The organism is Bacillus sp. ISL-75, from assembly GCF_018613095.1.
In genome coordinates, this window is the sequence record NZ_JAGGQX010000062.1 from 57,672 (window position 1) to 173,014 (window position 115,343).

A 115,343-nucleotide genomic window follows, 5' to 3' on the forward strand; every position below is an offset into this window, starting at 1 on the left:
TTCTTTTCAAACAAAAGTAGCCGTAATGAATGATGGTACAACGCTCAAATGTATCGATGTTATGCCTTTATTTTTAAAGGGGAAACTATCCATTATTTGGCATAGAGAAATAGCTGAGTCTAGGAAATTAAGGATATCTTAAAAAAGGAGAGGATCAAATGGCTAAAATTATTGCAGGCGTCGCAATGTCGCATAGTCCGATGATCATGACAAATGAGGCGGGAGGCGGAGATAAAGGACAGCACTTCCTCCAAACTGCGTCTGAAATGAAGAAGGTACTCGAAGATTCAGGAGCAGACGTGATTGTATTGATATCGGATGATCACTTCAATAGTTATTTCTACGACCAAATGCCTGCATTTACCATTGGGATTGGTGAATGTGAAGGCTGGGGAGACTGGCAGCTGCCGAAATACCATATTCCTGTGCAGGAAGACTTAGCGAAGCATATCCTTCACACCGGTTTAGACAGCAATATTGATTTTGCCTTTACGTTAAAAATGAAAGTCGATCACGGCCATACACAAGGAATTTACTTCTTAAATCCAGATTTAAAAATTCCAGTGGTTCCAATAGCTGTGAATACGTCGGCGCCGCCTCTGCCAACGATGGACCGTTGTTTCCAAGTCGGCGAAGTGATTCGTAAAGCGATTGAGTCATGGGATAAAGATCTTAAGGTTGCAATTGTCGCTTCGGGTGGTTTATCTCACTGGGTGCCGATTCCAAAGATTGAGAGTGAAAAACCAGAAGACCAATCCTTGATACAAGTCTTAAAAAATGGCCGTCAGGAAATAGACCAGCTTGATGAATATTTAAAGTTACGGGAAACAAATGTCACACGAATAAAATCAGGGCCCGTTAATGAACAAATGGACCGTGAATTTTTACGATTGATTACCGAGAAGGATTTTACTGCATTAAGAAACTGGAGTGCTGATTTTATTGAGGAGCATTTAGGTAATGGCGGTCAGGAAATTCATAACTGGCTTGTCCTGCTTGGTGCATTGCAAAGCTTGGATGCAAGTGTCGCATGCTATGAGCCAATTCCGGAATGGGTAACAGGTATGGCGATAGTTCAGTTTAGTCAGCCGGTTGATCAAAATCATCCTGAACAAGCATCTGAAAACAAAGTAAGCATTTAAGGTTAGCGGCGGGAGCCACTCTCGAAAATGAAATGTTCAACAACATCAGTGGTGGACAAGGTAAAACACCACTATGTAACTATTATTTTTAAAAAGGGGAGATTTAAATGACAATCTGGACAGACTTAGCTGACTTGGAATATAAACTCTATTATGTTAATGCAAACGATATTAAAACGAGAGTACTAGAAGCAGGAACAGGAGAGCCCTTGATTTTGCTTCATGGTACGGGTGGACATATTGAGGCTTATGCCCGAAACATCCGAGGCTTAAGTGAACATTTCCGTGTGATTTGCATCGATATGGTAGGACATGGCTACACAGCTAAACCAGATCGCCCATACGGAATTGATTATTATAGCGAGCATTTATTGGGTGTTATTCAAGCATTAGGGTTATCAAAGGTATATCTTTCAGGTGAATCATTAGGAGGCTGGGTCGCTGCCTGGTTTGCGGCTGAACATCCAGAGTATGTGAAAGCAATGGTGCTAAACACGCCAGGGAACGTTAATAACAAACCTGAAGTTATGCAAAAGCTGAAGGACTCCACGTTAAAAGCGGTTCTTGAAGCCAACTATGAAAATGTAAAAACAAGACTTCAGTGGTTAATGTACGATAAGAGCCAAGTAAACGATGAACTAATTGAATCTCGTTACAAAATCTATACACAGCCATCTTATCAAGCGGCCGTTCATCATATCGTCTGCCTGCAGGATATTGAAGTTAGAAAGCTGTACAGCTGGGATCCATCATGGTGCGGTAAAATCAATGTTCCGACATTGTTAGCATGGACAGACCATGATCCAACTTCAACCGTTGAAGAAGCCAAACCGATTCAGGATATGATTCCAAATAGTGAGTTAGTCGTCATCAAAGATGCCGGACACTGGCCGCAATGGGAGAAACCTGAAGAGTTTAACACTGTATTAATAGACTTCTTATTGAAAAATGGAAAAGAAGCTGCTAATCAAAACGACGCATCCTTGGTAACAAAATAATAAGACGACACTTTGAGAGCACTATTGATTGATTCATAGGTTAACATGTTATTGAATCTATGAAATAGTGCTTTATTTTTTTACAAAAGGGGTTTTTACTATGAGCAATCAAGTCATTCATCGTGTTCAACATGTATATGAGCTTTTGCAGCAGGCAGAAGCTGCTAAGCAATCCATTACACCACTTACTGATTTGTATCAAGAATTATCTGTTGATGAGGCGTATCAAGTCCAACTTCTCGCAATTAATGTGAAGGTTGGAGATGGCCAGCGTATTGTTGGGAAAAAAATTGGGTTAACCTCTGTTGCCATGCAGCAGCTCTTAGGTGTGGATCAACCAGATTACGGTCATCTATTGGATTCCATGGAAGTAAGTCATAACGGGGTCATCAGCTTAGATGCCATGTTCCAGCCAAAGGTAGAAGGCGAGATTGCCTTTGTTCTCAGCAAGGATTTGAAAGGTCCATCTGTGACTATCGAGGATGTCCTAGATGCGACAGAGTATATAGCCCCAGCCTTAGAAATCGTCGACAGCCGGATAACCGACTGGAAGATTACCTTAGCAGACACGATTGCCGATAATGCATCAAGCGGATTGTTTGTCATTGGTGATGAGCGATTCTCGTTAACGGATATCGACTTACCATCGATTGAAATGAATTTGTTTAAAAATGGTGTACTGATCAATACAGGATATGGTTCAGATGTACTAGGCCATCCTGCCAAATGTGTGGCCTGGCTGGCAAATAAGTTATCCGAATACAATGTTGTTTTGAAAGCAGGAGAAGTGATTTTATCAGGGGCATTATCTGCAGCAGTAGTGGCCGAAAAAGGGGATCGGTTCACTGCCGGATTTTCACATATTGGTAAGGTGGAAGTTACATTTAAGTAATGACCTAAAAGGACTTTTTCATTGATGGGGTGGAAAGGTCTTGAAGTCAAAGTGGTATCATTCGATGAAAACGAACGTGGGAAAAAGGGAGAAATTTCAAGGAGGGCCTTAAATGGAGCAAAAGAAAAGTGCAGTTTCAAAAAAAACATGGGTGATCATCTTTCTGTTATTTTTATTAACGGTCATTAGTAATGCAGATAAGGCGATTATTGGGTTTGCCTCAGTATCGATTATCAAGGAATTAGGATTATCGCCAGAGCAATGGGGAGTTGTCGGGAGTGTTTTCTTCTTACTATATTCGCTTTCAGCTGTTTTAGGCGGCAGTCTTGCGGATAAATTTGGAGCGAAAAAAGTCATTGCTGGTATGGTCGCAATTTGGTCCATCGTTCAATTCTCAACGATCTTTGTCAGCAGCTTTACTTATTTATTGGTAACCAGAATCATATTAGGGGCTGGGGAAGGACCTTCCTACGCTTTAGCGATGACAGCTGCCTCAAAGTATCTTCCAAAGGAAAAATTGGGGATTGGATTAACACTGGTTTCAGTGGGCGGACCGCTCGGTGTCGCCATTTCAGCGCCGGTCTTAATGCATCTCATCATGAGTTATGGATGGCGCTCGGCGTTTATCTCAACTGGAGTAGTAGGCTTTATTTGGATTATCGTGTGGTTATGGATCGCAAAAGAGAAAGCGGTTACAGATAATGAGTTGGTTGCAGCAAAAGGCAGTGCCCAGTTATCCACTATCCAAAACGAAACAAAATTCACCTCTGCCTTGTTTTCGAAAAATTTCATCTTCGTTGCCTTATGTGGTTTTGCCACTTATTGGTCCTTTACAATTGGGCTGAACTGGCTTCCCAATTATTTAGAAAATGTCCGCCACCTCAGCGAAGGTACGTTAAAAATTGTCGTCGCATTGCCTTGGATTATGATTACCCTTTCGCAAATTACCTTTTCAACCCTTTCTGACCGACTGTATCATAAGACGAAAAGTATGGTAAAGGGACGGATTTTTGTCCTTGGACCAGTAATGTTAGCTGGAGCAGTCAGCTACTTTTTCGGAGCAATGGTTAGCTCTAATCTTCTTGCCATTGTATTATTATCACTTGGGTTAACATTTGGATGTATTACCCTGGTTATGGGACCAGCGATTCTAGTAGATTTGGTTGCACCTAAACATCAAGGTAAAATTCAAGGGTGGTTTATGGCGATTACTTCATTGGGTGGGATTGTCGGACCCTATGTAACAGGTTATTTCATTGAACATTCAGCAAGTCCAGCCGTTGGATTCCAGTATGCGTTCCAGTTATGCGGGCTAATCCTTCTTGTTTTCGGTGGACTAGTGTGGCTGGCCGTTCGTCCTAAAAAAATTGAAAATTCCGACCTATCAAATGCAAATACATCAAATGTCATGTGAAATATAGTAAAATGCACAAAAAGCGAACAGTGCCTGGCACTGTTCGCTTTTTATACATACCGATTGCGACCCGCTAACATCCCAAATAGCATAACGACTAAAGAAATAAGGATGAGTGCACCAAGTGGAACTGTCCATAAATGGGTCCGATCAAATAAATATCCAATAAAAAAGGGGCCCGCTGCTGCAAGGATATATCCAGTTGATTGTGCCATTCCAGATAACTCTGCAGCCTGGCTGGCATTCTTGGTGCGAAGTCCGATATAGGTTAGAGACAATGGAAAGATTCCTCCCAAAGCCATCCCAATGAAAATAATGCTAGCAATCAAAATGGGATAGGATGAGCCAAACAGTAAACCTCCATAACCAATAATTGAGCATAGGCTTAACAGGATTGCGATCCATTTTTGTGATTGAAAACGTCCTGCAATGACCGGAATGAAGAAACTGAAGGGTAGTCCGACTATTTGGGTGATTGAAAGCAGCCACCCCGCTTTCTCCATACTCATTCCTCGACTATGTAGGATTTCTGGTAACCAAGAAATCGTTACATAAAATAAAAAGGACTGAAACCCCATAAATATGGCGATTTGCCAAGCAAGTGGTGAACGCCAGATTTGATTAGATTTAGAACTAAGCCTTTTTATATCTGTTTGACTTCCATGATTATATTTGAAAAGAAAGGCCCACACCAAGATAGCTAGCACGACCGGAATACCCCAAACAATTAAAGCTCCCTGCCAGCCCAGGTGCATGCCGTCTGCTAAAGGAACACTAACTCCTGACGCTAATGAGGCAAACAATCCCATTGAGGTAGAATAAACACTTGTCATAAGACCGAAGTGCTGTGGGAATTTGTCCTTTGCGATGGATCTTAGACCTATACCGATTAAAAGAGAGAATAAACCTATAAGCAAAGTCATCTCATTTGTTAACCGATTGGCGAACTTGGGTACGATGGGTGACATGATGGAAAAAACAAGTAATGGCAAACTCATTAATAACCCTGTACTCCAATGTGCTAGTCCAACATCTTTCTGTATCATTCCAACTAATGGCCCTAATGATGTGATGGCTGGGCGCAAATTAAATGCTACAAGTATAATCCCCGAAACAAGCCAAAATATATAGGACGATTTCGATTGAGTATATGATTTTAGTAACTCCACTAATAGAACCTCCCACTCTTAAAACAAACTTTTTAAAGTATACCATAGTGACAGAGAAGGAGTTAAATGTGGTCACACACCTGAATGAAAATTGGGCGGAGATATGTAAGAGTGTTAAGTGGTTAGTAATTCAATCCCTAGCCAATTCAATTTTCACTAGCTTGTCAGTAATTTGGGTGATTTCGTGTTCAGCTACTTCTTTAGAGATAATATCTTCTTTTATCAATATTTCAATGGCTTCATGTTGTGCGTATAACGCATGTTTTTGTAAGAGGGTTTGTTGTTTTTCTTTTAGACTGGGATACTTCTCAAAAAGTTTCTCCAATTTGCTTTGTAATACTGATAGTTCTTGTTCATATGGTGTAATAATCTCATTTGCTGCTGTTTTGGTAATAAATAAATTTTTTCGAACAGTACGTATTTCCGATATCGCTGTTTCAAATCGGTGTCCACGTGCGATAATCTCTTCATATTCCTTAACTCCTTCTTCTTTTTTATTAATCCCTAAGAAGGATAATAGGGATTTTATAGAAAGTCCTTGAAAAACTAATGAGAATAAAACTACACTAAATGCAATAATTAAGATTTCTTCCCGTCCTGTAAAATCATGAGGGAGACTTAAAACAAGAGCAATGGATAATGACCCCTTCAAACCGCCCCAGTTGATAACGTGCTTCCAGTTGGTTGGAAAATTCTTTATGAATAATAGGCTTATGTATACGGCAATGCTTCTTGCAACAAGCACAATCAAAATGGAAAGAAAAATTAACCCCCATTTGTCTGATAGGTTAATCTTGGTTATTTCTAATCCAACCATTAAAAATACGACTGAATTGGCAAGCAGCGCCGTAACATCCCAAAAATTATTAATATTTAACTTAGTCGTTGGGCTCATTCCAATTTTGGCTCCGTAATTTCCAAGTATCAGGGCAGCAACAACAACTGCAATGACACCTGAGGCATGTACCGCTTCAGCCAGTAAGAATGAACCGTAAAATAGAATAATGCTAAAGATGATCTCCAACGGGTAATCGTCAAAATAACTGGTTAATTTAGAGAAACCATAGCCAAGTGCACCGCCAATGATGAGCCCAAGTGAGATCACTTTAATAAATTCCCATAATCCATAGCCTGCACCCACAGCTCCAAGATCAAGATAGGTAAGTAAATAAAAAGCAGAAATATTAAAAAGGACAACCGCCAGTCCATCATTAAATAAACTTTCTCCTTCAATTACAGTTGCCAGCCTTTTGTTTACCCCGACGCTTTTAAAAATGGATATAACGCTTACAGGGTCAGTTGCACACATTAAAGCCGCAAAAACAAATGCTTTCGGAATCGAAAAACCTAAAAACCATATCGTAGAAAAACCGACAATGAGAAACGATAAAAGAGTTCCTCCAAAAGCTAGAACTAGAATGGGCCCTTTATTCTCTTTTAAATGTGAATAAGGTAGCTTTAATGCCGCTTCACCTAATAAGGCAGGTAAGAATAGCGTAATAATGACAAAGTTAAAAACTTCACCTTCTGTAATAAAATCCTTTAATGGTTCTAAAAATGGAATGTTTACAAGACCAATAATAGTCCCAACAATGACTAATGCAATGGGGTAGGGTTGCTTGAGTTTTTTTGCGATAGCAGTTATTCCAGCTGCAATCATAACTAAAATAAGACCAAGTTTGAAAATATGGTGTAAATCTAGGTCAGGCACTTTTTATAACCTCCTTTTAAGTTCCTAAACTGTAGAAAAAGGACCTTTTCTTTAAGAGAGTTGGTCTTTTTACTGTATCTACATAATAAAGAGGTTATTAAACAAATGGTTTGGCAGTATATTTGGCGGATTCGGATAACCCCATAACGGAAAATTCCGCGTAAACAGGTTGTAAAGCATGTCGCCAATTAAAAAATATTGGATGGTGCTTAGATACTGACGCCAATTTTTCCAATCTCCCCATTTCCATGCACAAAGGATGGCGATAAAGCCACTAGTAAAAAGAAACATATTGTCCACCTTTTTATGTAATAACCTTAAATAACTTCATGACTTTGACAGCCTCTTAATCGAGGTGATTTTAGTATCCCCAAACCAACCTTGATTATTAGGGTGAGGAAGGAAAGAACCCGATTTTACCATCTGAGGACATATGTCCTATCCAAACTACTTGGAAATATCCTTTAATATAGACTAGGAAGGGAAGTTTCACACGACAAGATTAAATTCATTAGAACAAAAAAGAAACTATCGAGTCATGGATTTTTTACATAGGGCTAGTGCAAAAGTGGTGGAGATTGCTCAAGAAAGAACCATTGATACAATCATCAATGGAAAAAATGAGGGTTGGAAGATGGAGGTTGATATGCAAAAGACCACTAAACAAGCCTTCATACAAATCCCATCTGCAACTTTCATAGAAATGATTCGATACAAAGCAGAACGACATGGAATTCAAGTCATTGTTCGAGAAGAAAGCTAGTGAAAAGTTTAGAGGCAAGCACCTTACAAGTCCTTACCTATTAAAACCTCATCCAGAGAAATGACTCTATGATGTAACTCTTCATTCGAATCTAAAACTCCTATTACCATTTGATTGTCTTCTGTTATTGTGGCATATCTGAAATGTGTATCCCCATTAATGAGTAAAGCAGTTACCTGTTTTGCCTCCATCTTGGCAAAGACATTTTCTGTGTACTCAAGTGGTAGAAAATCATCCAATCCTTCTGTTGGTCGACCAACCCATTTAAACAGGAAATCTTTGATTGCAAATTGCTCAATCATCGATAAATTTTTCTTGAATGTTAGCTTATCCACGGTTACTGTTTTCACTTTAATCACTCCTCAAATAGTAAGTAAAGTTTATACTTTCAAATGCCTAACATCAACTGTATTACAGTGACAGAATATTTACATTTTGATTTCGGGTTATTTCAAATAAGGAATGTATATTAATTATTTTTTTAATAATTGACACTGGATTTCCTTGATGAAGTTCATATTTGCTATGGTTAGTTTCTATTTAAGCTAACAATGGTTTTCTTCCATTTTTAAAATATAAAAAGCCGAAAAAATACAAGTTTTTATTCACCACTTGTACATTTTCGGCTTATTTTCATTCAATAAATATACTGCCATAACCAGCATTTTTTAATTACCAATAATAAATATTATGCTGATTGCTTTTGGTTTCTTCTTGCTCGACTTTCCTTTTTATTTGATTTTGATTTTCCTCTTGATTTTGACACTCTAAATAAAAGTACAAATCCCGCACTCAACATTAAAGCCCATACAAGTGCGAATTTATTACCACTTAAATAGATACCTATACTAGGTATCAACAGAAGTACGATGCTTTTCAGGTAATAATTTACTTTAGGATTAATGACGATGAAAACTGATATCATAACAAGCAACGAAGTTTTGATATTATTCCCCATAAAGGAGTGATTAGTGTAATTTACGTAAAAGTAATACCCAAACGATCCTAAAATTGCTAATAAGGAAAGATAAAATCTCATAAACGAACTTTTATAAAACAGAATCCAAACGGCAATTAAATTAATACCTGCACATATTCCTAGTACATATAATGTATGATAGAACGTAAAATTACCAATAGGATCTTTCATATAATTCCAAATGAAATTGAAGTTGTAACAAACAGCTGCTACTACAAATATCTTAAAGACTAGTTTTAATGAGAACATCCTCCCTTTCTTTTTCTTATTTGAGGATCTGGATCTGGATGGCGAATCTACTCTCGCTTCGCCATCTTCATCTACTTTTTTCTTTTTCCATCCCATAATCCATTGTTTAAATCCATTTTCTTCCGGTTCCTCTTCTGCGTTTTGTCTAGTAGCGTAATCTCTTTCTTTATATTCTTCATCATTAACTTTTTCTAATTGTTGGTTCGAATTTGAATGAAAATCCAATGTCTATTCACCTCAAAAATATTTTTTAATTATTATAAACTTATTTAGATATAAGTAGTAATTTCTAAGCTCTTTTTTTTAATAGACGTTCCCTCAAGTGTACCACTATTAATATAGTTTATAGATCCACTTTTTTCTACGGCTTAGAAAAGGGTACATTAAAAAAAATGAAATAACACATTCTATTATGAGTTGAGGACATATGTCCTATCCAAACTACTTGGAAATATCCTTTAATATAGTAGAGAAATCTAAATTAGGGGAGAAAACAATGAAGGGGATTATCTTTGCATTTTTAGGTGGGGCCTTTATTACCCTGCAAGGGATTGCCAATACACGGATTAGTGAAGACATTGGCACGTGGCAAGCAGCAACTATTACCCAGTTCACTGGATTTATAATGGCTCTCATTATCTTCATGTTCGTTCGAGACGGAAAAGGGCAAGGCTTCAAACAAGTGAAGCCGTTATATTTGATTGGGGGCGCCTTTGCAGCGATTGTCATTTTCAGTAATGTCACCTCTATTCAGAGAATCGGTGTGACCCTAAGTATATCAGCGATCCTGATAGCACAGCTTACGCTGACTTTTATCATAGACAGTAAGGGATGGTTTGGCCTGGAGAAGCAGAAGATGAAGCTGCCACAGTTTATCGGCATCGGGATGATGATTGTTGGTGTGGTGATACTAAGATCTTAATAAGTGTCTTTTGGAATGTAGAAGGTGAAAGGCGGAGGGTGAGTAAGAGTGAAAGAACTGAATGATCAGGAGCAATTGGACGCTTATATCCAGACATATCAACTAGAATCGATCTTTCATGAACCATTAATTCCCCATTTGTCGCTGTACAGCTTTGAGCAAGGTGAGGTTATTTGTTCCCAGGGTGAAGCATCACAGTATTTGTATGTACTAGTAAAAGGGAAGGTTAAAATCTACACCAGCTCGCCAGAAGGTAATACACTCATTCTTTCTTTTAAGAAACCGCTTGAAGTGATTGGCGATATTGAGTATGTACGGGGCATTGAAATTATTAACACAGTTGAGGCGGTATCGCCTGTTTGGATGATTGGTATTCACCATCGCTGGTTAAAGAAATATGGAAGTGACCATGCACCGCTCCTGCAATTTTTATTGGATATCATTACGAAGAAATTCCATCTAAAAAACAACTCGATGAGCTTCAATATCATGTATCCCGTAGAGGTGCGCTTGGCTAGTTATCTATTGTCTGTATCCTTTGATGAATCGGATTCACTTTTAAAAAACCAGATAAACATCAGTATCAAGGATGCGGCCAATTTAATTGGAACGAGCTATCGGCATTTAAATCGGGTCATCACCCAATTATGCGCGGAAGGTCTGATTGAGCGTAATCGAGGTTCCATCCTAGTTAAAGACAGGAATGGTTTGAGGGCACTCGCAGGGGATAACATCTACGAATAACCTTGAAAAATATCAACATAGGGAGTGAAAAGTATGATTCTAGGACTATTATTTGCGGTTATTGCCGGTGCGCTGGTTAGTTTGCAAAATATTTTTAACAGTAAAGTTAATGAACGGGCGGGATCTTGGGCAACGACTACCTTAGTATTAGGGATGGGATTCCTTGCTTCACTGACGTTTGGGCTCCTCTTTGAAGGGGGAAAGTTATTTCACTTGCAAAATATGCAGACTTGGTACTGGTTCAGCGGTCTGATCGGAGTGGGAGTGGTTGTTTGTCTCGTTCAAGGGATCAAGCGGCTGGGACCAACCTATGCCATCGCTATCGCTCTGACATCACAGCTCGTGGTTGCTCTATTAGGGGATACACTAGGCTGGCTAGGTCTGAATAAGGTTCCATTTACGTTCAATCAGTTGATCGGTGTGCTGGTTATTGTCGGTGGGATTGTCGTATTTAAATTTGGCGGCAGCGGTGAGGGTCATAAGGTACCAAAACTCACTTGGCCTTTTGCGAAAGGGAATAAAATATCTGAACTTCAAAAGTAGTTAAAGAGGGGTACAACTAAACAAACGTTTGAAACAAACCAAAGAAAGAATGAACTTGTGGATAAGGTGGTCCAACTTGCCGATAAATGAATTCCATTTGCGAAATGCCCAAAATAAGCCGTTCCTGTACAAGACATAAATCTTGTACAGGAACGGCTTATTTTGTTTGATCATACCATCTTCAAAAAAGCAAGAAAATATTAATTATTAAAAAAATATTTTTTTATTTTAGACTTTTTGTAGTTTTTTGTGTAATCAAGTAGGTTTGCTAATAGAGTAAAAACATAACCTGCAAAGTGTTCTGATTAAGATACAAAACATGCTTACAACAAATAAGGGGGAGTTTTTCTATGAAAAGATTTGGGTTAGCTACACAAATATTTATTGCACTTATACTCGGGATTATCGTTGGTGTCATTTTTTACGGTAACGAGACAGCGATATCCATTTTAGCTCCTATGGGGGACATTTTTATCCATCTGATTAAGATGATTGTAGTGCCAATTGTCATCGCTGCATTAATCGTATCAATAGCCGGTGTGGGCGACATCAAAAAATTAGGAAAGTTAGGCGGAAAAACTCTACTTTATTTTGAAAGCGTTACAACTTTGGCTATTGCGATTGGATTATTGGCGGCAAATCTATTTCAGCCTGGAGCAGGTGTAGATACGAGCAGTCTTAAGGCAAATGACATTTCAAAGTATGAAGAAACAATGAAAACGACTGGAACTCCGAGTGTAGCAGATACGATTGTACATCTTGTTCCGACAAACGTATTTGAATCTATCACTAAAGGTGATTTACTTCCAATTATTTTCTTTATTGTTTTCTTAGGATTGGGAATTGCAGCAATTGGAGAAAAAGGAAAGCCTGTTCTGACATTTTTTGAAGGTATATTAGAAGCGATGTTTTGGGTAACGAATCTTATTATGAAATTTGCCCCTGTTGGAGTATTTGCACTCATTGGGGTGAACGTTGCAAAATTTGGCGCTGCCTCGTTACTTCCTTTGGGAAAACTGGTGCTGGCTGTTTATGTAACAATGATATTTTTTGTGCTCGTGGTTCTTGGCGTCATTGCGAAAATCTCTGGTACCAGCATTTTTCTTCTCATGAAGGTATTAAAAGACGAGCTTATTCTGGCGTTTACAACCGCAAGCTCTGAAGCTGTTTTACCAAGACTTATGGATAAGATGGAGAAATTGGGCTGCCCAAAAGCAATCACTTCATTTGTAATCCCGACTGGCTATACCTTTAACTTGGATGGCTCATCCATCTATCAGGCTCTTGCTTCACTTTTCGTAGCACAAATGTATGGGATTCATTTATCCATCATGCAGCAAATTACGTTGCTGCTTGTGTTAATGCTTACATCAAAAGGAATGGCTGGTGTTCCTGGTGCGTCGTTTGTGGTCCTTTTAACCACACTTGGTACAATGGGAATTCCTTTAGAAGGCGTTGCTTTCATTGCAGGTATTGATCGTATTTTGGATATGATTAGGACTGCAGTTAACGTACTGGGAAATTCATTGGCGACAATCGTGATGTCAAAATGGGAAGGACAATTTGACCAAGAAAAAGCAAATCAATATGTGGACTCCTTTAAAGAGTCTAAAGAGTCTAAAGAGTCTAATGTAGCATAATTTTATTGAGCATAGGAGGGAGTACCATGTCAGCTTCCAAGGAAAGTACTCAAGTACGAATAGAAAAGGACTTTTTAGGATCAAAAGAAATTCCGGCAGATGCTTATTACGGCATACAAACACTAAGGGCAGTTGAAAATTTCCCGATTACTGGCTATCGTGTTCATGAGCAGTTGGTTAAAGCATTGGCTATTGTCAAAAAAGCGGCTGCTTTAGCCAATATGGATACAACACGTTTATATGATGGAATCGGCAAGGTCATTGTACAGGCAGCAGATGAAATTATAGAAGGTAAGTGGCATGAACACTTTATCGTGGACCCCATTCAAGGTGGCGCAGGAACATCGATGAATATGAACATGAATGAAATCATTGCTAACCGTGCACTTGAATTACTTGGGAAAGAAAAAGGCGAGTACAAGCATGTGAGTCCGAATAGTCATGTGAATATGTCTCAATCTACAAATGATGCGTTTCCGACCGCGATCCATATTGCTACACTTCAGTTAATGGAAAAGCTATTGGATACGATGCATCAAATGCTGGCCGTTTTTAAACAGAAAGCGCAGCAATTTGATCATGTAATTAAAATGGGACGAACCCATCTTCAGGATGCCGTTCCAATCCGTCTTGGCCAGGAGTTTGAAGCCTACAGCCGTGTCCTAGAGCGCGATATAAAACGGATCCAGCAATCACGTCAGCATTTATATGAAATCAATATGGGGGCAACGGCAGTGGGTACAGGTTTAAATGCAGATCCCCGTTATATCGAAAATGTGGTTAAGCACATAGCCGCTATTTCCGAATTGCCGCTTTTTGGGGCTGAACATCTTGTCGATGCCACTCAAAATACGGATGCTTACACGGAGGTATCGGCCGCACTGAAAGTATGTATGATGAACATGTCCAAAATCGCCAATGATTTAAGGTTAATGGCATCAGGTCCCCGTGCAGGACTTGGGGAAATCACCTTACCAGCCCGTCAGCCTGGTTCATCTATTATGCCGGGGAAGGTGAACCCTGTCATGGCGGAGCTGATCAACCAGGTTGCCTTTCAAGTTATTGGCAATGATCATACCATTTGCCTGGCTTCCGAAGCAGGGCAGCTTGAATTAAATGTAATGGAACCTGTGCTTGTCTTTAACTTGCTTGAATCAATCAGTATCATGAACAATGCATTCCGTACGTTTACGGATTACTGCCTGGCAGGGATTGAAGCAAATACGGAACAGTTAAAAGAATATGTTCAAAAAAGTGTGGGAGTCATTACGGCTGTTAATCCCCATATTGGATATGAAGTAGCAGCGCGTATTGCAAGAGAGGCGATTTTAACAGGTAAACCAGTACGTGAATTATGCTTGCAATATGATGTATTGACAGAGGAAGAGCTTGATCTGATTTTAAACCCTTACGAAATGACAAACCCAGGCATTTCCGGAGCATCGCTTTTGGACAGAGGATAAACTGTATCTTTTAACAACGAAGTTGTCTTTTGTTTTTCACCATTGTATACTTTTCTAAACCTCATAACGAATTCAATATAGGTGGTATTTGCCTGTGTTGGATTCGTTATTTATGTTTATATCTGTTTAAAATCTTAGGAAGTGAATCGTTTGAAAATCAATCAATTGTTTGAGAGGAATTTATATACTTTCATTTTTGTTATAGTTGCTGTTCCGTTAGCGGGAGAGCTAAAATTTTATCCTTTTCATGATACCTTCCGTGTTAGTCTGGGTACGCCCATTATATTCTTTTCACTATTATTTTTGCGGGGCATTTCACCTATTTTACTAGGTATTGGCACAGCGCTGTCTATTTTTTCCTTTCGGGTAGGATTGGACTGGCTTACACAGGATCATTTCGATTTGTTCGTTTCCGTACAAACACGCTATCCTTCCTCCCTTTATTATTTTGCGTTCGTGTTCCTGTTTTACTTATTAAAAATAAATCAGTTCCACAACCGTCCTTGGATTATAGGAGTATTAGGCATTACCATTGAAATCATAGCCAGTTTAACGGAACTGATGTTTCGGCATGTGGCTGTTGGAGACTATTTGACTTTGTCAAAACTAGTCCAGATCTTTATCATAGCCATTTTCCGAAGCTTTTTTGTGCTTTCCTTCTTTAGTATGATGAAGTTATATGAAGGGAAAATAAGAGAGAGGCAAATTCGTCAAAAGAATCAGTATTTATTAATGTTGTTATCCAATTTGTATGTGGAATCCGTTCAGCTAAAAAAAGTATTGCAAAACGCGGAAAATACTACAATCACATCGTACGATTTATATCGGGACTTAAATAATCATATGAAACAAACAGGAATTTCCTTGGAGGAATTTAGCAAAAGGGCTTTACGGATTGCTGGAGAAGTACATGATATAAAAAAAGACAATCAACGGATTTTTGCAGGACTATTCAAGTTGATTGAAGATGAAAAGTTTTCAGATTACATGGATATACATGAACTTGTCCTGATCATTATTAGAACAAATGAAAAATACGTAAGCTCATTAGGAAAGAAGATTGAATTTCGCTATAAAATTAATGGTGAACATCCGGAATATCATGCCTATCTCGTTTTATCGTTGATCAATAATTTAGTGGCAAATGCGGTAGAAGCTATTAAGGAGAAAGGAACAATAGCTATTTATTTAAAGCTGGTAAATCAGTTTGTATGGTTTCAAGTAGAGGATAATGGTCCCGGAGTTCCCGAAAAGTATAAAAGCTTGATTTTTAAACCAGGGTATACTTTAAAATTTGATCAGGCAGGCACGCCATCAACAGGTATTGGTCTTTCCTATGTACAAGAAATTACCGAAGAACTTGGGGGATGTGTTGATCTCCAAAATACTGTAGAAAATTCGGGAGCACTTTTTACCATAAAAATTCCGTTATATAGCCTAGTTGAAAGAGGGTAAACTTTATGAATTTTTATATCGTTGATGATGATGAGGTGCATCGTTCCATGCTGGCACAAATAATCGAGGATGAGGATCTGGGAGATATTATCGGAGAAGCCGAAGATGGCTTCATGCTCGAAAAAAACTTAATGATCCTTAAATATGTGGATATTCTATTTATCGATTTGTTAATGCCTGTTTGTGATGGACTTGAAACCATTCGCCGCTTAAAAGGGGAATTCTTAGGTAAAATTATTATGATTTCACAAGTGGAATCAAAAGAATTAATAGGTGAAGCCTATTCCCTTGGTGTTGAGTACTATATTTCAAAACCAATTAATCGCATTGAAGTGTTAAGCGTTATTCGAAAAGTAATGGAGCGAATCCAGTTAGAAAAGTCGATTTCAGAGATTCAAAAATCATTAAATACCGTGTTTAATTTACAGCAGCCAAAACAGGAAACGGCAAATGTATTGAAGAAAACTAGTATTGTAACGGCTGGAGAGTTTCTCTTATCTGAATTAGGTATCTTAGGTGAAAACGGCAGCAAAGATTTACTGGATATCCTCCAATATTTAGATCAATATGAACAACATCATACGTTCGAACAATTTCCTCCGCTTAAAGAGATTTTTGTGCAAATTACTTTAAGAAAGCTTGGGACGCCCGCGGCACAAATTGATATCCAGCGGGAAGTAAAAGCCTCTGAACAACGGGTACGAAGAACGATTTACCAATCGTTAAATCATTTAGCTTCGCTCGGTTTATCAGATTTCTCCAACGCTAAGTTCGAAAATTATGCTTCTAAGTTTTTTGATTTTACGATTGTACGCAAGAAGATGACAGAATTACAAAAGAATCCTAAAGCTACTGCTTCCAGTACACGAATTAATACGAAAAAATTTATTCAAGTTCTTTATTTTGAATCGAAGAGGCTCATTCAAGAGGATTAATTGGCAGAACTCTAAAATGGCCTTTTTTTCTTTTTTATGTGCTTCTGGCTATAGATGAAGGCACCCCAAATTGGAACTTTAAATTATTAACAAATAAAGGTTACCTCTCCCTCCTGCTTACCTGTCATATGTAGAGTGATTTCCAGTTAAATTTATAATATATCAAATATTCGGTAATAAGTATAAATTACCTTTGTTATTTTTTGTAGTGTTTTGTCGTTCTATGTATATCAACTCTTATATTACGAATAGGGAATCATTTATTTAAATGGTCAAAAGAAATTGTATAAAATGTTAACGATCAAAGAGGAAAATGGGAGTCACTTCTTCCCTTGCCCATTCATAGACAAGTAGTTTTGGAGGAATTAGATATGATTAGCAAACAAATTATTCGAACGTTGATGGTAGAAACACCTTCCTTCCCCGGTAATCTCGGGAAAGTAGCAACGACAATTGGTCTTGCAGGTGGAGATATAGGGGAAATAGAAACGGTAAAGGTAGGTCCAAATTACACAATACGTAATATTACTGTTCAGGTCGATCATGAGGAGCAGATAGAAGAATTGGAAGACGCTCTCTCCCGGTTAGACGGGGGAATTCGTCTTCATGCTGTTTCAGATGAAGTCCTTCATGCACATGAAGGAGGGAAAATTCATATGAAAAGTAAAGTGAATCTTCAAACATTAGCTGATTTAAGAAGAGTTTATACACCAGGTGTGGCCGATGTTTGCCGAATTATCGAGGCAGAACCGGATAAAGCAAAAATTTATACGAGTATTGGTAATTCGGTAGCGATCGTTACTGACGGAACCGCGATTCTTGGCCTAGGAGACATCGGCCCTGTTGCCGGAATGCCAGTTATGGAGGGGAAGGCTGTTCTCTTCGACCAATTAGCCGGTATTAATGGGATTCCGATTCTTCTTAATACGAAAGACCCGGATGAGATTGTACGGACAGTGAAAAATATTTCTCCGGGTTATAGTGGTATTTTACTCGAAGATATAGGGTCTCCACACTGTTTCGAGGTCGAAGAACGACTTAAAAAGGAGCTGGATATTCCGGTAATGCATGATGATCAGCATGGAACGGCTGTCGTTACCCTGGCTGCCACGATATCAGCGTGTAAAAGTGCCGGTATTGACTTGAAAAATGCACAAGTTGGCCAGATCGGCCTTGGAGCAGCAGGGTTGGCGATTTCTCGAATGCTTATGGCATACGGAGTAAAGGCTGTATTTGGAGCAGATTTATCTCCGGATGCGAAGGCGAGGTTAGAGAACTATGGCGGTCATCCAGTTGATAGCATTGAACTATTATTGAGGAACTGTGATATCGTTATCGCCACTACAGGTGTTCCTGGACTGATTCAACAGCAATGGGTACGCCCAGGGCAGGTGATTTTAGCATTATCAAACCCCAAACCGGAAATCGAACCGGAATTAGCCCTGCAGGCGGGAGCTGCATATGCGGCAGATGGCCGCTCTGTTAACAATGTTCTTGGATTTCCTGGTATTTTTCGAGGAGCTTTAAACGCGCAAGCTAGTGAAATCACCCATCCTATGCTAGTCGCTGCCGCTGAAGCGATTGCAGCATGTACTAAACTTGGAGATTTGGTTCCGCATCCTTTAGATTTACATGTTCATAAAATGGTGACCGAAGCGGTTGAAAGAGCGGCTGTTCAATCTAATAGGAAAGCAGACGGAGCGGAATACCTGCCAATTTAGGATAAGTGGAAGTCGATCAAAACTAGTTCAATATCATCAAAATTCACTTGCTAAGCGGGAGCTATTCAGCCATTGCCCAAAGGGCTCATTGGGAAGTGAGCTATTTTTCGTAATTCAATGAGATTGTTTAACAACAGATGAAGGACGCTTTTGGCGTCCCTTTTCCATTTATAATCACTAGTAGTTTATACAAAACTCTTCAAACCCTTTAATAGACCTTATCACCATTAAAGATTGAATTCTTAACGACCACATAATCTACATTCCGGATGGCGGCTAACTTATTTCCTCCTGCGTAAGAAATAGAGGATTGAAGGTCTTGCTCCATTTCTATCAAAGTTTCTTTTATAGAGCCTTTGTACTCCACAAACATTTTTTTGCCTTCTACATTTTTCTTTTCCCCTTTTTGAAATTCCGATGCTGATCCAAAGTATTCTTTATAACACTTACCATCTTTCTCGATCGATTCTCCTGGCGACTCTTCGTGTCCTGCAAACAATGAACCAATCATCACCATGGTTGCCCCGAAACGAATCGACTTGGCGATATCACCATGTGTGCGAATCCCTCCGTCAGCAATAATCGGCTTACTTGCTGCCTTTGCACACCAACGCAGTGCCGCTAATTGCCAGCCGCCCGTCCCAAATCCAGTCTTAATCTTGGTGATACAGACCTTCCCAGGTCCGATACCAACTTTAGTAGCATCCGCACCGGCATGCTCTAATTCTCTGACTGCTTCTGGAGTTCCGACATTTCCTGCAATCACAAAGCTGTTAGGTATGTACTTCTTAATATGCTGAATCATTTTAATAACCGCATTGGAATGACCATGTGCGATATCAATCGTGATGAATTCTGGTGAAATCTGTTCCTCTGCTAATTGTTGGATGAATCGGTACTCTTCCTCTTTCACTCCAACACTAATAGAAGCAATTAACCGACGTGATTTCATATCTTTAATAAAAGATAATCGCGTCTCTGGTTCAAAACGATGCATGATATAAAAGTAACCATTTTCCGCTAAGTAAATCGCGATCTTTTCGTCGATAATCGTCTGCATATTTGCTGGCACCACTGGCAGCTTGAATGTATGCCCGCCTAAGGATACTGTGGTATCACACTCAGAGCGGCTATTTACGACACTTTTCGCCGGAATCAATTGAATATCTTCGTAATCAAATACATTTTCCATAATTTGCCTCCTCGAAAACAAACAGTAATTAGCTTAAATGTTCACTCAATGCAAAGATAGGGTTTTCGGTTTCCATTGGTCTTATACATAGAGCTAATTCAATGATAGTCCTTTTTGGAATCAACTACACTGTTTAAATAATTTTTATACTTTTTTTAGGATTGGTTTAGAAGGGATTTATAATTCCCGGTTATGATAAATAACAGAAAGCGTTGGCTGGCCTAGTTTGGAGATATATCAGGGTTCATTCTGTTCGAAAAAAACAGCGTTAAGGAGATTTGCTCATGTCGATCAAGACGAGACTACTACTATCCTATATGGCCATGACCTTTATTCCCATCGTGTTGTTCGCCTTAATTGGCACAACACTTGTTTCAGCTTTTTATAAGGATATGGCTGGAACCAGGGATGGAAGGGGAATGCCAGCCTTTTGGGAAACGGCCAATCAACGCCGTGATTTGATTGCCGGAGTGAAGTTTATGACACAAACTGACCCAGACCGATTCAACGACAACGAGTTCCTGAAAAGCACGGACGAACAATTGAATCGTGTTCATTCAGGACTCGTGGTAATGAAAGATAATCGAACTGGCTTCACTTCCCCTTTCGTGAACCGCCTTGATCTAAATACTACTGAGATTAAGGAGATACAAAGGGGACAGACTCATGGCCGATGGGGAAAAAGTCGTTTTTCAGTGGAAAAGTACGATATCACTCTTAGCGATGACACTACAAGTACAGTATATATATTTTCTGATTTATATCCTTTTTTCAAGGAAGCAAGAAAGTTTTTCCCGATGCTGGTATTGTCGCTGCTACTTGTTATTGGCCTTACGAATGGTATTCTTACCTATTTAGTTTCCCAAAGTTTTATCAAACCTTTGTACACGCTAAAACATGCTGCGGAACAAATTAAAAAAGGGAGCCTTGCTCATGAGGTGAAGTTGGACCGCAGAGATGAATTCGGAGAATTGGGGGCTTCCTTTGATGAAATGCGCGCCCGCTTGATGGAATCGATCCATCTTCAGCTACAGTATGAAGAGAACCGGAAAGAACTAGTTTCAAACATTTCACATGATCTGAAAACGCCGATTACCGGAATTAAAGCGTGCGTTCAAGGAACTGTTTTTATTGGAAAATTACGTGAAAAAATTGAAACGAACCCGTCAAAGCCACAATATATTGAGACGATTTGGGGTGTCGGGTATCGTTTTAATGTATAACAAGGGGTGAATGGTATGAGGAAATTGAGTCTTACTCAGAGAAGATGGCTGATTATCTTACATTTATTATTTGCTGCAATCATGTTCGGGGTGGCCATTGTTTTTTTAATTCTGAGTATAACTGCGGCTAACACGAACGATGCTGGTGTGCTCAAGGCGTGTTATATAAGTATGCATATGCTAGCCCAGACATCGGTTCGTGCATCCACGATTGGCACGGTGGTAACGGGGATTTTGCTATCTGTGCTGACGCAATGGGGCTTGTTCAAATTTTACTGGATTATCGTCAAAGAAGGTTTGACGGTCCTCTCAATTTTATTGGGTCCTTTCGCAATGTATGCCTTAACGCTAAAAGCGGTAACGTTGACAACTAGTGGAGGGCTAAACGCTCTTACGGATCCATCGTTCACAGTAAATAAGTGGCAGCTATGGATCGGAATTATCCTTCAGATTATTTCGCTTGGTACGATGTTCGTGATTTCGGTTTTTAAACCATGGGGACAGAGAAAACAGAAAAAAGCATCGAACCTTGCTTAAAGATGAAGGGGAGAAGAGACATGATTAAGAAATTAGGAAAGAAAAAAGGGAACAGCAGAAGAGATTCGGTTGAACAGTCTGGAGTGTGTAAGTAGTGAAACCTAAAAAAAGTTGGTGGATTTTATTTATTAGCTCATTAGAAGTCATCATTCCTTTTGTGGTTCCTTATTTAACACTAAATCCCGCCAATAGCCGAGTATCTTTCACATCGGCTGGCATGCAATTTCCCTTATTAATTGCACATATTGTAACGGCATGTTTGGCACTACTATCCGATTTTTTCCAATTCGTAGAACATTTTCGAATCAAAACACCAAAAGTCCATCGCTTTCTTGGCAGAGTGTATGTAGGCAGTGTCTTAATAAGCGGTGGGCTTGGTCTAGTATATGTTTCGTATATTGAAAATTTTTCGAAAGCGACTTCTTTTCTTGTATTGTCACTTATCTGGCTTTTTACCTGTTGGAAAGGATATCGTACTGCAGTAAGAAAACAATTTGCAGATCATCGCAAATGGATGATTCGAAGCTTTGGTGTCACGTTAGTGGCAGTAAGCGGCCGAATAGTGGTGCCAGTTTTGCTGCTAACCTATTACACGTTAAATGGCTTCTCCCTTCCTGGCGGGAGAGAGAAGATGGTCGAGGAAGTTCTAAATGTAAATATATGGGTGGGTCTAATAGTTAATTTCATTGTCGTTGAGTGGGGAATCCTTCGTAAAGGTGTCAGGCACCATGTGAAAAATTCACATGGTGCCTGACACCTATCTTTTACTGGTAAAAAACTATTAAATCGTTTTGATTAGAATGTTGATAGAGTGTAAATAATCGAGAAAGAGGGATTTTTAGAAGGTTGATTGAAATATATTTATAGGGGCTGGTCCCCTCAAAAGTTGAAATTAAGAAGGGGAATAGCGGTATGAAAACGCGAGATCATTATCCATATGTTTATTTTTTCACGGAGCCAAATGTCGTGTTTGTTTATAAAATTGAAGGGGAAGATTATTTAACCGCATCTGAATTGTCGCAGCAAGGAGAATGGGAAACGTATGAGCTCCGTCCTACGGATGAATTCGAGAGTTTTAATCATGAAGCACATATTCCCCTTGTAGGCCGGGGTTATTTTCTTCGCCAGGACGATCTCAACTTCATGGCAGGAAAAATCAATCAACTCATTCAAAGTCAGCGGAAAGTAAGTTCCTTTAACTATCAGAACAAGGGCGCATTTCATCTAGTTTCTTCCGCCGCGACTGCGGGTGCTTTAAGGGTAGGCTTAGACCAACCAAAGACGGTGATTGGATTTCATGATTTTTTTTCGATCGGGCCTTTATGGAAACTTGATCAAAAAGAAGGCCAAGATATTCGTTTCGAATGGTTGAATGAGCATATTAATGTAGAGCAAGATGATTTTGAATTACTAAATAACTTTTCCAAGACGTTGTTAGAAATAGAGGATATTCCTGAGTTTGTGCCTATTTACATATGGGCGGCCAATAATGGAAACGAACAAACGGGTCTTCGTTTTATTCTTCATTTATTAAAAGAGAAAGATAATGATATTGTTCTACTCAATACGACCGAACTTCATCATCAACGGATCGACTCCAACAATGAAAAACGCTACTCCAGCATGCTTCACCCCAATCAATTAAAACAACTACTAGAGCAAGCAAGTTCCGCCGACTCTTTATCCTATCAAGAGCGAATCCATTTCCAAAGAGAATGGGAAGGGCTGGCGCAATCTAAAGATGTCCTTCGTTTATGGGAGAATGGACGAGTTACCAGTGTTCCCGAAGATTATTTTGATGCCCATATCCTAAAGGCAATCGACGATTTGCATAAGGAGCAGGAAAACAAAGACTTTATTAGGACTGGAAAAGTGATTGGTGAAACATTACATCAAATGGACGAGCTGGTGGGTGAATTTTATTTAGAATATCGGATAAGACAATTAATCTACAGTGGATTTCTTGAATTAAAAGGGATACCAAGATCGATGCGGCATTACAGTGTAAAATTACGAGAAAAATAGACCCTTTAACAGAGTTAGAAAATGAATACAAAAGATTAAAGTCGAATTGTCATCCTCATAGTGATACAGGCTCGATTCAATGGAAAAATAAAATATAAACTTAAGGCGAACAGTGACAATCACTGTTCGCCTATTTACTTACTTTTATTAAAATTTGTAAATCTTGTTTGTTTGTGAAACTTTTGCTAAGCGTTCCACCAGCCTATTTTTTCAATAATCTCTGCATATTTGCAGGCACCAAAGGCAACTTAAACATATAGCTTCTAAGGATACGGTTGTATCACACGCAGATACTGAATCCAAACATACGAAATGTGCTAACGCTAGGTAGTCACGAGGCATTGAAATGAAAGTGTGTGATTTGTTAGAATAATTTAGAACTTTATAAACTTATTTTTAAAAGGAGATACACCGATGATAAACGAAGATTATGAATTAAATTTAGTAAATAAAGCGATTGAGAATGCTCCTACTTGGTTAAATGATGACCTTGAAGGGATAGCAAAAAAGGAAAAAACCAAACTCAGAATAAGCTTTGTGATTTCCGAACTTTATTCGAGATATACATTTAGCTATCGGCATATTACCGCATCTATGAGTCATAGTTCAGAATGGTCCACTACTGCCCGAGAAAGATTGAACTTCATTGATAACAATATTGACTTGATTCAGTATATGATCAAGAGAATGGAAGAATAAATTAGGAAATTGATATAAAATGTATTTTTGACAGAGCACCGTCTATCATCGGATCACAATAAACGGTCTCATCATCTCATAATCCTCGTGCTCCAAGATATGACAGTGCCATACATACAACCCTGTAAAAGGACCAAACTTCATGATAATTCGAGTAATTTGGTTAGGATTAGCTCGAACGGTATCCTTCCAGCCTCGTTCTTGTGGTTCGGGAGGGATCGCCGGACCCATATAATCGATGATTTTCTCTTTTTTATACTTTTCTACATCAAAATCTCTACGGTCTAAGATTTGAAAATCAACTAAGTGGAGATGAATTGGGTGGGAATCCTTCGTTAAGCTAATAATATACCATATTTCAGTGGAGCCCAATTTTGGATTTTCAGTGATCGGGGCATCCCACTTTTTATTATCCAACAGCATCCATTCCCGACCGTACGGATCCATATTGTCATTTAAAGTTAAGTATCGTGAATGGGAAGCTGACTGTTCATTCATTTTGGGAATAGGCATCATATACGCCGGAATAACACTCGTATCGACACTGGCCAAGGGAAGAGTCACTCGAAACTGCATCACTGTGCCTGTATTATCATCCGGTGTATCCCCGTTCGGAAAAGGAGCAGGAGCATCGTTTTGCATGATAATATTTTTACCCTCTAAATTGGTAAAATCAATGATCACATCTGCTCGTTCTGCAGGTGCTAACATGATTTCTTTTACACCGATCGGGTGCTGCATAAGTCCTCCATCGGTCCCAATTTGATTGATAAGTTGTCCCGAATCAAGCTTAATCCTAAAGAAACGAGAGTTGGCTGCGTTTAGCAGCCTCAATCGGTATTTACGCGGTTCCACTTTTAAATAGGGATATACTTTGCCATTCACCAAGACAGTATCCCCAAAAAATTCTGGAACGATCGATGTTTCTAATTCGGGGACGGGTTTTTCTGGCTGTTTCGGGTAATAAAGAGAACCATCTTTATGAAAAGTCTTGTCTTGTATAATAAGCGGAATCTCATATTTCCCACTCGGTAAATTCAATAACTGTTCGCGTTGATCTCTAATCAAAAAGAAGCCTGCCAATCCGGCATAGACATTAAGCCTCGTGATACCAAGGGCATGGTCATGATACCAGAGGGTGCATGCTTGTTCGCAATTATCATATCGATAGACTTGTTTACTAAAATAGGGGCCGAATTGTTTGAATCCGTTTGTAAACCAAGCCTCCGGGTAGCCGTCACTTTCCCATTCCACACAAGCACCGTGAACGTGTACCACCGTTCGTACTTCCGGTACATCCAAATGGGCCCCGTGCACCGTATGGTCTACAGGTAAGAGATGCTTATCGGGAAGATTGTTGATCCATTTGATATACACTTTTTCTCCGCTTTCAACTTCAATCGTAGGTCCTGGATAGCTGCCTTCGTACCCCCAAACGGTTGTATCATTTAATTCACGATGGAGTGATTGTTTAAATTCCGTCATATTCACTTCATAGTAAGTATAAAACGGATCTTTCCATCGAGGTTTTAAAATCGGGGGAATAGGGAGTTCATCTACAAATTTAGAGAGAATCATAGTTACGCTCCTTCATCACCTACATATGATAATCCCCTTTCGCCCCTATAGGGTGCTTTTGGGATATAGTCATCACAGTAATTTATGACGCAGATATCGAAAATATGCTGTTATAATTTAGGTTCTAGTCTATAAAAGAGCTTTCCTCATTTTATAAATATAGTAATATAAAAAGTTAAAACTTAGCTGATTTTTGCCATGGAAATAGTTTACTTAGCATCCTGTTTCTTCATAAGTTTTATTATGAATTTTTCGGGTGGGGAATCCCACCCCGACAATTTTAAGTCAAAGATTCACTCTCTAAAGAGACAGATTCCACCTTAGTTTTGGGCATTTTAACATTCCCCGCCACAATTCCGCCTAAAATAAGGATAACTCCTAGCCATTGTGACAAACTTACGTTTTCGGCTAAGACGAGCGATGACAAGATAACCGCAACCGGTAGTTCTGAGGCTGTTAATATCGTTCCAAGACCTGGCCCGATATGCTTCATTCCAATAGAAAATAAGAGCGGTGGCAATGCTACGCCAAATAGTCCAAGGAACAATCCATACGGTGCTACTCCCATTAAAACTGGTAAGTGGAATAAATCCGTTGGCGTGAAAAATAAAAAAACAGTGATCAATCCGCCAGTGGAAAGTAGAGCACTTTTCTGCACGGGTGGTGTATCTTTTTCCACGGAGCCGCTAAGAAAGATGAGAGCGGTATACGTTAAAGCGGAAAGCAGACCCCAAACTGTCCCCTGCCATGATATTTGAACGCCGCCTTCTGTAATAATGCCGGCTGCTAAAATGGAGCCAATGATTAAAATACCAATCGAAACCATTTTCCCGGTGCTTGGTATTTTTTTATTAACCATCCACTCAATTAAAGAGCCAATCCATACAAATTGAAATAAAAAGATGATCGCAAGTGAAGCATCCAGGGTTTGCAGTGACTGATAATAAAATACACCTGTTAAACCAACTGGAATTCCTGATAAAAGTAATTTACCTATTTGAGGTAGAGAAAGTTTTTTCTTTTTCGAAAAAAGAGCGACCCCCCAGATTAGCAAGGTCCCAAGTAAGTATTGACTTCCTGTTACCTGTGTCACGGTAAAACCTGCCGAGTAAGCAAGCTTTACAAAGGTCGATAATACTCCGTAACTGCAGCCCCCTAAAAAAACAATTAGTGCATATTGCCAAGTTTTCATTTTTCCTACTCCTTTCATTCTTTAAAATAACCATGAGTTTCAACTATGGAAAATCATTTTTGCAACCCTTTGCCCGTTTCCAAACAACAAAAAAGCCACACAGCTCTCATGTGAAAGCTGTGTGGCGAAAATAGAGATATCTCTAGAAAAGTCCACAAACAAATGAATTTTGTTATTTAATTTGCCTTTGTTACTTTAAAACAAATGAAAATGAATGTCAATGAAAATTTCTCCCAAAATAGAGTGGTCCTTATTGAACCCTCTATTTAGTTATTTCTAAATGAAGTGAAATAACCAAAAAAACCATTTGTAATGGAGGTGGGATCAGACTTCCATTACGGTGTAGTTGTGGGAGTTTGCCCTTTTTTGGCAACGTTTAATTCGAGTTTTTCACTTAAGAAAGTGGAGCCCAGAACCAGGCCGCCGCCAATCATTTGAATCCATGTCATGCCCTCGTTTAAGAAAATTGCGGCAATAATCACGGCTGAAATCGGATCAATGTAGCTAAGAACAGCAATCGTTTGCCCCTTGAGTTCTTGGAGAGAAGTAAAGTATAAAAAATAAGCAAAACCCGTATGCACGATACCAAGGATCAAGATAAAAATAATCGAAGTTGGGTTTAAACGACCCAAGTCTAGATTACCCTGCCACAGTACATAGGGAAACAGAACCAAGGCGCCTGCCATTAATTGCACTAATGTGATTTCGAAACCAGATAAATTTTTGATGAATTTGTTCATTAAGACTACACTTGCATAAAATGCGGCCGCTAAAAGGCCATAGAAAATACCGAGGGTGTTGTTCGGCGAACCGCTTGTACCGCCAGCTCCAGGATTAACGATTAAAAATAGACCAATCATTGCCATTGCGATGCAAATAACCTTCACACTTGTTAGTTTTTCTTTCAGTAACCATGGTGCTAGGATCATCACAAATATCGGTGCAAAGTAATAGCTAATGGTGGCATTAGATATCGTCGTATACCGATAAGCCTCAAATAAAAAAATCCAATTAAGTCCAATCGCAGCCCCTGATAATAGAAGAAGAAGCGCATTTTCTTTTAACACTTGATAAGATGGCTTATGTTTGACAAGGAAACTAGCAATAAGAAGGAATAGACTTCCGATGACTCCTCTTAAAAACGCTATTTCACTTGAAGACAGCTCAATCTTTTTTACAAAAACCCCGATGCTTCCAAAAATGAGCATCGTTAGGATGAGTCTCATTTTCCCTTTCATGTTGATCCCCCCTAGTTCTTTATCTAAATACCAAATGACTGATCCAACTGCTGTTGCAGCAGGGGCATCTTAAAATCATACCTTACTTTGTTATAAACTTGAATACCGTAAATTGTATGAAATGGATGATTTCAATTCATATTAAATGAAAGGAGGCATCCTAGAAATGAATTTTACATGGTTATTTGGGCTATTATTTTTATCTCAACAAGTGAATATGCCAGACAGTTTATTAATCACTAACAACGGGCACCCTTTCTCGGTTGTTAATTGTACTGACTTTTCGATTAACTTACCTGGATTACCTATTATTAATACAGAAAAGTTAAAAAAATGTATGGATCAAATTGACAAACATGTTTCTAAAATGCCTAAAAATGCAATGAAAGATGAGTCCGGAAAAATTATACCCGAACATGTTGGTTATCGCTTATATCGTCAAAGGTTCACAGAAAAAGTTTTTTCTTATTATTTTAACAATGGTTCATCTAAAATAGAGGTCCCCTTACTTGCCATTTATCCTAGAGTTGACAGTGAATTACTTGGAAATATTCAAAATGAAAAAATCGGAAAATATGTAACATCCTTCAACACGTCTAACAAAGGACGAACCAATAACATTTATCTTGCAACCGAGGCTATTAATAATTTTGTTCTTTTCCCAGGTGAAATATTTTCCTTTAATAAAGTTGTTGGAAAAAGAACAGCAGGAAAAGGATACTTGCCTGCACCAGTGATCCTAAGGGGAGAATTAGCAAAAGATATTGGCGGTGGAATCTGTCAGGTATCATCTACCCTATTTAATGCAGTAGATAATGCCGGATTAGAAGTTACTCAGCGTTCCTCACACAGCAGAAAGGTAACATACATTCCACCTGGGCGGGATGCCACCGTTAGTTGGAATGGACCAGATTTTGTTTTTAAAAATAATTACAATCAACCAATTCTAATACAATCAAAAACGGTAGGAAACAAGTTAACCATCGAGATATATTCTTCAGATGTCATTAACTATACTCCTAAAAAAGTGCCACACCTTCCTTATGATCAAAATCACCTACCCAAGTAAGGTTACGGGGTAATATAAATATTATTAAACGAAAGCTGCCTGTCTCTTGATCTTGAGTGATAGGCAGTTATTTTTTGCGACAGGGTGGGTGAATACTATAGGGTAAAATTCCTTTCAGCTTAAAAAGGAGACGTAAAGATTATGAAGAAGTGTAATAGTGGAGCCATTTTGACAGTAGCTATCTTGTCTATCATGAGTGGATTCAGGAAAGTATGAAATCAAAAGGTTGGCAGAATTCTCTTCTGTCATTTCAAAAATATCTCTAAATCGAAAAATCAAACTAGACCCTCCTATTTTACCTCCTGAACAACTGTGAAAACAAAGTAAGGTTGTTCCTGCCATTCGTACATAAAGACCCCTAAAAATGGAAAACTAAATAAAAATTGGGGGTGGTTCATGTTGAAGAAAAGGATCTTAAAGCCGCTTTTTAAGAAGCTAAATACGGAACCACAATTTCAGGAAAAGTCCAACTCACAGGAGATTGATTTAAAAAAACAAGATATTAGCAGCAATTATGATCAAAATTTAGCGACATTTAAGTCCATTTTCAGCTTTCCTAAAAATACGGATGTCAAGGTAAGGGAGTTTACCATTCGTGCCCTAAATCGCCGTGCCTTTATCATTTTCATAAGTACAATGGTCGACTTAGAGCATATTAAAGAAAGCATATTGGAAAAATTATTGGGAAACGAGCAACCTTCAGTAAAGATTCCAGATATTATTTCATACCCAATGGCAAAGGCGTCCACCAATATAGAAGAAATTACTGAGTTCATTTGTGGTGGAATCACAGCACTCTTTGTGGAAGGTGATTCTCAATGCTATTTATTTGAAACCACGAAAACTCGAGGCCGTTCCATTGAAAAATCAGATAATGAAGTGATTGTAAAAGGAGCAAAAGAAGCTTTTAACGAAAAGGTAGTTGACAATATTGCCTTAATCCGTAAAAAGATTAAAAATGAAAATCTTATCGTGGAAACTAAGATAATTACAAAGCGATCAAGAAACGATGTGTTTCTTGTCTATCAAAAGGACCTGGCAAATGATGAACTACTTCAAACCATAAAAGATAAGTTATCTTCGCTCGAAACCGATAGGATTCTCGATTTAAGTATTTTAGAGCAATACCTAGAGGAACGACCGAGGTCATTATTTCCAACGATATTATATACGGAACGACCTGACCGAGCAGCTTCATTCATTGAAGAAGGTCACGTTATTTTGTTAATGTCAAATTCACCAAGCTGTCTTGTACTGCCTTGTACCTTTTGGGCATTGTTCCATTCACCGGAAGATCATTACCTACGTACACCATATGGTAACTTTATCAGGATTTTGCGATTTCAAGCTTTATTTGTCGCCGTTTTTGCCTCTCCTATTTATATTGCGATTACAAATTATCATGTAGGGATGATCCCGCCTGATTTATTAATGGCCATTGCTGGAACTAGGGAACGAGTCCCTTTTCCATCTATTATTGAAATTTTAATGATGGAAATTGCTTTTGAACTTATTCGAGAAGCCGGATTACGTGTGCCATCCCCAATTGGCCCAACGATTGGGATTGTCGGTGCATTAATTTTAGGCCAAGCCGCTGTTCAAGCCAATATTATTAGTCCAATTGTTATCATAGTTATTGCCTTAAGTGGCTTAAGCTCTTTTATTATCAGTGATGTGAGCATGAATTTTGCTATCCGGATCACTCGCTTTTTGTTTATCTTTGCAGCTGGCTTTCTCGGTATTTATGGAGCCACTTCTTTATTTATCCTTGGACTCTTTTATTTAGTTTCCTTAAAATCATTTGGCACTCCTTACTTTGCACCCATGACGCCACATTCCTCCTCGTCAAAGGACTTACTTATCCGTCATGTTCCCTTTAAAGAAAGGTTTCGCCCAGGGTATGTAAAACCAAAGGATATGGTCAAACAAAGAAAGGGATAAAAAATCATATGAAGCAGCAACCTGGAAAGCTTGGTATTCGTGAATATGTGTCCATCGTTATTTTAATGGTGGGTGCGAAAGCAAGTGAAGACACACCTGCTAAACTGTATAATCAGGTCCAAAACGCAGCATGGATGATCCCAATCATAACAGCTGGAATCGCTTTTATCCCGCTCTTTTTATTAATAAAGACTATGTCATTGTTTCAAGACAAAAATCTGTTTTCGGTTATTCAAAAATTACTCGGACGATATATTGGGTTTTTTGTGTGCCTTCTGATATTTGTCATCAACTCATTTGGGATTTCGTTCGATTCAAGAACATATACAAATATCATTAAGACGTTTTATTTTCCAACAACACCTAACGTAATTATCTATGCCCTGTTAATGGCCGTTTGTACCTATGGGGCGAAAAAAGGAATTCAGCATATCGGTTCGGTTGCCTATCTTATCATTTTTTATGCAGTACTTTCCTTGTATCTTGCCTTATTTTTAAGTACTCAAGAAAGCAGTATTCAATCCCTTTTCCCAATTTGGGGTTCTGGAAAACTGGAAATTTTGAAGCAAGGCACACTTAATCTATCCCTTTTTTCTGAACTTCTTCTGTTTGCCATGATTACACCTTACATCAAATCAAGCAAAGAATTTCGAAAAGGAACATGGATTGCCTTAGTTTATGTCTGCTTCCAATTGAGTGTTGCTATTATGGTTTACATCTGTTTGTTAGATACATCATTACAAGGAATTGGTTATCCATTCCATACAGCCATTCGTTTTATTTCACTGGGAACTTTTATTCCGAATATCGAAATCGTCTTTTTCGTCATATGGTTACTGGCGGCATTTATTCGTTTCACGGCATTTTTGTACATCAATGCCCTTATGTTTGGTCATCTATTTAAAATTAAAGACTTTGAATTCCTGATTCCATCACTTGCGACGCTTTATTTATTGATTGGATCCATTCCAGAATCAGCTATTGAGGTCAGTCTAGGTATTAAACCGATTATTTCATATGCTTCTGGATCTGCGTTTATCACCATTCCAATCATTTTATGGTTGGTCGCATTGGTAAAAGGAGAATTTAAGCATGCAAAAAACAGCAACAGTATGTAAATTATTATTGCTTCTAGTCATTGTTAGCACATTAACAGGCTGTTGGGATCGTGAGGAACTTGAAGATAAAGCCTATGTGATCGGACTAGGATTAGATCACTCCAAACAAGACGGAAAAATCAAAGTCACCATGTTACTTGCCAATCCCGAAGTAGGGACTATGCAAGGGGGCGGCGGTTCAACAGAAAAGCCGCGAGAAATTGTCTCGTTTGATGCCAATGATTTCATTGCGGCAAAAGCGACAGGCAATGCCATCATCTCCCGTGATATTAGTTATGAACTATTAAAGATTATTGTGGTTTCCGAGGAATTTGCAAAAGACAAAAATTTTATTACAATCTTTTACGACGTCGTAAAAGATAAAGAGATTCGCTTGAGTAGTTATTTAGCAGTATCGAAAGAAAAGGCAAGTGAGTATTTTGTAAATAATCGTCCAAAAATGGAAACAAGGCCACATAAGTACTTTCAATTTATGGTCAATCACGGGATTGACAATGGTTTCATTCCAGATTCTACTCTATTCCGCTTTTTTACCACATTGGAAAGAGAGACTGACAACTTTTTGGCGATGTACACAACAGCTGAAAGGGCAAAGAATCCTAAAATAAAAAGCGAAGATGAATACATCGCAGGGCAATTGAATGCAACAGGCGAGCTTGATGATACACAATTTATTGGGTCCGCAGTCTTCAGGAATGGAGTGATGATAGGGAAATTAAACGGTCAAGAAACACGCACGATTAATATTCTTGATGACACAACGAATATTAAAGATATATTGATGGATATACCAGATCCTTTTTCAAATAATCATAAACAGTTCGCAGCAAGAATCTTAAAAACAAAAAGTAATAAAGTAAAAATGAACGTGAAGGGCGTCAGGCTAAAGATTGACATAATGATACCATTAAAGATTGAAATTCTGTCAAACCCATCAATGACCAACTATATCGAGAAAAAAAACCAGCAAATAATCAAAAAACAAATAGCACATCATTTCAAAAAAGTAGATGAAAGGTTATTAAAAAAAACCCAAACTAAATTAAAAGGTCCACCATTTCCCTTATCCATGTATGCTCGAAGGTATTTTGGAACCATTCAGGAATTTAAAAAATTCAATTGGCGAAAATCGTACCCAAATGCGGACATAAGGGTGCACCCAAGTATTGAAATTATTGATTATGGGAAACAAGCAAAACCAACTAAAAGGTAGGGAATGAGGATGAGCCTATTTATTTACGTTAGTCTTTTTAGTATTACTATATATACTATGGGATTTGCTGTCTCACTCTGGAAGGGAAAACAAAAGATGAGTGCAGTGGCCGTTTTTTTCCTCACCATTTGTATGATCATCCTGCCTTTCTTCTCGATATTATAAAAGGCGAACAGTGTCAGGCACTGTCCGTATTTTAATTGGCGGTTGGGGCTTGCGCCGCTGTGTTCCTAATGAAAAATGTATTTTGTCTTGGATGTGTAAACTTGATCTTTTTCTACTATTAAGGAAGGGAAATTGTGGTCACCAGGTGGTTTCTGTGTTTCAAGACATAAGCCTAAATGCTTTTCCGCCTGTTTTTCTCTGATCGAAAAATCATTCCCTAACATATTGCCAGTATAAAAGACAACAGCGGGCTCTTCTGTCTCAATTTCTAGTTTCCGACCGCTTTCCCGATCATATAAACTGATTTGCTTATGATTCTGAGCACTAAGGAGGAAGGGGTGGTCAAACCCGCCACCAACTATTTCCGTTTGCGGATGGTCAGATTCAATTCCTCGAGCTACCTTTTGACCTTCTCTAAAATCAAATACTGTCCCATCCACAGGGATAACCTTGCCAGTTGGAAGAAGGGAGGCATTTAGTTCTAAGAATGCATCGCTTTTTAACTTTAACTCATGATCAAGAATAGTTCTTTTTAAATTACCGCTTAAATTAAAATAAGAATGATTAGTTAAATTGACGATTGTTTTCTTATCAGAAACAGCCTTGTAGGTAATCAATAACTCATTATCCTCGTTGAACGTATAGATGACGGTAACATAAAGATTGCCTGGAAAGCCTTCTTCCATATCAGGACTTGTATAGGAAAAGATGATATTCACTTCATTTTCTTTGTTCTCAACAGTAGAATCCCAAATAACGTTATGAAACCCATTCGGTCCGCCATGAAGATTGTTTTTTCCATCATTTTTGGACAAGTTATAGCACTCTCCATCTATTTCGAAGGACGCCTTTTTCATCCGGCCGGCATTCCTGCCAATCACACAACCGAAAAAAGGGGAGTGATCGATATACTCTTGTAAAGTGTCAAAACCTAACACGACATTCTCTAAATTTCCTTGACTATCTGGAACATTAATTTCCGTAATAATACATCCATAGTCAATACAGGTTAATTCCATCCCATTCGCATTTGTAATGGTATAAGATTTGACCTTTCTTCCATGCAAGGTACCAAAAACAGATTCAGTTAGGTTCATCATAATCCCTCTTTAATTCCCATTTCGAAGATCAAATAATTGATGATTCATCGCAACAGTATGCGGATATATATCTTTGTACACTTGATAGAATTCCTTATAGCGCTGGACGTTTTCTGGTTTTGGTTCATATACCTTATCGGCTTTAATGAAGACCTCTGCACATTCTTGAAGAGAGGAGAACCAATTCAATCCAGCTGCAGCAATCATCGCAGCCCCCATACCAGGTCCTTGTTCATTTTGTAGCTTCACGACTCTGGCGTTAAAGACATCTGCTTGTATTTGAAGCCATAATTCACTCTTCGCACCGCCGCCTATAGAAATAACGGTATCAATGGTCTTGCCATAATTGCGGAAGATTTCGACACTCTCATTAATCGAGAAAACAATCCCTTCGATGACCGCTCGAGTAAAGTCACCTTTGTTGTGGGAGCCGTCAATTCCAGTAAAAGTTCCTCTGATTTTTGCATCCGCATAGGGTGTGCGTTCACCTACTAGGAATGGAGTAAAGACTAGACCGTTTGCACCGATTGTGGATTGTGCGGCCTCGTCTAGAAGACTGTCGAATGATTGGTCCTTGGCGAAGGTGTCCTTAAACCAGGTTAAGCTATAGCCAGCTGCAAGCGTGACACCCATGGTATAGTAGGAGTCTTTTTGTCCATGATTGAAAAGATGAACCTTTCCCCCGTAATTTTTGTTTTTATCGTTCTCATATGAAAGGAACACACCGGATGTTCCGATACTGCAAAGGGCCGTTCCTTCGGATAAAATACCTGCTCCGATTGCGCCACAAGCATTGTCTGCTCCACCTGCAAACACTTTAGTCGATGAAGATAAACCAGTTAACTCAGCAATCTCTGGCAAAATCGTAGCAACAAAATCTTCTGTTTCCACTAAAGGAGGACAAAGTGTAGCAGGGATTTCAAAGGTGCGAAGAATATCTGCACTCCATGATTTGTTGACGACATCAAGCATCAGCGTACCTGCTGCATCTGAGTAATCCATGTTTATTTTTCCAGTTAAACGATAGCGGAGATAATCCTTTGGAAGAAGAAAGACGCTTGTTTTTTGCAGATTTTCGGGTTCATTCTCTTTTACCCAAAGAATTTTTGGAAAAGTAAAGCCCTCTAGAGCAGGGTTTTTGGTAATTTCAAGCAGCTTGCCGCCTAGTTGCTGATCAATTTTCTTGCATTGCGGGGTGGTTCTTGTGTCGTTCCATAGAATCGCATTTCTGATTACTTGATGATTTTTGTCCAGCAAAACCAACCCATGCATTTGGCCGGAAAAACTAAGACCCTCAATATCGTCGGGGTGTATGTTGGATTCAGTTACTAACTGCTGTAATGCTGCAATTGTTTGTTCTACCCAATCTTCGGGATTTTGTTCACTATATCCTGGCTGCTGCTGGATTAACGGGTAGTCTTTTGAAACCGAATAATTGACGGTGCCTTCTTGGTCAACGAGAAGCACTTTCACAGAGCTAGTCCCTAAATCTACTCCAATTACATATTTCATGTTGATCTCCTCACTTTTTATAGAGTTGTATATTAGTAAACTTACTTTGATGTTGAAAAAGTCCTCTTGAGGACAAAATTACCAACTTTTTCTATATTGTTAAAAATAAACGCTACCCTCCATGTTTGTTATAAAGGATAGCGACCTATATTTATCATGCGGTTTTTTTCCAACTTCCTTCCATTTCCTCTAATGTCTTGCCTTTGGTTTCAGGTACAAACTTCCAAACAAAAATGGCAGAAAGAACACTCATTAATCCGTAAAACCCATAGGTTACAGCGCCACTATATTCCATCATCATTGGATACGTGGAGGAAATTAGATAGTTCGCTGCCCATTGCGCCGCAACCGCAATTGCAACAGCGCGCCCACGGATATTATTCGGAAAAATTTCAGAAATCAATACCCAGCAGATTGGACCCCATGACATCATAAAGGAAGCAGTATAAACGATAATGAAGATTAAAGTACTTACTCCGATGACATCAAAATAAGCCAAACTAGAAACACCAAACATACCGATAGCCATACCAACAGAACCTATGATTAATAATGGTCTACGGCCCCATTTATCTACAGTCATAATCGCTACAAGGGTAAAAACAACGTTGATTAATCCCATAACTGTTGTTTGTAACATCGAAGCATCTTTTCCTGCTCCCATGCTTTCAAAAATCCTTGGTGCATAATACAAGGCAACATTGATTCCAACAAACTGTTGAAACACAGAAAGTAAGATTCCAATAACGATAACGGCTTTTCCGTAAGTAAATAGTTTCTCTGAAGAAGCATCGACCGTTTGTTTGATTTGTTGCAAAATCGTTTTTGCTGCTGATGATCCATTAATTTTTGCGAGAATCGCAAGTGCTTTATCATCTTGATTTTTCAAGGATAAATAGCGAGGTGTTTCAGGAACCATCAGTAAGAATAACCCAAACATTAGAGCTGGTACACCACACGATGCAAACATGTATCTCCAGCCAATATCATTTACCCATGCTTGACTTTCGCCGCTCGAAATCGAGAAGTTAACGAAATAAGCAACAAGCATACCAAGGATGATCATAAATTGGTTAAAGGAAACCAACCGGCCGCGGATATTTGCAGGGGCTATTTCCCCAATATACATCGGGCAAACGGCTGAAGCCAATCCAACACCAATTCCACCTAATATCCGATAAAGGTTAAAGGCAATTAACAATCCGATGGTTGGTTCCCCTTTGGTGAAAAATAAAAATTCAGGATAGGCAGCCCCTAGTGACGAAACTAGGAAAAAGATCGAAGCAATAATGAGAGAATTCTTTCGGCCGAATTTCGAGGCAAAAAGTCCTGAAATGAAACCGCCGATAATACAACCAATCAGTGCACTTGAAATCGTTGCCCCATGAATAAATGCCCCTAAGTTCAGACTATCAATCAGATAAATTTTTATTGATTCCTCCGCACCAGAAATAACGGCTGTATCATATCCGAAAAGCAAGCCGCCAATGGCAGCTACCAGGGTAATTCCAAAAAGATAAAGCGAGTTCTTTTTTTGCTCCATCGTAATGTTTAAAGACAGTTTCATTTTAGGAAAATAAGATTCTACCATTCTTTAATAATAACAGCGCTTTCAAGTTGTTTAACATATAGGCTCTGTTAAACTAGGCTGTTGATTTCCGCTCCAATCAACTTGCTAAAAAAATCAACAATGACCTTTAACACAGCCAATATATAAAGTAGATAAAAGCTCAACACCTAAAATCTGTCTTTATCCTCCTTTTATTTTGGATGAAATGAAAAACTAGGTAATTACTTCAGTTAAATGGTTTTCAAAAAAATGGACCCGCAACAACATTGACTTTCTTCAGTTGACGGGTCCATTTAGAAGAGAAGGCTTAATTTTTTAAACTTCTAAAAGATATTGGTTTAAAACAGCTTTTAAGCGTTCCGTTTTACCAGAAACATTTTTAATTGTGTCATTATTAAGAGCATATGTCTCAAGTGTGTGGAAGTTGGCTCTGCCTTGAACAATGTCCAGGCCAATGCCTTTCGTAAAGCTGCTGTAACGTGCGGCAATAACATCTTCAAAAACGCGATCTTCAATTAATTTATTAGCTACTTTCAAACCTCTTGCAAAGGCATCCATTCCAGCTACATGCGCATGGACTAGATCTTCAACTTCAAAGGATGTTCTTCTTACCTTGGCATCAAAGTTTAAGCCGCCGCGACCAAGACCACCATTTTGCAGAATTTCATACATTGCTAGGGTTGTAGAATATAAATCTGTTGGGAATTCATCGGTATCCCAGCCAAGTAAAGGATTTCCTTGGTTTGCATCTACAGAACCTAGTAGTCCGCTTGTTCTTGCCACACGTAATTCATGCTCAAATGTATGTCCAGCAAGTGTTGCGTGGTTTGCTTCAAGATTTAATTTAAAGTAATTCTCTAAACCGTATTGTCTTAAGAAAGCAATTGTTGTTGCTGCATCTGTATCATATTGGTGGGTGGTAGGCTCTTTTGGTTTTGGCTCAATTAAGAATTGACCTATAAAGCCGATTTCCTTCGCATAATCAACGGCCATATGCAAGAATCTTGCTAAGTTATCAAGCTCAAGTTTTAAGTCTGTATTTAATAATGTTTCATAACCTTCACGTCCGCCCCAGAATACATAGTTTTCTGCGCCAAGTAGTTTTGCAGTTTCTAAGCCTTTCTTCACTTGTGCTGCTGCATAGGCAAATACGTCAGCATTACAAGAAGTGGCAGCACCATGCACGAAACGTGGATTAGTAAACATGTTAGCTGTATTCCACAATAGTTTTGTATTACTAGTTTTCATGTAATCTTTAATCATTTCCACAATGATATCTAAATTTTTATTTGTTTCACTTAAGGTTCTGCCTTCCGGTGCAACATCGCGATCATGGAAAGCGAAAAATGGTACGCCAAGCTTTTCAAATAGTTCAAATGAAGCTTCTACTCTTGCTTTTGCTAAATCCATCCCAGTGAAGTGATTCCATGGTCTTTCCATTGTAGCGGCACCAAAAGGATCAGATCCATCCGCAGTAAAGGTGTGCCAGTAAGCAACTGAAAAACGTAAAATGTCCTTCATAGTTTTGCCGCCAATGACTTCCTCAGGGTTGTAATACTTGAATGCTAATGGATTTTTAGAATCCTTTCCTTCATAAGCCACCTTGTTTACGCTTCCAAAATAGGTATTCGTCTGTGTTTGAGCCATGTTTTTTCCCTCCTGAAATAAAATGAAATTCAAAACTATGTAGCTTCATTAGATGTATATTTGTGTTAGTTTGTTGTTTGGATAAACTAACTTGATTACATCTTATAAAAATTTAACGCTTTAATCAATAGTTTTTTTGAAAATTTTATGTATATTTTCGCTAAAAATTGATTTATAATGGGAATATACTACTATAAAATTCTCGGAACTTAATTTATGCATTATACAAATGGGGTGCAAACTTGTGATTATTGCAGATCAAATGTTAGTCAAAAAAATGAATCAAAAGGTACTATTAAATGAAATCGTTTCCAATTCGCCTATTTCGAGGGCAAGATTATCTGAAATAACAGGTTTAAATAAATCGACTGTTTCTTCCCAAGTTAATACGCTAATGGAAAAGAATCTTATTTTTGAAATCGGACAGGGGCAATCTAGCGGTGGAAGAAAGCCTGTCATGCTCGTTTTTAATAAGAATGCTGGTTATTCCATTGGGATTGATATCGGTGTAGATTCTATAAATGGCATCTTAACGGATTTAAAAGGAAACATTGTCCGGGACCAATATCAGCATCTAGAAAATCCTTCTCTTGATAAGAACAAAGACGTTTTATTTTCAATGATTGAGGATCTCATCAAGCAAATGCCAGATTCCCCTTACGGATTGATTGGCATTGGTTTATGTATCCCAGGTCTTGTCAATACCGATCAAAAGGTCATTTTCACCCCAAATATCGACTGGAATTACGAACTTGACTTAAAGACGCTCATCGAACAGGAATTTCAGGTACCAGCTTTTATTGAAAATGAAGCCAATGCAGGCGCCTATGGAGAAAAAGTATTTGGGGCAGCTAAAAATTATGAAAACATAATCTACGTTAGCGTGGGAACTGGAATCGGGATCGGAATTGTTATTAATAATGATTTATATCGAGGGGTTAATGGGTTTGCCGGAGAAATGGGCCATCTGACTATCGATTTTAATGGGCTCAAATGCAGTTGTGGAAACCGAGGGTGCTGGGAATTATACGCCTCTGAAAAAGCATTACTACATACTTTTCAGAATAACGATACCATCACTTCCTATCAGGAACTAATTAATCTAGCAAACCAAAATGATCCGGATATATTAATGGCATTACAAAATTTCGGCTTCTACCTTGGGATTGGATTAACAAGTATCTTAAATACATTTAACCCGCAAGCGGTCATTATCCGAAACGACATTGTTGAAGCTCTGCCTATGGTGTTGAATTCGATTCGAAATTCTATTTTATCAAGAAGTAATGACAAACTTAATAACAGTCATGAGTTATTATTATCTTCCTTAGGAAAAAATGCTCCCGCATTAGGGACATCCTCGATTGCTATTGAACATTTCTTAGAAAAGTTTACATCGTAAAATTGTATGGCAATTTCGCCAGGTGGAAAGGTGGAGCACGATTTGAAAAGAACAGTATATATTACAAGAAAGCTACCCGATGAAATGATCGATAAACTTTCAAATCATTTTCAGGTGAGAATGTGGCACGAGGAACATGTCCCTGTTCCAAGGGATGTTTTACTAAAAGAAATAGAAGATGTGGATGGGCTTATTTGTCTACTAACAGAAAAGATAGATGAAGAGGTCCTAAGTAAAGCCAAAAAGTTAAAGGTCATTAGTAACATAGCGGTAGGCTATAATAATATCGATATTGACTTTGCTGCTAAGAAGGGAATCGTCGTAACCAACACTCCTGGCGTGTTAACCGAAACGACAGCTGATTTAACCTTTGCGCTATTAATGGCGACAGCACGTAGAGTCGTGGAGTCATCTGAGTTCCTGCGCAGTGGTGAATGGGGAGCATGGTCCCTTATGCAGATGACCGGACAAGATATTTGTGGTGCAACCTTAGGGATTATCGGATTAGGAAGAATTGGAGAAGCACTCGTCAAGCGGGCAAAGGGCTTTGATATGAATGTTCTCTATTATAACCGGACACGGAAACCGGAAAAAGAAGAAAAGCTGGGAATTCACTACAGGGAAATGAAGGATTTGTTGCAGCAAGCTGATTTTGTCTGCCTTCTGCTGCCTTATAGCGCCGAGGTACACCACTTAATTGGACAAGAAGAATTGTCCCTAATGAAAAAAAATGCCATCTTGATCAATACGGCTAGAGGTGGTCTTGTCGATGAGGATGCTTTATTTCAATCATTGAAGAATGGGGAGATTTGGGCGGCTGGGCTGGATGTGTTCGAACAGGAGCCAGTTCCAATTGATCATCCATTATTATCCCTGCCAAATGTGGTTACACTGCCTCACATTGGAAGTGCCAGTGTGAAAACAAGAATGAGGATGGCTCATTTAGCTGCCGATAATATGGTAAGTGTATTAACTGGTAATGAAGCAATTACCGCAGTGATTAGCCATAAATAATAAATGTAAAATACGATACTTGTCTGAAATATTTGTTAAAAAAGGCGGTTGTTTAAAGAGTTGTCAACTCTATTTCACCTTATAATTATTGGTAATTTTTACGATATTAGTTAATAGTGAGAAGAAAATTCAATTTTTATAATGGACTCGAGAGACTTGGAGTATCAGGAGATTATTAGATTTGAAGCTGTCAAAAGAACCAATTGCATTTCATTTCTGTAAAATCCTTCCTCAAATATGACGAAAATCATATGTTACGATGAATTTGCGAAAGATCGGCAAATTGTCAAAACAGGAGGAAGAAACGATGATGAAGAAAAAAGCAATTCTAACTGTAGCAGCTGCGGCAGCGTTAATGATGTCAAATCCGGTATTAAATAAAGCCCATGCTGCCACTACTAGCCCTTCCGTGCAGGAAAAGGTATATGTATTCCAAGGAACAAATATGGATGAGATTAATAGTGTAGTCGAAAAATATCTTGCTAGATTAGGATTTACATTTTCACAAAATACAGTAAAGCAGCCTGTTCAGGCTCAACCAAATCAAACCGTACCAACTCAGGAGTCTTCTCAAACTGCGACACCACAACCTGTGCAGCAACAACCGGTAACTGCGACACCACCAAGTTCAACACCAACTACAAGTTCGTTAAGTGCTTATGAGCAAAAAGTAGTTGATCTGACCAATCAAGAACGGGCAAAAAATGGTTTACCCACACTTAAAGTGGATGTAACACTTAGCAAAATGGCCCATGAAAAATCCCGTGATATGTCTGCAAATGGCTACTTCAGCCATACAAGCCCGACATACGGTTCACCGTTTGATATGATGAAAAAATACGGCATCACCTACCGATATGCAGGTGAAAACATTGCGATGGGACAGCGAACTCCTGAAGAAGTAGTCAAGGCTTGGATGAATAGTGATGGTCACCGTAAGAATATCCTTAGCCCGAACTACAACTATATCGGTGTTGGTTATGTATCACAAGGTAATTACTGGACACAGGAATTTATCGGTAAATAATGAAAGCTCGGGGACAATTTGTCCTCGAGCTTTTTGCAGTGTTTATTTTGGTTACCACCACCTGCGGCGATCAAAGTGATACCCCAAGCTGGATTCGCTCATTGAAACCTAAAATTCGCCCATTGAACTCAAAAATTAGCTCATAAAACCCCAAAATTCGCTCATAAAACTCAGAAATTCGCCCATTGAAGCGAAAAGTCGTTAAATAATCAAAAATATACAAATACGTAAGTGTAATTTTACACAAAATATCATTTTTAATGAGTTATACCAACGTTAGTTACGGAAACAGGCAATAAAAAACAGTACACCTCCTTCTTAAAGAGGTGCACTCCTGTTGGGTTTTCATATGTATCAAACAAGTGAGTAATAGATTTACATATTTAAGGGAGCTACTGTTTAACTAGTGCTCTTCCTAAGGTACCGGCTCCACCTACGCCAAATACCATGATAGCCACGCGTGCTATCCCCTCTAATATGTACTATAACGCTAAATTATTAATAAAATATGAACTAGATGTTAATCGTTCATTAATTTTAATAGAGGTATGAACATCAGCGCACATTTTTGGCATCTCGGTTAAGGTCTCCCCATTTTCATATTAAGGTATTGACTTGAATGGTGGTTCATACCCATAGTTAAACTTCCTGACATAGAAAAACAAACACATAAATATTATTAGGAAGTGTAAGTAATTATTCTTCGATTTTTTTGGGGGTGTGGAAAATAACGGAAGCAAGAGAAAGTGAGCGAATCATAAATTGTTATATTCGGTCCACTTTCCAGTCACTAGTTCAAGCTATCATTCCACCCCATTTTAGATATAAAAATTCGATAAGAACTGATCAAGTGGCTGGAGCACTGGAATTACATGTGTATGAATATGTCATTTGGATATTGGAGCATTCAATTGCACTCCCGGTAAAAGCGCAACTAAATTTTGCTGAGAGTAGTTCGATGTCGAAAGCTACTGCTGAATTGCTGGACGTGGGTGCTACTCAATTAATCCAGACGGGGCAGATTCTTTATCCTCTTAATGTAAATACATTTCCTGGCGGTGGTGCATTCTCATCACTTGCGCCGATCGACCGGTTAAGGGCTATTACCCTGATAGAACGGCTTGAAATTAATCTTGAAAACTTGAGTATTCCTTACAAAAATAACCCGGGACTTGTTCGAAATATGATGGATGTCCTAAATGAACTCCCTATGTTTGGGTATTATTCGGAATGGACAGCTTACGGAACAACACGACTATTGTCTCCTGAGTCCAGAAGAGTGGAATATTTTCCACATGGATGGTTCCAGACCCTATACCCAGGTCCGTCTTTTGGATATCGTGATTTCCGCGGATTCTTAGCAACCATTCAACACAAGAAGGTGAATGACTAATGGTCAATCAGGACGTGATTGTAATTGGTGCAGGCGGCGGGGGAGCCGTTTTAGCAAAAGAGCTCGGTGAAATGGGATTAAAGGTGTTGGTTTTAGAAGCAGGCCCCTGGTACGGGAACAAAAAGTGGCCCCATCCAAATGCACAGCCTGGAGCCAAATCCAGTTCGATACCAGATGATTTGGATATCATGCTATATAAACAATTGTTGAACAAGTATGAAATGAATATGAATGATTTAGTTTCAGGAAGATATCGGTGGGGCCCGGCGGATCGCAGTCGCCCCCAATGGTTTCGGAATGCTAACCAGAAGGGCATTATTTGGCAATGCTCCGGTGTTGGAGGGGCCACTCAGACTTATACGGCTAATTGCCCCCGAGCATACCCAGCCGCAATAGATAATGTCTGGCCCCTATCTTATCGGGAACTTATTCCCTATTATGAAAAGGTTGAAGCGACATTACCGGTGAACTTTGCGGCTACTACGGCAAAGGAAGAATTATTTTATTATGGTGCGAAAAAGGCTGGGTGGAACTTGATTCCTACACTGGATGTGACCGTTCCAGGATATAGGCCGCAGCCTAATGCCATTTTGCCTCCCAATGATAACATCACAAATCCAAACCTCTCAGTAGAGCAACTATCCTGGATGGAAGGCTGTACTCTTTCGGGACATTGTATCAACGGTTGTCCGCATGGCCCATCTGTGGATAAAATTGCAAAACGATCTACTAATGTCAGTTATGTTCCGCTTGCTTTAAAGACAGGAAATGTCTGTATAAGACCAAATGCCTTTGCTATAAAAATATTAACAGAAAATACCGTTGCTAAAGGGCTGCATGCGGTTGGAGTGAAAATAAGGGACACCTGGACGGGGGAGCAGGAGGATCTAAGGGCAGAAATCGTAGTGATGGCGTCCGGATGCATTGAAACCCCAAGACTTTGGTTAAATTCAGGACTGCCTGACAATCCATGGGTAGGAAGAGGATTGGTTAATCATTATATGGACTGGATATCCGGGATATTCGATGAAAAGGATTTAATGCCAATATTGGGAACTTCAGAAATTAATCCCTTTGTGGGAAATACATGCGGAGCAAGGATGGACTACCCTGGACTTGGGGCGGTACAGTCGGTTGGGATGAGTCCGGGATTAACCGCTTCTTTTTATGGGGTGAGTGAGTCTGGATACTCTTTCTTATACCCGCCTAGTATGGACGATCCCTGGGATATTAAGGGGCGACTTTTCGGTAATGATTTAAAAGAAACAATGGACTCCTACCGTCGAACCTTAAATATTTTAGTAACTACTGATGATGAAGTAGATCAGCAAAACGGAATTACTCTAGACCCGGTAGTTAGTGATGAAAATGGACCTGTCCCAGTAGTGACGTATCAGCCTGCCAAACAATCCAGGAGGAAGCGAAACGAACTGGTGAAAATAGCCGCAGATCTGTTACGAAAAGCGGGGGCAAAAAAAATTATATGGTCAAATTGGCCGGCAGGAATGATGATACACTTGGAAAGTACGATGCGAATTGGCTTCGTCGTGGATCAGAATTGTGAGGCATTTCAAGTAAAACGGTTATATATCGCTGACAACAGCGTCCATTATAATAGTTTAGGCGGAATCAATCCTACCCTTACGACACAGGCATTAGCTACCCGTACAGCAGAAAAATTATTCAATAAGTATTTTAATTAGCATGCTTTATGAATTAAATGGGAATGTTACCATCATAACAAATTAAAGTTTGGTGGGATCTTCAAACGTGAAAATATTTGAAATAATTCAGGATGTATTTGAACCATTTATGGACGGCGAGAAAAGACCATTAAATGTAATGGAGGTTTCCAACCTATGGTTCTTTCTTTTAGGCACTGAAACGACCATGCGTAATGAAGAAATTGGTTACAATCTTGCACAAGATCCGGAATTAAAACAAATTTTAAAGGATGTAAGAGAAACCGTTCATATTCCAATTAGAGACGAGCTGAAAGAGTTTCTCATGAAAGAAGGGGTCCCCTTTCCTCAATCAACACCGGAAAAACCTGTGGGAGATTTTAAGAGTATACCCGAGGGTGCTAAATTAGATGATGAAGAAATGGCTAATTTAATGTCCTATAATCTTGCTATGGGGGTTAATTATGCTGCCAAAGGGCTTACTGAATCTATTCGGGCCGATGTTGGGTTAATTTTTTCAAAAATTATTTTAAAGAAGACTACTGCTGGCTTAACGGTAAAACAGTATTTGGATCGGCATGAGTGGCTGCGAATTCCGCCTTATTACAAAGCATAGGTTACTGCTTACAACAATTAGTTAGTTTTTTAGAAAGGCTTCATTTTGATCTGATGCTCTTCCTGAGTATCGGCTCCGCCTACGCCAAATACGATGATGGCCACGCATGCCATCCCCTCTAATATGTACTTTAACGCTATATAATTAATAAAATATGAACTAGATGTTAATCGTTCATTAATTTTAATAAAGGGAAGTTTTCCTAGAAAGCCTGAACAAGCGTATGAATAAATTATTTTAAAGGAATCCAGATTTCTGAGTAGTAATCAGGACCCCAGGGATCACCGGCGAAATAGACTTCTAAATCAGGTGTGCCTGCATGCTTGTAATTGCTTGACGGAAACCATTCAGAGTATATTTGTTTCCATACTTTCTGGATTGCCTCGGGCATTGGGCCGTGAACTTCAAATACGCCCCACTTTGAAGGTGGAATCTCGAGATTCAATAAACCTTTCGGAGTGTCACCGTTATGTTCCGTTGCAATCCAGTAATCCATTAATTGCTGCTGCGTGTCTCGTTTATCGACACATACCCCAAGCACCCCATTAATTTCCCCATTATTCAATTGGAGTAATAAATCGTTGGTTCCATCTGCATGAACATCCGCCCACATTTTTGGTAAATAATATAAAAAATAGCAGGGAAGGTAAGAAGATATGTTTTCATTTCGAGGCGATGCGCATAAAGTTTACCTTCGGCTTAACAAAGCCATAAACAACGGTGAATCCACCAAACATATGAGGGAATACATAGAAATTGAAGAGGTTCAAAGATTGTATCAATCACTTGATAGCAGCATGTTGCAATTAATTAATTATCGAATGATCAAGGAAAAGAATGGATCTGGGATTATACCGATTTTTGTTTCTTCTGTCCCATGGCTTTTGTTTCTATTTTCCAAACCATTGATGGACTTCCTTTTCAAGGATGGAAGCAAACTTTGGGCAATATTTGGGGTTACATATTTGATGATTTTAACTTTAAGTGTCATCCTTCATTTTCGGGAAAAGGCATGGGCTGCTTTTCATATGGAAATCATTCAGGATATTTTAAAAGAAAGAAATCAATGAATTCTCTACCAATCGAAGCTTAAACATCAAAAAACCATCAAGCTCACACCAGTCTTTGCCGGTTTTTCTCATTTGCAATACCAAGTTAAATGGAAGAAGGAAAGACCCTCTTCAAAGGCGAAATAGAATGATAGAATTCTATAAAGTTGAGTGGATGGATAAGGAGTCAGGAATAGATTAAATGATAAAAGTTAAGTCCAAATGACAAAGGTGATGGGGATGTTTTTTCTATTTTTAACGGCGATGATTATTTGTTTTGTCGTGGGTACCACTTTATTGGTAAAAGGTACAGTAACAGTCGGGGCCATTGCTATTGGTGCCGGAATACTACTGTTGCTGTTTATTTTGATTTATTATGGAAAAAAGAAACATCGAAAAAAGAAATACGATTGGACTCCAGACTGTGATTGTATTCCTGATTTTGATTGCGGGCCAGATTGTGACTGCGGGCCAGATTGTAATTAATGATTAATCCAATAAGATTTCTTGAGATTGTTCCTTGTCATCGGATGAAGTCTCGGAGTATTACGATTAAGGGGTATACTCTCCCCTTATGTGCAAGATGTACGGGTATCTTGCTAGGCTATTTATTTTTCCCGTTTTTGCTGATTACGGGTATACATTTGTCATTATGGCTCGGACTCCTTTTAAATGTCCCGATGGTTCTTGATGGTTGGACACAGAAAAGGAAATATCGGATGAGTAATATTGTCTTGAGGGTTATCACTGGTATAATGAGTGGATTGGGGCAAAGCGTTCTTATCGTAAGCGGCAGTGATTATATAATTTCCATGCTTTTAGGTTGATAGAGTAGGTGCAAAATTTGGCTGTCATGGCAACAGCCAAATTTAACCTAGAACACACTCCAAAACGACTAGTTAAACGGATAGAACTGATAGGTCAGCACACCAACAATGATTCCTGTGATCAATCCAAAAAAAACTTCTGCCGGTTGATGGCCTAATAATTCTTTCAGCTTTTCTCTAGACTCTGTTTTCTTTAACTTCGGGTTTTTTAAGGTATCAATTAAAAGATTAAAATCAGCTAACAATGTATTTAATACCTCTGCATGATAGCCTGCATGTCTTCGAACTCCAGTCGCATCATGCATGACAATTAGTGACACGATCACAGAAATCGCAAATTCATTCGAATGGAGTCCTGAAGTTAAACCGATAGCAGTAGTTAATGAAATAATTGTAGCTGTATGAGAACTAGGCATTCCGCCAGTGCTAAACATCAAGTTCCATCTTAATTCTCCTGAAGCAAAATAGTGTATCGGAATTTTTACAAATTGGGCAATAAACATACCTAAAAGGGCGGCTAAAATGGGATAGGATAAAAACATAGAATCCTCCTTTTTTTAAATGCGGATAGGTAATCATGATGATCCTTCCAAACGTTGTTACATGATTTTACCAAAATGAACGACACGCTGCTACATTTTAATAAATCAATTCCTTAGAATGGAATTTTTTCAATAATTATGTAATTATTATAACAACGATCAAATTAAAGGAGGAATAAATGATGCCGACAAATTTGAAAGATACGACGACATTAAGCAATGGAGTAAAGATGCCATGGGTGGGATTAGGCGTTTTTAAAGTAACCGAAGGGGAAGAGGTTATTCAGTCTGTAAAAGCTGCTATCAAAAACGGATACATAAGCATTGATACAGCCGCTATTTATGGGAATGAAGAAGGTGTAGGCCAAGCCATTAAGGATTCAGGCGTTCCTCGTGACGAACTATTTATTACAACTAAGCTTTGGAATTCCGAACAGGGATATGAATCAACGTTAAAGGCGTTTGAAACAAGTCTTACTAAACTTGGACTTGATTACTTAGATCTTTATTTAATTCACTGGCCAGGAAAAGATAAATATAAAGAGACATGGAAGGCTTTCGAAAAGCTCTACAAAGAGGGGCGTGTGCGCGCGATTGGCGTAAGTAACTTCCAAGTTCACCATTTAGAAGACTTAATCAGTTCTGCAGAGATTAAACCGATGGTAAATCAGGTGGAGTTCCATCCGCACTTAACCCAAAAAGAGCTTCTTGCCTTTTGTAAAAATGAAGGAATTCAATTGGAAGCATGGTCACCTTTAAAACAAGGGCAGCTTCTAAGTGAACCGGTTCTTGAAGATCTTGCGCATAAATATAATAAATCTGTTGCTCAAGTCATCTTGCGCTGGGATTTACAGCATGGAGTGGTTACAATTCCAAAATCAATCAAAGAACATCGCATTATTGAAAATGCGGATATTTTTGATTTTGAATTATCCACTGAGGATATGGACAAAATTGATGGATTGAATCAAGATAGCCGTGCTGGGTCCCATCCGGATACGATGAGCGTAGGCTTTTAATAGTTCAAGCGTCTGCCATTCAGAAATGAATGGCAGATGCTTTTTTTACTTCAACCATCTTTTCATCCCTTCCTATTACTATGTTGAAGTAAATTATAAAAAAAAACGTATGCTATAATGTTCTATATCTTAATTGGTGCAGAAACTAGGAAGGAGCAGGACACGTGAACATCCCATTAAATCAAAAACTCATCAAAGAAATGTGTGGCACTGTCTCCTTCAAACGAGGAGATTATTTTTATCAAACGAATAAAGTGACATTTGAACAATATCGACCTGACCGTTGTCAAGCTACGGTAACCGGTGAGGAAGACTTCCATGTGACAATCGAAGCGGGTGGCAACGATGATATTTTAACGGAATGCAGCTGCCCAAAGCTTGCCTCTTTTACAAAGGATTGTCAGCATATTGCGGCCGTTTTATTGGCGGTTTACGAGCATCAACAGAAAGGAACCATCCCGATGGTTTCCAATTCCGCTAATCAGGCTCTGACGGAAGGGTTACTGACTCTTTTTACGGAACAGCCTGTCCGCTCAAGCGGTCATCAATTCCATTTTGAAAAAAGAAATGTGCTTGATATCGAGTTTACCTGTAAACCCATGGAGGTTGGCAAGGGAAGATATCTATTCGCTATCGAAATGACCGTCGCATCAACTGAGGTGGAAAATATCCGAATGTTTTTGGAGCGGGTAAGTACGGGAAAGACTTACTCACTTTCGAGCTCATTCCAATACGATCCAAATCTCCATTGCTTTCAAAAAGAAACCAATGCCATTTTGGAGCAGCTCATCCAAGTACTACGGGATGAAAAGGTGTATGTGGATGTGGTGCCTGACACCAATCAACATCAGATGCTGTTCATTCCATCATCCTCTTGGGAACGGCTGCTTCCGTTGCTCATAAAAATTCCCTATGTGAAGGTGAAATCTGAGGGACATACCTTTCAAGGTCTGCACTTATCAGCCGAATCGCTGCCATTACAGTTTGATTTTACAAAAGTGGAAGGAAACGGTTATCAACTGAAGGTTAAAAACTTACATCGGATGATTTTCTTAAGTGCCTATCATTCCGTTTTATACGAAGGGAAAGTAAAACAACTAGAAGATCAGGACTATAAACGCCTATCGGATCTGAAAAAGATGTTGGATGCCTCAGGAACTAATCAAATTCCCATTCCGCAAGAGCAAATCCGTTTTTTTCTGGAAAAAGTGGCGCCAGGGTTAAAAAAACTAGGGCAGGTTACGATTGAAGAAACGATCACGAAGCAATTGATGAACACAGCACTCGTGGCCAAACTCTACTTGGATCGTGTCAAAAACCGATTGCTGGCGGGACTCGAATTTCATTACGAAAATTGGATCATTAATCCATTGGAAAGTAGAGATCTCCCATCTGGCTCTTTAGTAATCCGTGATGTAGAAAAGGAAGATGAAATCCTCCAGCTCTTTGAGGATAGCTCGTTTGCCAAGACAGATGGTGGATATTTTCTTCATAATGAAGAACTGGAGTATGACTTTCTGACCTATGTCGTTCCAAAGCTCCAAAAGCTCGTCCGAATTTATGCGACGACGGCTGTAAGAAATCGGATTTCCAGAGGGGAATTTCGCCCGCAGGTTAGGGTGAGGATCAAAAAGGAACGAACCAACTGGCTTGAATTTAAATTTGAAATGGACGGCATTCCTGAAAGACAAATACGTGAGGTATTGTCAGCACTAGAGGAAAAACGGAAATATTATCGTATGCCTAATGGGTCGCTGCTCTCGCTTCAGACGAGAGAATTCGATGAAATTCAGCGTTTTCTTTACTCACCACTAGCCAAGAATATGGATCTCGCCAGTGGTTTGGATTTACCAATTGAGCAGAGTCTTCAACTTCTTGATACAGTTGAGGTTAGTGATGCGTTTAAGTTAGAGGAATCCTTTCGGCAGTTCCTTGATCACCTTCACAATCCAGGCCGGTTGGAGTTTGAGGTGCCAACGAGTTTAGAGCCCATCCTTAAAGATTATCAAAAGCATGGGTTTAAATGGATGAAGACTCTGGCATACTACGGCTTCGGCGGGATACTGGCTGATGATATGGGACTTGGAAAAACGATTCAAAGCATCGCTTTTATTATGTCCGTTCAGTCCGATATCCGTAAAAGTAACCAGCCAGCCCTCGTTGTTTGTCCGTCATCCTTGACGTATAACTGGCTAAGTGAAATCAGGAAATTTGCTCCCCAGGTAAAGGCCGTTGTCATTGATGGAACAAAAGCTGAGCGAACCAAGCTTCTGAAGGAAGGGAAGGATGTCGATGTAATGATCATCTCCTACCCGTTACTGCGCCGCGAGATCAGTTGGTTTGAAAAGCAATCCTTTCATACGGTGTTTTTTGATGAAGCGCAAGCCTTTAAAAATCCGTTGACGCAAACAGCCCGTGCAGCAAAGATGTTACAGGCCCATCATCGCTTTGCACTTACGGGGACACCCGTGGAAAATTCCTTGGAAGAGCTGTGGTCAATTTTTCATGTTGTCTTTCCTGAACTGTTCCTTGGGCTAAAGGAATATAGTAAGCTTTCAAGGAAAAACATTGCACGGAGAATCCGTCCTTTTTTACTGCGCAGGTTGAAGGAGGATGTCCTTGCCGAACTTCCTGAAAAAGTGGAGTCGCTGGAGTCTGTGGAACTGCTTCCAGAACAAAAGAAGCTGTATGCAGCCTACTTGGCGAAACTAAGGCATGACACATTAAAGCATCTGGACAAGGATACGATTCGAAAAAATAGAATCAAAATCCTAGCGGGTTTGACTCGTTTGCGGCAGATTTGCTGTCATCCAGGTTTGTTTGTCGATGGGTATCAAGGGAATTCAGCGAAATTCGAACAACTCTTGCAGATTGTTGACGAATCAAAGCTTTCTGGAAGAAGGGTGTTAATTTTTTCACAGTTTACGAAAATGCTTGATCTTATTGGCCGAGCGTTAACTGTGAAAGGATTGCCTTATTTTTACCTGGATGGACAGACTCCATCTGAAGAACGAGTTGAAATCTGCGAGCGCTTTAATCGCGGTGAACGGGATTTGTTCCTCATTTCCTTGAAAGCAGGAGGAACTGGTCTTAATTTGATGAGTGCGGATACCGTCATTTTATATGACACGTGGTGGAATCCGGCTGTCGAGGAACAAGCAGCCGATCGTGCCCACCGGATGGGCCAGAAAAATATCGTCCAGGTCATCAAGCTGGTTGCCCGAGGGACAATCGAGGAAAAAATGAATGAACTGCAAGATAAAAAGCGACATCTCATCGAAGAAATCATCGGTTCTGATGAGAAAGTCATGTCAACTCTTACTGAAGAGGATATTAGGGAGATATTGATGATATAGAAAAAAGGAGCTGCAGCGCAACTCCTTTTTTTAATAGTTTTTATGCCCCGATGACATTCAATGATTGACGGAGACCTTCTAAAGCAAATTGCCTGATAAATCTAAAGGCAAATAATGCGATGATCGGTGAAAAGTCAATCGGACCCAGAGGGGGGATAAACCGTCTGAATAATCCTAAATATGGTTCGACAAGCTTGGCAATCCAGATACCAAGCTTTGTTGCTTGAAACTGCGGAAACCAGGAACTGAAAATAGATATTAAGATTAACCAATAATAAATCTCAAAAGCATACTGTCCAATCAGTAAAATATACGAGCCCAATATAGATCTTCCATTCTATAATAATTTTTTAATCGTACAAACCTAACTTATGTATACATATACGATTGAGGTCCAATAAAGTTTCAAAATATTAATAAGGAACTTCCAACCTATTTCTGTTGAAGTGGGTTAAGAACTTCTGCGACAAAATCGGCATAGCTGTCGATATGAAAATCAGCTTCAATGTTTCGATTTTGAAATGCACACGTTTTAATATTTAATTCTCGAGCGGGAATTAAATCTAAGTCACGGTCACCGACGACCAAATCAATATGGTGACTTTTTAGAACATATTCGTAGGAGGAGCTGTGGGGTTTTCTTGTAAAACCTTGTTCCTCAACAGAAACAATCTCTTTAAAGTATTTGTCTAAATGATATTTTTTAAGCAGAAAGATGGTCGATTCCTTATCGCGGTGCGTAACAATAATATTGTGATCAACAGAAGATAGGGCTTCCGCTAAGTGCTCAAATGGCTTGCTTTCCGTCTTTGAATAATAGTTATGTAAGGTTTGATACTCAAGTCTCTGCTTCTCATCTATTCCATAATGTTTAAAGGCTGTTTTGGAATCGATTTTTAGCCATTTTAGAACCTCATCGCGATCAAGGTCTTGCTTGCTTAAGTTGATGAAACCTGAGACAAGTGCTGGATAGGTATCAAAAAGAGTGCCGTCGAAATCCCATAATACGTTAATAATAATCCCTCTTTTCAGAAACGTTTGATTTTATCTTTAATGAGATTACCATAAGATTAAATAAAAAAGAAACGATCAGGTCACATTGATGTCTGAAATTTGTTATACTTTTCATGTGTAATGTACATGTTAAAAGATAGGAATGGGGGATAACCATGTCATTTGATAACTCAAAACTGGGGTTACCATACTTTAGCTTAGAAGCAGCAGCAGTGGACAAGAGTCCGAGTGAAATGGTCATTACAGACCAAACGGAAGAAAATTATTACATAGTCACAAGGGAAGTATTTGAGGATGGTCCGCAGCAAAATGGTTATAAGGTTGTTGTAAACGAAGGAGAGTAGTGATACTCCCCTTTTTTTATTTCTATAATTTTTAGTTAATAAATGCTTCTATTTGGGCTTTATGTTTTTAATATTATCTTTAAAGCAGGAAAAGCAGGAATGAAAGAGTATAAATTAATACGGGTGTCTGTAATTTGTGCTTTTTACCAATAATGTATTTGAAAAAATGTATCGTCCAAATTTAAAGAATAGGAGTTTATAAAATGAGCTATCAGCAAAAAACAAAAGAAACCGATAATAGTGTGATTGAGTTTATTGAGAATATAGAGAACCCGAAAAAACGTGAGGATGCCTATAAATTAATCGATATTTTTACTGAAACGACAGGTTATGAGGCAAAGATGTGGGGGCCGAGTATTATTGGATTCGGTTCCTATCATTATAAATATGAATCAGGCCATGAAGGAGATGCCCCTTTAGTTGGCTTTTCGCCCCGAAAGGCAAAAATTAGTTTGTATTTTGCACCAGGTGAAACCAAGCGTGACGAATTGCTTAAAGACTTTGGGAAACACACGACTGGGAAAGGGTGTGTATATATCAATAAGATCGCTGATATTGATATCGATGTATTAAAAGAGCTAATTACCCAATCGGTTCAATTTTTGCAAAAAAAATATCCCAATATCAATTATTAACTCTATTAATCAATTTCTATCAACAGAAATAACAAGCGCTTCCCGCTATTAGTAGTGGGAAGCGCTGTCTTTGTGATGAGGTCATTCTCTAGCAAAGAGAATTTCATTTTACCCAATAAAATTAGCCAATTCCTGTGTAAACTTTTTCTGCTCTTCCCAGAACAAACCATGACCACTGTGTTCAAACCAAACAAGCTTAGAGTTGATAATTCCCTGATGCAAGATGGAAGCCAGAGGTGGCAAACAAATTTGATCATGTTGACCATGAAGAATCAATGCAGGCACCTGAATTCTCTTGATATCTGTAAATAAGGTTTCATCTCTTAAGGAGTTTAGTAAGCCTGCAGTGGAATGCCCTGCTGCTTCAAGTCCTAATTGAAAGAACCAGTCTGAGAAAGGTTTAGTGAGCGCCTGATGGAAGAACATGTTTGTGAAGTCCGCTAGCATTTTCGGCCGATCGTTATAAATCTGCCCCAGTAGTAAATTGACATCCTTCGCCTCTAATCCAAAAGGAAAGCCAGGCCGCTTTATAAAACTAGGGGCAGCCGCACCAAAAAGGGCTAATTTCGATACCCCAAAGCCCTTATGGCGTTCCATATACCTGATAACAATCGCTCCACCTACAGAATGACCTGCAAGCGTGAAACTCTGTAAACGAAGTGCTTTAACAATTTCCCGAATATCATCAGCAAGTCTATTGTACGAGTACCCTTCCCAAGGTTTATCTGACTTGCCAAATCCCCTTAGATCGATCCCGATACACCGATATCCCATCGCAGGAAGGACATTAAACTGATATTCAAATAATTTATGATTGGCTGGCCAGCCATGGACAAAAAGGATGGCTTTACTACTTTTACGATTTACATCTTCAACATATATATTCACTTCAGGTGCCACTTTAACATAATATCCCATTTACTATCCCTCCTTTGAAAAAGGTATGGAAAAGTCCTTTTATCAATAAGCTATTCATGGATAGCTAGGCTAATACATCTGTGAACATTTTGGTACAAGTTGTAAATTTCCCCTTTTTATTTTATTTAATAGTTTAAAATGATAAATGTAGGAGAATGGATCGCACTCTCCTTTATAAAAATATATATATGTGAAAATGTGAGCAAACTAACTTTCATACAACATAGAATTTTTTTCTGAAAATAATTATCTGGAGCTGGTTTTTGATATGGAGAAAAAGAAGGTCGTCATAATAGGTGGAGGAATCACAGGTTTAGCAACAGCATTCTACCTGCAAAAGGAGATCAAGGAGAGAGCACTGCCGCTTGAAGTCAAGCTATATGAAGCTAGTGACCGATTTGGCGGTGTGATTCACACGGTGAAGAGGGATGGCTTTATGATTGAAAAAGGTCCCGATTCCATTCTGGCTCGAAAAGCCAGTGCGCTTAAATTAATTAAAGAAGTCGGCTTAGAAGACAAAGTGGTCGCGAATACAGCCGGGAAATCTTATATATACGCTAGAGGAAGGATCCATTCGATGCCTGAGGGAGCATTCATGGGGATCCCAACCCAGGTTACACCATTTGCGCTCTCAGGACTCTTTTCCCCACTAGGAAAACTACGGGCAGCAGGTGATTTTATTTTACCAAAAGGAAAGGAAAAGGCAGATCAATCCCTCGGTGAGTTTTTCAGAAGAAGGCTTGGGGATGAAATAGTGGATAACTTAATCGACCCACTACTGTCAGGAATTTACGCAGGCGATATCGACCGCTTAAGCTTAATGTCATTGTTTCCGCTGTTCTATCATATGGAGCAAAAACATCGAAGCCTTGTGCGTGGCTTGAAAAAAACGATGCCAGCCCCACCTAAATCAACGAAAAAAGAACCTTCAAAAAAAGGAATGTTTATCTCCTTATCAACCGGTTTGGAATCGTTAATTGACGAAGTCGTCAAGCGGATGGATGAGGGAACTGTTAGCAAAGGAGTCCCTGTTGAAAAAATTGTCAGAGATCAGAACCACTATACGATTACCTTTGACAATGGAACGGTTGAACAGGCGGACAGCGTAGTCATTGCGACAGAACATTTCCATGCACAAAAAATGCTTTCTGATTATCCGTTCATGCACACGTTTGATGATATGCCATCCTATTCTGTGGCCAACGTTGCCATGGCATTTCCAAAGTCGGCAATTAAACAGGACATCGAGGGGACAGGCTTTTTAGTTTCAAGAAACAGTGACTTTAGAATAACTGCCTGCACATGGACGCATAAAAAGTGGCCTGGTACGACACCAAAGGATATGGCCTTATTACGCTGTTATGTTGGAAAATCAAATGATCAAGCGGTCGTTGATTTATCAGATGAAGAGATTATAAATATTGCATTACGGGATTTAAATAAAACCATGAACATAACCGATAAACCATTGTTCCATATCATCACAAGATGGAAAAAGGCGATGCCGCAATACAATGTTGGTCATATTGAACGGATGAAGAGTGTGAAGGAATCACTGACTAAGGAATTACCCGGCGTATTTCTAGCTGGAGGTTCCTATGAAGGTGTTGGTATTCCAGACTGTATCGACCAGGGAGAGGCGGCAGTTAAAAAGGTACTCGAGTTTTTGAGATAGTCAATAAGATGGAGTAGGGATTCGAAATTCCTGCTCTATTTTTTTTGACTGGAATCAATATCTTTTAATGGGAAATTTTCTAATAAAATGCCACAGGAGAGGGGAGCATACCGCTCTCTTTTTTATTTTTAGAATAACTTCTAATGACCTTTTCTGTAAGCTTTGTTACCAACTTTTTAACTGATTCGAATGTAAAAATGGTAAATAGGTCAACTTGGTGGCGGATTTTCTGAATGTAATAACTAATCAAATAATAGGCGCGAAGCCTTGGTATTTATGGTTTTTACTATATCAATATCATAAATGAGAGTAATTTCCACTTAAATATATGTTGTTTAATAGAAGAATTATTATTAAAATAAATAAAGAAAGATTGTTTTTGTTTAGTTGAGAGAAATTATCATTTATTAAAAAAATTTGAAAGATTGTACTTCTTAGTTGAAACCTCTATGTAATCAATTTTTTAATATTATAAAAAAGGGGAAATGCAAATGAAGAAGATTAGTTTAGCATGGCAGATTTTCATTGGTCTGACACTCGGTATTATTGTCGGTGCGGTTTTTTACGGTAATCCACATGTGGCAAGCTACCTTCAGCCAATTGGAGATATATTTATTCGCTTAATTAAGATGATTGTTGTCCCAATTGTGATCTCCAGCCTTATTGTTGGTGTTGCTGGTGTTGGTGATATGAAGTCTTTAGGAAAACTGGGCGGGAAAACCCTGCTTTATTTTGAAATCATTACCACGATTGCGATCATTGTTGGACTTCTTGCTGCGAACGTGTTTCAGCCAGGAGACGGCGTTGATAAATCGAAACTTACCAAAACGGATATTAACAGTTATGTAAGCACAGCGGAGAAAACAGAGTCCCATTCTATGATTGACACCGTTGTAAATATTGTTCCGACGAACATCATTCAATCATTAGCTAACGGAGAAATGTTACCGATTATTTTCTTCTCTGTTATGTTTGGACTTGGAGTGGCAGCGATTGGAGAGAAAGGGATCCCAATTATTAATTTCTTCCGAGGAACGGCCGATGCGATGTTCTATGTCACAAACCAAATCATGAAGCTCGCGCCATTCGGTGTGTTTGCATTAATTGGTGTTACTGTTTCGAAATTTGGAATTACCTCATTAATACCACTGGGAAAACTAGTCCTGGTTGTATACGGATCCATGTTTTTCTTCATCCTTGTCGTCCTTGGATTAGTAGCAAAAATTGCCGGATTCAATATTATCCACCTCATTAAATATTTAAAAGACGAATTAATTTTAGGTTACACGACAGCAAGTTCAGAAACCGTTCTTCCAAAAATTATGGAAAAAATGGAGAAATTGGGTTGTCCTAAATCGATTACATCTTTCGTAATTCCAACAGGATATTCCTTTAATCTAGATGGCTCCACGCTTTACCAAGCGATTGCCGCACTGTTTATTGCGCAAATGTATGGAATTCATATGAGTATTGGACATCAAATTACATTAGTTCTTGTATTGATGTTAACATCTAAAGGAATTGCTGGGGTACCAGGTGTATCGTTTGTGGTTCTACTAGCCACTTTGGGCAGCGTAGGTATTCCTGTAGAAGGACTAGCGTTTATTGCCGGAATTGACCGTATTCTTGATATGGCTCGTACTTGTGTAAACATTGTCGGAAACTCTTTGGCTGCAATTGTTATTACAAAATGGGAAGGCCATGAGCTTAAAAATTATCAAAAACGTAAGGCAGCTTAAAATAGGGAAAACGGGACATCTTCTGAAATGGGAGATGTCCTTTTCATTGGGTTAATGATTCTGAATCTTAAATAAAGTCAGGTAATATTATTGACTTATAAAAGTTTTACATACTAAAATGGATAAAACCGATAGAAATACTCATATTATAATTTGTATATAAACGAGAAAATTGATTTTCCAAATATGGGGCTATTTACGAGATTTATTTCAAACCCCCGGTTTTGGAGATACGACAGAATTCGATGCAATTAAACGGCATTATCATCTGTCGAACCATATCGCTAGTGATGATCAGAAGGGATATAATATCTTGCCGAAGGGCCCCGACCTTTCTGGGCTTACTTCTCAACATGGTCGACAAGTTTTAAGTAATAAGGTTGAAAAGTTTTTAATACACTGAGAAAAACTGACTAGAAGCAGGTGGTAAAATGATTATTCGTAATGCTGCAGCGGATGAATTATCATTCATTCGAGAACAAAGAGTAAACTCATATGAAGAACATGCCCAAAACATTCCTGAAGATCATTGGAAGGCTCTTAAACATGCAATCTCGTCGGATGCTGATGCGCAGGAGGATGTGGAACGAATTGTTGCTGAAATTGATGGGGAAATAGTAGGCAGTGTTGCCTTGTTTCCTGCAAAAACCGATACCTACGAAGGATTGGTAGATGAGTTGGAATATCCTGAAATACGAATGCTCGCAGTGACACCGCAAGCTCGAGGCAATGGGGTGGCAAAGGCACTGATTTCAGAATGTATTCGACGAGCGAAAGTGCAAGGCTTTCATTCAATCGGCCTGCATACCGCAGATTTTATGAAAAGTGCAATGGGACTATACGGGCGCCTTGGTTTTGAAAGGTTACCGCAATTCGATTTTGAACCTGCGGATGACGGCATCATGGTGAAAGCGTATCGACTTACTTTTAAATAGTACTTTATTGTTTTGGAAAGCTGTTACTAGAAATTATTTTATAAAACCTACTTGACGGGTAGGAAAAGTCAGAATAAAATGTAAATAATTCAAATAGATTCAGAGAACGATTAAATTAATATTAAGCTGATTGGAAAACCAAAGGCTTATACTCTTATTAAGGGGTATAAGTCTTTTTTTATTCGAAGGGGGACTAATCATGATCTATCCGATTAGTAAGTGGAGTCCACATTGTTGTCAGTCATTTTGTATTTTTTCAAGTTTATGTAGATGAATAGAATCAAAGGTTCTTTTTTTAGATTATAAAACCAAGTATTCTTATGTGATATTAGGAGTTTAAGGGAGGATGAAAATATGGCAATTGTGGACCAAGCAAAAGCAAACTATATTCTATCGACACTAAAGGGTATGGAGTATGGTTCAGTGGTCATAACCGTTCATGACGGTACAATCACTCAAATTGATAAGACAGAGAAAACACGATTTGCACAAAATAAGAAAACATCTAAATAACAAAGATGATTTGCAAAAAGTGACCACACTTTTTATTGGATTTAATTTTAAAAAATTTAGCCGATCAGTCTACTGAAGGCTACTTATTTTCTAGACTATGCGAAAGATGATTGTTGCTCACCGGACTTATCTTAACTCCGAAAAGCAGACAACCGACCTTTAAGCGATAGTCCTAAAAAATAGGTAGCCTTTTTTGTTTAAAAAAAGGAGGAAATCACAAATGAAACTAGCTTACAAATTCACAACCGTGCTTATTCTTATCGCCCTTATTCTGACAGGGTGCAGCAGCCAGTCTAGTAATCAAAGCACTGAGAAAAAAGATGGGGGGACCAAACAAGAGGCCGCAAAACCAGAAGAACCTGTCCAATTATTAAATGTTTCATATGACCCAACCCGAGAACTTTATGAAGAGTTTAACGGAGAATTCGCGAAGTATTGGGAAAAGGAAAAGGGTCAGAAGGTAACTATTCAACAGTCACATGGTGGTTCAGGGAAGCAAGGACGTGCTGTCATCGATGGTCTTGAGGCAGACGTTGTTACGCTGGCATTGGCCTATGATATCGATGAGATTGCAAACTTAGGCGGCTTACTTTCGAAGGATTGGCAAAAGAACCTGAAGGATAACTCGACTCCGTATACGTCAACGATTGTGTTTCTAGTTAAAAAGGGTAATCCAAAAGGGATTAAAGATTGGGATGATTTAACGAAAAAGGGAACTTCGGTCATAACTCCAAATCCAAAGACATCCGGTGGTGCCCGTTGGAATTACTTAGCAGCTTGGGCGTACGCAAATGATAAATTTAATGGGGATGAAACGAAAATTAAGAAGTTTATGAGCCAACTGTATAAAAATGTTGAAGTATTAGATTCTGGTGCCCGCGGAGCAACTACTACATTCGTTGAACGAGGCATTGGTGATGTCTTGATTGCCTGGGAGAACGAGGCTTTCTTAACACTTAATGTATTAGGAAAAGACAAGTTTGAGATTGTTGTCCCATCCATTAGTATTCTTGCTGAACCACCGGTTGCCGTCGTCGATAAAAACGTCGAGAAAAAGGGAACGAAAGAGGTAGCGGAGGCCTATTTGAATTATTTATACAGTGATGTTGGACAGGAAATTATCGCAAAGAATTATTACCGCCCCCGTAATCAAGCGATTCTTGACAAGTATTCAGATGTCTTTCCAAAAATTAATTTAGTGACGATTGACAAAGATTTTGGAGGATGGAAAAAAGCACAGGAGACGCACTTCAATGATGGCGGGACGTTTGATCAGATTTACCAGCCATAGTAAGTAGTTCAGTTAGATGGGTGTCCTAAATCGTTACGATTTGGGATGCCCTACATGTATCTTATCCGGAAGGGGTCAACCTCATGGCTCGTTTAGCAAGTTTAAAAATGAAAAGAAATAGTGTGCTGCCAGGATTCGGCCTTTCGCTCGGATTTACGATGTTTTATATAAGCATCCTTGTCATTCTGCCATTATCCATGATATTTATTCATTCGATGACGGCCGAATGGTCGAAAATTTGGGGGACAATTTCTGACCCGAGAGTAGTTGCCTCCTATAAACTGAGTTTCGGTGCCGCTTTTTTCGCCGCTTTTATTAATGTTATTTTTGGCGTACTAATCGCATGGGTGCTGGTACGTTATCAGTTTTTTGGTAGAAGAATCATTGATGGGCTAGTTGATTTGCCTTTTGCCTTACCAACAGCGATTGCCGGGATTGCCTTAACGACTTTGTATACGGAAAATGGCTGGGTTGGGCAGTTTTTAAGTTTTAAAGTCGCGTTTACTCCGCTCGGGATTACATTAGCATTAACATTTATCGGGCTGCCCTTTGTGGTGCGCACCGTTCAGCCCGTCCTGCAAAGCTTGGAAAAAGAAATCGAAGAAGCATCAGCTAGTTTAGGTGCAAACCGTTCGCAAACGTTTGTAAAAGTAATTTTTCCGGAAATCCTGCCAGCTGCTCTAACGGGATTCGCGCTTGCCTTTGCCCGGGCGCTTGGGGAATATGGCACGGTCGTCTTTATTGCAGGGAATATGCCGATGAAGACAGAAATTACTCCGCTGCTAATCATGACGAAATTAGAACAATATGATTACGCTGGTGCTACAGCGATAGCAGCCGTTATGTTGATTTTTTCCTTCACGATTCTACTTATTATTAACGTATTGCAGTGGTGGACAAATCGGAAATTTATATAGCTTTTAATAGTTTTAGAGGGTGATTTTGCGATACGCAAATAAAATGGTTCAATCCGCAAATAAACCGGCTAGATGCGCAAATAAACTAGGTATTTCCGCAAATAAACTAGGTATTTCCGCAAATAAACTTTTGTATCCAAGTGAATGATCCGCTGTTTGCGTAAAATTGTTAGTTTTTAACTACGTTCAAAGTCTAATTTAGTGTAAAATTACACCTTGTCAGGTAGCTTATAAAATTTATCAGCGGAATATTACCTTTTATCAGCGAAACTAAGCCATATATCAGCGAAAATGATATTTTATCAGCGAAACTAAGCCATATATAAGCGAAATCAAAATTAGCAACAATATTTTTGCTAAGAACCAATACTGGCTCGTCTAAAAAAGAGGATATAAATTTAAGTCCAGAAGGAGGTACCCATGGCAGGAAATGTTCCAATCCAATATTCTAGTAATTCGCTTCAAACTACAACCCGCAATTCAGAACCGCGACTGGTCCGCTGGTTACTAATCACACTCGCATTAGCATTTTTAGGTTTGTTTTTGGTGTTACCATTGGTTGCTATTTTTATAAAAGCCTTTGATAAGGGTATAGCCGTTTTCCTAGAGGCCGTTAGCAATCCAGATGCATTATCTGCAATCAAGTTAACTTTGGTCATTACCTTGATTACCGTGCCACTTAATGCCATCTTTGGTGTGGCTGCCGCCTGGGCCGTAACCAAGTTCAATTTTAAGGGAAAAAGTCTACTGATTACGATTATTGATCTGCCATTTGCCATCTCCCCAGTCATCGCCGGATTGGTATTTGTTTTATTATTTAGTGCGCATGGCTTATTTGGACAATGGTTAATCGACCATAATATCAAAATTATTTTCGCGGTGCCTGGAATCGCCCTGGCCACACTTTTAGTGACACTGCCCTTTGTCGCCCGGGAACTCATTCCATTAATGCAAACTCAGGGGACGGCCGATGAGGAGGCATCCTTGACTCTGGGGGCGAGCGGTTGGAAGACATTCCTTTTAGTAACTCTGCCGAATATTAAATGGGGCTTATTATATGGGATTATTCTCTGTAGTGCTCGAGCCATTGGGGAGTTTGGAGCTGTTTCGGTCGTTTCAGGACATATCCGCGGAATGACTAATACGATGCCACTCCATATCGAAATTTTATACAATGAATATCAATTTTCCGCCGCATTTGCGGTTGCTTCCTTAATGTCATTTTTCGCCATCATCACCTTGGTTGTAAAAAATGTTATTGAATGGAAAGCAAAAAAATCATTTGAACCTGAAGAAGGAGTTCACTAAGATGAGCATTCAAATTCAAAATATCTCAAAATCATTTGGAAACTTTCAAGCCCTTGATCAAATTAACCTTGATATTCAAACAGGGGAGCTCGTTGCCCTGCTTGGTCCGTCTGGTTCTGGGAAAACTTCGCTGCTAAGAATCATCGCAGGCTTAGAAGCGGAGAATCAGGGAGCCATTTTGTTTGGGGAAGAAGACATGACACATATCAGTACAAAGGAACGGAAAGTAGGATTTGTCTTCCAGCATTATGCCTTGTTTCGTCATATGACTGTTTTTGAAAATGTGGCCTATGGATTAAAAGTCCGGCCAAGGAAAACGCGTCCTTCCAAAACCGAAATAAAAGATAAGGTCATGGAATTACTAAAGCTAGTAAAATTAGAAGCCTTTGCTGAACGGTATCCTTCCCATTTGTCAGGCGGACAGCGACAGCGGGTGGCATTAGCAAGAGCATTAGCGGTTGAGCCTAAGGTTCTCTTGTTAGATGAACCATTTGGTGCGTTAGATGCCAAGGTCCGGAAAGATCTTCGCAGATGGTTAAGAAAGCTCCATGATGATTACCAGATTACGAGCATTTTTGTGACGCACGACCAAGAGGAAGCGCTGGATGTTGCCGACCGAGTTGTCGTGATGAATGAAGGAAAGATTGAGCAAATCGGTACGCCAGAGGAAGTATATGAAAATCCAAACAGTCCTTCTGTTTATCACTTTTTAGGAAATGTTAACTTATTTAAAGGGCGCCTCCATAAAGGGAAATTACGACACGGTAATTTTGAAGTCGATGCACCCGAATTCTCCGCAACAGAGAATACCGAGGCAGTCGGTTACGTTCGACCGCATGATATAAGTATCGAAAGAGAGGCTAGCCTGGATTCAGTTGCTGCAAAAATTAATTATATTCATTTAGTCGGCGCCACCGTCCAACTTGAACTGATTCGAAAAGATAATGGCGAGTACCTGGAAGTGGAATTAAAAAAGGAGCAATTTCGAAGCCTCAATCTAAAGTCAGGGGAAGAAGTGTTTGTAAAACCAAAACAACTAAAGGTCTTTATTCCTGCGGATTATTCCATTTAAAAAAGAAAACCAAAGGCCTATACTTATTTACGAGTATAGGCCTTATGGATTAGAGAGGAGGTTTCATCACTCCAAACTATTAGTTCCAGTCCGTATGAAAGACTCCTTCCATATCAGTTCGCTCATACGTATGGGCACCGAAATAATCCCGTTGTGCCTGCAGGAGGCTGGCATTTGAACGGCCGTTTCGGTAACTATCGAAATAAGAAAGGGAAGTACTTAAACATGGAAAGGATATACCGAAATTAATACCCTCGCATACCATTTTCCTCAGTCCTGATTGATACTCTTTTGTTTTTTCAGCGAAAAATGGTGCGATTAATAAATTCTTCAGATTTACCTGATTCTGATAGGCTTCACTGATTACGTTTAAAAACTCGGCCCGAATAATACAGCCGCCCCGGAATATAAGTGCAATCTCTTCTAATGGTAAATTCCAGTCATAGAGATCAGAAGCCATTTTATATTGTGTAAAACCTTGGGCATAGGCGCAAACTTTCCCCATATATAATGCTTGTCTAACGTACTCAATCCATAAATCCTTATCTAAAACCTGATGGTCCATTCCGGGGCCTGCTAATATATCTTCTGCGATGACTCGTTCCTCTTTTAATGAAGATACATACCGGGCGAACAATGACTCGGTAATGATTGATAGAGGGATACCGTTATCTATCGCTTGCATGCTTGTCCATTTACCTGTGCCTTTTTGCCCTACTTTATCAAGGATGACATCGATCAGTGGTAAGCCGGTTTTTTCATCTTTTTTCTTTAAAATTTCTGCCGTGATTTCGATTAGGTAACTTTTCAGTTCACCCTGATTCCATTTTCCAAAGATATAAGCAATTTCATTCACAGATAATTGTAACCTATCCCTTAAAAAGGTATATGCTTCAGCAATCAATTGCATATCTGCATACTCAATTCCGTTATGAACCATTTTCACATAATGTCCAGCGCCTTTTGGACCAATATATGTGCAACATGGGGTCCCATCGACTTGCGCTGCTATTTTTGTAAGAATTGGCGCAACTTTTTCATAAGCTTCTTTATCCCCGCCAGGCATGATGGACGGACCATTTAATGCGCCTACTTCACCTCCGGAAATACCAATTCCTAAATAATCGATTCCTTTAATTTTTAAATCATCATATCTTTGGGCAGTATCTTCGTAATGGGAGTTGCCGCCGTCCATGATCATATCACCTTGCTCAAGAAAAGGAACTAACGAAGAAATCACAGAATCTATCGCTGCACCAGCTGTGACCATAAGAAAGATCTTTCTTGGGGTTTCTAAGGACTGAACAAAACTTTGCACGTCATAGTACGGGTCGATCGATTGATTTTCAATTCTATGTAAAAGTTTATCTGTTAAATCTCTCGTATAATTATAGACAGCTACTTTTTCACCTTTGTTCGCCATATTTAAGGCGATGTTGCTGCCCATTACACCTAAACCAATAACTCCAATTGTATTGTTCATTAACTTCCTTCTCCTTTTTATAAAAATAAAAGGCAGTAAATCCGCCGCTTTAATACTTAGTGAATTCTAAGTATAAGAGGGGGGATCCTGCCCTTTAGATAACTAAGCAGCAGCAGATGAATAAAATTCCTGCTGCTGGTCACGATTATTAAACGAATAAACTTAGTAATAGAATAAATGCTAATCCACATACGGAAATAATTGTCTCGAGTAATGTCCATGTTGCGAATGTTTCTTTCATGCTTAAACCAAAATACTCTTTGAACATCCAGAAACCTGCATCATTAACGTGTGATGCAATTAAGCTGCCTGCTCCTGTTGCAAGAACAACTAGTGCAAGGTTAACGTCTGATTGACCCAACATTGGGATAACTAAACCAGCAGTGGTTAATGCGGCAACCGTTGCAGATCCTAAGGCAATCCGTAAAATGGCTGCGATAATCCATGCAAGTAAAATCGGTGATAATGAAGTTCCTTTGAATAACTCGGCTACATAGTCACCTACACCGCCATTAATTAAAACTTGTTTGAAGGCACCGCCGCCTCCAATGATTAAGAGCATCATACCAATGTGTAAAATCGCTGTTGAACAAGAATCCATTACTTCTTTGATCGGAATTTTTCTTGCCAATCCCATGGTATAGATGGCAACTAATAAAGAGATCAACATAGCAGTAGAGGCACCGCCAATAAAACGGATAATTGCGAGTACAGTATTATCTTCAAAGCCCATTGTTTTTTGAAGCAAAGTAATAATTGTAGCGATTGACATTAAAATAACAGGAAGCATGGCAGTAAATACGCTGATTCCAAAACTAGGTGTGTCTTCAAGTTTAAATGTTTTTTGTTCGCCTAGAGAGGCAATGTTACCAGTTTTTGTAAATGAAGCAGGTACCAATTTTTTAGCAAGCTTTGTAAATATAGGTCCAGCGATAATGGCAGTTGGAATAGAAATAATAATTCCATAAAGTAATACCTCACCAAGATTGGCACCATATTCCCCTGCGATGACCGTTGGTCCTGGATGTGGTGGCAAGAAGCCGTGTGTTACGGATAATGCGGTTGCCATCGGAATCCCAAGATATAAAATAGAAACTTTTAATTGTCTTGAAATGGCAAATACGATTGGAATTAATAACACGAGTCCTACTTCAAAGAATAAAGCAATACCAATGATGAATGAGGATACAACTACAGCCCACTGAATATTTTTTTCTCCAAATTTGTTGACGAGGGTCATGGCAATTCGTTGTGCGCCCCCAGAATCTGCAATTAACCTGCCTAGCATCGCTCCGAGTCCGAAGATTAATGCTAAATGACCAAGTGTTCCGCCTAATCCAGCTTCAATGGTTGTGACAACATCATCTAGTTTCATTCCAAGTGCTAAAGCTACTCCGAACGAGACAATGATGAGTGAGATAAAAGTGTTTAATTTTAAGCCCATGATTAAAATAAGTAATGCGATAATTCCAATTGCTACAATGACCAATGGCATAATAATTCCTCCCAAAAATTAATGATGATTTTAAAACAATATACAAGTAAACAGCCAAGCGGCTAGTGGCAGCCGCTAAACTGAGACTTATGTTTTTCTAATTATACTTCGTTGATAGTTGGCAATTCGTGTATAATCTTCTTCTAATACTCTCGATAAATTAATAAAGATCGGCAATAATTGTCTATACTCTCTTGCAGCCTCTTCTTTAGGTGTATGTTTGTAGGTACTGCCAATCATTTCAGAAACGACTTCAAAGGATTCGATTTTCCCAGTAGCATATAGGCCTAAGATACAAGCACCGAGACAAGAACTTTCGTAGCTTTCTGGAACGACTACATCCAGGTCAAAAATATCAGACATCATTTGACGCCAAACTTCTGACCTTGCGAAGCCACCAGTTGCTTGGATTCGAGTCACTGGTCCCTCCATACATTCAACTAATGCTAAAAATACGGTGTATAAATTGTAAATAACACCTTCGAGCGCAGATCGAATCATATGTTCCTTCTTATGTGCCATCGTTAATCCGAAAAAGGATCCACGCACGTCTGGATTCCATAAGGGAGCACGTTCACCAGCAAGATATGGATGGAATAACAATCCATCGGACCCCGGTTTTACACCTTCGGCAATTTTGGTTAATACTTCATATGGATCAATTCCTAGTCTTTTCGCGGTTTCTACCTCTGAAGCTGCAAACTCATCCTTAATCCAGCGAAAGACCATCCCGCCATTGTTTACTGGCCCGCCGATAACCCAATGTTTTTCCGTTAATGCGTAGCAAAAGATTCGTCCTTTTTCATCGGTTTGCGGCTGGTCAATGATGGTACGAATTGCCCCGCTTGTCCCAATGGTTACGGCAATCTCACCTTTTCGAATCGCATTTACACCAAGATTCGAAAGGACGCCATCACTTGCACCGATTACAAAGGGAGTTAGAGGATCAATGCCCATTTGTTTTGCTAATTCTGGATTACAGTTTGTAAAAATCTCGGTGGTTGGCACGAGCTTAGATAATTGCTCACGTGATATACCAGCGATTTCTATTGCTTCCTTATCCCAATCCAATTCTTTGAGATTCATCATGCACATGGCAGATGCAAGAGAATAATCGACAACATACTGGTCAAAGAACTTTTTAAATATATATTCCTTTATTCCGATATATTTTTTTGCTTTTTCGGCTATCTCTGGGCGTTCATTCACAATCCAAGTAATTTTGCTTAATGGTGACATCGGGTGAATAGGCGTTCCTGTTCGTCTGTAGACTTCATTCCCATTTAATTCATTTTTTATTTTATGTGCCCAGGCTTCACTGCGGTTATCTGCCCAAGTAATACAAGGTGTCAGCGGTTGATCATTTTCATCCATGGCAATGAGGCTATGCATCGCACTGCTAAATGAGATGAATGAAATCTCTTTTTGAGGATGCTGTTTCATGATCCTCGAAATGGCTTGTACCACAGCCGTAAAGATCTCTTCTGGGTCTTGTTCGGCTGTCGAAATATCAGGAGTATAGAGTGGGTAACCGATATTTTCTTGTTGGATGACTTCGCCTTTTTCAGTAAATAAAACAGCTTTTGTGCTTGTTGTACCGATGTCTAACCCTAACATATAGCTTGTCATTATTCCTGCACAACTCCTTTGTAAAGCATTAGTTGAGACCTCCAAAGGTCCTCTACTTTTCCTGCAACATCATCAAAGTTTTGATGCAAAGAGAGAATCATCAGGTCTCTATTTTTCGCATCGATCGCATCAATATAAAGTTGATGATTGTCCACAATACGTGGAAAGTCATCGTATTTTTCCTCGAAGCGGGCCCGCATCGCCAATAGGATGAAAGCTTCCATTACAGGTTTTGCATTATTCCAGATCATCATGATGTAAGAATGATTAATCGATCGAATAATTGTTTCATGGAATAAGACATCTTGATATGAAAACTCATCGGCATCATGATATTTGATGGCAATTTTCATCATCTCAAGTATTTTACTCAGTTCCTTAACTAACTCTTTAGTGTCTAATTTTACAAGCCGTTCATATACAAATGTTTCTATCATTAATCGGACTTCATAAATTTCTACTATTTCTTTAATTGTGAAACCAATTACAATGGCACCCATTCTTTCTAAACGGATCAAATTTTCTGACGCAAGAGTTTTTAATGCTTCCCGAATAGGGGAACGGCTCACATCAAAGTCGGCAGCTAATTTATTTTCTGATAGGGTGGTACCGCTTTCAATAAGGCCGGAAATTATTTGCATTCTAAGCTCACAGGTAACACGTTCACCAGCAGAAGCTTTTAAAAGCCATTTTTCGGGATATAAGAATTCCTTTGATTCTGTCATTGGTTCACCTTCTTGTTATACGAGTATACTTGTATACAAGTATTATAGAATACATATTAAAAAATGCAAGCGCTTTTTTTAATAAAGTCATGAAAACTCAGGAAGGTGTATTCATTATTCTTAGCGAATTTAATAAAAATAATCTAAAAAAGGCCCATTAAATATAGGAAACATGAAGAAGGGGCAATATTTCAGATGCATGATAAATACATATGTTGAAAATATTGGCAGTTTTTTTAGGAGGAAAATAAGATGAGTATTTTTCTAAAACAAGTTTTTGTTGGTTTACCGAAAACAGTCGGAAATAAACAGGCAAAAAATCCAATGGATCGAGAATGGACAAGCGCCATTTTTAAAGAGTCGGTAGAAGGACCTGTCTGGGTCGGGAAAATGGGTTTAGCTGGTGATGGACAATGGGATTTGGAACATCATGGCGGGTCTGAAAAAGCTGTATTTGCTTATGGATTTGAAAATTACACCCATTGGCAAAAGGAACTAGGGATATCTGAGATCACATCCGGTGCAATGGGGGAGAATCTCGTCATGGAACAAATAAACGAGGAGGAGATTTCTATTGGTGATACTTTCCAGATTGGCGGGGCGGTCGTACAGGTATCGCAGCCAAGGCAGCCATGCTGGAAACCAGCCCGCCGATTTAAAATTAAAAACTTGGCGCTGTTATTACAAAATACTGGCAGGACCGGCTGGTACTTTCGAGTGTTAACAGAGGGTTTTGTTGAAGAGGGGCAGACGTTTACTTTGGTTGACCGACCATATCCACAATGGACCATTCAAAAGTGCAATCAAATTATCCATGCTAAGAAACAAAACATGGAGGAAATGCGTGAACTTTCCCAATGTGAATTGCTTGCACCAGGGATGAGAACCACGCTAGAGAAACGAATAGAAATGAGGGAAACACCGGATATCAGAAATAGGGTGTTTGGACCAAATGAATAATTGCTAATTGTCCTTCCTTTTCAAAAAAGCTGTAATATATAAATTTACAGCTTTTTTATGCTTGCTCTTTATAGGGGACCCTAAACAATCTTTTATTAACAATCCCCGTAATAAGGGTAAGTAATAAAGATAGACCCACATAGTACGGCTGGTCCCACCATACCAAACTATGGAGGATTCCAAAGCGGACCAGAACTTGGTCCACCGCATACATAAGTAATCCTGCTAAGATATATTTGCCCCACTTTATTTTCCATTGAAGGTCACACATTAGACAATAAAACAGACTAGCACATAAATAGAAAATGGCCGCTAAGGCAATCGAGTCCCTCCCAGAATCTTCAAACCACCCAGGAGTGTATATTCGATTCGAGAAAAAGATGATAGGAAGTATATGGGCACTGCAAGATATAGAGCCAATAATTAAATAAAGCATCCAATTATGCTTGAGCCCTTTGGAGGGTCGTAAAATCCATTTATAATAAATCTTAGCTGTAGCAAAATAAAAAGGGAGCCCCAGTCCCGTATACGCTAACCTCCACCAATTATGGGAATAGATATGGAGCTTTAAAAATAACCATTCAATCTCGACAAATAATCCAGAAAATAAAACCATCCAAATCCAACCTAAATGAAACGTTGCTATTAAGGTGGCAACGATGGGTAAAGAAAAGGCATTTGAGACAAATGCCCCCAAATTGTTGTCATAGAAAGTATTATGCTGGATAAAATTAGGGTCGTATTCATAGCATGCTAAGAAATTAAAGATGATGGTCTCAATAATAAATCCCATACCAATCATGGTTAATAATAGGAATAGAGTTTGCGTATTTCTTTTTTTGAATAGTATAAAACAAAATAAACTAGTGCTGAGAACCAGTAAAGCATAATACCAATATGAATTATGCATAACATTCACTCCGATAATAGCTGGATTAATTTAGTTTGTTCCTAAGAATGGAAATTATGCAATTCCTACCAACATGTAAAAAACCACTAAAGAGAAAATTCTTAGTGGTTTTTTGATCATGAATATTATTGATTATCAAACCGGTCATAGCCGACAACCGTCCAAATTCCTGTAGAATCTTCTCTTACTAGCCGTTTTAGGTACACCTTCAAAAGGAATTACCTTGTTGTCTCCTCAAAAGTTATTTTAAGGACCTTTTCGGTCTCCTTATTAAATTCGATATTGATGAAAACGCCGAATTCCCTATTGTTTTCTTTTAACCAAAGCTTGAACCTTTCGGTGGAGGTTTGTGGTCCACTCGTTCTTCCAATGTGGAGATAATCAATTATTTTTGCATGCGGATATTTTTCATGAGTTTTTTTTAGTGCTAATGTACCCCACTTGGCATAGGAGGGAATCGGTTTGTGTTGTGCACTTACTTTATGAATTGAGGTCAGAGGATGTACACTTACCGAGATGAAAAGTAAGCTTATATATAAACTAATCAGGATCTTTTTCACGTAATTACCCTCTTTGTTTTTGCTTATATCATTTCATTTCGAGTAATAACTTATGTAGGTTTTTGTAAATCATTGAATTTGTTAACCTTAAACACAAAATAATTCATAACCCTCGCTCATTTGGTAAATAATACAATTGAGGTGGCGAAAATATGGATAAGGGAAATTTAAGACTCACAGCTTCCGAAATAGGTTCACTTTGGGGACATTATATAAATGGAACGATGACTGACGTGGTAAATAGATATATGGTCTCCATTATTGAAGATCAATCAATAAAGGCCCTTTTTGAGGATGCCATTCAGACCTTCGGTGGACAAAAGAAACAAGCCGCTGCTTTTTTTGAGAGTGAGGGCTTTCCGGTTCCGATTGGATTTACTGAATATGATATCAATAAAGGTGCAAAGAGATTATTTACTGATATATTTTGCTTAAATTACTTACATATCATGACCCTGCATGGGCTTATAGGTCATTCCACATCCTTAAGTGTTTCTGTCAGAGCAGATTTACGCCATTTTTTCGATTCAAGTTTAAATGATGGGAATAGGATGTACCACCAAACCGTTGAGCTGTTGCTCGAGAAAGGGCATTTCCAGCGAGACCCTTATATTTATCCTGCCGTGAACCCTGAGTTTATCTCCAGCAAAGATTTCATCGATGGATTTTTTGGAAAAGGGAGAAGTTTAGCATCCACCGAAATCATTAGTATTTTTTTAAACCTAAAGAAAAGCATTATGAGTAAAGCCCTTTGTGTTGGATTTAGTCAGGTTGCTCAATCAACAGAAGTAAGGAAGTTTATGACAAAGTCGCAAAACACGGCTGAGCAGCATATCGCAACCTTTACAAAAATCCTGCAGGCAGATCAATTACCAGTTCCTCGTTCCATGGAAACGGAAGTGACCACTTCAACAGTGTCTCCTTTTTCCGATAAGTTAATGATGTATCATATAGGTTTCTTGGCACAAGTTGCGCAAGCCTATCACGGGACAGGTTTAGCATCTGCCATGAGATCAGATCTTGTTGCAGCGTATGAAACCATTATTCTAAAAAATTTGTACGTAACCAAAAAATGGTTTAACATAATGGAACAAAATAAGTGGTTGGAGCAGCCGCCGCTTGCCCCTAATAGAACAGAAATTGCCAAAGAAAAATAATTTAGGACCTAAAAGCCAAGATGAAGATGATATCTCGGCTTTTTACGTTTTCTGAGCAATAAACAGGAATGGAATTATATTCATAGAATTAATAAGAGAAGCAATTTGTAGTGGGGAAATTTTCAGGTAAATAGAGAAACACAAAATGGATTAAAGGGGGATCATTTTGAACATTAAATTATTAGATACATCTGATGCAGAGAGGTATTGGAAGTTGAGACTAGAAGCACTTAAGCAAAATCCGGAGGCATTTTTAACAAGTTATGAGGATGCCATAAAAAGAGAAAATCCCATTGAGCAAGTTGCCCGTAACTTTACCACTGAAGGAAACTTTACGTTTGGTGCATTTGATGATGAAGAACTAATCGGAGTAGTCACCTTACTTCAAGAAAGTGCCGAGAAAATACGGCATCGAGCAAATATTTTTGCGATGTATGTCACGCCCAAGAAACAAGGACAAGGCGTAGGTAAGGCATTAATGGTAGAGGCGATCAATAAAGCTAAAACGATGGAAGAGATTGAAAAAATTAATTTATCAGTGATCGCAAGCAATGAAAAGGCGAAAAATCTTTATACCCAATTAGGTTTTAAAGTGTATGGATTTGAAGAAAATGCCCTAAAAGTGAACGGAATTCATTATAATGATGAACATATGGTTCTGCATTTGAAATCGGTGAAGGGAGATTCGACCCTATTATATAACGTGAAAAAGAGGGATCCGAAAATGAGTATTGTTGAAAAAGCGCTTCAGGTAGCGAGTAAAAGTCATCGAAACCAATGCAGAAAGAATACCGACATCCCTTATATCACGCACCCGGTTACAGTCGGAATGATGTTAATGAAAGCAGGGTACGATGATGACATCATCGCAGCGGGAATTTTGCATGATACAGTTGAAGATACAGAACTTACTTTGAAAGATATTGAACGGGAATTTGGACCAAGAATTGCTAGCATTGTGGAAGGATGTTCTGAACCCGATAAATCGCTTCCCTGGAAGGAGCGAAAGGAACATACGATTGAGTTTTTAAAGACAGCATCAGAGGAAATTCGTGTGGTTGCCTGTGCCGATAAATTACATAACATTCGCTCCATCATAAAGGATTATGAGCAGCAGGGAGATGTTGTGTGGAACATATTTAACGCCGGCAAAGAACAGCAAGCGTGGTACTACACAAATATTGTTGACAGTCTCGGTCACAAGTCAACCTTCCCATTACAAAAGGAATTAGAAGTTGAAGTAAATCTGCTTTTTAAAAAATAATGTCGGTAAGACTCGAATCGGAAGGAGAGGACCTTGGTAAAGGAACTCTTTTTTTCGATTATCAAATAGCAGCGTAAAACCCCTAGCTTCAGCTATGGGGATACTCATGTTATAATAAAGTCACAAAAGTAAATTACTTTAATAAGTGTATATTATGATAGGGGGCAAAGGTGAATGGATAAAAAACTATTTATGCCAACTGAAATGTCGATAAAAGATAAAAAACATAATGTAAAGGGTAATATAATAAGGGCAGCTGTATTTGCACGCAGCAAAGTAATCGAGGTTATGACAGCTGACCAGGAAAGATATTATCTTATTTATTATAAAAATGCCCTTATATATGGGGAGAAGCTTGATCAGATTGAAAAAGGAACATTTATAGATAAGGCATTTCATGAAGGTATTATTATTGAATCCCCACATCCGCTCTTAAGCGCATTAATTCCCCACGTAAACAACACTATTCCGAATAAAAATACCCTTTTTTCTCAATTACAAATCCATTATTCACTTCAGGAAATGGTCTACATTCTGACAACACTTGACTCGTTTTTTCAAAAAGAACAGCTGATCAAGATCATCGACAAAGTTTTCTTCCACTTTAGAAGAAACGGGAAATTTATGAAATCCTTTCAAATCATTCAAATGTTAGCTGATTTTGCACCGACATTAAAATCTGCACAAGAACGTTTGGCCTCTCTCGAATTTAGTTCATACAACCATTTTTACCATTCCTCGAGTTTACCTATAATCCAATTGAAGGACCCTCTATATGTTGAATTACATTGCTTCAAGAATCGAACCAATCCAGATGAACGAATATTATTAGAGGAAATAGTGAGTAAACACGATGATTTAGTTGAGTTATTGCTATGGTTAGAAAATGCAGGGAAATCCAAAGAAACTAAATCCATTGAAAAGTATACGAGCATTGCGTTACGCTTTGTGACAATGGAAGAATGGATGCTGATATTAGCTCAACTCAACATCAATCCGTTTCATGCGCTGCCTGATTCAAAATCTATAGTCGAAAAAATGCTTAAAGACGGTAATTATGAGAAAGCTGCCTTATGCATATTAGATTTTATCGATGAAATGCCCGCCTCCTACGATGCTATACTCCTTTTAATATGGGAAAATTCTGAACCGAGCTTTGTCATAGGACATTTAGACGAATTTATTAAAATGTTGCAGCACCTGCCACATGCTGAAAAGACCAAGCAATTTGAACAAAAGGTGTTTCAATTTGCTGAAATCCTTCTTAAGGAGTATGATCTTAAAACTGTTCATGAAAAACTTATCCCTATTCAAAAGGTAATCCCGGATTTAGATGTGATTAGAAAAATTAGTGAAATGGTAAATTTAATAGAGGATCCTGATCGGATGATGGAATTGGGTGATTATTATGCGGAGTTTAAACAATTCGATCAAGCGATCGATTGCTTCTTCTGGGAAATGGAGCTGCAGCCGCAAAATCCTTCTCCCGTACGAAAAATCAGCAAAATGTATCAATCTAAAGGGATGGTAAAAGAGGCTTCAGCCTATCAAAAAATTTTCGCTCAATTAAAAAGTAATCAAGAAACTGGATGACACCATCATCCGCTTAACTAGTCGCATAAGCTAAGGTCATCAGAGTAGACTTCTGATGACCTTTTGTGGTTACTATACCTTTAATCATAAAAACTAAATTCTGTTTTTAACATCCTCTCTTATTCGTTCGATAATATTCTCTGATAAATTCGCAGGCAGGGATGTGCCATTTTTAAAAACCCAAGCATTTACTAGTTCAAGGTCTCCTTTTTTAAAGGTAATACTATAATCTTGATCTTCGTATGTAAAATCAGCTGTCACTTCTTCCTGGTCATAAGCTTCCTCATCAATAATCATATTAAATATTTCATAAGGTTTCACGGCTATGCTCCTTTGTATCTTTATTGTATGTAAATAGGGTTAACTTTAAAAATATGTTTATTCAATGGTAGCCACAAAAACTACTATATTTCACTTTAATATAGTAAATAAGAATATGATAAAATGGGGATGGGAGCGAATGGAGGTTGGCAGCAATTGATTACTTTCTATAAAATCCTTGTATGTATACATATTTTTTCAGCCATCTTGGGGATGGGACCAGGTTTCATATTAACGACAGTGGTCAAATCTGGGAAGAACATGACCGAATTAAGACATTCCTATAGGATTAGACATAAGTTACATATATTTGTAATGGTCGGCGGCACGCTTTTATTAATCACAGGGTTGAGCATGGGGATCATCAATCCGAGCCTGTTTCGGATGGGATGGTTTGTAACCAGTCTCTTTCTCTTTTTGGCTGCACTAGCAATTGGACCACTCGTTTTATCACCTAGGTCAAAACCAGTTAAAGCCCTATTAGCGTCGCACAAAGGAGAAGAAATTCCCGAAGAATATTGGAGCTTATCAAAAGTTCTTTTTCGATTTGAAAACCTTGAAAATGTGATCTTTCTTATCATCATCGCCCTGATGATTTTCAAGCCATTCTAAAAAGGTGTCAGGCACCACTCGTAGACAAATGTCCACGAACGGTGCCTGACACCTTTTAAGTTTACCGCTTAACTTGGAATAGGACTGCTTTTAACGTGGAAGATGAGAATAAGCTAATCGGATGGGCTTTTAGTTGAAGAACATTGATTAGCTTTCCGTATACCTTTTGATTGCTTTCACAGGCTAAAATCACTCGTTTTACATACCACTTCAGTAATGGCAGGCCAAACGGTTTTGCACCGTCGGTATGGGTGAAGCGAAAGTCTTCAGTTAAAGCGATTAACCATGGGACATCTATGATTTTACTGAAGCTTCGATGAGTATTTTTCGAAATTTGTGAAAGCTTATTTTTATTTAACGCTTTTTGAAGTTCCTTTTTCAGAGCAATCGCCTCAAGTGCAGCGATGCTCATCCCCTGTCCAAAAACAGGATCAATACGACAAAAGGCATCCCCAATAACAATTAGTCCATTTGGGAAACGTTGTAGCTTCTCATAATGAAAGCGGCGTAAGGCTGGAAACCGATAAACACTGACATCCGTCTCAGGTGTTCCATTTTTAATTGCTTCATATACATCTGGTTGTTCAAGGCTTTTGGCATAGTTTATAAATTCCTCTTCCGTGCTTGGGGGTGAATCCACACCATAACCAAGTAATGTCACCATCCAGCGCTGATTTTCAATTGGGGAAATACTCCCTCCACGATTCTGTCTAGGCGGATTAGGGTAAACCAATAAATTACCCCAGTCTTTATTTTTGGAAGAAAGCGAGCTATAGATGCGACTGGCATAGAAAAGGTTTACTTTTACTTCGGTTTTTTGGGGGGCATCGAAACCTAATTGTCTGAGCCAATTAGTTGAATTTGACCCAGCCCCAGTAGCATCCACAACCAAATCAGCGTTAAGTGGAATGGCTGCTTCTCCATCCTTTTGAATTTCTACTCCTATGATACTGGTCGAATCACTATTTATCAGCATTCTTTTCGCTGTGGCACCATATAAAAAGCTTATATTTGGAATCATATCGAGCCTGCGCTGGATATGCCATTCAAGGAAGGGTCTGCTTTGCTGGATAATTGATATCCCGGCATGATATTTCACCTTCCAGCTCCCATGATGGTTCCAAGCAAGCTCACTGGTGAAATCTGATTTTACTGAGCCATCTGCGATCAGTTCATCGATAATCCCTGGAAAAAGTTCAGTGAGAATCTCCTCACCACTTTTTAAAAGGGCATGGCCATGTGACCCTTGTGGCACTCCGGTTCTGGTTAAATGTTTTTCGCGCTTTTGGTCCTTTTCTATAATTAACACTTCTTTGAAGAAATCGGACAAAATACGCGCTGCCAACAACCCAGCAATGCTTCCGCCGATAACCAGTGCTTTTTCTCCTAAAAACCTATTTGTTGTTGACATTCCTAGCAAACCTCCGATAATACTATTTGCACGATATAATTAATGGTTAGTATTATATCATTTTTTTATGGTTCCTATGAGTTTAGAATGTGGAGGATTTACCTAAACTAATAGGGGAGTAAAGAGAAAATCGGATTAGAGGGAGATTGGTGTGTTTGATAGATTATAAAATTAGTACATATGAGGAAGCAGTCAAGGTCGTTAAGGAAGTTGGTTTACTTCCATTGTCGCCACTAATTCCTCACTATCCTTCGCTTGATAGCATTACATCCAAAGAACATTGGTATTCGGGTTCAGAATTTGACCCATGGTTATGGAGGGCGCAGTTCCCTGTTGATGGTGTGGCAGCCTATGGAAAGTTTGTTAAGAAGAAATCAGTTTTAATCTCCCGTGAGTTCCTCCCATTAGTAAGTGCGATAATGGGGTCACAGTATTTAGTGGCTAAACGTTACAATGACGGTCTTGTTTCTAGAGAAGCCTTAGAATTATTTACTTTGATTAGTGAGGAAGAAGGCATAGACACAAGAGTATTAAGAGCCAAAGCAGGCATGAAAGACAAAGAAAAGAAAAAGGCGTTTGATAACGCATTGTTGGAATTACAGGGGTCTATGGATATTGTTGTTTCAGGGACAAAGGAGAAAACGAACGTTTCGGGCGAGAAAAACGGCTGGAGCAGTACATCCTTCGAAACACTTGCCTTTTGGTCAAAAAATAACCACGTGGATCAAAGAAAAATAGAAATGGACGAAGCAAAACATGAGCTGAAAAACCATTTTGCGCAGTTATGCAGTCCCGAGTCCATGAAAGCATTCGTAAAGATTTTTAAGCTGTAGGTTTAGGTGAATTTCATTGATATACATATTATGACAAACTTCGCTCTTGATTGTTAGCGTAGAATAAAGTAGTATGGAAACTACGATATTCGAAAGGGTGACCATAAAGCCAATGATTCACTAAACCTATTAAAAGAAAAAAATTCGGATCATCATACGAACATATTTCTGGATAGGGTTAGTGCGGGCTTTTATAGACAAAAGGGAGTTGAACGTACTTGGTGTACTGTGCCCTTTTGTTGTAAAGTACCTCCTGTCCAGATAAATGGATAAGGAGGTTTTTTTATGGAAGAAACAAAGTCAAACATTTCCATGGGGGACTTATTTAGAAATCGAGTGATACGCACCATCTTACTCTCGACATTATTTTTACAAATCGGTATTTGGGTACGTAACTACTCCATATTGTTATTTGTTATTGAGCAGACAAATGAAGATCCGGTTGCGGTATCGCTTATTTCTGTAGCAGAATTCGCGCCTATTTTTCTATTTTCCTTTATTGGAGGCACCTTTGCAGACAGATGGCGCCCGAAACGGACAATGATATGGTGTGACTTCCTCAGCGCGCTGTCTATCTTTATTGTATTGTTAACACTAGTATTTGGGGGCTGGAAAGTTATTTTCTTCGCCACACTTGTATCATCGATTCTTTCACAGTTTTCCCAGCCTTCTGGAATGAAACTGTTCAAGCTTCATGTAAAGGAAGAACTTATTCAAATGGGTATGTCGATGTACCAAACGGTGTTTGCTTTGTTTATGATTTTAGGGCCGATTATCGGTACTTTTATTTACCAGCATTACGGCATTAGTGCAGCGATTGCCATTATGGGTATTGCCTTTATGCTATCGGCAGCGATTCTATTTATGCTTCCTCCTGACCGGGAAAGCGAAGAAAATGCTGTAAAAACCACACTTATGGAAGAAATGAAGGAAGGCTTCCGTTATGTTTGGAACAGCCGGGCACTGACTTTGCTGGGTGGCTGTTTTGCAGCAGCAGGTTTAGGACTGGGGCTAACGCAGCCACTTTCCGTTTTCCTCATTACGGAACAACTTGGTTTACCTAAAGAGATGCTGCAATGGTTGATGGCAGCGTTTGGGGCAGGGATGATTTTAGGCGGTGGTCTCACGATGGGGTTAGCGAAAAAGACTCCTCCGCAAATCTTGCTTGCAATTGGAATGAGCGCAAGTGCTCTTGGATTTTTTGTAATGGGGCTATCAGAGCAGTTATGGCTGACATTGACCGCGCAATTTATTAGCGGCTTGTTTATGCCTTGTATTCACATTGGAATTAATACGATGATTTTGAAAAATACAGATGAAGCTTTTATTGGTCGAGTCAATGGCATTTTAAACCCGATGTTTATGGGGACCATGGTCGTTACCATGAGTGCGAGCGGATGGCTGAAGAAAACAACTTCGCTTGTCGCGATGTACGAAGCGTCAGCCCTACTCTTTATAGTGGGTGTAATTATCCTCATTCCACTCTTCAAGCGTTCGGTTAGTGTATTGAAGAAGAGTGAGGAAGTATAAGTTTTAAAGCTGCTCTGTTTTTTAGAGCAGCTTTTTTTGCAAAAAATCGCCAGTGCCATCTGCTTCTTTCTTCCACAAAAAAAACGTAGTGGAAGCCTAAGATTTTTTAGTCACTATTTTCGTCGATTACTAATGGAAGTGTAATTACTACTTGAGTTCCCTCATTTGGATTACTCTTTATGGAAATTTTCCCGCCATAGGAGTCGATAATTCGTTTAAAATTGAACCTTTTGGACCATCAGGATTTCACCGTTTATTCCTCCAAAAATAATCGAATAAATTTTCCCAACGCAAAAATGAACTTAGCGTTGGGATTTTTATTAGAATAGATGATATATCCGTGGTGCCTGACACCATGTCCCACACTTTTTCCCAATTATCCTAAAAGATTCATCGTGTTATGATTATTTTGAAAATTCGTACAGAATGATCATTAGGAGGCGGTTGGAGATGAAAAAGAGAACTTCACTTGTACTAGCTTTGGGATTAACGATGGGGTCTGTACTACCGATTACAGTTGCGGCGGAGACAATTCCTTACAATGTTACGGTTAAGAAAGACGCGTCGCAGTTTGGTAAGGATGCAAAGGTCAACTGGAAGAAAGGACAAACGGTACCATCTTTTGTCCATGGGAAACTATCGACCAAAGTTTATAAAGACATAGATGGGATTAAGCAATTTTTAAAAGAAAATAAGGCACTTTATCAGTTAGATACAGCTAAAGATTTAACATTACTCAATGTTGAGACGGACGGGCTAGGCAGCACTCACTATAATTTTATTCAATCGATTCAGGGGATTCCGGTGGATGGGGCGAAGTTTAAGGTCCATACCGATAAAAATGGAATCGTTACAGCAGTCAATGGTGATGTGTTCCCAGAAGCATCTTCTTATTTCAAAGGGGCCCTGAAAGCACAACTATCCAAGGAAACTGCCCTTGATCAGTCTTGGAAATCTATAAAAGTAACCAAAGAGGAAACCATCACGAATGCTGAAGCAGGTCCTACTGGCAAAAAAATAGAAGATACCGTTGAAAAGGCGGAACTAGTTGTTTATAAAAATGGTAATGAATTTAATCTGGCTTACAAAACAAATCTGCAATTTATTCAGCCATATCCTGCAAACTGGGTCGTTTATGTTGATGCCATAAATGGTAACATTTTAAATTCCTATAATGCAGTAGCTGATGGCACTGGGGTCGGTGTTCTAGGAGATACGAAAACGCTTAATACATACTATTCAAGCGGTACGTACTATTTATATGATATCACTAAGCCAATGACGGGTGTCATAGAAACAAGAACGGCGTTAAATAGATCCCGGTTACCTGGAAATTATTCTGTTGACCCTGACAATAATTTTAACGCAACGTCACAGCGAGCCGATGTAGATGCCCACTACTATGCGGGTGTCGTCTATGATTATTATAAAAATACGTTTAATAGAAACAGTTTTGATAATAACGGAGCGACTCTTCGCTCAACCGTCCACTATGGCAGGAATTACAACAATGCGTTCTGGAATGGTTCGCAAATGGTATATGGAGATGGAGATGGAATTACCTTCCGTTCATTGTCAGGTGCGCTTGATGTCGTAGCCCATGAATTAACACATGCAGTAACAGAAAGAACAGCTGGGTTAGAGTATCAGTATCAGTCAGGTGCATTAAATGAGTCCATTTCTGATACGTTCGGAGTATTCCTTGATAAAGGGGATTACTTAATGGGTGAGGATGTGTACACGCCGAATAAAGCTGGCGATGCTCTTCGCAGTCTTTCAAACCCTGGTCTTTATGGGCAACCGGAGAATATGAGCGGCTACGTGAATACTACTTCGGATAATGGAGGAGTTCACACGAACAGCGGGATTCCCAATAAAGCAGCCTATTTAACGATTTCAAGTCTGGGTACAGCTGTCGCTGAAAAAATCTACTATCGAGCACTCACCGTTTATTTAGCTCCACAAAGTGATTTTAGCGACGCACGCGCGGCTCTTCTTGCTGCAGCAGCTGATTTGTATGGCTCAAGCAGCACACAGTACAATGCCGTTAAATCTGCTTGGACACAAGTGGGAGTAAACTAGACCATTAACTATTTTCAATGTCAGCCGTCACATAATGTGATGGCTGACATTTTTATGGGCAAAAAAAATAGATTGGTGTCAGGCACCAATCCAAAATGGGAAGTTTTAAGAAATGAGCTCTTCGAACCATTTCCTAATTAAGTTACCTTTATCATAAATAAAACATGTGTAGAACTTAGGTGGAACTTGTGTGGAAGTTGTGAAGATGGGCCAAAGGGCAAAAAAAATAGATTGGTGTCAGCACCAATCAAAATTATGGGAAGTTTTAAGAAATGAGTTGTTTGAACCATTTCCATATTAACTTGTCTTTATCATAAGAAAAAGATATGTAGAACTTATAGTGAAGTTGTGTGGAAGTTGTGAAGATTTCAACTGACCTGTGTATTTTATAAAGGCCTGCGCCCATTTAAGGATTACAAGAATAATGATCACAACTGCTACTAGATTAGTGGCGGTTTTTGTTTTAGAACAAGCAGAATTAATGTTATGATAACGTTATTGCTCTCCAGTTGATTCGTAAGTCAAGATATTGTCTAAAATATTTATATAGGATAAAAAACAGATGGGATGACACGATGAATAAAGAAGTCAGTCTTAAGGTAAAAGCAAAGTTTGTAAATAAATTTAAAAGCGGCTATCCTCTTATTTCTAAGGAAGCCATCATAAATGTGAACGACCTCGTAGAAGAGGGGTCCATTGTTAAATTGGTCGACGAAAGAAATATATTTATTGCCAAAGGCTATTATGGTAAGCAAAATAAGGGCCTTGGCTGGGTGTTGAGCAGAAAAGAAAATGATTCTTTTAATCAACGTTTTTTTGAGAAAATGTTAAAAGAAGCGATTAAGGAAAGGGAATCATTTTATCAAAGTTCAGAAACTACCGCGTTTCGAGTGTTTAATGGTGAAGGTGATGGAATCGGTGGTTTGACGATTGATTACTTTGCTGGTTATTATCTGTTAACTTGGTACAGCAAGGGTATCTATCATTTTCGAGACTATATCATTCAAGCTTTAAAGGAACTGGTTGAATTCCAGGGGATTTATCAGAAAAAACGTTTTGATGAAAAAGGGCAATACATCGAGGAAGATGACTTTGTCGCAGGTGAAAGAGGTCATTTCCCGCTTATTGTCAAAGAAAATGGCGTCAACTTTGCGATATATTTAAATGAAAGCGCCATGGTCGGGGTGTTTTTAGACCAACGGGATGTAAGGCGCACAATCCGAGATGTGTATGCAAACGGTAAGACAGTTTTAAATACATTCTCTTATACGGGAGCTTTTTCCGTGTTTGCAGCTCTAGGGGGAGCAACGAAAACAACAAGTGTAGACCTAGCCAATCGGAGTAAGAGTAAAACGATTGAGCAGTTTAGTGTAAATGGAGTGGACCATGAAACACAAGCAATTATTGTTGAGGATGTATTCAAGTACTTTAAATATGCAGTCAAGAAACAGCTGAAGTTTGATATGGTCATCCTTGATCCGCCGAGCTTTGCCCGGTCAAAGAAATTTGTCTTTAGTGCGGAAAAGGACTACAAGAATCTTCTAATCGAAGCGATTGCCATAACTGCGGACAACGGAACCATTGTTGCATCCACAAACAGCAGTGCTTTTGGGATGGATAAATTCAAGAGCTTTATCGATGCTGCCTTTAAAGAATCTGGCAGCCGCTACAAAGAATTGGAAGAATTTTCACTTCCCGTCGATTTCAAAACCGTCAAAGAATTTCCAGAAGGGGACTACTTGAAGGTAGTATTTATTAAAAAAATAAGATAAGAATGGTGCCTGACACCCTCATGCAATGAAATGTGGGGGAGGGCCTTTTTTTATTTTCCAGGGTGTTGTAAATCCCATTTTTGCAATATAATAGAGGGAAGATGTTCACGAAATTGTCAAAAATGCTACTTCCTTAACTTACATAAATAAAAAAAATCATTTCTGGGGGAAACGATATGATTAGAGCGGCTATTGCTGGTGTTGTTGGTTTTGTGCTTATTTTTATCGAGTCGATGATTGTGATGAAGCTAAAAGGTCTTGAAACGATTGAATTTGGCGGGGTGGCTCCGTTTATTAATGTCTGGGCTATGAATTTCTTTTTCATGTTTGCCATCCTTACACAGGTAACCAATTGGTATATGAACAAAGAAAGTTTAAAAGAAGATAAAAGCTTTTAGTATTAAAAAAAAGCGACGCAATCTGGTAGGATGACCAAGACTGCGTCGCTTTTTGTTTGGATTAAACATTATGTTTTACAGTTTTATTCCCTTTAAATGCTGTGTTGCGAATGAATGGGATAACCCAACGGTCAAGACCGATGCGACCAGCGTTGTAGCCTGAGAAAAGAATAATTGCACCTAGGAAAAGATCTGTTGGAATATGTGATACGGTTCCTGCTAAGAAAAATGAAAAGTTCATTACAAGTCCAAAGAACATAGCAGCAGTTGTTAAGCATCCAAGAATAAGACCAAGTCCGATTAAGAATTCTCCCAGAGGGACGATCGTGTTAAAAATATCAACGTTTGGTAAGGCGAAATGCTTTAAGAAATCAACATACCAGCCATAAACCATCGCGCCGTCTGGACCTTTCACTGGATTAGCGATTGCCCCTTTAAGATAGCCAGAAGCATCGAAACCGCCTGATAATTTGTGGAACCCAGCTGTAATCCAAGAATACCCCATATATAAGCGAAGAACTGTTAAAATTCCAGCGGCAACTTTGTTTTCTCTTAACCAATTTACTACCATGTGAAACACTCCTTGTTAATTTATTTTTTAGTTGTTTGTTTGTGCTAACTACATTATTACTATACCAAACTTATTTTGAAATTAGGGTGGATTGTTCACTATTTCACATATTTGTAAAAAAGATTTGAACAAATTTCAAACGAACAAGATCTTTTTCCCATACACTCGTGAGTTTTGGTCGTCATCGGCGTTATGAAGGGCAGCTCCCCGGGTTTCCCGGCGAGATTTGTCCATCATCGGCGTTATGAAGGACAAATCTCCGGGTTTCCCAACGAGATTTGTCCATCATCGGTGTTATGAAGGACAAATCTCCGGGTTTCCCACGAGATTTGTCCATCATCGGCGTTATGAAGGACAAATCTCCAGTCCTTCTAACGAGATTTGTCCATCATCGACGGTCTGAAGGACAAATCCCCCGCCCTTCCAACGAGATTTGTCCATTATCGGCGGTCTGAAGGACAAATCCTCCAGCCCTTCCAACGAGATTTGTCCATCATCGGCTTTCTGAAGGACAAATCCCCCGCCCTTCCAACGAGATTTGTCCATCATCGACGGTCTGAAGGACAAATCCCCCAGCCCTTCTAACGAGTTTTGTCCATCAGACCAAGTGTCATATAGTAAAAAAATGCTTGGATACGCTCCAAGCATTTTACGTAAAATGTACCTTATCCTAGATATTTTTCTAATGGGTTCCAGTAATTCGCTCCCCATCCTGCTGCAAGATGTTCTCCTTCAGCCTCAGGAAAACCAATGTGGTCGAAAACCAAAAGGGTTTTTGATTCTTGTTCTTCTAGCTCAAACCTAGCAATAGAGTAAACACCCTCTGGCCAGTTCGCTACTCGCCAAGCTTGTACAATTCGCACACCTGGAACAAGCTCAATGTTTCTCCCAAGAATCATGCCGCCAAAACAAGAAAAAGTACCACCAGCTTCGGGACTGATTTCTGTAGGTGCACCTCCCGTCATTTTGCTGAATTGTTTCGAATCTGTAAGTGCTTCATATATAAGTCCAGGACTGGCATTGAAAACTACTTCTTGATGAATTGTTTTAGTCATTTTTTATTCCTCCAATATATTATTCAATAGAAAAGGTTATTTATTTTTTATAAAAATTAATGCATGGCCATTTCGGACCATGGGTCTACACCCGGATCATTGCCTTCTGCAAAATCTTTAATGCGCGGCATGTAATGGGACCATCCTTGTTGGTGCGATGGGATTTCTTCAACTGGCAAGTCATAATGAGTTAAAACTAAATTTGTGCCATTTTCTTTCGGAGTCAGTTTGAATTCGACCTTACTTGAACCAGGTGGCACGAGCTTTGATTTTTCCCAACCCCAAGACATGACGATTTTTTCATAAGGAACAATTTCTACATATTCGCCCATGGCAATATCGCTGCCATTCACATCAATTCGATATTTACCACCGATTTTTGGTTCGAGCAGGATATGTCTCCCCATCCAGCGAACCATTTTGTCCGCATCAGTAAAGAACGAAAATAATGTTTCCGGGCGGGCTTCAATAAATATTTCTTTTGTGATAATTTCATTATTGGTCTGATTCATTTTTTCTCCTTTCTTCCTCTTCGGCAGCTTCTTTCAAACGAAGTAAACTATCATCCCAAAAACGGTCAATATACTGCTTTAATTCAGAAAAACCGTCCCTTCTTATCCCGTAGTACCGTTTCGTTCCGTCTCTCCGAACTATAACTAGGCCGGATTGTTCGAGAACTTTGAGATGCTGAGAAACTGCTGGAGCTGAAATGTCAAAATGTGAGGCAATCGCGCTGGAGGTCATTTCTCCATCACGAACGAGATAGAGTATATCTCGACGTCTAGGTTCTGCTAATGCATGAAGGACTTTTTCAATCATATCGTTATTTTAGCATACACTTAATTAAGTGTCAACTTAATTAAGTGCTAGTCATGTTAGTATCTTTTGGCAAAAAAGATGAATATATGAATTCATAAGAGGATTGTAATTTTTTCCAAAAAAGAACTTGATAAAACTAACGGTATTAGTTAATATAAAACTAATGATATTAGTTTAAGGGGATGTGCACTATGAGGATGATCAAAAATGGGTACTTGTATCAAGTTACATTCATGGCGAATGTTTTCCCGGTCAACTGCTATTTGGTGGAGGAAGAGGACGGGTTAACGTTAATTGATGCAGCGCTTGGCTTTTGTGCCAAAGGCATTATGAAGGCGGCTGAATCAATTGGAAAGCCGATCACCAAAATTGTGTTGACGCATGCGCATGAAGACCATGTCGGGGCGTTGGATGCAATAAAAGAAATCCTGCCAGATGTACCGGTTTATATTTCGAAGCGAGACAACAGACTAATGAATGGCGATCGATCGCTTGATCCTCAGGAGGCACAAAACCCGATTAAAGGCGGTGTACCGAAAAAATTAAAAACGCGGGCCAATCTATTATTGAAGGAAGGCGACCTGATTGGTTCGTTAACAGCGATCGAAACGCCAGGACATACACCAGGTTCCATGTCATTTTTAGATTTGCGGACAAAGGCGTTAATTGCAGGTGATTCCTTTCAAACACGAGGTGGAATGGCTGTTGCAGGGGATATTAGAGCTTGGTTTCCATTCCCGGCTTTTGGTACGTGGAGTAAGGAAACCGCCTTGTCCAGTGCCCGGAAATTAGTGAGTTATCGGCCTGAATTGCTTGCAGTCGGCCACGGAGAGATCGTGATAAATCCTGTAAACTCAATGGAGCATGCAATCAAAAATCTGGAACGAAAAATAGGATAGGGAGTAATTATTATGTCACCAAGACCAAAATTCGGTCTCGAAATATCTTTTATTATCGAAGCAGCAGGAGAGATTGCCGACCAATATGGTGTGCAGGAAGTTACTTTGGCCAACTTAGCAAAGAAGCTGGGGATACGTTCTCCTTCTTTATATAATCATTTTGATGGACTCACTGGATTAAGAAAGAAATTGGCGATTTACGGAATCGATAAGCTTTATGAAGTGATGGCAGATGCAGCAATTGAGGTGTCAGGCACCGAAGCTGTGCTGGCGGTTAGCCAGGCCTATGTGGATTTTTCCCGAAAGCACCCAGGGATTTATGAGGCAACCTTACTTGCCCCTGACCCGGAAGATGTGGATGTGCAGCAAGCAGGGGCGAAAATCGTTGACCTTTCCGTCCGCGTTTTGCAGGCATATCATTTAGAAGGGGAGCGTGCTTTGCATGCTGTCCGGGGCTTACGTAGTATTTTACATGGATTTTCTGCTCTAGAGCAAAAAGGCGGGTTCAAGATGTCGTTGGATTTGAATGAAAGTCTTATGATTATTATTAAGGCATTTCTTGCTGGGATTGGGCAGGAGGACTAAAAGATTTTACTAATTTAGCATAGATGGCAGGTCTTGTAGTGCCCATGCTGGAGGAAAAAAGCCGAGGACAGTAACTAAGAGAGGACCACAGTGCCCGTACTCATCGAAAAAAATCGGTCACGGTCACTCTGAGAGGATCGAAGTGCCCGTACTCATCGAAAAGTATCGGTCACGGTCACTAAGAGAGGATCACAGTGCCCGAACTCATCGAAAAATATCGGTCACGGTCACTCTCTAAGGTTCCTCTCCTGTAGAATTCACTTGAAGGTACATTTTGGAGATAGAGTCCTATGGCAAGCTTTGGTATAATGGGATAAAGTTTAGTATTAAGGGATGATCATTTAGATGAGGTCAGAAAAATTGGGTTTAGTATTAGATGTGGAGACAACCGGTTTAGGTCCTACCAAGGATGAAGTCATCGAGCTCGCATTAAAGTTATTTTCCTATCGAACAGATACCGGAGAAGTTATCGATATTATTGATGAAGACTCCTTTTTGCGTGAGCCGATTTCCCGTGCAGCAAGAAATAATTATGACACAGCCTATCGAGTTCACGGAATCCCTTACGAGTTAGTTCAAGGGAAAAGCTTTTATGATGTAAAAATAAAAACCTATTTCCATCGTGCCGATTCGGTCTTTGCCCATAATGCTTCTTTTGACCGAAGTTTTCTTTATCACATGTATCCGGAAGTCAACGACCTGAAGTGGTATTGCACAATGAGAAACATCCCTTGGAAAAATTACGGCTTTCCAAATGGGAAACTATTAACCCTATTACAAGCACATAACATCACAAATTACCAAACACATAGAGCTCTAGATGATATTACATACTTGTTAGAGTTACTCAAGAAAACAAGTCCGAATGGAAACCTCTATCTGCAAGAAGTTCTAGAAAAAGCCCCGATGAGAAAATATCAGCCAGCCGTTTCGCGAACTAAAATGGGTTAAAAAAACTAATCAAGCATTGATTAGTTTTTTTACTAGATTATCAATAATGGTAAGAACTCTTACTAGGAAGAAATCAAAGATAAGGTTTTGTTAGTTCTGGACAATTGGCGACAAAATAAAAAAAATGAAAAGTGTCTCCAATCAGGGCTATTGGCGACAGATATGCTGATGTAACGGTGAAATTGGTCACCAATCAAAAAGGAGGATGAGAATAATGTCAAAAGTTACACCATTCTTAATGTTTCAAGGAAACGCGGAAGAAGCAATGAATTACTACATTTCTTTGATTGAGGATTCAGAAATAATCAGAATTACTCGTTATGGGGCAAACGGACCTGGGGAAGAGGGAAGTGTTATGCATGCAGCCTTTACACTCAAAGGTCAGGAATTCATGTGCATTGATAGTAATATAAAACATGAATTTACATTTACACCATCATTCTCTATTTATATCACCTGTGATACTGAAGAGGAAATAAATAGACTATATGAAAATTTGTCTAGTGGTGGCGGCTTATTAATGCCGTTAGATAATTATGGTTTTAGCAAAAAGTTTGGCTGGGTAGTTGATAAATTCGGTGTTTCATGGCAACTTAATCTACAATAATAAATTAATGGACGTACATAGAAAAAGCCCAGTCGCATTTGGACCGGGCTTTTTTGCGTGCATCTCGTATGTAAAAGTCCTATTGTCGACCCTCAGTGAAGATTTGAAAGTTCACACCGAACTTATCTGTTAGACTACCATAAGCTGGGCTGAAAAACGTCTCCTGAAGAGGCATATTCACTTGACCACCTTGCTGTAAGGCTTCGAAAAATTTATGCGCCTGGTCCGCGTCGTTCGTTGAAATACAGATAGTCACTTGATTTCCGCTTTGATGTGGCTGCCCTGGGAACGTATCAGAAAACATTACTTCTGTTTCTCCCACTTTGATCGTCGCGTGACTTACACGATCCTTGGCATCTGCAGGTAATGGAAATTCAGGGTTTTCTGGCATTTCACCGAAAGATTGAGAAAAAAGAACCTGTGCATCCAGAGCCTTTTCGTAAAATTGAATCGCTTCCTTCGCATTTCCATCCATCACTAAATAGGGAATCAAACGTAATGTCATAATAAATCTCTCCTCGGTTTAAAAGTATTTTTTTGCTATCCTCGATAGGAAATAAGCCAGCCAATCCCCTAAGAGATGCTCACTTCTTATTATTACCGATATTTTGATTATAAAACAAAGAACAAATGTTCGCAAGTGAATTTTTACCAAAATCAATAAAAACCCATGAGCTAAAACTAAACTCACGGGCTTTTAATCGTGGTGCCTGACACCATTTTCACTTCTATGCCAAGGCTTATTTCAATAAAGAAACGTATCTCTCATTAATAATTTGATAATGATGGAGGGCGTGACCTGCGATAATGTAGCCTATGGCACGGGCCGTGACTTCAGTGTTATTGGCAAAGCCAATGTTTGCCCAAGCCTCTTCCGGCATGTTTTGAATTAAGGAAAGGGTAGCTTTTCTAATGGCAATAAAGTCTTCGAGAATATTTTTTATTGGTAATTTATTAATTTGCGAACCTTGGACATAATCATTCTCGTTAAAACCAGCCAAAGCAGTCTGGTCTCCCCGTCCAACACGGAGAAGCCGGTAGCTCATAATTCTTTCAGTGTCTGCCATATGGCCAAGTACTTCTTTGATGCTCCATTTATTTTCGGCATAGCGAAAGTGGCCATCTTCTTCCGAAAGCGACTCAAAAAGCTCAATCGTTTTGACCAAATGCTCTTTCAAAAGTGTTAATAGATTACCCTCAGGAACTAGATTCACATAAGGTTTATAGTATTCTGGGTACTCACTTGCTAAAGGACGTTGCAGCATTTCATTTTCTCCCTTCTAATCTCATGACATCAGTCCTCATCCTAATGGTATGAGGGAAAGCAAAGATATTATTCGTTTTTTAAAAAGAAAATCCATAAGGTGGACTAGCATAGAATAATCCTATCATAATATTCATAACTACATGACCGGCATTTTAAAAAATAAGCCGAGTAAAGCACATTTCCTATAGTAAAAGGACCATTTGGTGAATAAGACATATTATAAATGGATAAAAAATATTTTTACAGGGGGAGATTTAATGGATTTTTTCTTGGTAGGAATCGTCTATTGGCTATTAATTGGAGCATCCGTTCTGCTTTTTGTTAGGGGTCTTTGGAAAAAATCATGGAAAGCCTTTTTGTGGAGTGGGATTGCCCTTGCGATACCAACCATTTCGCTCTATGTTGGCGATGCGGAGGGATGGTTTAGATTCGCTGGTCTGCTGCCTCTGCTATTGTTTGGACTTGCTTATTATACAAAAAAATAGTTACTCATTTTTAATTATCCATTTTTCAAATCAAAATTAGGTGGAAAAAGTACCTTTTTTTGTATAATTAATAAATAAATTCTTCCAATTTGCGCATTCTAAAAAGAAAAAAGGAATGGCATATAGATGAGAAAGAATAAAATGATTTTGCTCTTAATGATGTTATTACCTTGGTTGACAGTGCCGTTCTTAGGGAAGCTAACCATAAAGCGCTTTTATCCAGGGGCCTTATTTATTGTTGTCTGGGTAGCAGTTGAAAGTATTATCGCCAAAAAAAGAGTGTGGTGGCGAATTTATGAAAAACTCATTCCTAATGCAATTGGCGAAATGCCATTCATGGTGGGTCCATTTTTTGTAGGATCCTTATGGATATTAAAATTCACTTTTGGTAATTTTATTCGTTACCTCTTTTTAAATTTATTTTTAGATACTCTATTTGCCTATCCTGGGATGTTTATTTTAAAAAGATTGGGAATTGCCTCGTTTGTTAGATTAAGACCATTCCAAATGGTTATTTTATTTATGAGTAAATCAGTGATCATGTACGGGATTCAGAACTCAGTGGATAAGTTGAGGAAAAAACCTAAATCCCTTCTTCAAAAATTATTTTCGTAAATAGAGCCGCCACAAGTTAGCATCTAACTTGTGGTATTTTTATTATGAATTATTAAATCCCTTTAATAATTATTAGAGTTTCTGTTATAACTCAAGGAGAAGCATAATAAAAATCATATTTTGTGTAAAATTACACTACGATATTTGGACATTTATAATTTATTTAAATGCATTCCCCATCCATGGGCGAATTTTTGAGTTCTATGAGCGAATCTTTGGTTTCAATGAGCGAATATTGGACTTCTATGGGCGTATTTAGTGTTTTTATGGGCGAATCTGTGCTTCCAATTTTCGGCGGCTCTTAATTTTAACATGATACAATTAATGTATATAATCCACACGGGGTGAAAAGCATGAATCCATCTAATCCAAACAATACCTCACGATCAAGTGAAATCGATTTAAAAACTATCCTAACCAATCAAAATAAAGAAGAATTAATGAGGATTATTCTTGACCTGTCAGATGATTTCCCGGAAATTGAAAAACAACTTCTTTTAAAATACACTCCTCATAAAGACGAAATTTCATCAGCGAAAAAGCTTATTACTGAATCTATTAATCGTGCAAAAAGGAAAGGTTTCATCGATTGGCGTCACGTGGCCCCAGCATTACTAGGTGCAGATCTGACTCTCCAAAAAGCACAAGAAAAAGTAGATAAAGGTGAATGGGAGAGTGCAATTTTACTATCACTGGTTGTATTGTCACCTGTTGTAAAAATGCTCAATTTTTCTGATGACTCAAATGGCTCAATCGGTGACATTATGAATTGGGCAATAAGAACGATTGACGATGCGGTTATTTCTGGTCTGACACATTTGAATGAAAAAGAGAAGAAGGGTCTTTTTGACGCGATTATGAAAGAAGCATTAAAAGCACATTATGATGGTTGGAGTGATTGGCGCTATGCTCTTTTAAAAATTTGTGCCTATTATTCTCCTAATAAAGAGTTTAGAAAAAAGTTAGAAAAACAGCTGGAATCCCTCTATTTGAAGACAGAATCAACTTGGAGTGACCGATTTGAAAAAAAGGAAATTAAATTGCTTCAGCTCGAAATCATTGAACAATGTGATGGGGCTGAGGCAGCTGAAAGATTTATTTATGAGAATATCGACCATAGCGAGTTTCGTGAAAAGGCAATTGTCAATGAACTTGGAAAAGGCGACTACAAGAAAGTAATTCAGCTTTGTTTGGATGGAGAAAAAACAGACGCAGAATATCGAGGCCTTGTCCATAAGTGGCGGGAATACCGATATCAAGCCTATGAATTTCTTAGCGATATCGAACAACAAAAGAAGTTAGCAAGAGAACTGTTATTCAAAAATGAATTTACATATTACCTAAAACTAAAAGAATTATATGCAACAAGCGAATGGGATCTTGTTTTAAAAAAGATTGTTGATGATTTTAAAAAGATGGATTACCAGCCCTCCGCGTATCTTTCTATCCTAAAAGAGGAAAATTTGTCTGATGAGCTTTTAAACTATTGTCAAAATCATATTTCATCTATAACGGACCTTTATCCATATGTAATTAAGGAATATTTAGAAGAAGTAAACAACCTTTTTATTAAGTATATTGAATACTCGGCGGAGGAGGCTACGGATCGAAAAAAATATCGTACGGTTTGTTCAATCATAAAAACCTACAAAAATGCTTGTGGAACGATTCATTCACATAAGCTGATCGGAGAATTAAGACAAAAGTACATGAGACGGCCTGCATTTTTAGAGGAAATGGGGAAAATCAGGTAAGCCATAAAGGAGATAGAAGGCCAATGTTGCATCATTTAGAAATCTATGTTTCCAACCTTAGCAGATCAAGTGAGTTTTGGGGGTGGTTTTTAACTGAAATAGGATATGAGCCTTTCCAAAAATGGGAGTCTGGTTTCAGCTGGAAACATGGAGAGACTTATATTGTTTTTGTTCAGGCGGATGACCGTTTTCTAGATATTCCGTATCATCGTTCTAGAGTCGGCCTGAACCATTTAGCTTTTCAGGCAGTATCAAGAGAGCAGGTTAATCAAATGACATTACAATTGAAGGAAAAAGGCGTTAATATTCTATATCCAGATAAACATCCATTTGCTGGCGGGGGATCTCATTACGCTGTTTTTTTCGAAGATCCTGATCGAATCAAAGTGGAATTAGTAGCACCGTAAAAGCAGTGGTCAGTCCCCGATAAGTTACTCGTTAACTTACCTGAGAGCTGACCCTTTTAAGTATTATGATAGTGCCTTTAAGCCGACAACACCTATAATAATTAAAATGACGCTTATGATGCGCCCAAGGTTTTTTGATTCACCAAAAAGAAACATATTAATAAAAACAGCACCAGCTGTCCCAATTCCGACCCAAACGGCATAGGCAATGCTTAGTTGAAGAAACTGAAATGACACATATAAAAAAGCCAGTGATGCGCCGAACCCGCCAATATATAGAACACCATTTCGGAGAGTTTTTTGCTGGCTGTATAATTTGAGTCCAGCCGCACCGGCGACCTCACTTGCAGCTGCTAAAAAGACAAAAACCCAGCCCATATTAGGCAACTCCCTTTACGGCTGTTTTTTCAACTTCCTTGTCCGAGAGATTTAATCCGATCACGCCAATGACAATGGTGAAGATAAAAAAAGCCTTCCCAGGACTAAAGCTTTCCCCAAAAAGGTATATATCCATTAACACCGTTCCAATTGTCCCTATTCCGGCAAATATCGCATAAACAGTACCTGTGGGGAGAGTCTCGCATGCTATAGGTAGAATATGGTAGTCTAAAAAAATAACTCCAACGACGATTGCCCACTGCCACCACGTTTGTGCCTCATTAAATCCGTATACCCAAATCAATTCAAACAAACAGGTTAAACCTACGTAAATCCAGGCCTTATTCATTCTTTACACCTCTTGAAAGACCGCTTGTACTATAAACCAAAATGGTCCGATTAAATACTAATATGAAACCAGCATATTATATTAGGATACCACAAGTTTTAGAAAGTTGTTTTAAACACCTTTCCAACGCGTGGGAATTTATGTATTTTTTAATTTACTGTGATATCAATCACAAAAATCTCTCCGCTTTATCTTTATAATAGTAAAAAATAGGGAAAAAATAAAAGTGGATGGTGACGAAATTGGAATACAAACTTAAATCACTTTATGAGGAAATAGGCGGGCAGGAAACAATTGATAAACTGGTCAATGCCTTTTATCCGCGTGTTTATGCTGACCCGGAACTTAGACCATTGTTTGAAGGGGATATGGAAGAAATTAAGCGCAAACAGCGGATGTTTCTGCCGCAATTTTTAGGAGGTCCAGCCCTGTACAGCCAGGAATTTGGTCCGCCCGCCATGCAACACCGGCACTTGCCATTTGAAGTAACACCGAGAAGAGCTGCATGCTGGCTTCGCTGTATGAAGGAAGCATTTGAAGAAATTGGGCTTGATCAGCAACCAGCAGGGCAAGCATTTTATGACCGGTTAACGCAAGTCGCCGGAATCATGGTCAATAGCCCGGATCGAGAATAAAAACAAGCTAAATCACAAAAGGCTCTTCTCAGATTGAGAGGAGCCTTTGATTTTATAGACTATTTTTTTAACTTAGCCCAAGTCGCATCCAAGGCTTTTTCTGTTTCGGCTTTAGATTTTTGGCCGCCAACATAGGCTTGAAGGGAAGCACCAAATTCTTGTCCAGCACCATCAGGATATTTCATGAACTGCCAAGAGTAGGTTTTGCCTTCTTGAGAGTATTTCTGAAGTTCTGCACCTAGTGGTCCAATATCTTCTGCTTTTGCTTCAATTGTTTTAAAAGCAGGGATGTATTTGAATTCCTTAACTAATGCTGTTTTACCTTCTTCAGATGAAACCATCCAGTTTAAGAAATCTTTTGCCGCTTTTTTATCTGCTTCAGGAGCTTTGTTATGAACTACCCAGTTTGTTGGTACGTCAACCATTAATTTATCTGCTTGTGCTGCATCATCAGTCAGTGCCAATGGAATGAATCCCACTTCCATGCCAGGACTTAATTTATCTAGCATCGGCTGGATCCAGTTACCTTGCTGAATCATTGCTGTTTCGCCGTTTGCAAATTGTGTTACTTCTGTATTGTAGTCAGTTGTTAATGGATTTTTATTACCATATTTAATCGTTAGGTCTACAAGCTTAAAGTAGTCATTGAAGTATTTGTTACCTTCAATTTTTGCTGTACCTTCGTTTAGACCTTTAATGAAGTTTTCGTCATCCGCTTGTTGGTAAGCGAACGGAACGTTTAGACCATGGTTTGCTAAAACCCACCATTCAGCATAGCCAACTGAGAAAGGTGTAATCCCGGCAGCTTTCAGCTTTTTCGATGCAGCTTCTAACTCCTTAAATGTTTTCGGTAATTCTGTAATACCGGCTTTTGCAAATAATTTTTTATTGTAAGCAAAACCATAGCCTTCCATATTAACAGGCTGGCCATAAACTTTCCCATCAATTGTCATAGGTAGTAACGCGCTCTCATAGGCATCTTTTACCCAAGGCTGATCGGATAAATCTTCAAATTTATCTTTCCATGTTTGCGCCTCTTGATAACCGCCATTTCCAAAGATATCAGGTGCTTTATTAGAAGCAAATTTTGCTTTTAGGGCTGCAGATCCATCCGCGCCACCGCCAACTGTTTCAATATTAAAGGTAACTTCAGGATGCTCTTTTGTATATTGGTCTGTTAATGCTTTTAATTGGTCAGCGATTTCAACCTTTCCATTAAAAAGGTCTACAACAACTTTTCCGTCTTTGCCACCGCTGCTTTTTTTATCACTCGATGCACTGTCGCTAGAACAAGCTGTTGCTAATAGAAGTGAAGCGGATAGTACACCTGCAAGTAAAGAATACTTTTTGATCCCCATTAAAATTCCCTCCTGTTTGTAAAATCTATTTTTATATTAGTCTCTGCTAACTGTCAAACAGATAGCAGAGGTTGTTCCCCACGTATATTTCACTTTATTGAACCGCTGGTAATCCCTTTAATAATGTGTTTTTGCATCGCAAAGAAGAAGATTAACAACGGAATGATGCCCATAACCAATGCTGCTAGTGCTAAATCCCATTGCTTTGTATATTGTCCAAAGAAGGAGAACGTTGCTAATGGAATCGTTTTTAATTCCGGATCCTGAAGAACAAGTGATGGTAGTAAGAAGTCATTCCAAATCCATAAGCTGTTTAAAATGACGATCGTAACCGTAATCGGTTTTAATAGTGGAAAAACGATTCTCCAAAATACGCCAAACCTTGAACAGCCATCGATAATTGCTGCCTCTTCAAGTTCGACCGGAATTCCTTTGATAAACCCGTGATACAAGAAAATGGTCATCCCTGAACCAAATCCTAAGTACATAATGACAAGACCCCAGACGCTATTTAAAAGTCCAAAGGTACCCGCTGTTTTGATGAGCGGGATCATGATCGATTGAAACGGAATAATCATCGCTGCAACGAAAATCATGAAAATCACGTTACTGATCTTCTTTTTTGTTCGGACCAGCATGTACGCCGCCATCGAACAAAAGATAACCAGAACGACATTACTCAAAACAGTAACGATTAAAGAATTTGAAAATACCTTCAGATAGTTCAATTTTTCAAAGGCGCTCACATAGTTCTCAAACTGCAGCACGGACGGCAGGGCCGAAGTGTTCGTTAAAATCTCAGCAAACGGCTTTAAGGAGTTTGCTATAACATAATAGAAAGGGACTAAAAAGGCTAGGCCAAGCAGGATGGCAAGGATTTCAACAATAAATGTTTTTCCTGTGTACCTGTTTCCCATTAGGACTCAACCTCCTTTTTCTTCGAATATGTCACTTGAATAACAGAAATTGCTGCGACAACAAGGAAGAAAATAAGTGCTTTTGCTTCACCAATTCCGTAGCGGTTATTAACAAATGCTTCTGTGTAAATATTAAGCGCTAACATTTCAGTTGACTTAAATGGACCGCCATTCGTCAGGGAAAGGTTTGCATCAAAGACCTTAAAGGATGATGCCGTTGTTAGAAATAAACAAATGGTAACAGCCGGTGCGACGAGGGGCATGGTGATGTGACGAAGAATCTGCCACCTATTTGCACCGTCAATTTTCGCTGCTTCAATTAATTCTTGTGGAACGTTCTGTAATGCTGCAATATAGATAATCATAATGTAGCCAGCACCTTGCCATACACTGACAATCACAATCCCCCAGAAGGCGGTATTTTTATCGCCTAACCAAGCTAACTCAAAAAGAGGGATACCTGTAAGTGCACCGATGGAGGCAAAGCCTTTGACAAAAATAAACTGCCAGATAAATCCTAATAAAAGGCCGCCAATCAAGTTAGGCATGAAGAACACTGTCCGTAAAATATTTCTCGTTTTCAACATTTGGGTGACAAGTAACGCTAATCCAAACCCAATTGCATTTGTTAAGATAATGGCAACGACCGTATATTTCGTTGTAAGTTTAAAGGATGCTTGGAATTGCTTGTCCTCGGTGAAGATGTACTTGAAATTGTCCAAGCCAACCCATTTGACCGCTCCTGTAATCCCGTTCCAGTCTGTAAAGGCATAATAAATACCTGTGAAGAAAGGAATCAGAACAATGAGCGTAAAAGCTAACAAAACGGGCCCTACAAATAGAGCAAATAATCCTGCATCTTTCAGTTTCTTATTTTTATTTAAGGAAACTGACTTCGAAACTGCTGCGTTTTTTGGACTTACTAATACTGAGGATTCTACTTTTTCCAACTTACTATGACTATTCATTACCTGCACCTCCATAATTTCATTTTAGAGAATAATGAAAATTATGAAACGGCTTACATTGACCAGTAGGGTGGAATATATTGAACAGTCATTAATATCGACAAGTCAATATATGCCATAGGAATGGATACATATAGTTGTTACAATGGAGAAAATTCATTAATTGGAGGAAGGTTAGTTCTATTTTTTCATATAACTAACCAAGATGATATGCAGTGGGGAATTCGCAAAAAGCTTATTATATTTTTAATACTAGTAACGGTTTTGCCTTTTGGAAGTTCGATTGCAATTACTTATTACCAAACAACAAAGTCTCTTAATAATCGCTTTGTTTCAACCAATCATGACCTGATTGTCAAAGGTGAAGATGAACTAACTGTTTATTTGGAAGATGTGGCCCAGATGTCGTCCGTTCTTTACCGATATACGCCCTTTATGAATGTGATGAGGGATGGGCTATCACAGAATTTAAACACTAATCAGGAAGAAGTTCGACGAGCTCTTGCTTATTTATTTAATACACGGCCTGAGATTGAACAAATGCACATTTACATTGATAAAGGAAAGGATTCCTATACCAATTATCATTCTAGAATTAGCGGCAGAGCAAAGTATGAGAGTATCTTTTCGCATCCTTATTATGCACGATTAAATCGATATAACAGCCTTTTTTCCGTTATTGAACCGCCCCATGAAATGTATAGTTATAACAATATATCGGTTATCCCAAACTCGGAAAAGAAAAATGTCCTAAGCTTTCATAACATCCTTCGTGACGTACCGTCAGACAAGCTATTAGGCTTTTTGTCTATTGATATTAATCTTTCCAAAATAGGTGCGATTGCCGGCCGCTTATATACAAAGGACATGGAAGACTTGTACATTATGGATGAAAAAGGAGTTATTATATACTCCTCCAATGAATCAATGATCGGCAAGGAAAATAAAGAAAAGTGGTTTGGGAAAGTAAAAAAGGAGTCCGCCATTAGGAAAAGTACGGAATGGAAGGATAAACAATTCTCGGGTGTGATTGTTCACGATAAGTTTTCCGCCCCCTACAAGAATTGGTATATTGTGAAACGAATTCCTTACAATGTACTCTATCAAGGGGCAAGAGAAACGGCCTTAATCAACATTTTGATTGGTATCGTGACGCTCGTTATTGTGTTAATTGCTACCATGTTTGTTTCATTTAAGATAACCGCACCGATAAAGGTATTAATTGGTAACATGAAAAAAGTAGAAAAAGGTGAATTTGAGGCGGATTTTGATTCATTAGGAAACGATGAAATTGGGATGTTGGGAAGGCATTTCAAAGTAATGATTACGAAAATCAATGATTTAATTGAGCGAGAATATAAATTGGAGATAGAAAATAAAGAATCACAGCTGCGTGTATTGCGGTCACAAATTAACCCGCATTTTTTATATAACGCCCTTCAATCGATTGGTACCTTGGCGTTGAAATCGAAAGCCGTTCCTGTCTATTCCTTACTCACTTCATTATCGAAAATCATGAGATACAGTATGAATATGAAGGAGGACATTGTCCCTTTTATTTCAGAGCTGATGCATGTTAAATCCTATTTATTGTTACAAAAACAACGCTTTGACGAGCAGTTTGAATTTGAATTAAATGTCTCAAAAGAAGTCCAAGAAATTCTGATACCGAAAATGATTTTGCAGCCCATTGTGGAAAATTGTTTTAAGCATGGCTTTGATCAGCAGGTAGGAAAAGCATTTATTCAAATTGAGGCGAGTGTTCAGGATGACGCGTTGGTTTGCCTTACTGTAAAAGATAATGGAATAGGCGCAAATGAAGAACAGTTGAAAAGTATCAGGCAGGAATTATATCATGGTGTGTCCAAAGAAGAGAAGCATAGAGAAACGATTGGCTTAAAAAACATATATGACCGCTTACAGATTTATTACGCTAATCAAGCAATAATGTCGATTGACAGTAATGAAGAAAGTGGATTTACGGTTACCGTTCAGTTTCCAAAGGTTATGCAAAAAGAGGTGGAGCATTCATGAGAGCATTAATCGTTGATGATGAAAAGCACGTTCGCGAAGGAATTAAGATCCTGGGTGATTGGGAACAAAACGGAATTGATGAAATTTATGAAGCCGGAAATGGAGAAGAAGCGATACATTTAATTCAAAAGTATAAGCCAGAGATTATTTTTTCAGATATGAAAATGCCAAAAATGGATGGCGTCCTGCTGTTAGAATGGATTAAAGAAAATCAGCCAACCAGCAAAACTATTATTGTGACAGGTTATGATGATTACCACTACATGCGCAAAGCCATTCATTTCGGAAGTTCAGATTATCTCTTAAAGCCGATTGATCCTGAAATCTTAAATCATACGTTGGAAACAGCCGTGGATGAATGGAAAAAAGAAGCTTTAGACAGGGAGAGAAAAGAAAGCAGCTCTCAATTAATCAATGAAATGAAGCCGGTTTATCGAGACCGCAAGCTTACCCAGCTGCTCAACAGCGATCATCTGAGGGAAGATTTGTACGAGGATTATGGAATTCATTCGGCTCCCAACTATCAAATAGCACTTGTTCGGATTAACGGAAAGACAATCGGGGCATTTCAAGGAGATCGAGATTTAGCCTACTTTACGATTCTGAACGTTATTAATGAAATCATGGTGGAAAATGAATGTGGAATTGGATTTCGTTATTTATCTAATAAAGGCGAAATTGTGATTATCTTTTGGAACAAGTTTGAACAAATAGGGGAACTTTTAAAACAAATCTTTAAGATGCTAAGAGGTACAATGAATATCTCTTGTCCGATTTTTTTAGGTAAACTGGTTAATGAGAGTTCCAGCTTAATGGATTCCTATCGTCATGCTAAGCAATTATTTTTTAATCGTAATATTTTGGATGATAGAGAAACTCGCATCCATGTGATAGAGGACCTTCCAAGTCATGGATTAAGGAACCTTATGGACTACTCTGCTAGTATAGAAATGGCTGTACAAGCTGGGGAGATTGGGGCATTTGTTGAAGTAATTAACCAAATCGAGTCTGATTTTACAGAAAACCACTTTCTATCATTAAAACAGCTGCTCCATTTAGAAAATGAATATTTGGTGATCAGCAATAGATGGTTTAAGCATTATAATCTACCTGTTAAAGCAGCAGAAGACATCGAAAAACGAATTGATTTATTTTTTGATGTAAACGGTCACTTTATGCTTGGAGAATACAAAGAGAGAAAGAAACGAGAGATTGCTATCTTTTTGAAAAAGGTTAAGAAAGGAACCCTTCAGAAACATAGTAATATCATTTATGATATTGAAAAGTATTTGCAAGCGAACTTCGATCGGGATGTAAAACTGCAAGAGATCTCTGAGCATTTTTATATCAGTCGAGAATATATATCGAGGAAATTTAAACAAGAATTTAACGTGAATATATCCGATTATATTGTGAAGTTTCGAATGAAGAAAGCCAAGTCTTTATTAAAAAACAGCCAGTTAAAAATCTATGAAATTGCGACGATGATAGGGTATCAAGACGACAAGTATTTTCGAAAAGTATTTAAAAAGGTTGAGGGGATTACCCCGAATGAATATCGTGAAGCCTATATGAATCAGAAATGAGCAGAGCCGGAATCCGGCTTCTGCTTATTTATATGGAATTAAATATCACGTGGTAAGTTGATAGGGGATATGTTAAATTGGATAGATACTAATAGTCAAAACTTATTGATTGAGCCTTTGAATGTAAGGGTTTTCTTTCTTGTTTGGGGGGATACCATGTTTTTTTCCTTACGCAATCGCCTATTTATTATTTTTACTTGTTTGTTAACAATTCCATTAATCATTTTATCGATGATAATCCCGAGCTGGTTTACATCCATTATTGAAGATCAGACCCAGGAGTTAACAATAGAAGCCATGGATCAGTACTCATTGTATATTGATTCGATCACAACGCAGGCTGAGGATTTAGGAAAACAGGTCCTTGTCAATCAAACGACTCAGCAGTGGTTAAAGTTAGAAAAAAAGGATGCAAATATACCGAAAGAACAGAGCTTGTTACAGAAGAATCAACTGAAAATGATGCTATCATCAATGATGGTGAACAATTCAAATGGTATGTCTATCTCAGTCGTTCTGAATAATGGTGAGGGGGCATGGGGCAATAACCCCAACTTACGCAACCTAGATTGGTTTAAAGACTTTACGATCAATGAACAACGATTTGTAAAATCACATATTGATCCATATATGCCAGCACAAGGAAATAGTAATAGTTATATTTTGCCCCTCGTTGATTTGAATACGGTTGTTTCATACGGATTTATAAAGGTTAATTTCCCTTCATCTTTGCTAGAAACAGCCTTACGAAAAATCACGATCGGAAAAAATGGACATGCTTATTTATTGGATCAGCAGGGAGCAAATGTATTAGAGGGGAAGATCGATACCCCAAAAAGGGTATTAAAAAATAGTTTAACTAAAATAAAGAATAATACAAAACAAAAAGGTTTATTAGAAACTGATTATCAGGGAGACAAATACTTTGTTTTTTTTCAAAAGTTATCAGTTGGTGATTGGATTCTTGTCAGTGAAGTGACCAAGTCTGACTTATTCTCAAAAGTTAATATTCTACAGCGAAACTTACTTATTACTAGTGCGATTGTGTTTTTAATAACAATATATGCGTCGTTCATGCTCTCTTCCAATATCGTAAGGCCTTTAGGAAAACTAGCAAAAGCGATGAAATTTGTTGAAAGCGGAGATTTTTCTGGTGCCAAACGCTTTATGCCATCGATAAAACCATCTAACGATGAAGTAGGTTATGTAGTAAACGTGTTTGATCATACTATTGATCAATTAAAGAACTTAATAGAAACAGAATATGAAGCCAACATCCGACGAAAAGATGCAGAGTACAAAGCCTTATTATTACAAATCAACCCTCACTTTTTGAACAATACCCTTGAAATCATTGGGGGATTAGCTGTTCAGGGCAAGAATAAAGAGGTCATGAATGTAAGCATCTATTTAGGCCGGATGATGAGGTATTCCTTGAATACGCAAAATGACGTCGTGAGATTAGGTGAAGAAATCAGCTATATTCGCAGCTACACCGACATTTTAAAGGAGAGATATGAGGACGCCCTCACGATTAATATTGTGGAGGATCCGGAGACAAGAAATCTCTCTATTATTAAATTCATTCTCCAACCGCTCGTAGAAAATGCCGTCAAATATAGTTTTATAGAAAAGACCACGGCTGAAATTTTTATTAAAACGAAAAAAGTGAATAATCAAATAATGATAGTTTTAGAAGATAAGGGGATAGGCATGTCTGAAGAAGTGATATCAGACTTAGTGAGTGAAGAAACAAAGAATGAAACCATTAGTGTCCTAGCGAGCAAAGGAAACAGCATTGGTTTAAAGAATGTCCTTGGCCGATTAAAGCTTTACTACGGAGAGCGCTTTTCCTATCAGATTGAATCTGAAAAGAATGTAGGCACGAGGATTACATTATGTATAAATTTTGATAGAGGTGATATACATGATGAAGGTCATAATCACGGATGATGAAATTCAAATTCGTAAAGGCTTACGAATGAAAGTGAACTGGGAAGAAGAAGGTTTTGAAATTGTTGGCGAAGCTTCTAATGGTAAAGATACACTTGAATTGCTTGGTTGCATGGATATTGATTTGGTCATTACAGATATGAGGATGCCAATTATGGATGGCCTTGAATTAGCTAAACGATGTCAGCGGGAATTTCCAAGAGTAAATGTGATCGTATTATCGGGTTATTCCGATTTTGAATTGGTACGCGGTTCCATGAAGGAAGGGGTTAGAGACTATCTGTTAAAACCGGTAGCCCCAGATGAATTAGTAGAAGCATTACGAAAAATTCGTAAAGAAATTGTAGAAGAGCGGCGAAAACAAGTTGAAACGGCTCAGATGCGTCAACTCGTTCTTACCCAGCTCCAAGAAGTGCAGGAACAATACTTGCTCTATTTAGTTAAAGAGGAATGGTTACAGCTTAATTTCGTCATCGAAAGACTGCGTCAGCTACAACTCGAGGCACTTGTAAATGAGAACGCAGACGTCCAATTTGTCAGCGTGGAAATTAGAGAGAGTTTTGGCAACCCAAATCGATTAAAGGAGCTCTGGATTCCTTTCCAAATGTTATGCAAAGAGATCTCAAAAGAGAATACAGGAACTTATTCGTTTTACGACCCAAGCTATGCTAATATGGTTCATTTTCTAATACGAATAGATATAAATAGTCCTTCTAGTTTGGTTGAAAGGGTACAACAGAATGTGAAAAGGTTGTTGAGTTTAGAAACGGTGATTGGCATCGGAAATGTTGTCAAGGGTCTAGCTAGCTTTAAGACAGGTTATATTTCCAGTTTGCTTGCTTGGAGTCAAAGTCAACTTGGCTCGCAATCACAGGTGATTGATGAGGCGATAACGAAAGAAGAAGAATTTGAGTTTTCACCTGATTTTGAAAGAAAGTTAACAAATGCGATTGAAAATGTTCATTTCGAGGCATTTAAGGAAAATATTCAACTATTATTACGAGGGAATGGAAACCAATCGATTTTGTCCTTTTCATTTGCTGCCAATCGAGTGTTATTTTTGTTAGGGTCGCTGGCAAAAAAATATGATATCGAAACGAAAGATATTCAAAAAATGATTTGGAATTGCCAACAAAGTATCTGGGAACTTAATTCGCAAAGTAAAGTGCTTGAAAACCTCCTTCAATTAGCCCAATTGATTATTGGAAAAGTACGTACGGCACGCTTTTCGAACGGGAAATTAATCGTGGATAGTGTTCGGCACTATTTGGACCAGCATTACGCTAGTGAAATTTCACTTACCTTATTATCGGAACTCTTTCATATCAATAGTGCTCATTTATCTGAAACCTTTAAAAATTATGTCGGGCAGAATTTTAGTGATTATCTGGTGAATTTACGAATGGACAAAGCCCGGAAGTTTTTAAGAGATAAGCAACTAAAAATCATTGATGTAGCAAACTTAGTTGGCTTTTCTAACTCTGGATATTTCAGTACTGTTTTTAAAAAACACTTTGGACAAACCCCTGTTGAATTCCGTAATGCCTTAGATGTTTAAGTTTTCAAGAAAGAAAGGGAATGTAGATGAAAAAATGGTTTACTATTTTTGCAATTATACTTTTGGGTATTTTAGTGTATGCGTTGTCCTTTTTTGATACATTCTCTGGTAGCACCCAAAAAGAGAAAGCGGAAAATCCAAAGAGTTCCGAACGAACTGAGTTGACGTTTTGGCGAAATAGTGGAAATACGGCTGAAAATAAAGCATTTGAAGAATTAGTTTCTGTTTTTGAAAAAGCAAACCCCGATATCTCGGTGAATATGAAGTCTATTTCATATAGTGATTATGAAATAAGACTGCGGACAGAACTTGCTGCAGGAAACCCTCCGGATATTTTGACGATTGACAGTCCTACGCTTGCTCTTTATGCAAATACCGGATCGTTATTATCAATTGATCCATTTATGAGAAAGGAGGGGCAGATTGATGATATTCCTGCCTCTACCTTGCGAGGATTAAGTTATAAGGGTCAAATTTACCTTGCACCGATTGTCGAGTCAAGTATTGCTTTATATTACAATAGACATTTATTTAAAGATGCCGGTATCCCTTATCCATCAGAAGATCCCAAAAAACCATTAACATGGGATGAGGTATTAGAGATTGCTAAAAAAGTTAATAATCCGGCTAAAGGTGTCATCGGCATTGACCCGGCACAGAGTTTTAATGATGGAGAATCTCCTGCTTATTTTAAAACACCGCTCCTTTGGCAGTTTGGTGCTAATATTTTAAGCCCCGATGGAACTACGGCAAGTGGATATTTAGATTCAAAAGAAGCGTTAGATGCCCTTCAATTTTATCAAGATCTATATCATAAAAATGGTGTTGCGGCATTTGAATTACCCCCAGCTGCGTTTGAGTCAGGTAAACTTGCGATGACTGTGCTTGGTTCATGGACACTTGGAGATCTGGAAAAAAATCACCCTGAATTTAAGCTGGGAGAAGATTTTGGAGTAACACCACTGCCAAAGGATAAGTATCAGTTTGTTCCAAATGGAGGATGGGCGCTCGGAATCACCTCTAAATCAAAACACCCACAGGAAGCATGGAAGTTTATTAAATATGTGACTAGTTATGAAGGAATGAAAAAGTATGTAACTATAACAGGTGATATCCCTGCGAGATTCTCTGTAGCAAAAGCTTTTCCGGAGCTGAACGAATATCCTAAGAACATTTTTTTACAGCAAACTCAAAAATTTTCAAAGAACCGCCCGGTTACTCCTGCGTATCCCGTTGTCAGTGAAGCAATCAGAACATTGTTTGAGGATGTTGGAATCGGCGGGAAGGATGTTAAGACTTCGGCGAGGGAAGCTGTAGAAAAAATCAATATAGGTCTTAAAGAAATTCAATAAAATGGGGACAAGGGGAAGGGATTAGTATGAATACATCTGAAATAACCATGAAAGGTCTCACATCTATCCTTCGTATTTTTGATGAAGCGAAGGCAAAAGAGTTTTATATGGATTATTTGGGATTTGTGATCGATTGGGAGCATCGGTTTGAGGATAATATGCCACTGTATATGCAAATATCCTATCAAAATTGTATTATTCATCTTTCTGAGCATCACGGGGATTGCTGTCCAGGTGCAGCGGTGAGGATTGAAGTGGGGAACATCGAGTCATTTTATTCACGGCTTCTTTTAAAGGATTATAAGTACGCCCGCCCTGGTATCGAAGAAACTCCATGGAAAACCAAAGAACTATGCATTCATGACCCGTTTGGTAATAGAATAATATTTTTTGAGAGCAGTTCCTCTAGTTAAGATACTAGAGGAGTTTTTTTGTTGTAAGATCTCCTTAGTGATCCTGTTGTTGAATATTTAGGTTCCGAAGGACAAAACCGTACAAGGGAACAGGGAAAATGTCTATCGTAAGGGCTCCGAAGGACAAAACTCCACAAGGAACAGGAAAAATGTCTATCGTGAAGGTTCCGAAGGACAAAACCGCACAAGGGAACAGGGAAAATGTCTATCGTAAGGGCTTCGAAGGACAAAACTCCACAAGGAACAGGAAAAATGTCTATCGTGAAGGTTCCGAAGGACAAAACCGCACAAGGGAACAGGAAAAATGTCTATCGTAAGGGCTCCGAAGGACAAAACTCCACAAGGGTACAGGAAAAATGTCTATCGTAAGGGTTCCGAAGGACAAAACCGCACAAGGGAACAGGGAAAATGTCTATCGTAAGAGCTCCGAAGGACAAAACTCCACAAGGGAACAGGAAAAATATCTATTATAGAGATTCTAAAGATCACTCATAAAAAGTCCAATTACGAACACCTACTCTTTTAAAGATTCTCTCTAGAATCCTGCTTATTCTTTTCTTAGATTCAACCAGCACACACCATTCGTGAACAAGATTGGTGGTTATCTTTCGATCCGGAAATAGGAGCTTGATTTCATCCACCATGCGCAAAACAGCAGACTCAACTACCTCTTCGCACCTACAATCACCACACACTATTTTCTTTCCTTGGACAAACATCGAAAACGAGCTGCATTCTTTACACGTTATCCCCTTTTTCACCTGATCAAAGTTATAAGCCGGTACTTGAATAAATGAGGCGTCCATTTGATGCAACGAAACTAGTTTTTCAGCAATCTTTTTATGCTTGGTTGTTAGTTTTGACGGTTGCGCATTTAAATTTTCCATAAGTGCGTCTAGCTGCGTTGGATAAATTATGGGTTCGTTTACGGGGGCTTGATATAAAGTAAACCGGGGGTTTATATAAACAACATATCCCTCAATTGGTAAATTATATCCGTGTTTTTGGAGTAATTGGCGAAGCAAAGATTTGCTGCGTCTCAACTGATCCAGTGGATTCTTAATTTCCTTTTCAGCCAGCGTTTCGAACCGGCCGTTGCGAAAACAGTAATCGCCTTCATAATTTTTTACTTCAAAAAAGCTAATTTTCTTTTGAAAAATGATAGTGGTATCAAGTTGGAAGGTTGTGTTGTTAACGTTTAACAGCAAATCATTTAAAATATAACACTCACTCTGAATCTTTTCTGTTAATAAATCAAACTGAACTTCACCTTCAAAGCCTTTTTCTTGGTATAAATAGTACTTTTTTTCGTCAACGGTTTGATCCATTCTCTTGTTTAAAATCCTTAGAATAATTAATTTACCTGGGACAGTTCGTGCTTTAAAAGGCATCTCCCACTTCCTCTCCTATGTTTTAACAATCCACCTTAATCATAAATAAAAAAACAAAAGATATGCGTGAATACTTTGTTAATTTTCCCGAAAAGAAATGGAACCGTTTTCAACTACCGAAAATTTTAAACGTCCATTTCCGAAGATATTAAACTCTCTCCTTTTCCAAATTTGCTAAAGTTAAAACCAGATAAAGAAAAAAGCTATTTGATAGGAGGTTAAGAGCTTGCAAGAATTAGTAAATGTCCAAAAGGAACCAGTTGTACAGATCCAAGCGGAAAAGAAAGCAGCTTCGAAACTGACAGGCAAATTGGAATATATCAAGAAAAACTATCATCTTTATTTGCTGATTGCTCCAGCTGTCATTTTAACAATCATTTTTAAATATATCCCCATGTATGGAGCCATTATTGCCTTTAAAGATTTTAGTACCATCAAAGGTATTTTAGGAAGTGATTGGGTCGGATTTGATAATTTCACCAAATTCTTATCTTCACCTAACTTTACTGACATTTTTATGAATACGCTTAAACTCAGTTTTTTTGGCTTAATTATTGGGTTCCCAGTCCCTATCATCCTTTCATTAATGCTTAATCAACTACGAAGGGCCGCCATTAAAAAAAATATTCAACTCGTGCTCTATGCACCAAATTTTATTTCTGTGGTTGTAATTGTTGGTATGGTGTTTATTTTCTTATCACCAACAGGCCCTATCAATCAACTGGTTAGCTTCATAACTGGAAAGCCGCTTATGTTCATGTCAAATCCAGATTATTTCCGATCAATCTATATTATCTCTGGTATTTGGCAGGCGGCAGGCTGGTCATCGATTATCTACGTGGCGGCTTTATCGAATGTTGACCCTGAATTACACAATGCAGCAACGATTGATGGAGCAAATATTCTTCAAAGAATGATTCACATCGATTTACCGACATTGAAACCATTAATGGCAGTAACATTTATTCTGGCTGCTGGAGGGATTATGTCGATTGGATTTGAAAAAGCATATTTAATGCAAACCGCAATGAATTTGCCTTCTTCCGAAATTCTGCCAACTTATGTGTATAAAGTAGGTTTGCAGTCCGGCGACTATGCTTATTCAACAGCTGTTGGCCTGTTTAATTCAGTCATTAACGTAATCTTGTTAATCGTAGTTAATAAAATCGTTAAGAAGTTAAACGAAGGTGAAGGTTTATATTAACGAGAAAGGAGTCTTGATATGAATATAAAGCACACCCGCATAGACCGAATCATATTAGGCTTTAATAATATCTTTCTATGCTTAGCCGTATTAATCGTGTTAGTTCCCTTGGTATATGTCGTTCTTGCGTCATTTATGGATCCAACAGTGTTATTAAATAAAGGGATTTCGTTCAATTTTTCAGATTGGAGTTTTAAAGGATATCAGTTGATTTTATCCAATGATGCGATGGTCCATGGCTTTATCAATTCTATTCTTTATTCAGTAGGATTTGCCGTTATAACCGTTGTGGTTTGTATTTTTGCTGCCTATCCATTATCGGTAAATGGCTTTGTCGGAAAAAATTTCTTTATGACACTATTTATTATCACCATCTTCTTTGGAGGTGGACTTATCCCAACCTACCTGGTTGTAAAAGATCTCGGAATGTTAAACACCCCATGGGCGATTTTAATACCAGGAGCCGTGAATGTTTGGAATATTATCCTAGCAAGGACTTATTTTAAAAGTATTCCTTATGAATTACATGAAGCAGCAAAGGTGGATGGAGCATCCGATCTACTAATCTTCTTCAAAATCGTTATGCCACTTTCCAAACCTATCATTTTCGTCCTAGCAATGTATGCATTTGTTGGTCAATGGAACTCTTATTTTGATGCGATGATTTATCTCGAGGATCCGAAATTGCACCCATTACAGTTAGTTTTGAGGTCAATATTGATTCAAAATCAAACTGGACCAGGAATGATTAGTGATCAGCAGGCTATGGCTGAACTTAAAAAGCTTTCAGAAATGATCAAATACTCATCGATTGTTATTTCTAGTCTTCCGCTTATTATCATGTATCCGTTTTTCCAAAAGTACTTTGAAAAAGGTGTCATGGTGGGTTCATTGAAATAATGAGCCAATTTAATAGATTTTATTGTAAATGCTTACACACAATATTTAGGAGGGTAATGATATGAAAAATGTAAAAAAAGTTATGGCTGCATCACTTGCTACGATATTACTAGTTTCAGGCTGTAGTAACAGTGGCAAAAGTGAAACTGCATCATCAAAAGAGTATAAATTAAAGGATGTTTCTTTCCCTTTAAAGGAAAAAGTGACATTGAACTTTATGACACAAAGCTCGCCATTAGCTCCAGCTGACCCTAATAAAAAATTAATTTATAAGCGGTTAGAAGAGCAGTCGGGCGTTCATATTAAGTGGAAAAACTATACCTCCGATGCTTTTATTGAAAAAAGAAACCTGGCAATGGCAAGCGGTGATCTGCCAGATGCCATCCTCGATGCAGGTTTTAATGACCATGATCTATTAAAACTTGCAAAAGATGGTGCGATTGTTCCTGTGGAAGATTTAATAGAGAAGTACATGCCTAACCTGCAAAAGGTTTTGGAAGCAGCACCTGAATATAAAGCAATGATGACTGCTCCTGATGGACATATTTACTCTTTCCCATGGATTGAGGAGTTAGGTTCAGGAAAAGAAAGTATTCACTCGGTTGATGATTTCCCATGGATCAATGTGGAATGGTTAAATAAATTAGGGTTAAAAATGCCGACAAACACAGAAGAATTAAAGCAAGTATTGATTGCCTTTAAAACAAAAGATCCCAATGGCAACGGAAAAGCGGATGAAATCCCAATGTCGTTTATTGGTAAGCAAGCAGGCGGGGAAGACTTAGCATTCTTATTTGGATCGTTTGGCCTAGGTGAAAACTGGGATCATACGGTTGTAAGCAATGATGGTAAAGTTACGTTTACAGCATCAGATAAAGGATATAAAGAAGGTATTAAATTTCTCAATGAGTTATATAAAGAAGGCCTAATCGATGTTGAAGCGTTTGAACAAGATTGGAACACGTATTTAGCAAAAGGCAAAGATAATCGCTATGGTTTATATTTCACTTGGGATAAAGCCAATATTACTGGAATGAATGACAAATATGACCTAATGAAGCCGCTTGCTGGTCCAGATGGCCAAGTGAATGTAGCCAGAACCAATGGAATGGGATTTGATAGAGGCAGAATGGTTATCACAAGTTCGGATAAGAACATTGAACTGACTGCAAAATGGATTGATCAATTATATGAACCAAAACAATCAGTTCAAGATAACTGGGGTACGTATGGTGATAAAACTCAACAAAATATCTTTGAATTAGATGAAGCAGCAGGAATGCTAAAACATTTACCTTTATCAGGTACAGCACCAGTGGAATTAAGACAAAAAACAAATATCGGCGGACCATTAGCGATTTTAGATGAGTATTATGGAAAAGTTACCACAAAACCAGATGATGCTGCATGGAGATTAGGATTAATGAAGGATGTTATGACTCCTCATATGACTGCAGAAAATATTTATCCAAGAGTATTCTTCTCATTAGAAGATAGCGATAAACTTACAACAATTGAAACGGATATGTTTGCTTTCGTTATGAGAAAAC

The 115,343-nt window shown here is 38.7% G+C and carries 112 protein-coding genes and 1 pseudogene (2 of these 113 cut by a window edge); 74 read left to right on the top strand and 39 right to left on the bottom strand.

The genetic code is table 11. The features are described from left to right. From J7E63_RS23315 to J7E63_RS23335, 5 genes are all read left to right on the top strand, one after another. Window positions 1-142: the 3' portion of an FAD synthetase family protein gene (locus J7E63_RS23315; RefSeq protein ID WP_215016890.1), read on the top strand. 674 nt of this gene lie to the left of the window's left edge; 142 of the gene's 816 nt are visible here — the last part of the coding sequence; the start codon falls outside the window, past its left edge; it ends in the stop codon at window positions 140-142. 16 nt (window positions 143-158) lie between these two features. Beyond that, complete coding sequence (locus J7E63_RS23320) at window positions 159-1,142, top strand: DODA-type extradiol aromatic ring-opening family dioxygenase (protein ID WP_215016892.1); 984 nt, start codon at window positions 159-161, stop codon at window positions 1,140-1,142. Window positions 1,143-1,249: 107 nt separating this feature from the next. Then, window positions 1,250-2,140 carry an alpha/beta fold hydrolase gene (locus tag J7E63_RS23325; protein ID WP_215016894.1) on the top strand — a complete coding sequence of 297 codons (891 nt, stop codon included), beginning with the start codon at window positions 1,250-1,252 and terminating at the stop codon, window positions 2,138-2,140. 100 nt (window positions 2,141-2,240) lie between these two features. Next, a complete protein-coding gene (locus J7E63_RS23330) occupies window positions 2,241-3,032 on the top strand; it encodes a 2-keto-4-pentenoate hydratase (RefSeq protein ID WP_215016896.1) in 792 nt (263 codons plus the stop codon). A 112-nt stretch (window positions 3,033-3,144) separates the two neighbouring features. Then, window positions 3,145-4,446 carry an MFS transporter gene (locus tag J7E63_RS23335; protein ID WP_215016898.1) on the top strand — a complete coding sequence of 434 codons (1,302 nt, stop codon included), beginning with the start codon at window positions 3,145-3,147 and terminating at the stop codon, window positions 4,444-4,446. A 50-nt stretch (window positions 4,447-4,496) separates the two neighbouring features. Here J7E63_RS23335 and J7E63_RS23340 read toward each other — a convergent pair whose 3' ends face one another. From J7E63_RS23340 to J7E63_RS23350, 3 genes are all read right to left on the bottom strand, one after another. Continuing rightward, window positions 4,497-5,615, bottom strand: coding sequence for a CynX/NimT family MFS transporter (locus tag J7E63_RS23340; protein WP_308161995.1), 1,119 nt, complete (start codon window positions 5,613-5,615; stop codon window positions 4,497-4,499). A 130-nt stretch (window positions 5,616-5,745) separates the two neighbouring features. Further along, window positions 5,746-7,326 (bottom strand): cation:proton antiporter, encoded by a 1,581-nt coding sequence (locus J7E63_RS23345; protein WP_215016900.1) that lies wholly within the window; start codon window positions 7,324-7,326, stop codon window positions 5,746-5,748. Window positions 7,327-7,404: 78 nt separating this feature from the next. Continuing rightward, window positions 7,405-7,617 carry a hypothetical protein gene (locus J7E63_RS23350; protein WP_215016902.1) on the bottom strand — a complete coding sequence of 71 codons (213 nt, stop codon included), beginning with the start codon at window positions 7,615-7,617 and terminating at the stop codon, window positions 7,405-7,407. Window positions 7,618-7,864: 247 nt separating this feature from the next. On the opposite strand from J7E63_RS23350, the gene J7E63_RS23355 reads away from it, so the two are divergent. Continuing rightward, complete coding sequence (locus J7E63_RS23355) at window positions 7,865-8,089, top strand: IS200/IS605 family accessory protein TnpB-related protein (RefSeq protein WP_215016904.1); 225 nt, start codon at window positions 7,865-7,867, stop codon at window positions 8,087-8,089. Between the two features lie 23 nt (window positions 8,090-8,112). On the opposite strand, the gene J7E63_RS23360 is transcribed toward J7E63_RS23355, so the two are convergent. Together J7E63_RS23360 and J7E63_RS23365 are read right to left on the bottom strand one after the other, a co-directional pair. Next, on the bottom strand, window positions 8,113-8,439 hold the full coding sequence (locus J7E63_RS23360; protein ID WP_215016906.1) for a hypothetical protein: 327 nt from the start codon (window positions 8,437-8,439) through the stop codon (window positions 8,113-8,115). Between the two features lie 338 nt (window positions 8,440-8,777). After that, window positions 8,778-9,542, bottom strand: a complete 765-nt coding sequence (locus J7E63_RS23365) for a hypothetical protein (RefSeq protein WP_215016908.1) — start codon at window positions 9,540-9,542, stop codon at window positions 8,778-8,780. 271 nt (window positions 9,543-9,813) lie between these two features. Here J7E63_RS23365 and J7E63_RS23370 point away from each other — a divergent pair, with 271 nt between their 5' ends. The 8 genes from J7E63_RS23370 to J7E63_RS23405 all read left to right on the top strand — a co-directional run bounded on the left by J7E63_RS23370 (window position 9,814) and on the right by J7E63_RS23405 (window position 18,740). After that, complete coding sequence (locus tag J7E63_RS23370) at window positions 9,814-10,239, top strand: DMT family transporter (RefSeq protein WP_215016910.1); 426 nt, start codon at window positions 9,814-9,816, stop codon at window positions 10,237-10,239. Between the two features lie 48 nt (window positions 10,240-10,287). Then, window positions 10,288-10,983: a Crp/Fnr family transcriptional regulator gene (locus J7E63_RS23375; protein ID WP_215016913.1), complete on the top strand. Its 696-nt coding sequence runs from the start codon at window positions 10,288-10,290 to the stop codon at window positions 10,981-10,983. Between the two features lie 33 nt (window positions 10,984-11,016). Continuing rightward, the gene (locus J7E63_RS23380; protein ID WP_215016915.1) at window positions 11,017-11,526 is read left to right on the top strand and encodes a DMT family transporter; all 510 of its coding nucleotides are present in this window, start codon (window positions 11,017-11,019) and stop codon (window positions 11,524-11,526) included. A 350-nt stretch (window positions 11,527-11,876) separates the two neighbouring features. Beyond that, window positions 11,877-13,166 carry a cation:dicarboxylate symporter family transporter gene (locus J7E63_RS23385; RefSeq protein WP_215016917.1) on the top strand — a complete coding sequence of 430 codons (1,290 nt, stop codon included), beginning with the start codon at window positions 11,877-11,879 and terminating at the stop codon, window positions 13,164-13,166. Window positions 13,167-13,192: 26 nt separating this feature from the next. Next, complete coding sequence (aspA, locus tag J7E63_RS23390) at window positions 13,193-14,629, top strand: aspartate ammonia-lyase (protein ID WP_215016919.1); 1,437 nt, start codon at window positions 13,193-13,195, stop codon at window positions 14,627-14,629. 141 nt (window positions 14,630-14,770) lie between these two features. Next, entirely contained in the window at window positions 14,771-16,084 is a 1,314-nt protein-coding gene (locus tag J7E63_RS23395) for a sensor histidine kinase (protein WP_308161996.1), read from the top strand. A 5-nt stretch (window positions 16,085-16,089) separates the two neighbouring features. Continuing rightward, window positions 16,090-17,019: a response regulator gene (locus J7E63_RS23400; RefSeq protein WP_214715813.1), complete on the top strand. Its 930-nt coding sequence runs from the start codon at window positions 16,090-16,092 to the stop codon at window positions 17,017-17,019. A 371-nt stretch (window positions 17,020-17,390) separates the two neighbouring features. Further along, window positions 17,391-18,740, top strand: a complete 1,350-nt coding sequence (locus J7E63_RS23405) for an NAD-dependent malic enzyme (RefSeq protein WP_215016923.1) — start codon at window positions 17,391-17,393, stop codon at window positions 18,738-18,740. A 208-nt stretch (window positions 18,741-18,948) separates the two neighbouring features. Here J7E63_RS23405 and guaC read toward each other — a convergent pair whose 3' ends face one another. Further along, window positions 18,949-19,932: a GMP reductase gene (guaC, locus tag J7E63_RS23410; protein WP_215016925.1), complete on the bottom strand. Its 984-nt coding sequence runs from the start codon at window positions 19,930-19,932 to the stop codon at window positions 18,949-18,951. A gap of 284 nt (window positions 19,933-20,216) precedes the next feature. Between guaC and J7E63_RS30225 the strand changes: the two genes are divergently transcribed. The 5 genes from J7E63_RS30225 (at window position 20,217) to J7E63_RS23435 (ending at window position 24,416) form a co-directional block, all read left to right on the top strand. Further along, on the top strand, window positions 20,217-21,155 hold the full coding sequence (locus J7E63_RS30225; protein ID WP_285289967.1) for a HAMP domain-containing protein: 939 nt from the start codon (window positions 20,217-20,219) through the stop codon (window positions 21,153-21,155). 15 nt (window positions 21,156-21,170) lie between these two features. Next, window positions 21,171-21,692 (top strand): hypothetical protein, encoded by a 522-nt coding sequence (locus tag J7E63_RS23420; protein WP_215016927.1) that lies wholly within the window; start codon window positions 21,171-21,173, stop codon window positions 21,690-21,692. A 94-nt stretch (window positions 21,693-21,786) separates the two neighbouring features. Further along, window positions 21,787-22,446 (top strand): DUF2306 domain-containing protein, encoded by a 660-nt coding sequence (locus J7E63_RS23425; protein WP_215016929.1) that lies wholly within the window; start codon window positions 21,787-21,789, stop codon window positions 22,444-22,446. 158 nt (window positions 22,447-22,604) lie between these two features. Continuing rightward, window positions 22,605-23,717: a DUF1835 domain-containing protein gene (locus J7E63_RS23430; protein WP_215016931.1), complete on the top strand. Its 1,113-nt coding sequence runs from the start codon at window positions 22,605-22,607 to the stop codon at window positions 23,715-23,717. Between the two features lie 414 nt (window positions 23,718-24,131). Continuing rightward, window positions 24,132-24,416, top strand: coding sequence for a hypothetical protein (locus J7E63_RS23435; RefSeq protein ID WP_215016933.1), 285 nt, complete (start codon window positions 24,132-24,134; stop codon window positions 24,414-24,416). A gap of 45 nt (window positions 24,417-24,461) precedes the next feature. On the opposite strand, the gene J7E63_RS23440 is transcribed toward J7E63_RS23435, so the two are convergent. The 3 genes from J7E63_RS23440 to J7E63_RS23450 form a co-directional block, all read right to left on the bottom strand. Continuing rightward, window positions 24,462-25,994: a multicopper oxidase family protein gene (locus tag J7E63_RS23440; RefSeq protein ID WP_215016935.1), complete on the bottom strand. Its 1,533-nt coding sequence runs from the start codon at window positions 25,992-25,994 to the stop codon at window positions 24,462-24,464. Window positions 25,995-26,274: 280 nt separating this feature from the next. Continuing rightward, window positions 26,275-27,186, bottom strand: coding sequence for an EamA family transporter (locus J7E63_RS23445; protein ID WP_215016937.1), 912 nt, complete (start codon window positions 27,184-27,186; stop codon window positions 26,275-26,277). A gap of 335 nt (window positions 27,187-27,521) precedes the next feature. After that, on the bottom strand, window positions 27,522-28,424 hold the full coding sequence (locus tag J7E63_RS23450; protein WP_215016938.1) for a DMT family transporter: 903 nt from the start codon (window positions 28,422-28,424) through the stop codon (window positions 27,522-27,524). 166 nt (window positions 28,425-28,590) lie between these two features. Here J7E63_RS23450 and J7E63_RS23455 point away from each other — a divergent pair, with 166 nt between their 5' ends. The 4 genes from J7E63_RS23455 (at window position 28,591) to J7E63_RS23470 (ending at window position 33,765) form a co-directional block, all read left to right on the top strand. Then, on the top strand, window positions 28,591-29,493 hold the full coding sequence (locus J7E63_RS23455; protein WP_215016940.1) for a VanW family protein: 903 nt from the start codon (window positions 28,591-28,593) through the stop codon (window positions 29,491-29,493). A gap of 396 nt (window positions 29,494-29,889) precedes the next feature. After that, window positions 29,890-31,434 carry a spore germination protein gene (locus tag J7E63_RS23460; RefSeq protein WP_215016942.1) on the top strand — a complete coding sequence of 515 codons (1,545 nt, stop codon included), beginning with the start codon at window positions 29,890-29,892 and terminating at the stop codon, window positions 31,432-31,434. 8 nt (window positions 31,435-31,442) lie between these two features. Further along, window positions 31,443-32,552 (top strand): GerAB/ArcD/ProY family transporter, encoded by a 1,110-nt coding sequence (locus J7E63_RS23465; protein WP_215016944.1) that lies wholly within the window; start codon window positions 31,443-31,445, stop codon window positions 32,550-32,552. Further along, a complete protein-coding gene (locus J7E63_RS23470) occupies window positions 32,527-33,765 on the top strand; it encodes a Ger(x)C family spore germination protein (protein WP_215016946.1) in 1,239 nt (412 codons plus the stop codon). Before J7E63_RS23465 ends, J7E63_RS23470 begins: the two co-directional genes overlap by 26 nt. Before the next feature lie 230 nt (window positions 33,766-33,995). On the opposite strand, the gene J7E63_RS23475 is transcribed toward J7E63_RS23470, so the two are convergent. The 4 genes from J7E63_RS23475 to xylA form a co-directional block, all read right to left on the bottom strand. Beyond that, on the bottom strand, window positions 33,996-35,027 hold the full coding sequence (locus J7E63_RS23475; RefSeq protein ID WP_215017101.1) for an aldose epimerase family protein: 1,032 nt from the start codon (window positions 35,025-35,027) through the stop codon (window positions 33,996-33,998). Window positions 35,028-35,039: 12 nt separating this feature from the next. Further along, complete coding sequence (gene xylB / locus J7E63_RS23480; RefSeq protein ID WP_215016948.1) at window positions 35,040-36,542, bottom strand: xylulokinase; 1,503 nt, start codon at window positions 36,540-36,542, stop codon at window positions 35,040-35,042. Between the two features lie 154 nt (window positions 36,543-36,696). Further along, complete coding sequence (xylE, locus tag J7E63_RS23485; RefSeq protein ID WP_215017103.1) at window positions 36,697-38,085, bottom strand: D-xylose transporter XylE; 1,389 nt, start codon at window positions 38,083-38,085, stop codon at window positions 36,697-36,699. 342 nt (window positions 38,086-38,427) lie between these two features. Then, window positions 38,428-39,759, bottom strand: a complete 1,332-nt coding sequence (gene xylA, locus J7E63_RS23490; protein ID WP_215016950.1) for a xylose isomerase — start codon at window positions 39,757-39,759, stop codon at window positions 38,428-38,430. 229 nt (window positions 39,760-39,988) lie between these two features. Between xylA and xylR the strand changes: the two genes are divergently transcribed. From xylR to J7E63_RS23520, 6 genes are all read left to right on the top strand, one after another. Beyond that, window positions 39,989-41,161 carry a transcriptional repressor XylR gene (xylR, locus tag J7E63_RS23495; protein WP_251033702.1) on the top strand — a complete coding sequence of 391 codons (1,173 nt, stop codon included), beginning with the start codon at window positions 39,989-39,991 and terminating at the stop codon, window positions 41,159-41,161. A gap of 42 nt (window positions 41,162-41,203) precedes the next feature. Then, window positions 41,204-42,175 carry a 2-hydroxyacid dehydrogenase gene (locus J7E63_RS23500; protein ID WP_215016954.1) on the top strand — a complete coding sequence of 324 codons (972 nt, stop codon included), beginning with the start codon at window positions 41,204-41,206 and terminating at the stop codon, window positions 42,173-42,175. 310 nt (window positions 42,176-42,485) lie between these two features. Beyond that, complete coding sequence (locus J7E63_RS23505; protein ID WP_215017105.1) at window positions 42,486-43,202, top strand: CAP domain-containing protein; 717 nt, start codon at window positions 42,486-42,488, stop codon at window positions 43,200-43,202. Window positions 43,203-43,920: 718 nt separating this feature from the next. Then, window positions 43,921-44,595: a hypothetical protein gene (locus J7E63_RS23510; protein ID WP_251033703.1), complete on the top strand. Its 675-nt coding sequence runs from the start codon at window positions 43,921-43,923 to the stop codon at window positions 44,593-44,595. Next, window positions 44,595-46,298 carry a GMC family oxidoreductase N-terminal domain-containing protein gene (locus tag J7E63_RS23515; RefSeq protein ID WP_215016956.1) on the top strand — a complete coding sequence of 568 codons (1,704 nt, stop codon included), beginning with the start codon at window positions 44,595-44,597 and terminating at the stop codon, window positions 46,296-46,298. The genes J7E63_RS23510 and J7E63_RS23515 overlap by 1 nt, the downstream gene beginning before the upstream one ends. Window positions 46,299-46,365: 67 nt before the next feature. After that, a complete protein-coding gene (locus tag J7E63_RS23520; RefSeq protein WP_215016958.1) occupies window positions 46,366-46,893 on the top strand; it encodes a DUF3231 family protein in 528 nt (175 codons plus the stop codon). A gap of 232 nt (window positions 46,894-47,125) precedes the next feature. Here J7E63_RS23520 and J7E63_RS23525 read toward each other — a convergent pair whose 3' ends face one another. Further along, on the bottom strand, window positions 47,126-47,506 hold the full coding sequence (locus J7E63_RS23525) for a GyrI-like domain-containing protein (protein ID WP_215016960.1): 381 nt from the start codon (window positions 47,504-47,506) through the stop codon (window positions 47,126-47,128). Window positions 47,507-47,549: 43 nt separating this feature from the next. On the opposite strand from J7E63_RS23525, the gene J7E63_RS23530 reads away from it, so the two are divergent. The 3 genes from J7E63_RS23530 (at window position 47,550) to J7E63_RS23540 (ending at window position 48,769) form a co-directional block, all read left to right on the top strand. Then, entirely contained in the window at window positions 47,550-47,963 is a 414-nt protein-coding gene (locus J7E63_RS23530; RefSeq protein WP_168242006.1) for a hypothetical protein, read from the top strand. A gap of 219 nt (window positions 47,964-48,182) precedes the next feature. After that, window positions 48,183-48,428: a hypothetical protein gene (locus tag J7E63_RS23535; protein ID WP_215016962.1), complete on the top strand. Its 246-nt coding sequence runs from the start codon at window positions 48,183-48,185 to the stop codon at window positions 48,426-48,428. Window positions 48,429-48,472: 44 nt separating this feature from the next. Further along, complete coding sequence (locus J7E63_RS23540) at window positions 48,473-48,769, top strand: DUF2085 domain-containing protein (protein ID WP_251033715.1); 297 nt, start codon at window positions 48,473-48,475, stop codon at window positions 48,767-48,769. Between the two features lie 68 nt (window positions 48,770-48,837). Here J7E63_RS23540 and J7E63_RS23545 read toward each other — a convergent pair whose 3' ends face one another. Beyond that, the gene (locus tag J7E63_RS23545; RefSeq protein WP_215016966.1) at window positions 48,838-49,311 is read right to left on the bottom strand and encodes a divergent PAP2 family protein; all 474 of its coding nucleotides are present in this window, start codon (window positions 49,309-49,311) and stop codon (window positions 48,838-48,840) included. 182 nt (window positions 49,312-49,493) lie between these two features. On the opposite strand from J7E63_RS23545, the gene J7E63_RS23550 reads away from it, so the two are divergent. Together J7E63_RS23550 and J7E63_RS23555 are read left to right on the top strand one after the other, a co-directional pair. Continuing rightward, entirely contained in the window at window positions 49,494-50,330 is an 837-nt protein-coding gene (locus tag J7E63_RS23550; protein ID WP_215017109.1) for an aldo/keto reductase, read from the top strand. Between the two features lie 164 nt (window positions 50,331-50,494). Further along, window positions 50,495-53,686 carry a DEAD/DEAH box helicase gene (locus J7E63_RS23555; RefSeq protein ID WP_215016969.1) on the top strand — a complete coding sequence of 1,064 codons (3,192 nt, stop codon included), beginning with the start codon at window positions 50,495-50,497 and terminating at the stop codon, window positions 53,684-53,686. Between the two features lie 40 nt (window positions 53,687-53,726). Here the strand turns inward: J7E63_RS23555 and J7E63_RS23560 are convergent, their stop codons facing one another. Beyond that, window positions 53,727-54,008, bottom strand: a complete 282-nt coding sequence (locus tag J7E63_RS23560; protein WP_215016971.1) for a YggT family protein — start codon at window positions 54,006-54,008, stop codon at window positions 53,727-53,729. Between the two features lie 110 nt (window positions 54,009-54,118). Continuing rightward, window positions 54,119-54,718 carry an HAD hydrolase-like protein gene (locus J7E63_RS23565; RefSeq protein ID WP_251033717.1) on the bottom strand — a complete coding sequence of 200 codons (600 nt, stop codon included), beginning with the start codon at window positions 54,716-54,718 and terminating at the stop codon, window positions 54,119-54,121. Window positions 54,719-54,855: 137 nt separating this feature from the next. Here J7E63_RS23565 and J7E63_RS23570 point away from each other — a divergent pair, with 137 nt between their 5' ends. Continuing rightward, window positions 54,856-55,044 (top strand): hypothetical protein, encoded by a 189-nt coding sequence (locus tag J7E63_RS23570; RefSeq protein WP_215016973.1) that lies wholly within the window; start codon window positions 54,856-54,858, stop codon window positions 55,042-55,044. Window positions 55,045-55,247: 203 nt separating this feature from the next. After that, entirely contained in the window at window positions 55,248-55,679 is a 432-nt protein-coding gene (locus tag J7E63_RS23575; RefSeq protein WP_215016975.1) for a DUF1801 domain-containing protein, read from the top strand. A gap of 108 nt (window positions 55,680-55,787) precedes the next feature. Here J7E63_RS23575 and J7E63_RS23580 read toward each other — a convergent pair whose 3' ends face one another. Beyond that, on the bottom strand, window positions 55,788-56,597 hold the full coding sequence (locus tag J7E63_RS23580; RefSeq protein WP_215016977.1) for an alpha/beta fold hydrolase: 810 nt from the start codon (window positions 56,595-56,597) through the stop codon (window positions 55,788-55,790). Between the two features lie 268 nt (window positions 56,598-56,865). On the opposite strand from J7E63_RS23580, the gene hemY reads away from it, so the two are divergent. The 8 genes from hemY to J7E63_RS23620 all read left to right on the top strand — a co-directional run bounded on the left by hemY (window position 56,866) and on the right by J7E63_RS23620 (window position 66,047). Beyond that, a complete protein-coding gene (hemY, locus tag J7E63_RS23585) occupies window positions 56,866-58,272 on the top strand; it encodes a protoporphyrinogen oxidase (RefSeq protein ID WP_215016979.1) in 1,407 nt (468 codons plus the stop codon). 491 nt (window positions 58,273-58,763) lie between these two features. Further along, window positions 58,764-60,011 (top strand): cation:dicarboxylate symporter family transporter, encoded by a 1,248-nt coding sequence (locus J7E63_RS23590; protein ID WP_215016981.1) that lies wholly within the window; start codon window positions 58,764-58,766, stop codon window positions 60,009-60,011. 431 nt (window positions 60,012-60,442) lie between these two features. Then, window positions 60,443-60,946: a GNAT family N-acetyltransferase gene (locus J7E63_RS23595; RefSeq protein ID WP_215016983.1), complete on the top strand. Its 504-nt coding sequence runs from the start codon at window positions 60,443-60,445 to the stop codon at window positions 60,944-60,946. A 354-nt stretch (window positions 60,947-61,300) separates the two neighbouring features. Further along, entirely contained in the window at window positions 61,301-61,459 is a 159-nt protein-coding gene (locus J7E63_RS23600; RefSeq protein WP_088085603.1) for a YezD family protein, read from the top strand. Window positions 61,460-61,679: 220 nt separating this feature from the next. Next, complete coding sequence (locus tag J7E63_RS23605) at window positions 61,680-62,750, top strand: sulfate ABC transporter substrate-binding protein (protein WP_215016985.1); 1,071 nt, start codon at window positions 61,680-61,682, stop codon at window positions 62,748-62,750. 83 nt (window positions 62,751-62,833) lie between these two features. Then, window positions 62,834-63,667 carry a sulfate ABC transporter permease subunit CysT gene (gene cysT, locus J7E63_RS23610; protein ID WP_215016986.1) on the top strand — a complete coding sequence of 278 codons (834 nt, stop codon included), beginning with the start codon at window positions 62,834-62,836 and terminating at the stop codon, window positions 63,665-63,667. Window positions 63,668-64,087: 420 nt separating this feature from the next. Next, a complete protein-coding gene (gene cysW, locus J7E63_RS23615; protein ID WP_215016988.1) occupies window positions 64,088-64,975 on the top strand; it encodes a sulfate ABC transporter permease subunit CysW in 888 nt (295 codons plus the stop codon). Between the two features lies 1 nt (window position 64,976). After that, window positions 64,977-66,047, top strand: coding sequence for a sulfate/molybdate ABC transporter ATP-binding protein (locus J7E63_RS23620; protein WP_215016990.1), 1,071 nt, complete (start codon window positions 64,977-64,979; stop codon window positions 66,045-66,047). Between the two features lie 79 nt (window positions 66,048-66,126). Here the strand turns inward: J7E63_RS23620 and gnd are convergent, their stop codons facing one another. The 4 genes from gnd to J7E63_RS23640 form a co-directional block, all read right to left on the bottom strand. Then, window positions 66,127-67,530: a decarboxylating NADP(+)-dependent phosphogluconate dehydrogenase gene (gnd, locus tag J7E63_RS23625; protein ID WP_215016992.1), complete on the bottom strand. Its 1,404-nt coding sequence runs from the start codon at window positions 67,528-67,530 to the stop codon at window positions 66,127-66,129. Between the two features lie 148 nt (window positions 67,531-67,678). After that, complete coding sequence (locus tag J7E63_RS23630; protein WP_215016994.1) at window positions 67,679-69,025, bottom strand: GntP family permease; 1,347 nt, start codon at window positions 69,023-69,025, stop codon at window positions 67,679-67,681. Between the two features lie 87 nt (window positions 69,026-69,112). Then, the gene (gene gntK / locus J7E63_RS23635; protein ID WP_215016996.1) at window positions 69,113-70,654 is read right to left on the bottom strand and encodes a gluconokinase; all 1,542 of its coding nucleotides are present in this window, start codon (window positions 70,652-70,654) and stop codon (window positions 69,113-69,115) included. Continuing rightward, window positions 70,654-71,379 carry a GntR family transcriptional regulator gene (locus tag J7E63_RS23640; RefSeq protein ID WP_215016998.1) on the bottom strand — a complete coding sequence of 242 codons (726 nt, stop codon included), beginning with the start codon at window positions 71,377-71,379 and terminating at the stop codon, window positions 70,654-70,656. Before J7E63_RS23640 ends, gntK begins: the two co-directional genes overlap by 1 nt. A gap of 252 nt (window positions 71,380-71,631) precedes the next feature. On the opposite strand from J7E63_RS23640, the gene J7E63_RS23645 reads away from it, so the two are divergent. Next, on the top strand, window positions 71,632-72,339 hold the full coding sequence (locus tag J7E63_RS23645; RefSeq protein WP_215017000.1) for an MOSC domain-containing protein: 708 nt from the start codon (window positions 71,632-71,634) through the stop codon (window positions 72,337-72,339). Between the two features lie 55 nt (window positions 72,340-72,394). On the opposite strand, the gene J7E63_RS23650 is transcribed toward J7E63_RS23645, so the two are convergent. Then, entirely contained in the window at window positions 72,395-73,249 is an 855-nt protein-coding gene (locus J7E63_RS23650) for a hypothetical protein (RefSeq protein ID WP_215017002.1), read from the bottom strand. Between the two features lie 218 nt (window positions 73,250-73,467). After that, on the bottom strand, window positions 73,468-73,809 hold the full coding sequence (locus J7E63_RS23655) for a DUF3889 domain-containing protein (RefSeq protein ID WP_215017004.1): 342 nt from the start codon (window positions 73,807-73,809) through the stop codon (window positions 73,468-73,470). A 152-nt stretch (window positions 73,810-73,961) separates the two neighbouring features. On the opposite strand from J7E63_RS23655, the gene J7E63_RS23660 reads away from it, so the two are divergent. The 4 genes and pseudogenes from J7E63_RS23660 to J7E63_RS23675 all read left to right on the top strand — a co-directional run bounded on the left by J7E63_RS23660 (window position 73,962) and on the right by J7E63_RS23675 (window position 77,823). Next, window positions 73,962-74,966: a DUF3231 family protein gene (locus J7E63_RS23660; RefSeq protein WP_215017006.1), complete on the top strand. Its 1,005-nt coding sequence runs from the start codon at window positions 73,962-73,964 to the stop codon at window positions 74,964-74,966. Window positions 74,967-75,132: 166 nt separating this feature from the next. Continuing rightward, a pseudogene (locus J7E63_RS23665) lies at window positions 75,133-75,627 on the top strand (GNAT family N-acetyltransferase); the annotation flags it as partial. Window positions 75,628-75,690: 63 nt separating this feature from the next. Further along, the gene (locus J7E63_RS23670; protein WP_215017112.1) at window positions 75,691-76,230 is read left to right on the top strand and encodes an HD domain-containing protein; all 540 of its coding nucleotides are present in this window, start codon (window positions 75,691-75,693) and stop codon (window positions 76,228-76,230) included. A 174-nt stretch (window positions 76,231-76,404) separates the two neighbouring features. Next, window positions 76,405-77,823: a tetratricopeptide repeat protein gene (locus J7E63_RS23675; protein WP_215017008.1), complete on the top strand. Its 1,419-nt coding sequence runs from the start codon at window positions 76,405-76,407 to the stop codon at window positions 77,821-77,823. A gap of 93 nt (window positions 77,824-77,916) precedes the next feature. Here J7E63_RS23675 and J7E63_RS23680 read toward each other — a convergent pair whose 3' ends face one another. Next, window positions 77,917-78,144 carry a hypothetical protein gene (locus J7E63_RS23680; RefSeq protein WP_088085616.1) on the bottom strand — a complete coding sequence of 76 codons (228 nt, stop codon included), beginning with the start codon at window positions 78,142-78,144 and terminating at the stop codon, window positions 77,917-77,919. Between the two features lie 156 nt (window positions 78,145-78,300). On the opposite strand from J7E63_RS23680, the gene J7E63_RS23685 reads away from it, so the two are divergent. Beyond that, on the top strand, window positions 78,301-78,756 hold the full coding sequence (locus J7E63_RS23685) for a DUF2269 family protein (protein ID WP_215017010.1): 456 nt from the start codon (window positions 78,301-78,303) through the stop codon (window positions 78,754-78,756). Window positions 78,757-78,817: 61 nt separating this feature from the next. On the opposite strand, the gene J7E63_RS23690 is transcribed toward J7E63_RS23685, so the two are convergent. Next, on the bottom strand, window positions 78,818-80,167 hold the full coding sequence (locus J7E63_RS23690; RefSeq protein WP_215017012.1) for an FAD-dependent oxidoreductase: 1,350 nt from the start codon (window positions 80,165-80,167) through the stop codon (window positions 78,818-78,820). Window positions 80,168-80,316: 149 nt separating this feature from the next. On the opposite strand from J7E63_RS23690, the gene J7E63_RS23695 reads away from it, so the two are divergent. The 5 genes from J7E63_RS23695 (at window position 80,317) to J7E63_RS23715 (ending at window position 86,782) form a co-directional block, all read left to right on the top strand. Then, on the top strand, window positions 80,317-81,000 hold the full coding sequence (locus J7E63_RS23695) for an AlkZ-related protein (protein ID WP_374193786.1): 684 nt from the start codon (window positions 80,317-80,319) through the stop codon (window positions 80,998-81,000). Between the two features lie 285 nt (window positions 81,001-81,285). Continuing rightward, entirely contained in the window at window positions 81,286-82,530 is a 1,245-nt protein-coding gene (locus J7E63_RS23700; protein WP_215017016.1) for an MFS transporter, read from the top strand. Window positions 82,531-82,980: 450 nt separating this feature from the next. Next, window positions 82,981-84,612: a M4 family metallopeptidase gene (locus tag J7E63_RS23705; RefSeq protein WP_215017018.1), complete on the top strand. Its 1,632-nt coding sequence runs from the start codon at window positions 82,981-82,983 to the stop codon at window positions 84,610-84,612. Between the two features lie 575 nt (window positions 84,613-85,187). Further along, window positions 85,188-86,384, top strand: a complete 1,197-nt coding sequence (locus J7E63_RS23710) for a class I SAM-dependent rRNA methyltransferase (RefSeq protein ID WP_215017020.1) — start codon at window positions 85,188-85,190, stop codon at window positions 86,382-86,384. 176 nt (window positions 86,385-86,560) lie between these two features. Continuing rightward, window positions 86,561-86,782 carry a hypothetical protein gene (locus J7E63_RS23715; protein ID WP_215017022.1) on the top strand — a complete coding sequence of 74 codons (222 nt, stop codon included), beginning with the start codon at window positions 86,561-86,563 and terminating at the stop codon, window positions 86,780-86,782. A 61-nt stretch (window positions 86,783-86,843) separates the two neighbouring features. Here J7E63_RS23715 and J7E63_RS23720 read toward each other — a convergent pair whose 3' ends face one another. From J7E63_RS23720 to J7E63_RS23740, 5 genes are all read right to left on the bottom strand, one after another. Next, the gene (locus J7E63_RS23720; protein ID WP_215017023.1) at window positions 86,844-87,353 is read right to left on the bottom strand and encodes a DoxX family membrane protein; all 510 of its coding nucleotides are present in this window, start codon (window positions 87,351-87,353) and stop codon (window positions 86,844-86,846) included. A gap of 345 nt (window positions 87,354-87,698) precedes the next feature. Beyond that, entirely contained in the window at window positions 87,699-87,920 is a 222-nt protein-coding gene (locus J7E63_RS23725; protein WP_215017025.1) for a hypothetical protein, read from the bottom strand. A gap of 98 nt (window positions 87,921-88,018) precedes the next feature. Then, complete coding sequence (locus tag J7E63_RS23730; RefSeq protein ID WP_215017027.1) at window positions 88,019-88,408, bottom strand: SRPBCC family protein; 390 nt, start codon at window positions 88,406-88,408, stop codon at window positions 88,019-88,021. Window positions 88,409-88,464: 56 nt separating this feature from the next. Further along, window positions 88,465-88,920, bottom strand: a complete 456-nt coding sequence (locus J7E63_RS23735; protein ID WP_215017029.1) for an SRPBCC family protein — start codon at window positions 88,918-88,920, stop codon at window positions 88,465-88,467. After that, window positions 88,904-89,227, bottom strand: a complete 324-nt coding sequence (locus tag J7E63_RS23740) for an ArsR/SmtB family transcription factor (RefSeq protein ID WP_210427106.1) — start codon at window positions 89,225-89,227, stop codon at window positions 88,904-88,906. Before J7E63_RS23740 ends, J7E63_RS23735 begins: the two co-directional genes overlap by 17 nt. A gap of 191 nt (window positions 89,228-89,418) precedes the next feature. Here J7E63_RS23740 and J7E63_RS23745 point away from each other — a divergent pair, with 191 nt between their 5' ends. The 4 genes from J7E63_RS23745 (at window position 89,419) to J7E63_RS23760 (ending at window position 92,269) form a co-directional block, all read left to right on the top strand. Beyond that, entirely contained in the window at window positions 89,419-90,126 is a 708-nt protein-coding gene (locus J7E63_RS23745; RefSeq protein WP_215017031.1) for an MBL fold metallo-hydrolase, read from the top strand. A gap of 12 nt (window positions 90,127-90,138) precedes the next feature. Further along, complete coding sequence (locus tag J7E63_RS23750; protein ID WP_215017033.1) at window positions 90,139-90,711, top strand: TetR/AcrR family transcriptional regulator; 573 nt, start codon at window positions 90,139-90,141, stop codon at window positions 90,709-90,711. Window positions 90,712-91,056: 345 nt separating this feature from the next. Then, on the top strand, window positions 91,057-91,662 hold the full coding sequence (locus J7E63_RS23755; RefSeq protein ID WP_215017035.1) for an exonuclease domain-containing protein: 606 nt from the start codon (window positions 91,057-91,059) through the stop codon (window positions 91,660-91,662). A gap of 214 nt (window positions 91,663-91,876) precedes the next feature. Continuing rightward, window positions 91,877-92,269: a VOC family protein gene (locus J7E63_RS23760; RefSeq protein ID WP_215017037.1), complete on the top strand. Its 393-nt coding sequence runs from the start codon at window positions 91,877-91,879 to the stop codon at window positions 92,267-92,269. A 79-nt stretch (window positions 92,270-92,348) separates the two neighbouring features. On the opposite strand, the gene J7E63_RS23765 is transcribed toward J7E63_RS23760, so the two are convergent. Beyond that, a complete protein-coding gene (locus J7E63_RS23765) occupies window positions 92,349-92,774 on the bottom strand; it encodes a VOC family protein (protein ID WP_215017039.1) in 426 nt (141 codons plus the stop codon). A gap of 235 nt (window positions 92,775-93,009) precedes the next feature. Further along, on the bottom strand, window positions 93,010-93,534 hold the full coding sequence (locus J7E63_RS23770; protein WP_215017041.1) for a DinB family protein: 525 nt from the start codon (window positions 93,532-93,534) through the stop codon (window positions 93,010-93,012). 259 nt (window positions 93,535-93,793) lie between these two features. Between J7E63_RS23770 and J7E63_RS23775 the strand changes: the two genes are divergently transcribed. From J7E63_RS23775 to J7E63_RS23790, 4 genes are all read left to right on the top strand, one after another. Continuing rightward, window positions 93,794-94,021, top strand: coding sequence for a hypothetical protein (locus J7E63_RS23775; RefSeq protein WP_215017043.1), 228 nt, complete (start codon window positions 93,794-93,796; stop codon window positions 94,019-94,021). Between the two features lie 126 nt (window positions 94,022-94,147). Beyond that, window positions 94,148-94,636: a hypothetical protein gene (locus tag J7E63_RS23780; protein WP_215017045.1), complete on the top strand. Its 489-nt coding sequence runs from the start codon at window positions 94,148-94,150 to the stop codon at window positions 94,634-94,636. A 353-nt stretch (window positions 94,637-94,989) separates the two neighbouring features. Then, a complete protein-coding gene (locus J7E63_RS23785) occupies window positions 94,990-96,390 on the top strand; it encodes a hypothetical protein (protein ID WP_215017047.1) in 1,401 nt (466 codons plus the stop codon). A 23-nt stretch (window positions 96,391-96,413) separates the two neighbouring features. Further along, window positions 96,414-96,797 (top strand): VOC family protein, encoded by a 384-nt coding sequence (locus J7E63_RS23790; RefSeq protein ID WP_088085641.1) that lies wholly within the window; start codon window positions 96,414-96,416, stop codon window positions 96,795-96,797. A 63-nt stretch (window positions 96,798-96,860) separates the two neighbouring features. On the opposite strand, the gene J7E63_RS23795 is transcribed toward J7E63_RS23790, so the two are convergent. After that, a complete protein-coding gene (locus J7E63_RS23795; RefSeq protein ID WP_088085642.1) occupies window positions 96,861-97,175 on the bottom strand; it encodes a DMT family transporter in 315 nt (104 codons plus the stop codon). Between the two features lies 1 nt (window position 97,176). Continuing rightward, window positions 97,177-97,524 (bottom strand): DMT family transporter, encoded by a 348-nt coding sequence (locus tag J7E63_RS23800; protein ID WP_215017049.1) that lies wholly within the window; start codon window positions 97,522-97,524, stop codon window positions 97,177-97,179. 230 nt (window positions 97,525-97,754) lie between these two features. Here J7E63_RS23800 and J7E63_RS23805 point away from each other — a divergent pair, with 230 nt between their 5' ends. Further along, on the top strand, window positions 97,755-98,159 hold the full coding sequence (locus J7E63_RS23805) for a globin domain-containing protein (RefSeq protein WP_215017050.1): 405 nt from the start codon (window positions 97,755-97,757) through the stop codon (window positions 98,157-98,159). A 59-nt stretch (window positions 98,160-98,218) separates the two neighbouring features. Here J7E63_RS23805 and J7E63_RS23810 read toward each other — a convergent pair whose 3' ends face one another. From J7E63_RS23810 to J7E63_RS23820, 3 genes are all read right to left on the bottom strand, one after another. Then, window positions 98,219-99,517 carry an ABC transporter substrate-binding protein gene (locus J7E63_RS23810; protein WP_215017053.1) on the bottom strand — a complete coding sequence of 433 codons (1,299 nt, stop codon included), beginning with the start codon at window positions 99,515-99,517 and terminating at the stop codon, window positions 98,219-98,221. 89 nt (window positions 99,518-99,606) lie between these two features. Next, the gene (locus J7E63_RS23815; protein WP_215017055.1) at window positions 99,607-100,434 is read right to left on the bottom strand and encodes a carbohydrate ABC transporter permease; all 828 of its coding nucleotides are present in this window, start codon (window positions 100,432-100,434) and stop codon (window positions 99,607-99,609) included. Beyond that, window positions 100,434-101,402, bottom strand: coding sequence for a carbohydrate ABC transporter permease (locus J7E63_RS23820; protein ID WP_215017057.1), 969 nt, complete (start codon window positions 101,400-101,402; stop codon window positions 100,434-100,436). The genes J7E63_RS23815 and J7E63_RS23820 overlap by 1 nt, the downstream gene beginning before the upstream one ends. A gap of 123 nt (window positions 101,403-101,525) precedes the next feature. Here J7E63_RS23820 and J7E63_RS23825 point away from each other — a divergent pair, with 123 nt between their 5' ends. The 7 genes from J7E63_RS23825 to J7E63_RS23855 all read left to right on the top strand — a co-directional run bounded on the left by J7E63_RS23825 (window position 101,526) and on the right by J7E63_RS23855 (window position 110,615). Then, entirely contained in the window at window positions 101,526-103,436 is a 1,911-nt protein-coding gene (locus tag J7E63_RS23825; protein WP_251033705.1) for a sensor histidine kinase, read from the top strand. Next, entirely contained in the window at window positions 103,433-105,022 is a 1,590-nt protein-coding gene (locus J7E63_RS23830; protein WP_215017059.1) for a response regulator transcription factor, read from the top strand. The genes J7E63_RS23825 and J7E63_RS23830 overlap by 4 nt, the downstream gene beginning before the upstream one ends. Window positions 105,023-105,178: 156 nt before the next feature. Further along, window positions 105,179-106,975 carry a sensor histidine kinase gene (locus J7E63_RS23835; RefSeq protein ID WP_215017061.1) on the top strand — a complete coding sequence of 599 codons (1,797 nt, stop codon included), beginning with the start codon at window positions 105,179-105,181 and terminating at the stop codon, window positions 106,973-106,975. Continuing rightward, the gene (locus J7E63_RS23840; RefSeq protein WP_251033706.1) at window positions 106,950-108,533 is read left to right on the top strand and encodes a response regulator transcription factor; all 1,584 of its coding nucleotides are present in this window, start codon (window positions 106,950-106,952) and stop codon (window positions 108,531-108,533) included. Before J7E63_RS23835 ends, J7E63_RS23840 begins: the two co-directional genes overlap by 26 nt. 26 nt (window positions 108,534-108,559) lie before the next feature. Beyond that, complete coding sequence (locus tag J7E63_RS23845; protein WP_215017063.1) at window positions 108,560-109,885, top strand: ABC transporter substrate-binding protein; 1,326 nt, start codon at window positions 108,560-108,562, stop codon at window positions 109,883-109,885. 26 nt (window positions 109,886-109,911) lie between these two features. After that, a complete protein-coding gene (locus J7E63_RS23850) occupies window positions 109,912-110,298 on the top strand; it encodes a glyoxalase superfamily protein (protein ID WP_215017065.1) in 387 nt (128 codons plus the stop codon). A gap of 98 nt (window positions 110,299-110,396) precedes the next feature. Next, the gene (locus J7E63_RS23855; protein WP_215017067.1) at window positions 110,397-110,615 is read left to right on the top strand and encodes a hypothetical protein; all 219 of its coding nucleotides are present in this window, start codon (window positions 110,397-110,399) and stop codon (window positions 110,613-110,615) included. A 168-nt stretch (window positions 110,616-110,783) separates the two neighbouring features. Here J7E63_RS23855 and J7E63_RS23860 read toward each other — a convergent pair whose 3' ends face one another. Continuing rightward, on the bottom strand, window positions 110,784-111,689 hold the full coding sequence (locus tag J7E63_RS23860) for a nuclease-related domain-containing protein (RefSeq protein WP_215017069.1): 906 nt from the start codon (window positions 111,687-111,689) through the stop codon (window positions 110,784-110,786). Window positions 111,690-111,957: 268 nt separating this feature from the next. Here J7E63_RS23860 and J7E63_RS23865 point away from each other — a divergent pair, with 268 nt between their 5' ends. From J7E63_RS23865 to J7E63_RS23875, 3 genes are all read left to right on the top strand, one after another. After that, complete coding sequence (locus J7E63_RS23865; RefSeq protein ID WP_308162000.1) at window positions 111,958-112,893, top strand: ABC transporter permease; 936 nt, start codon at window positions 111,958-111,960, stop codon at window positions 112,891-112,893. Between the two features lie 18 nt (window positions 112,894-112,911). Next, window positions 112,912-113,793, top strand: coding sequence for a carbohydrate ABC transporter permease (locus J7E63_RS23870; RefSeq protein WP_088085655.1), 882 nt, complete (start codon window positions 112,912-112,914; stop codon window positions 113,791-113,793). A gap of 61 nt (window positions 113,794-113,854) precedes the next feature. After that, on the top strand, window positions 113,855-115,343 hold the 5' portion of the coding sequence (locus tag J7E63_RS23875; RefSeq protein WP_215017073.1) for an ABC transporter substrate-binding protein. Its footprint extends 128 nt past the window's final position; the window shows 1,489 of its 1,617 coding nt (coding positions 1-1,489); it begins with the start codon at window positions 113,855-113,857; the stop codon falls past the right edge of the window.

Coding starts and splice junctions, on each gene's coding strand:
- J7E63_RS23435 (WP_215016933.1), top strand. CDS start 24,132: ATGATAAACGAAGATTATGAATTAAATTTAGTAAATAAAGCGATTGAG.
- J7E63_RS23620 (WP_215016990.1), top strand. CDS start 64,977: ATGAGCATTCAAATTCAAAATATCTCAAAATCATTTGGAAACTTTCAA.
- J7E63_RS23770 (WP_215017041.1), bottom strand. CDS start 93,534: ATGCTGCAACGTCCTTTAGCAAGTGAGTACCCAGAATACTATAAACCT.
- J7E63_RS23465 (WP_215016944.1), top strand. CDS start 31,443: ATGAAGCAGCAACCTGGAAAGCTTGGTATTCGTGAATATGTGTCCATC.
- aspA (WP_215016919.1), top strand. CDS start 13,193: ATGTCAGCTTCCAAGGAAAGTACTCAAGTACGAATAGAAAAGGACTTT.
- J7E63_RS23455 (WP_215016940.1), top strand. CDS start 28,591: ATGAATTTTACATGGTTATTTGGGCTATTATTTTTATCTCAACAAGTG.
- J7E63_RS23700 (WP_215017016.1), top strand. CDS start 81,286: ATGGAAGAAACAAAGTCAAACATTTCCATGGGGGACTTATTTAGAAAT.
- J7E63_RS23570 (WP_215016973.1), top strand. CDS start 54,856: ATGTCATTTGATAACTCAAAACTGGGGTTACCATACTTTAGCTTAGAA.
- J7E63_RS23595 (WP_215016983.1), top strand. CDS start 60,443: ATGATTATTCGTAATGCTGCAGCGGATGAATTATCATTCATTCGAGAA.
- J7E63_RS23720 (WP_215017023.1), bottom strand. CDS start 87,353: ATGGTAGTAAATTGGTTAAGAGAAAACAAAGTTGCCGCTGGAATTTTA.
- J7E63_RS23850 (WP_215017065.1), top strand. CDS start 109,912: ATGAATACATCTGAAATAACCATGAAAGGTCTCACATCTATCCTTCGT.
- J7E63_RS23800 (WP_215017049.1), bottom strand. CDS start 97,524: ATGAATAAGGCCTGGATTTACGTAGGTTTAACCTGTTTGTTTGAATTG.
- J7E63_RS23835 (WP_215017061.1), top strand. CDS start 105,179: ATGTTTTTTTCCTTACGCAATCGCCTATTTATTATTTTTACTTGTTTG.
- J7E63_RS23380 (WP_215016915.1), top strand. CDS start 11,017: ATGATTCTAGGACTATTATTTGCGGTTATTGCCGGTGCGCTGGTTAGT.
- J7E63_RS23755 (WP_215017035.1), top strand. CDS start 91,057: ATGAGGTCAGAAAAATTGGGTTTAGTATTAGATGTGGAGACAACCGGT.
- J7E63_RS23525 (WP_215016960.1), bottom strand. CDS start 47,506: ATGTGGGCGGATGTTCATGCAGATGGAACCAACGATTTATTACTCCAA.
- J7E63_RS23605 (WP_215016985.1), top strand. CDS start 61,680: ATGAAACTAGCTTACAAATTCACAACCGTGCTTATTCTTATCGCCCTT.
- J7E63_RS23430 (WP_215016931.1), top strand. CDS start 22,605: ATGAAAACGCGAGATCATTATCCATATGTTTATTTTTTCACGGAGCCA.
- gnd (WP_215016992.1), bottom strand. CDS start 67,530: ATGAACAATACAATTGGAGTTATTGGTTTAGGTGTAATGGGCAGCAAC.
- J7E63_RS23660 (WP_215017006.1), top strand. CDS start 73,962: ATGGATAAGGGAAATTTAAGACTCACAGCTTCCGAAATAGGTTCACTT.
- J7E63_RS23590 (WP_215016981.1), top strand. CDS start 58,764: ATGAAGAAGATTAGTTTAGCATGGCAGATTTTCATTGGTCTGACACTC.
- J7E63_RS23750 (WP_215017033.1), top strand. CDS start 90,139: ATGTCACCAAGACCAAAATTCGGTCTCGAAATATCTTTTATTATCGAA.
- J7E63_RS23550 (WP_215017109.1), top strand. CDS start 49,494: ATGCCGACAAATTTGAAAGATACGACGACATTAAGCAATGGAGTAAAG.
- J7E63_RS23840 (WP_251033706.1), top strand. CDS start 106,950: ATGATGAAGGTCATAATCACGGATGATGAAATTCAAATTCGTAAAGGC.
- J7E63_RS23575 (WP_215016975.1), top strand. CDS start 55,248: ATGAGCTATCAGCAAAAAACAAAAGAAACCGATAATAGTGTGATTGAG.
- J7E63_RS23545 (WP_215016966.1), bottom strand. CDS start 49,311: ATGTTTTTATCCTATCCCATTTTAGCCGCCCTTTTAGGTATGTTTATT.
- J7E63_RS23785 (WP_215017047.1), top strand. CDS start 94,990: ATGAATCCATCTAATCCAAACAATACCTCACGATCAAGTGAAATCGAT.
- J7E63_RS23810 (WP_215017053.1), bottom strand. CDS start 99,517: ATGGGGATCAAAAAGTATTCTTTACTTGCAGGTGTACTATCCGCTTCA.
- J7E63_RS23645 (WP_215017000.1), top strand. CDS start 71,632: ATGAGTATTTTTCTAAAACAAGTTTTTGTTGGTTTACCGAAAACAGTC.
- cysW (WP_215016988.1), top strand. CDS start 64,088: ATGGCAGGAAATGTTCCAATCCAATATTCTAGTAATTCGCTTCAAACT.
- J7E63_RS23440 (WP_215016935.1), bottom strand. CDS start 25,994: ATGATTCTCTCTAAATTTGTAGATGAACTCCCTATTCCCCCGATTTTA.
- cysT (WP_215016986.1), top strand. CDS start 62,834: ATGGCTCGTTTAGCAAGTTTAAAAATGAAAAGAAATAGTGTGCTGCCA.
- J7E63_RS23705 (WP_215017018.1), top strand. CDS start 82,981: ATGAAAAAGAGAACTTCACTTGTACTAGCTTTGGGATTAACGATGGGG.
- xylA (WP_215016950.1), bottom strand. CDS start 39,759: ATGGCTCAAACACAGACGAATACCTATTTTGGAAGCGTAAACAAGGTG.
- J7E63_RS23845 (WP_215017063.1), top strand. CDS start 108,560: ATGAAAAAATGGTTTACTATTTTTGCAATTATACTTTTGGGTATTTTA.
- J7E63_RS23855 (WP_215017067.1), top strand. CDS start 110,397: ATGTCTATCGTAAGGGCTCCGAAGGACAAAACTCCACAAGGAACAGGA.
- J7E63_RS23765 (WP_215017039.1), bottom strand. CDS start 92,774: ATGACATTACGTTTGATTCCCTATTTAGTGATGGATGGAAATGCGAAG.
- J7E63_RS23630 (WP_215016994.1), bottom strand. CDS start 69,025: ATGCCATTGGTCATTGTAGCAATTGGAATTATCGCATTACTTATTTTA.
- J7E63_RS23420 (WP_215016927.1), top strand. CDS start 21,171: ATGAGGAAATTGAGTCTTACTCAGAGAAGATGGCTGATTATCTTACAT.
- J7E63_RS23325 (WP_215016894.1), top strand. CDS start 1,250: ATGACAATCTGGACAGACTTAGCTGACTTGGAATATAAACTCTATTAT.
- J7E63_RS23540 (WP_251033715.1), top strand. CDS start 48,473: ATGAAGTCTCGGAGTATTACGATTAAGGGGTATACTCTCCCCTTATGT.
- J7E63_RS23860 (WP_215017069.1), bottom strand. CDS start 111,689: ATGCCTTTTAAAGCACGAACTGTCCCAGGTAAATTAATTATTCTAAGG.
- J7E63_RS23530 (WP_168242006.1), top strand. CDS start 47,550: ATGTTTTCATTTCGAGGCGATGCGCATAAAGTTTACCTTCGGCTTAAC.
- hemY (WP_215016979.1), top strand. CDS start 56,866: ATGGAGAAAAAGAAGGTCGTCATAATAGGTGGAGGAATCACAGGTTTA.
- J7E63_RS23460 (WP_215016942.1), top strand. CDS start 29,890: ATGTTGAAGAAAAGGATCTTAAAGCCGCTTTTTAAGAAGCTAAATACG.
- guaC (WP_215016925.1), bottom strand. CDS start 19,932: ATGGAAAATGTATTTGATTACGAAGATATTCAATTGATTCCGGCGAAA.
- J7E63_RS23815 (WP_215017055.1), bottom strand. CDS start 100,434: ATGGGAAACAGGTACACAGGAAAAACATTTATTGTTGAAATCCTTGCC.
- J7E63_RS23670 (WP_215017112.1), top strand. CDS start 75,691: ATGAGTATTGTTGAAAAAGCGCTTCAGGTAGCGAGTAAAAGTCATCGA.
- J7E63_RS23320 (WP_215016892.1), top strand. CDS start 159: ATGGCTAAAATTATTGCAGGCGTCGCAATGTCGCATAGTCCGATGATC.
- J7E63_RS23795 (WP_088085642.1), bottom strand. CDS start 97,175: ATGGGCTGGGTTTTTGTCTTTTTAGCAGCTGCAAGTGAGGTCGCCGGT.
- xylR (WP_251033702.1), top strand. CDS start 39,989: ATGGGGTGCAAACTTGTGATTATTGCAGATCAAATGTTAGTCAAAAAA.
- J7E63_RS23640 (WP_215016998.1), bottom strand. CDS start 71,379: ATGACAGAATCAAAGGAATTCTTATATCCCGAAAAATGGCTTTTAAAA.
- J7E63_RS23650 (WP_215017002.1), bottom strand. CDS start 73,249: ATGCATAATTCATATTGGTATTATGCTTTACTGGTTCTCAGCACTAGT.
- J7E63_RS23535 (WP_215016962.1), top strand. CDS start 48,183: ATGTTTTTTCTATTTTTAACGGCGATGATTATTTGTTTTGTCGTGGGT.
- J7E63_RS23450 (WP_215016938.1), bottom strand. CDS start 28,424: ATGAAAGGGAAAATGAGACTCATCCTAACGATGCTCATTTTTGGAAGC.
- J7E63_RS23740 (WP_210427106.1), bottom strand. CDS start 89,227: ATGATTGAAAAAGTCCTTCATGCATTAGCAGAACCTAGACGTCGAGAT.
- J7E63_RS23780 (WP_215017045.1), top strand. CDS start 94,148: ATGAGAAAGAATAAAATGATTTTGCTCTTAATGATGTTATTACCTTGG.
- J7E63_RS23445 (WP_215016937.1), bottom strand. CDS start 27,186: ATGAAAACTTGGCAATATGCACTAATTGTTTTTTTAGGGGGCTGCAGT.
- J7E63_RS23870 (WP_088085655.1), top strand. CDS start 112,912: ATGAATATAAAGCACACCCGCATAGACCGAATCATATTAGGCTTTAAT.
- J7E63_RS23730 (WP_215017027.1), bottom strand. CDS start 88,408: ATGACTAAAACAATTCATCAAGAAGTAGTTTTCAATGCCAGTCCTGGA.
- xylB (WP_215016948.1), bottom strand. CDS start 36,542: ATGAAATATGTAATTGGAGTAGATTTAGGGACTAGCTCTGTGAAAGTG.
- J7E63_RS23790 (WP_088085641.1), top strand. CDS start 96,414: ATGTTGCATCATTTAGAAATCTATGTTTCCAACCTTAGCAGATCAAGT.
- J7E63_RS23675 (WP_215017008.1), top strand. CDS start 76,405: ATGGATAAAAAACTATTTATGCCAACTGAAATGTCGATAAAAGATAAA.
- J7E63_RS23385 (WP_215016917.1), top strand. CDS start 11,877: ATGAAAAGATTTGGGTTAGCTACACAAATATTTATTGCACTTATACTC.
- J7E63_RS23825 (WP_251033705.1), top strand. CDS start 101,526: ATGGATACATATAGTTGTTACAATGGAGAAAATTCATTAATTGGAGGA.
- J7E63_RS23690 (WP_215017012.1), bottom strand. CDS start 80,167: ATGTCAACAACAAATAGGTTTTTAGGAGAAAAAGCACTGGTTATCGGC.
- J7E63_RS23370 (WP_215016910.1), top strand. CDS start 9,814: ATGAAGGGGATTATCTTTGCATTTTTAGGTGGGGCCTTTATTACCCTG.
- gntK (WP_215016996.1), bottom strand. CDS start 70,654: ATGACAAGCTATATGTTAGGGTTAGACATCGGTACAACAAGCACAAAA.
- J7E63_RS23355 (WP_215016904.1), top strand. CDS start 7,865: ATGGATTTTTTACATAGGGCTAGTGCAAAAGTGGTGGAGATTGCTCAA.
- J7E63_RS23710 (WP_215017020.1), top strand. CDS start 85,188: ATGAATAAAGAAGTCAGTCTTAAGGTAAAAGCAAAGTTTGTAAATAAA.
- J7E63_RS23805 (WP_215017050.1), top strand. CDS start 97,755: ATGGTGACGAAATTGGAATACAAACTTAAATCACTTTATGAGGAAATA.
- J7E63_RS23405 (WP_215016923.1), top strand. CDS start 17,391: ATGATTAGCAAACAAATTATTCGAACGTTGATGGTAGAAACACCTTCC.
- J7E63_RS23715 (WP_215017022.1), top strand. CDS start 86,561: ATGATTAGAGCGGCTATTGCTGGTGTTGTTGGTTTTGTGCTTATTTTT.
- J7E63_RS23475 (WP_215017101.1), bottom strand. CDS start 35,027: ATGAACCTAACTGAATCTGTTTTTGGTACCTTGCATGGAAGAAAGGTC.
- J7E63_RS23470 (WP_215016946.1), top strand. CDS start 32,527: ATGCAAAAAACAGCAACAGTATGTAAATTATTATTGCTTCTAGTCATT.
- J7E63_RS23820 (WP_215017057.1), bottom strand. CDS start 101,402: ATGAATAGTCATAGTAAGTTGGAAAAAGTAGAATCCTCAGTATTAGTA.
- J7E63_RS23330 (WP_215016896.1), top strand. CDS start 2,241: ATGAGCAATCAAGTCATTCATCGTGTTCAACATGTATATGAGCTTTTG.
- xylE (WP_215017103.1), bottom strand. CDS start 38,085: ATGGAGCAAAAAAAGAACTCGCTTTATCTTTTTGGAATTACCCTGGTA.
- J7E63_RS23745 (WP_215017031.1), top strand. CDS start 89,419: ATGAGGATGATCAAAAATGGGTACTTGTATCAAGTTACATTCATGGCG.
- J7E63_RS23580 (WP_215016977.1), bottom strand. CDS start 56,597: ATGGGATATTATGTTAAAGTGGCACCTGAAGTGAATATATATGTTGAA.
- J7E63_RS23830 (WP_215017059.1), top strand. CDS start 103,433: ATGAGAGCATTAATCGTTGATGATGAAAAGCACGTTCGCGAAGGAATT.
- J7E63_RS23735 (WP_215017029.1), bottom strand. CDS start 88,920: ATGAATCAGACCAATAATGAAATTATCACAAAAGAAATATTTATTGAA.
- J7E63_RS23350 (WP_215016902.1), bottom strand. CDS start 7,617: ATGTTTCTTTTTACTAGTGGCTTTATCGCCATCCTTTGTGCATGGAAA.
- J7E63_RS23335 (WP_215016898.1), top strand. CDS start 3,145: ATGGAGCAAAAGAAAAGTGCAGTTTCAAAAAAAACATGGGTGATCATC.
- J7E63_RS23400 (WP_214715813.1), top strand. CDS start 16,090: ATGAATTTTTATATCGTTGATGATGATGAGGTGCATCGTTCCATGCTG.
- J7E63_RS23600 (WP_088085603.1), top strand. CDS start 61,301: ATGGCAATTGTGGACCAAGCAAAAGCAAACTATATTCTATCGACACTA.
- J7E63_RS23775 (WP_215017043.1), top strand. CDS start 93,794: ATGGATTTTTTCTTGGTAGGAATCGTCTATTGGCTATTAATTGGAGCA.
- J7E63_RS30225 (WP_285289967.1), top strand. CDS start 20,217: ATGTCGATCAAGACGAGACTACTACTATCCTATATGGCCATGACCTTT.
- J7E63_RS23505 (WP_215017105.1), top strand. CDS start 42,486: ATGAAGAAAAAAGCAATTCTAACTGTAGCAGCTGCGGCAGCGTTAATG.
- J7E63_RS23515 (WP_215016956.1), top strand. CDS start 44,595: ATGGTCAATCAGGACGTGATTGTAATTGGTGCAGGCGGCGGGGGAGCC.
- J7E63_RS23760 (WP_215017037.1), top strand. CDS start 91,877: ATGTCAAAAGTTACACCATTCTTAATGTTTCAAGGAAACGCGGAAGAA.